Source organism: Nonomuraea sp. NPDC003709 (assembly GCF_040610775.1).
GTDB lineage: Bacteria > Actinomycetota > Actinomycetes > Streptosporangiales > Streptosporangiaceae > Nonomuraea > Nonomuraea angiospora_A.
The window spans coordinates 315161-405498 of sequence record NZ_JBEXMW010000003.1 but is presented as its reverse complement, the minus strand read 5'-3'; the positions used below and the strand labels follow the sequence as shown (position 1 = coordinate 405498).

The following is a 90338-nucleotide window of genomic DNA, read 5'->3' as shown; positions in this document are numbered from 1 at the left end:
CGTCTCCACGTCGACCCCGCGCACGCGGGGGTGTTCCGCTGCGTGACGACCGCATGGGGCACGTCTCCACGTCGACCCCGCGCACGCGGGGGTGTTCCGCTGCGTGACGACCGCATGGGGCACGTCTCCACGTCGACCCCGCGCACGCGGGGGTGTTCCGTGCGATGGTTCCGTCCGGGAGGCGTATTTTGCGTCGGCCCCGCGCACGCGGGGGTGTTCCGCGGGCCGGAGTCAGTGACGTGACGTGGGGAAAGTCGGCCCCGCGCACGCGGGGGTGTTCCCGTCCAGGCCAGGGATATGGGGAAGCCCTGGCGTCGGCCCCGCGCACGCGGGGTGTATACCACCATGCTCGGAACCGCGCTCGTGTTGCAAATCCCTCTATAGGAGACGTGTGGGTGGGTCGGTGCGCGTACCCGCCACGGCGTCGTCGTGATCCCTGCGGGCGGAGGGACCGACAGCGTGATCTGTGGGGTTAGCACGGGCGCGTTCGGGTGATCCCGCGCGGGGCCAACCGACCTGCATCGTGAGGCCGACCTCTTCATCGACGGTTATTAGCGATGAAGAGATCGAGGGCCGACATTGTTGAGCTGACGTTTTATCGGCGATTGCGGGCGGAGAGAATCAGTCCATCGAAGTCGACGGGGTACCAGCGGTCTTTCCCTGCAGTGCGGAGGGCCCAGCCTTGTTCGTTGGAGGCGGGTTCGACGAGGATGGCTTGGCCGTCGCCGATGCGGTTGGCGAGGAGGGTCCAGATGCGGTCGCGTATGCGTTTGCTGGGATTTCCGACGAACATGCCGGCGCTGACTTCGACCATCCAGCGGGTGAGGTGGCCGCGCAGTCCTTCAGGAGCGGCCACCAGGACGATGACGGTCATGAGTCGCTCGCCTCATTGGTGTGAAGAGGTTTGTCGAAGTCAGGGCCGATGACAGCGATGTGGTCCTCGCCCATGGCGGCCTGGTTGAACTCCGCGTAGAGGGGATCGTCGGGGAACTCTTCGGTTCCGGCCCAGTTGACGCCTCCTGCGACGGTGCCGACCTTGTCGTCCCAAAGTTCGTTGACGTCGATCTCGGGGACTTCGGTCCCATCAAGGGCCAACAAGGCTTTGATGTCGCGGACGATGCGGCCAAGGAGTTTGTCTTCGGCGATGCGGTCGCGCAGGCGAAGGCGGGCGTCGCGTTCATCGGTCAAGCCTTGGGCAGCCAGGTCAAAGGCAAGGGGGATGGTGTAGTCGGCTTTGTAGAGGTCTGCGATGTCCATGACGAAGGAGGTGGCGGAGCCGGTGTGGACGAAGCCGAGACCAGGGCTGGCGCCGAGGCCGACGATGACGGCGTGGGAGATGCCGTACAGGGCGGTGTTGGCCGCCGACAACAGGCGATTGAGGTCGTCGCCGGTGGCGAACGGGTCACCGGGGCGATAGTCGCGGCCGGTCCAGGCCACGCCGGTGCGTTGGGAGTGATGCTGGTACTGCTTGCGGACGCGAGCCCCTTCGCGTCCACGCAGCTGTTGCATGGTCATGGCGGAGACGTCTTCGCCGGGAAATCGCATGCCGTACATGGCGCGGGCGACGGCAAGGCGTTCCTTGGGGCGGGTGACGAGCCAGGCCTGGCGGTAGAGCAGACCGGCCCCGCGGCTCGGGCCAAGACCTGAGGCGTACAGGCGGACGCCCTGTTCGCCGACCCAGCACACGGCAGTGCCGGAGTCGCCGAGGAGCTGAACGGCGCCGTGGGTGATGCGGGTGCCAGGTCCGATCAGCATGACAGCGATCATCGCGGCGGGGATGCGGACGGTGTCGCGTTTGTTGATGACGACGACGGCGTTCTCGTCGCGGTCGATATGGCTGCGTTCGATGTAGACGCTGGAGACACGGTCCGCGATGCGGTGCAGGTCGTGAGGGTGTGCCTTCTGCCAGATGTCGGCCATCACCTCTCCTGCCGTAGACCGGACAGGGGAGCGAGGGTGAGCAGGCCGCAGCCGTAGGACTTGGCCGGGCCGATGCCGCCCAGGAGTCGCTCAGTGAACGCGACCGCATCCGTGATGCGTAGTCGACCTTCGAAGGTGGCGGTGTGAAGGACGACCGGTTTGGCACCGTTGTTCTTCTTGCGGAAGGAGCGGCGCGCTCGGGCGATGATGCGCACCTCGCGGGGTACGGGCGGCTGCGGGTCGTCGGCGGCGGCGTGTAGGCCGAGGGCGGGCGGGTCGGTGCGCGAGGGTGGAACCTCGAATCCCCACTGCTGGGTGCGGGACAGAAACCAGGCGAGTTGCTGGTCGGCCGTGCGGTGGCCGATGCGGAAGGAGCGGCGCTTGGTATCCGCGGCGCGTTCGAGTTGCGTGGCGGTGGGCTTGGTGGGGGTAGAAGTGTTCTGGACGGGGTTGGCGGTGAGCCGGAAAGCGAACTCGCGACCGACGGCTATCTGACTGAGCAATGGGGCGTAGTCGCGGATGGCGGCATGTTCGCCATCGGCTTCGGGCCAGCCGGCCTGTTCGACGAGGTGGCTCCAGTCCGGGCGAGTGGCGGTGAGGACGAACACCATGGGTCTGCGGGGATCGTCCGCGTCCAAACGCCACAGGATGCGCTGGTCGGCAGGTGCATCCGGGATGCCGTACATGACGGCGCCGTGCATGGCGTGCGGGCTGGCCAGCAGCGCTCGGCTCTTCTCGCGCAGGGGATTGATTCTGATGCGGGATAGATAGGTCATGTCGGTGGTCACCAGCCCAGGAGGGCGAACGGGTCGTGGCTTGACGGGTTGTCCGGGGTGCTGCGGGGGTTGGAGAATCCGGTCGGCAGGGTGATCCATAGGTGGTGGATGCGGCGGCTGGTGAAGCTGCGCTCGCGGGGGGCGAAGGAGCGCGGGACGTCGGTGGCCGAGTCCTCACCGTTGGGGTCGTCCACGGTGGCCGGGAGGCGAACTGTGGCGGGGCGACCGCGGTCGCGAGCGTAGAGCTGTTTGGCGGTGTCGGTGGCCTGCCAGGGCTCGTTTTCCAGTGCCTCGAGTAGAGGTGCTTGGCGGACGGCAAGGAAGAGGGGCTGGGTGGGGACGCAGGAGCGGCGGCCCAGCGCGAGGGGGAAGGCGGGACGTTGGACGGCCTCGGCCAGCGTTTCCACCAGGGCGGTGGGGCCGTGCAGAGCGGCGAGGAAGACCGCGTCCTGGAGATAGAAACGCTGGGTGACGTGCGTGTGCTTGGCTGGCGAGGTGGGCTTTTGCACGCCTTTGGCAGATACGCCGGCCTGCGGCAGCGGGCGTCCCCGGTAGTCACTGACGGTGTGGTAGTCACGCAGCAGGCTGCCGGGCTGGTCGACGCGGACGCCGAGATGGAGGCCGAGCAGGTCGTCCAGGGGTTCTTCGCGGGCTCGGCCGGAGGCGGCGGCGAGCAGGCCCAGGATGCCGGATTTGGTGGGTTCTGGCCGGGTCTCGCGGCGGTTGAAGACGCTCCGATCGCCCCAGGACTGCAACGGGCCAGCCAGGCGCAGGACCAGCGTGGCCTGGGGGGTGGTCATCGGGTCTGCTCGATCTTCTCGGCCAGCCTGGCGTGCAGGTCGGCGATCAGGGTGGGGAAGGGGGTGTTGGGGCCGAGGATCGTGGTCAGGCGTTCGCCGGTGTGCCGGTCGGGGTCGAAGGTGTGGCAGACGGCGACGTATGCGGGGGTGTCTCCCCATTGCCGAGTGGCGCGGTCGTGTTCCACGGCCAGACGGATTGCGGAGTCGGCGGCCAGGCCCTCACCTTCCTCGTCAGGTTGGAGCGGCTTTTCGAAGGCGGAGACGAGGTTGACCGGCTGGTCTTCGCGTACGACGACGGCGAGCAGGCTGGGCAAGGTGCGGTGGGCGAAGGAGTTCTGGTGCCCGGAGGGGATGGAGCGGGCGAAGTGCTCGATGAAGGCGTCAACGGCGGTCAGGGCGGCGTCGCCGTCTCCGAGGTTGTCGATCAGCTGTGGAACGTTGACGGTGGCGTACCGGTACAGAGTGGCTGAGTTGAAGCCGATCTGGCCGATCATGCCGGCGCCGGTCTCTTCCTTGGGGTTCTCGTCGTCAACGGCGGTGTAGTAGTCGAACTCCAGGTCCACGGCGTGGGTGGACAGCGCGTGCGCGACCTGGACGGCGGCGTCGACGTTGAGGGCGGGGATGTCGGCGACCATGCGCCCGAACATCGCCACGTCCATCGGGTGGCCCTGCTGGAGTTTCGCGGCGACAGGGAGGTCTTTGACGGCTTTGGCCAGTTCCTCGTCTTCCAGGGCGATCAGATCGGTGGCCTGGTCGGCGACCAGATCGATGATGTCCTCCAACTGGCGGTAGCCGAAGAACAGCAGGTAGGCGGTGTCGCCGGCCTTCTTTCCGGGCTTGATGCCGAGCGGCTGCAGGAGCGCAGTGGCCAGGCGGGTGGCCTGCTCAGTCTCCAGGCCCGTACGGTCGGCCAACCGCTCGGCGAGTTCGGCCGCGATGCGCTTGGTTCGGGTCGCGTGGTCCTGTTCATGCGTGTGCTCGGCGAAGCGCGTGCGAGTGGCGCGCTTCCACGCCTGTGACGACACCCGGGCCCGGCGGTGCCCGCCGAAGTAGGCCTCCTTCGGGTTTCCCTGATCGTCGCGGTTCAGGTTCGCGGGCGGGACGGTCTGGACGATGTGCACGTCGATGTACAGGCGCTTGGCCATGAGAACTCCGGATGAGATCAGGGAACGTTATTCGGGGCTGGGCGTGGACTCGGCAGGCGCCTGCGGGGTTGGCTGCCAGCCGTAGTAGTCGAGTCCGAGCCGGCGTCGGGCCAGCTGCCGGGTGTCGGGGCGTTGCCAGTCGTGGATGTCGCGCAGCAGCCGGTCGTAGTCCAGCGGCGCGCCCACGGTCCGCAGCTGGGAGATCAGGCCGCGCAGGTGGGTGAGGAAGGCCGAGACCTGGGTGGCCGAGGCAGCGGCGTTGACCCGCCGCTCCACCGCCTCCCGGGAGAACCCCTTGTCGTGCTCCGACTGCTTGTGCAGACGCCGCAGCGCCTGACCGAGCCGGATCCCGGGGCGGTGCATGGGGTCGGAGCGGGACTGCTGATGCAGCCCGTACAGGGCGAGCGCGGCGTGCTCAGCCGCCAGCTCGGGCGATACCTTGCCCTGGCGGGCGAGCCGGTCGTCGATGGGCGAGGTGTAGTACGGCCACAAGGCCGGCACCGTACCCGCGAGGCGGCCCAGTCCGGCGCGGAAGGCGGCCAGGTCATCCCCCGGCGGTGGACCCTGTTCGCGACGCCAAGTGCCGTCGGCAGCCACGTAGCGGCTCCAATACCGGACGACGCGATCGTTGGTGGAGGTCATAGGTGTCCTCGTTTTCAGGCTGACAGCGGTGCCCGTCAGGCGGAGAGTTCCGCGGGTCCCGCGTCCGGGTCATCTCGTACGGACTGAGCCCAGCGGGGCAGTGCGGCGCGTAGCCGCTGGCGGAAGTTCTGCTCGGCGGAAGCCAGTCGGTAGATGTACTCCGTCTTGTCCTTCTTCACCACGCGCCCGGCGAACTCGCTGCCGGTAGCCGTGGCCAGCAGCTTGTCCGCCACGTCCTGGGTTTGTCGGTACGCGAGCTTCTCCCAGGCGGTACGTCCCCGCTCCAGCAAGTCAGGATCATCCGCGCTGGCCCGTACCCCGACCAGGAAGCGCCGCACCAGTGGGTCGAGAGCGTGCAGCACGAACTCGCCGGGGCGCTGCCCCTTGTTCCAGGGGATCGGATCCGCTCCACGTGCTCGCCGCAGATCGCTCGACAGGTTGTTCACCGCCCGTGCCAGGTCTTCGGCCTGCTCGGCCACCTCGACCAAGGTGGTGTAGGTGTCGGTTTCAGTGCGTAGCCCGGCGATCGGCAGCGGGATCGAGTCGAACAGCACGTCCTCCACGACCGCGGACTGGGTGCCGTAGACGATGCCGATCGTCTGCACCTGCAGCGGGTAGTCGAAGGGAAGAGCGTCGTCGGCCTGAAGATCGGCGAGCTGGCTCAGCAGCACCGAGGTCTCCACGCCGCCGTCACCGTTCTGCCGCTCCGCGGCCAGCAGCGCCTCCATGCCACGCCAGGCGGCCTTGCCCGGTACGTGCCGACGCGGCCGGCGCACTGTGCCTGTGGGGCTCTTGGCTTCTTTGGCGAAGGTCCAGGCCGTGTGCGGCTCCCATTCCGGGACGGCCTGCAGCCGGTCCCCTGCGCACAGCACCACCCGGCAGACCCGCAAGCCGTGCTCGGTCTGTTCTGGGATCAGGCGGATCCGCCGCGCCTGCCAGGTCCACAGGTCCAGCAGACCCGTGGCACGTCTGGGTACCCACTGCCCAGATGAGGGAGAGCGTCGCCATTGCGGGAGATCATCGGCGGGTTGGCGTCCGATCGGGATGTTGAGCATCAACGTCTCGAACAACGTGCGCCCCATCGGAACGATCACGCCTAGCGACCCCAAGGGACCTGTAACGTTTCCCGTGGTTTTGCCCGCTTTTGCCAGCGTGTCATCAGCCGCGCCCGACTTGATGCCTGCGGTGTCCCAGCAATGCGTGTGCAGCAGCCAGTGGACCGCCTCAGCCGGGGTCAACGGCAGCGGATCACCCTCAGTGCGGGTCGAGAACAACGGCACGTTGTTCCCGGACGCTTGGCTGGCAACCAGCAGTGCCGAGCCTTTCGTCTCGTCCTTCGCCGTGTGCAGTCCGGCAGCCTGAGCGAACGGCGCCTCGGAGCTGAACAGGTCGAAGCGAGGCCGAACCTCGTCCAGATAGGCGCTGAGCGCTTCTTGCTCGGACTCGGTGAAACGCCCGTTGGCGAACCGACGAGCCCACTGCTCGCGGTCCACTGGTCGTCCCAGAGCGTGCATGACGACAGGCAGAAGGACCTGACGCAACAGCGCGGGGGTGTGCGTGGAGACCCCGACTTCCAGCGCGTCGAATTGGTCGGCGTGGAGCAGCGTCTCCCGCAAGGAGCGAGGTATTGCGGCGGTCTCGCCCCGCGGCCGGGGAAGCAGCCATAGGGAGTCGACCAGGTCGTAGCCGAACATTGAGAGCTCCTCTAACTAGTCCTGTTTAGAGGTTGCGGTTTGGAGCGTGCCATGCCGGACGTCACCGCGTCTCGAGAATCCGTAAAGTGGTGTGGGTCGGCCCTGCGTCACCGATGGCGCGGGGATGGCCCGTGGTCGTGTTTCGGGCATACGTCGGCCCCGCTATGCGGGGATCCAGCCCCGCGCGAGCCGGGCGGTCTTCTCCATCAGGGCAGTGCCTGAAGCCGTCTGGCCGTGCGGGGCTCATGTGCGTCTCCGGGGTGGGCGCCGTGAACCGCCGTCGACCAACAGCCCAAGCTTCTCGTCGTACCGCACGTGATACTCACCCAGGGTGGTTGGGGTATCGGCCGTCAATTTCAGCGCCCGGCTGTGTTTCAGCCAAGGGTGGCTTCGCCAGCCGTCCAGCGGCGCCAGTTCGCGCTCGGCCGGCTCGGTCAGCTTGGACGGCAGTCGTACGGTCGCGCCGAGTACTTCCTCCACCACGTCGTCTGACAGTGCCTCGCCATTGACTCCCAGCCAGCGGCCTGCCAGCGTGTGGTAGCCCCGCTGGTCCTCGCGTACCAGGATCACCTCCAAACTGCGCTCCCCATCCCGGACCACGGCCTCCAGCCTGTGCTCGGCCAGGCTGCCGGGAGCCGCGCCATAGTGCAGGCTGTCCAGCGTCCCATTCGTGTGCTCGCCAGCGCGGGTGAGCAGGAAGTGCTCGGCGCTCCGGGCCCGTTCCTCCTGCTGGGCCGTCCACTTCTGGCGGGCCTGCTGCTCGTCCGCGCTCCACGCGGGCGGGACCACGTCGGTTGCATCGCCGTACACGCGCTCGACCAGACGTGGCACCTCACTCGGCACCGACCAGCTACCGCCGTCCGCAGCACAGACCATGGCAGCAGTGCGCAACAGCAAGTAACGGCCGTAAATGGCCTCGCTCGCCGGCAATATCCACGGCGCCTTCTCTCCGTGCGGCGCAAACCCGGTGATGATCACCTCCGGCCGACGTACTCGTGCCGGCCGGGCTACCCCGTCATGGCGGTGCATCCGGCCGAGCCGTTGCAGCAGCAGGTCGATCGCGGTGAGGTCGGTGACCAGCACGTCCGCGTCCACGTCGAAGGACTGTTCGGCCAGCTGCGTCGCGACGAGGATCAGCCGCTCCGGCCGTCGGGTCCCGTCCTTGCCCGGCGGGCCCAGTAATTGCAGGCATTCCTCGGTGCCCTCTGCGCGATCATGTGCGGTCATGCGACCGTGTAGCAGTCGCACGTCACCGTCGCCGAACCGCTCGCGCAGCACCTGGTACGCATGCTGCGCTCGGGGCACGGTGTTCCGAATCACCAGCGCGCACCCGCCCTGAGCCAGCCGGTCCAGCAGCAGCTCGGCGAGGTCGTTCTCAGCCTGCCGGCTCTCTTCTTCTACTGTGTCCGCACCGTGGATCTCCGGCAGCACGGTCACCGTCACGTCCAGGTCCGGCCGCCACTGCGGCGCGTCATCGACGTCGTAGACCGCCCGGCCGTCGACCAGGCACGCTGCGGTGACGCTGGGATAGCTCTGCGGCGGCGGCAAATCCGTGACGTCGAACGTCTCCGCCGAAGCTGCACCAGCCAGATACGCCGCAACGAACGCGCTGCGCTGCGCGGGAGGCAAGGTGGCCGACAGCAGCACGACTGGCACCTGCGCCTGCCCCAGCCAGCGCAATCCCTCCAGTAGAAACTGGGACATGTACACGTCAGCGGCGTGCACCTCGTCCAGTACCACGACCTTGCCCATCAGTCCGGCGGCGCGCAGCATCACGTGCTTGGTCCGCGTCGCCGCGAACAGCAGCTGATCGATCGTGCCGACCACGAACGGGCTGAGCAGTCCGCGCTTACGCCCCAGGAACCATTCCGCCGGCGCCTGCCGCTCCGCCGTCCCCTCGCCGCCGAACGGCGAGTCGGCCAGCCCATACAGGTCGTCTTCCTCGATACCGCCATAGAAGCTGTCGGGGTCGGCGTCCGACCCGTCCAGCAGGCTCTGCCACTCCTTGTTGAACATCCGCTTGCCGTGCAGCAGCGCCACCTGCCGTGTCAGCTCAGGGTCGATCTTGTTCAACCAGGCACGGACCTGGCTGAACATCGGGTCGCTCGTCGCCTGCGTCGGCATACCAACAAACGCCCCGTCAGCACCGAACCTTGCGGCCAGTACCTCGGCCGCGCCCAGCGCCGCCTTGGTCTTGCCCTCCCCCATCGGCGCCTCGACGATCAGCAACCCCGGCCCCGGGATCCGGCGGGCCACGTCCAGCACGAGCTCCTGTGATGGGCGAGGCGTTTGATCAAACCGGCACGCGAAGGCATCCTGCGTCGGGTCATCCAGCCGTCCCCAGCCACCCCGCAGGCCGAGTCGCCCCCACGCCTTCACCGCTCGATCCCGAGCGCCCTGCATGGTCACATCGGCCAGGTCATCGACGCCAGGGAAGTGCCGCTCGTCGCTGGCGATCCAGTCCGCCATCACCACCAGGCCGCTGAGCTGCAGCTGCACCGCCCGGCTGGGCACTCGCTGAGGCTGCACGTCGGCTAGATCTGCGAACCCGACCAGCCGCGTGAACACCTCCACCACCGCCGCCTGAACGCGCGCCCAGGCGGGGCCTTTTCCTTGAGGCTCGCCCCGACCCGTCCGCAGCCCCAGCAGAGCCCCCTTCGACGGCACCGTCCCGTGATGACCGGCGACCAGTGGCCACAACCAGGCGATCTGCTCGCCCTCCCAGCCGGCCTCCTTCAGCAGACGCAGCACAAGCGTTCCGCCAGCCTTGTCATGCCGCCACCGGGCCTTCTGCACCACCGGCTCGATCCAGCTCAACCCAGCCCGTCGGACCGCGTCCGCTCCATCGGCGTCAACCCTCTGGAATGCCGGGGTCGCCTTACCGCAGTCATGAACCCCACACAACCACGCGAAAAACAGCCTGCCCCGACCCTGCGAAAGCGCGTTCAATATCCGTTTTGTGGAGGGAGCCAGATAGTTATCCCATATTTGCTCCGCTACCGCCGCAGTGTCCAATAGATGCGAAAGCAGGAGATTTATCCTACCTCCTGCTTTCTGGCGCGATTTACCCCAAAGCGCACCAAGTTGCCGCATCACGACCGGGTCGCAATCAAGCGCGTCATGCCACTTCATCACACCTCCGCCCATCAACCCCGCACCCTAACCACCGCCACCGACAAAACAGAGCCGCACAGCGTATCTCCGGTATCGTTCGACTTCTGCGTAGCGTTAGCAGAAAGATCAATCTGAAGAGAAGCTGTAGGCAGGGAATGCAGCAGCCCACCGATTTGCAACCGAAGGAAACCAGCGCACTTCACCGGTAAACCCGCAGGTGAAGAAGTGTCGGCCCCGCGCATGCGGGGGTGTTCCGCGGGCGCGCGAGACCTATGACGGGGCGATGGAGTCGGCCCCGCGCATGCGGGGGTGTTCCGGTCTACCCGCAGGAGGGTGTGGACGCGCTCGAGTCGGCCCCGCGCATGCGGGGGTGTTCCTCAGGCCGATTGCAGCCGCCGCGGCGTTGGCGCGTCGGCCCCGCGCATGCGGGGGTGTTCCGCGCCGATGGCGAGCCACACCAGGCTCTTCATGGTCGGCCCCGCGCATGCGGGGGTGTTCCGCGACCGGTGGAATTAATAGGAGGAGATAGGGGGTCGGCCCCGCGCATGCGGGGGTGTTCCGCGGCCACGCATGGACGTACAGCCACAGCAGCAGTCGGCCCCGCGCATGCGGGGGTGTTCCGGACACCTCAGACTTTGACGTGGTCTTCGACAAGTCGGCCCCGCGCATGCGGGGGTGTTCCTTCGGTTCCGTCAACGTACCGGGAGCGGCGACAGTCGGCCCCGCGCATGCGGGGGTGTTCCCGAAGGACATGTCTACTCCTGCTCTTGTCTGGTGTCGGCCCCGCGCATGCGGGGGTGTTCCGGCGCGGCGCGGCGCGGGCGGCAGGGCCCCGAAGTCGGCCCCGCGCATGCGGGGGTGTTCCGGTGGGCAGGTCCTGGCCTGCGTGATTACCCTTGTCGGCCCCGCGCATGCGGGGGTGTTCCCCACACGATGTAGCCGCTGGCGTCACGGGGCATGTCGGCCCCGCGCATGCGGGGGTGTTCCACCAGGCGGTCACGTCTCCCCCTCCGCGGCGGGGTCGGCCCCGCGCATGCGGGGGTGTTCCGGCGGATGAATGGCTCGCGGCTCGCCAGGCCGAGTCGGCCCCGCGCATGCGGGGGTGTTCCTGCGTCATCCCGTTGCCCTGGACGTGCTGACCGTCGGCCCCGCGCATGCGGGGGTGTTCCTGCAGAGTGGCGTAGTGCACAAGCTGGCTTCTTGTCGGCCCCGCGCATGCGGGGGTGTTCCTCTGCATGCCGGCGAGAACGTACGGCCAGCTGCGTCGGCCCCGCGCATGCGGGGGTGTTCCCGGCATCATCGTCGTCGCCCCCAGCGAGCACGAGGTCGGCCCCGCGCATGCGGGGGTGTTCCGGTGCCCGTGCCGGTGGTCAGCGTGCCCGTCTTGGTCGGCCCCGCGCATGCGGGGGTGTTCCCCATGCTCGCGGCCGGCTCGCTGTTCGGGTACGGTCGGCCCCGCGCATGCGGGGGTGTTCCGCCCTGGGAGGAGGACAACCCTGCCACCTGCACGTCGGCCCCGCGCATGCGGGGGTGTTCCGGCGTAGATGCCGTTCTGGGTGCCGGTGGTCTGGTCGGCCCCGCGCATGCGGGGGTGTTCCGGCGTAGATGCCGTTCTGGGTGCCGGTGGTCTGGTCGGCCCCGCGCATGCGGGGGTGTTCCGGGGCTCATCGCCGTGAGCAGGAACGCGGGCGCGTCGGCCCCGCGCATGCGGGGGTGTTCCGGAGGGACGATCATGACCACCGTGGAGACCACTGTCGGCCCCGCGCATGCGGGGGTGTTCCGCTATAGTCCTCCCCACCCTCGAGCCCCGGCCGGTCGGCCCCGCGCATGCGGGGGTGTTCCGTCATCGCCCACGACCGTGGTGTAGGTCGGGAGGTCGGCCCCGCGCATGCGGGGGTGTTCCCCTGAGGTGCCGGATGCCGTGGAGCAGCACGTCGTCGGCCCCGCGCATGCGGGGGTGTTCCGCTGGAGTTTCAGCGCCGCGGCGCACCGCACTTGTCGGCCCCGCGCATGCGGGGGTGTTCCGGCACGGTGTGGCTGGAGGATTCCGGCGCCGCCGTCGGCCCCGTGCATGCGGGGGTGTTCCTCTCTCGTAGAGCACAAGGGGCAGGTTTGGCGTGTCGGCCCCGCGCATGCGGGGGTGTTCCGACAGGGGTCCCGTACATGCCTGTCCCCGCGCCGTCGGCCCCGCGCATGCGGGGGTGTTCCCCTCGGCATCATCATGGAGGGGGCGACCGATCGGTCGGCCCCGCGCATGCGGGGGTGTTCCGTTGGGTGGCGACAACCCGGTGAAAGTGGAAACGTCGGCCCCGCGCATGCGGGGGTGTTCCGATCAGGGCCGGGTCAGAACGGGGCCTTGGTGTGTCGGCCCCGCGCATGCGGGGGTGTTCCCTCGTTGTGGCCCGTACGAGATCTTCGGCCGTAGTCGGCCCCGCGCATGCGGGGGTGTTCCCCGCCACGTGTTTCGCTGGCCGAGGTAGCCGCGGTCGGCCCCGCGCATGCGGGGGTGTTCCGCCTCGCCGATGCTGCAGCTCTGCTGTTGACCGGTCGGCCCCGCGCATGCGGGGGTGTTCCCGGGCTCAGAGCGCTTTCTGGACGCAGGCTTCTGTCGGCCCCGCGCATGCGGGGGTGTTCCTCGTTCGATCTTGGCAAGGTGTTCCTCGTCCGCGTCGGCCCCGCGCATGCGGGGGTGTTCCGCAGCTCATCGCCGTGCTGTCCGCCCAGGTGGCGTCGGCCCCGCGCATGCGGGGGTGTTCCGCTTGAAACGTCCACATACCCTGTTTTGGGCGTGTCGGCCCCGCGCATGCGGGGGTGTTCCGTACTTCACGACCGGCGTGCCGGAGGTGTCGGTGTCGGCCCCGCGCATGCGGGGGTGTTCCTCGAGCTCGCACAACGCCCGCACCATGTTCGCGGTCGGCCCCACGCATGCGGGGGTGTTCCCCTTCAGTGCGTTGTTGACCGTCGGACGAGTGAGTCGGCCCCGCGCATGCGGGGGTGTTCCGCTGACCCCCGGGGCCAGCGCAACCCAGATCGAGTCGGCCCCGCGCATGCGGGGGTGTTCCCTCCGAGGGGCGGCGGGTAACAAACCGCGATGTGTCGGCCCCGCGCATGCGGGGGTGTTCCATCGCGGTTGTCACGGAGGCGGTCCGGGCTCGCGTCGGCCCCGCGCATGCGGGGGTGTTCCTCTCCTGAAGTTTCTCCCCGAGCACATCGAAACGTCGGCCCCGCGCATGCGGGGGTGTTCCCTGACACCGAGCCCCATCACACGCCGCGCGGTTGTCGGCCCCGCGCATGCGGGGGTGTTCCGCCGGTCGAGATCCCTGTCTCGATCCGGGCCCCGTCGGCCCCGCGCATGCGGGGGTGTTCCCCAGGTTGTTGCCGTGATCCTCGCTTGTCGGGCGTCGGCCCCGCGCATGCGGGGGTGTTCCGCGGTATCCACCTGGATCAAGGTGAAGATGCTGGTCGGCCCCGCGCATGCGGGGGTGTTCCTCCACTTACCACCCGGATGATCCATACGCCTTCGTCGGCCCCACGCATGCGGGGGTGTTCCGATGACCTTGGAGGTCACGGCGGCGCGCCGACCGTCGGCCCCGCGCATGCGGGGGTGTTCCGGCCATGCTGCGTTCTCAGGGCCGGCGTAATCCGTCGGCCCCGCGCATGCGGGGGTGTTCCCTCCTGCATGGCGTCGACCGCGCCCCGCCAGCCGTCGGCCCCGCGCATGCGGGGGTGTTCCGTCCTTCGCGATTCGCGGCCGGATTTCAACGTAGTCGGCCCCGCGCATGCGGGGGTGTTCCCTGGAACAGGTCAAGGAGGACGCTCTCGCGGTCGTCGGCCCCGCGCATGCGGGGGTGTTCCTGTTCAACGTCATCCTTCGTGCCTGTAGACAGGGTCGGCCCCGCGCATGCGGGGGTGTTCCCCAGGACGGTGGCGGCACCGAAGGGTTCCTTGTGTCGGCCCCGCGCATGCGGGGGTGTTCCGTGGCTGGCCGACCGGCTCGGGGTCTCCATCCCGTCGGCCCCGCGCATGCGGGGGTGTTCCCTCATCGATGATGGCCTGCTCGGTGATCTTTCTGTCGGCCCCGCGCATGCGGGGGTGTTCCCCGTGTTCAAGCCGCACGTCGCCACGTGCACGCGTCGGCCCCGCGCATGCGGGGGTGTTCCGCGGGGCACGATCACCTCTTCTGCCTCCCCGGTGTCGGCCCCGCGCATGCGGGGGTGTTCCGCGGCAGCTGGCCTTCCGTGCCGGACAGGTGATGTCGGCCCCGCGCATGCGGGGGTGTTCCGCTTGCCCGCTGCATCTTGCAGGGGCTTCATTCGTCGGCCCCGCGCATGCGGGGGTGTTCCGCACCGCCCTGACCAGGAGGCATCATGAGCGCCGTCGGCCCCCGCGCATGCGGGGGTGTTCCGACCAGAGCGAAGACCGCACAGGCCGACTGGTCGTCGGCCCCGCGCATGCGGGGTGTTCCGGACTGACCCTCACGCCCCTGGCCACAAGCCGGGTCGGCCCCGCGCATGCGGGGGTGTTCCCCTCGGGTACTGGGAGGAAATCCCCGCCCTGGCGTCGGCCCCGCGCATGCGGGGGTGTTCCGTACACCGGCAGCATCCTGATCAAGGAATGGAAGTCGGCCCCGCGCATGCGGGGGTGTTCCGATGACGTAGATATGACGCGGGGTCAGCGCCATGTCGGCCCCGCGCATGCGGGGGTGTTCCGCGCCGTAGCCCCAGCGTCTTCACGCCGAACCCGTCGGCCCCGCGCATGCGGGGGTGTTCCTCCCTTCGCTGGCGCGGTCAAGATCAAGTCGTGGTCGGCCCCGCGCATGCGGGGGTGTTCCCTGCTCTACCGCATTGGTCCCCCCGGACCCCAGGTCGGCCCCGCGCATGCGGGGGTGTTCCCTTGTGTGAGCGGAGTCCGAGCATGTCGGAGGCGTCGGCCCCGCGCATGCGGGGGTGTTCCGCTCTGGTGGGCGAGATTCAGCGAGAGCTGCGGGTCGGCCCCGCGCATGCGGGGGTGTTCCGGCCGGGTCCTTCACCGCCGGCCCCGCTCGATCGTCGGCCCCGCGCATGCGGGGGTGTTCCTCCGTGGAGCCATGGGCCGCGTGGGTGTGAGGAGTCGGCCCCGCGCATGCGGGGGTGTTCCGGGTGATAGCGCGGACCTCTCCAATTTCGAGTGGTCGGCCCCGCGCATGCGGGGGTGTTCCCCCCGGGCATAGAGAAAGCCCCGGCGGTTCGCGTCGGCCCCGCGCATGCGGGGGTGTTCCGAAGCATTCCGAGTCTTACCGGCAGACTGAGGCGTCGGCCCCGCGCATGCGGGGGTGTTCCCTGAGCAGTCGTTTAGCGTCCGTCGCATGGTGCGTCGGCCCCGCGCATGCGGGGGTGTTCCGGCCAACCCGATCGACCTCGCCCTGCGCGTCCCCTTGGCCCCGCGCATGCGGGGGTGTTCCTGCCGACGGGACTTCGCTGACCGGTTCGGGCACGTCGGCCCCGCGCATGCGGGGGTGTTCCCTGATCGCTGTTCCGTTCTCGTCCCGGTGAGTGGTCGGCCCCGCGCATGCGGGGGTGTTCCCAAGATTGAGGTGTCCACGCTGCGCAGGGTTAGGTCGGCCCCGCGCATGCGGGGGTGTTCCCGTCAGCGGGTGCGCGACGATTTCCTCGTCATAGTCGGCCCCGCGCATGCGGGGGTGTTCCGCTCCAGGCGGCAGTCATGGCCGGGTCGCCAACGTCATGCTTGGTATCCGCTGTGTCACGCGGCAGTGGAGTGATCGCGCCCTGCGAGCTTCCCTTCAAGGCCAATTCGCTTGATCCAACGTCCCCACCGAGCACTCCGCGCGAACTGCTCAGCGATAACCCGGCCCGACGGAAGCGCCCCATCAGGAAGGCGATTCGCCAGAGCCCACCGCCAAGCGGTTCGACGGAGATCTTCCCTCCCGAACTCATCAGGACCCGCCTGCTCTGGCGAGTCGTGGTCATAGACCCTGACATGTTCCGGATCCCTTGCCACCTCGCCCTGCGCCACAACTGGCTCTTGGGCGGAAGCTTGACGGATCTGGGACATCAAGAGCTCGTAACTGCCGATCAAAGCGGCGCTTGGCCAAGCGGCGATGACGCGACCGATCAGGCTGGGATCGGCGACGGCTATGTTGGCTCCGAGGCTGGCGAGACTGCCGATCAGCAACATGGTCCACGCCAGCAACCCGCCGCGGGAGCCGTACCGGTTCGCCAGGAGAATGGACATTGAGGCGACGACGATCGTGCCGTCGACCGCGAGCGGGATGAGCACCGCCGCCACATGATCCTCACCATGGCGGAGGCACAGCTCGTGCATGTGCCGGAACGATACAACCGCCGCGATGGTTGCGAGAAGCAGGACTCCTGTGATCGTCGTTCGGTGAATGCGGCGCACGGCTCGCATGTTCGTCTCCATAGCTGCTCAACCCTCCCGACCTGGGAGAACGAGTGTGGTGGAGGCGCTGAAGGGCATGTACGTATCGGCGGTGTCCCCCCTCGGACACAAACCGGTCGCCTATGGGGTCCTGGTCACGTGTAGACGTGACCAGGACTTTCTGTTTTGACGGGTGGTAGATCAGCCGCAGTCCCATGTTCGCGTAGATCTTGGCCTTCCGGATCGGGTCAGCATTCGAGAGAACTCGCACCATGTCTCCAAGCCTGTGCGTGATCTCCGCCAGCTCATCACGCCCGAGCCGCTTCTGAGGCAGTACGTGCGCGCGGCTGAGACGTTGCTCGGCCGCGCTCTTGCGGACAAGCTCTTCCTGGGTCCATCCGGCGACGAGCGCCGGGTCGGCGCCCGCCTCAAGGGCAGCTCGATGCTGGGCGAGCTTGCGGTCGCACTCGGCGATCTGGCGGCGTGCCATGGCGAGTGCTTGGGCCTCGGGCGGTGTCACGTCCTGTGCGGCCGTCAGGACGTCGAGGGTCTGGTCGACGTTGTGGGGCGCGAACAGCCGGCCCAGCCAGCGGTCCAGTCGCGGGACGACGCGGTCCTCTCGTAGGTAGACGTTGCGGGGATGCATGAGGTGGTTGGCCAGGGCGTACTCCTCGGGAAAGCGGCAGCGGTAGTAGGCCGCGTCGTTGACCCAGTGGCCCTGCATCCTGCGGTCGCAGACACCGCAGTACAGCAGCCCCCGAAGCTGGTACGGCTTGGAGGTGCGCTTGCGGGTCTTGTCGGTGTGGCGATCGCCTCGCCCCGTCAACGTCGTCTGCACGGCGTCGAAGTCCTCCGTGGACACGATCGGCGGGTGAACGACTGTCTCCGACCAGACCCAGTCCTGTTTGGAGTTCCACCTGAGCTTCGTAGTGTGGCCCAGCCCGACGTCGTCCACATCGATGAGGACCTCGTCCTTGCGCTGGCGGTTCCACACCTGATGGCCGGTGTAACGGGGGTTGGTCAAGATGGCGCGCACTGCACTCTTGGACCAGGCGATGCCGGAGCGGTGAGGGTTCCGGCCCGGATCATGAGCTGATGGGCTGGGAATCCCGTTGCGGGTCAGTCTCTCGGCGATGGCGAACAGGCCGTAGCCGTCGAGAAAGGCTGCGAAGATCTCTTCCGCCACGGGCGCGGCGACGGGATCGAGTTCCAGCCGGTGAGCACGCTTGCCGTCGGCCGCCTTGGCCGGGTTGGGGTGTGGACCCGCGTCGGCCAGCCGGTAGCCATAAGGCGGCCTGCCTCCCAGGAAGCGGCCTTCCATCTGGGCTTGGGCTGACATGGCAGTGCGCACGCGGATCTTGATGCGGTTGCGCTCACCCTTGCTCATACCGCCGAACACGCTCATGACCAGGTCATGGGCCTCGTTGTTCGGGTCGATGGGGCCGCCCACCTCGGGCACCCAGAGCGGGACCCCGAAATGCTCGAAGACGGGGAAGGTCAGGCCGTACTGGTTGCCGTAGAAGGCCCGGTGCGGCTCGCCGATCACCACGGCGTCGAAGCCTCGGTCGGGGTTGCGTAGCTCGGCGAGCAGCGCCGCGGCGTACGGGCGGCGCTGCCAGGGGATCGAGCGGGACTTGTCGATGTCAAAGAACTCGGTGACGATCACGCCCCCGCGCGGCTCGATGAGCGCGCGGGAGCGGGTGATCTGCCAGGACCGCGAGGACTGGGGATCTTGGTTGTCCTCGGTGGAAACCCGGCCGTAGAAGGCGAAGGGGATGGCGTCCATGGATTCCTCAGGCCGCGTCCGGGCGGCTGGTCTGCAGGTTTTGGTGGGCCTCTAGCAGGATGGCGAGCAGTTCTGTTGCAGCGCCAGGCGTCAGACGGGGCGGTCCACTTGGTAAGACAACGTGCGGAGTCGGTTGGTTACGAATGGTGGATGCGGACATGATGTAAGGCACTCCTATGCGTTCGTTTCTGGCGGTAGGGGTGCGGCCCCGGCGACGTGCTTGGCGGTACTGGCGTCGGGGTCGCTAGAAGTCGCGCTTCTGCGTAGATGCGCAGGTGGCGGGCGATGGCTCGGCAGGGCAGGAGATCGGGGATCGATTCCGTCCGCAGGGATGCCACGGCGGCACAGAGCACACGCGCCGGGACGGGAGTCACCGTGGATGCACACTGCGGTCTGAGCTTCGGCCACGGTGCGCTCATCCACATAGGCCCGCCGGGATTTACGCGGTGGATCAGGAAGGTCGGCCAGGCGAGACACCAGCACGGCGTACGGGTTGCGTATTCCAGCGGTGTTGGCTCCCACGTACTCGGCGAGAACGTCGGGATCCCACCCAACGGCGAGCGCCTCAGCGACGGCGGGGATGAGGCGGCGAATCTGGCTGTGAGACAGCGGCCAATCGGGACCGAGCTTGGCTACGAACAGGTGGATCGACGCGGTAGGGGCTTGCTCACGACTCCCGAGACCCCCGCCCGTCCACCGGCTGTCCACACGCGTGCTGGCGCTGAAGCCCGCTTGGGCGGCCGGAGGTGATTCATTGTTTGGTTCAGTGAAGGGTTCGGGTGCAGCCGTTGCAGCCCGCGACTGCGCTGGTTGCACCTCGTCGCTATGTGGATTGCACCCCGTGGAGACCTCGGGATGCGCACGCTGCACCCCGCCTGCACGGTTATCCACAGGCTGTGTGTGAGAGTTATCCACAGGTGCTTCGTCGGCGGCCTTCGCCGCGTTCACGCGAGCGGTGACACCGGGAAACATGGCCTCCAGGGCTTTGAGTTCCTGAGGCTTCAGATCGGTACGTACGCGCTCCATCGCCAGGTCCCAGCCTTGCGGACGCCGGTCACCGCGCTTGATGTGTGCGGCCACGATGGCCGGATCGCAGGGCCGGATGATGTACTCGGCTTCCAAGCGATCGAGTGCAGTGCGGACCGTGCGCTCACACAGGCGGCTGTAGCGCACGAGCTTCCTGGTGCTGGGGAAGGCCCCAGTCCCGTCCGGGCCGGCATGAGTGGCAAGTCCGACCAGAACCGCAGCGCATGAAGCGCTGGGCTTACCATTGGAGTTCACCGGAACGGGCGCGAGGTTCAGCGCCCAGTTGAGTGCTTCGAAGCTCATCTCTCGTCTCTCGTGGTTACCTGGGCAAAGTTCTGATGACGAACGAGACTCGGACGCTCATGGGTGTCATGTCGTGAGCCGCCGAAGTGACGCGCCTCTTCCGGTCTCGGACAGGGCAGCGGGCCGCTGTCACAATCGTGATCTTCACCTCCATCTGACAGATGCAGGGTGGCGGTGGTGTTGAACACTCGATCAATTTGGGCGGCAAGGTCCCGTGCCATCTCTCGGGACGTGGCCAGTTCTGACAAGACCTTGTCAAGACGCTCGGCGGGGTTGCCGAGGTCGTCACCCAGCCGACCTGATGCCTGCATGCGCCGCAGCGCCTCACCGAGTTGCTTCAGCAGTTGGTCGAGCCCCGCTGCGGCGAGAGCGACACTGCCGAGCACGTCATAGACAGTGGATGGATGCGTGATGCCAACGCGTGATCGCGTCGCGTGGTTGAGGACGCGAACCGCCCCGGATAGGGCCCCAGCCACCTCGCCGGTGTAGTCGTCATCGTGAGGACCGTCCGACGACAGTCGAATAATCTCAGTCACCGCCCTTGACTCCAGTGTCCAAAACTTGTCAATATGCGCTCTGGCCGTCAAAGTGGTGACCAGAGTCAGCAGCCGACATACGAGCAGCAGAGGCGCCCTGGGGGTGTCCATGCTCACGCTGGAGGCACGCTGAACACGACCGGCTCCTCTGGAGCGGGTATGGCGGGAGGCCCGGCGCCCAGCGCCGGGAAGCATTGCGGCGTCGGGCTCTCCCCTGTAGCGGACTAGATCACGGTCTTCGACCCGAGTGTTGATCTGCCCGAGATCGTGCCGGACCATCTACCGGCGATCGGTGGGTCCTAGCGTCCCGCCCCCTTCCCTATATGGGGTCACGCCCATAACAGGTGCACCAACTATAAGCAACAATCACTATTGACGGAAAGTTAAACTGCTTGTCAGGTTTTGGGGGATCTCTGCTTTGACGTTTCGCTTCCCGGCCGCCCACCTCCGGCGAACTCACCCCAGCTCGGCCTTTCAGCACGTCAACCCATCCGATCCAAGATTCATACCGGGCCGGTCTCACCCGAACCCCATACCGTCAGATCAGAGCGGCCACCCATGACTCTCAGCAAGCGCCACGCCCAGCACCTCCTCGCGAGAAGCATTCTAAGCCTAGGTAAGCATGATTGTACTAGTTCAGTCTAGGTCTAACTCAACACCTCTTTCCTAGTTCAGACCGAGGGCCTAGCCTGGACATCGTGTCGGTGCCTGACTTCAGCAATCCTCGGCCTGCCTACCTTCAGATTGCGGACGACCTTCGCCAAGAGGTGACTGCAGGCCGCCTCCAAGAAGGCGAGCGACTCCCGGCTCGACGGCAGTTGGCGCAGCGCTACGGCGTTGCCGTCGAGACGATCCGTCGCGCCTTGGACGAACTCGCACGTGACGGGCTGATCAGCACCCAATCGACGCGCGGCACATACGTGGTCAAGACTCCTGACCGGCCCGAGCCGTCCTTCGAGCTGCACCAGATCATGAATGAGATGCGACAGCTGTCCGTGCGGTTGGAGAGCCTGGAGGCCCGCGTGACGGACCTTGAAGGCCGCTGAGCGCTCTAAGTTTGCTACGGCGCCAACACGCTTCTGCCACGCACCCCTCAGAGTCCTTCTCCTGGTCCTTCCTCGTCAGTTGCCGAGCGGCCGCCGTGAAGCCGCGGGTCCAGGTGGAGCGGACCGAGCGCAGCGAGGGACGACTACCTGGAGGTGCGGCGAGGGACGGCCATACTCGGCCTGCGAGGAGGGACGAGGTGGCGTCGAAATCTCACTACGATCAGGGGCATCACCGTATGACCTCCTGGACTCTCCGCCAGAGTGCAACGGTCCGCTGGGCGAGAGTGTCTGTCCGATCTTGCTGGTTATCGGCTTAGTCCTTGTCCACGACGGGGATCGTTGCCATTGGGACGGCGCGGTGGTTGGTATGCCTGTGAAGGGCCACGCTGCTCGATGCCGCCACCGTGGGCCTGCGGACCTGTCTCTTGCCGGGCGTCGGCGCGCCGTGATGTGCCGTGCTGTTCGAGGTCGCGCTGGTCAGGAGCCAGGCCAATGCGCACAATCTCGCGTTGGATGGCAATGAGCTCGCGCTGGGCAGCGGCTTGGGCTCGGCGTTGCTCATGAACGTGTACCCGGGCACGTGCGACATCGCGTTCTCGCGCCGCGCGGAGGCTGACGTCGAAGGTACGCAGCAACTCGGCGTGGCGTCGACGTACCTGTGGCCAGGTGTCTGAGTGCGGGGCCTGCGCTGCGGTCTGGCGCGCAGCCTCGTCCAGGGCCGAGGCCTGCGCATGGATCGGCGCTAGCTGTTTGTCGAGGCGCTCCTGACGCTCGTGGAGGTCAGTCAAGGTGGCTGTCAGGTCGCGGCGGCGGGCACGCTGCCAAGGGCGCAGGCTGGTCAGCTCTTGCTCGACGGTGCGTTCTTGCCGGCGTAGCTCGGCCAGGCGCCGGCGACCCTCGGTGACGGTCTGGCGAGCTTCCTGGAGCCGGTGGGAGGCGGCCTCGGCCGTCTCGATCCGACAGGTCTGATCTTCAAGGTTGGCGCGCTCAGCCAGCAGGCGGCGTTCGTGGCGCCCACCGCCTTCAGCGGCCAGGCGTTCCATGGTCTGTTCGGCGGCCTCGACGTTGGCCGTGGTCGTGGTGAGGCGTTTGCCAAGCTGACTCATGCGCTGGCGCAGCTCGGCATCGCTCCCCAGGCCGACTCCGCACGGGGAGCTGGTGAGGGATTGCCGGAGACGAGCGCGTTGCACGGCGAGGTGAGCCTCGCGGTCGGCGGCCTGCAACTCGGCACGTGCACGCTCCAGCTCGGCATCGGGAGTCTCTTCGGCGGACGGGATGGGGCGTGGCTGCTGGGCGATGGGTTCGGGTTCGGGGGTCAGGAGGCGGTCAGCGCGGTCGCCGTAGAGGGTCGTGGCGTAGGCGGCGAGAGTACGCCGCAGTTCGTCGTCCGGGCTGCGGACGGGCCCATGGCGAAGCCGGTCCGCGTCGCTTTCCAGGAGCTCGCGCGGGAGGTACAGGTGGGCACTGTGCCGGTCGCGGCTCATGGCCGTATATAGAGTGTGCGGGTCCAAGCCCAGGCCGTAGATCAGGGTATTCCGGCTGGTGAGGCCCTGGGCGGAGGCCACGGTCATGACGGTGCCGTGCGACAAACCGCCGGCCGCGATGTAGGCAGGACGGACCCATTCGCGAACCAGAGCAGGTCCGTCCGGCCCGGTTCGGCGCCATTCGACCTGTACGCCGCGCCTGCTGTCGATGGCGGTGATCTGACCCCGGTAGCCGTTGAGTACGTCCACGGGGCCTTCGCCACGGCGGGCGCGGTAGTCGTTCTTCCGTACTCGTACGTGGTCCCCGACGGCCAGAGCGATGCTGGCGCCGCCGGCCAGGTGGTAGACGCGCTCGGGACCGGATAGCTCGCCCAGCTCGCGGCGGATCGCTCGGGCGGCGAGGTTCAGCCGGTTGGCAGCCTCGTTCGTTCCGGCCAGCACCAGCAAGTCGGCCAGCTCGTCATGCGCTCCTGGGCCTGCGGCGGCCCGGTACGGTTGCCGGACGGTCGCCCAGTCGGCGATCAGGCGCGCCATCGTGTCATCGGCTCCGGCCTCGGCGTGTACGCGGCCGCCCGCTGCCCAGGTGTCCAAGGCCTGACGGCGGTGACCGGCCCGGAACAGCTCCAGTGCGCGACGTTCGAGGGGGTCACACTGGCGGCGGTTGTGCCGTAGCACCAGCCCATCGACCTGGCGGTGGATGGCGGCGAATCCGCCGCCCACCCCGATCGCGCGCAACTGCTTGGGGTCCCCGAGGAGGACCACCTTGGTGCCGTGCCGTTCGGCGTCGGTCAGCAGTGCGGCAAGTTGACGGTCATCGACCATGGCGGCCTCGTCGACCACCAGAATGTCCACGCCGGCCAGTCCCGGACCGTTGTGGATGCGTAATCGCCAGGTGGCGATGGTGTCGGTGCTGATGCCGGATTCGGCGCGCAACGTGGCGGCAGCCACCGCCGCTGTGGCCGCGCCCGCGATGACCAGGCCGCGGGCCTCGTAGGCGGTGCGGGCGGCGGCCATCAATGTGGTCTTGCCCGCGCCGGGAACGCCGATGACCGCTTCTACTCCGTGTCCGCCGCCCAGGATGCGTTCCAGTACGGCTCGCTGCTCGCCGCTGAAGGTCAGGTGGTGGCTGACTTGGAAGGCGTCCAGAGCCAGGCGGACGGCGTCGTCATCCAGTACGGCCACGTCGCCGTTGTGGCGGCGGCGCACAGTGGCCAGCAGCGTCTGTTCGGCGTGCAAGATGTCGGTGCTGGTGTAGCGGGCGGAGTTGGCCATGTGCCGGGCCCCGGCGTCGGGCAGACGTACGGCTGGGGTCAGCGCCAGCACCTCGTCGGTGAGCGTCTCAGCCTCGGCCAGGTCCGCCACGCCATCGGGCAAAGCGTCGAGGACGGCGGCCAGCACATCGGCTCGGGTGACCTCCTTGCGATGCGCGGTCAGCCCGCCCTCGGGTCGCCAGATCCATGCCGCGATCTCCGCCGGGGAAGGCCGGGCAGGCAGCCGTGCGCCGCTACGGCACGCCTCGACCAGCGCGACCGGATCCACGCCCACCGCGGCGAGCTGGCGGTGCCAGTCGGCCCGCAACTCGTCCTGGCCGGGATCGGTTCTGCGCTGACGGCTCTCAGCCGAAGCCACCTTCTTCGCCCGGCGGGAGGCTTCTCCAACGGCGAAGCCGAATTTGGCCAGCACCTGCTTGACCTGGCCATCGCGCTTGGAGAACAACGTCCGCACCGCGACAGGGATGGCCGCGATCTCCCACGCACCCGTCTCCGGGGCCCGCGTCCAGGCGATGCCGTGGCGCTCGATCGTCTCCCGGCGCACCCGCGCCTTGAAGAAGGCGTCGGCGGCGTGCGCGTGACGATGCAGGTCCCGCCCTCCGGCCGCGACCGCCGACCATTTCCCATCCAGCCCTCGCGCCGCGTTCACGATCACCGCATGCGCATGCAGGTGAGGATCCGGCGCCGCCGCCCCCACCGGACGTGCGGTGCCGTGCCACATCGCCCAGCCGAGCATTCCCGTTGTGGCCATCTGCCCGGCCACCTGACCGTCCCCTTGGTGGCCCCGCTGCCCGTAGCCCACCCACTGTTCCACTGCAGCGACCGTCTCGAACATCGCATCGACGACCACGCTCTCCAGCTCGGCCGCGAAGCCCGCGTCGGCCAACCCGACCAGCACCGACACGGACTTGGCCATGTCCAGAGTCAGGTCATAACCGCGATTGCCGATGCGGACCCGGGCGTCGCGATACTTGCGCGCGTACGCCAACACCTCCGGTTCATATACCTCGGCCAGGTCGACAGCGGCGGCGCGGGCCAGTTGTTCCAGATCGCCGATGCGAACCAGGTGCGCCTCGCCCTCCCGAGCGATGCCGCGCGCCATCTGGGCCGCGCGCTTGACCATCGCCGGGCGGTTGGCCAGCAACCCGTCAACAGTGGTGCCGCGGCCGGCGGCGGTCTCCTCCAGCGCTTCCCCGAACGGGGCTGCGGGCAGCTTGCCGCGTGGATCGACGGCGTGCTTGGCCTTCAACAGCAGCTTGCCGGTGTTCGGGTCCTCTCCGCTCATCAGCGCTCGCGCTTTGCCGTGCTGGTCGGGCGTCAGCGGGGTGCCCGGAGTGATGCCCATCTCGCGCAGGCCCTCACCAATCCATACCAGGGCGCGCTCGCCGCTCAGACGGTAGCTCAGCTGCCCGTCAGGCTCCTCATGACGTTCGTGACCGTGCTCGCCAGCCTGCGGCACGCCGCAGCCGGCGCCCTCCTGTAATCGGTAGTCGACCTGCTCCATGCAGGGGCCGAGCACATTCACCCAGGCCATGCGATCCCCCGTCCAGACCGTGGCACCAGCGATGCTGACAGGGACCGCTGATGGTGGGCGCAGCCCCGGAAGTATCGCAGATACCTTCCGTCTATCTCTTGAATCGATCTTGTAAGTAATTCTGACACATATTGTCGATATGTAGTAGTGGGACTTTTGGTGAATTTGATGTACGAATCGGTCGAGTAGACCTAGCTGTGGATCAAGCACTTTGATGGTCAAAAGGATTGCTAAGCATCATCACCAGGTCGGTGACCTGGCGTACTTCGCCTGCGACCGCCGTCCGCCATAAGGACCCAAACCGATCTATCTCCACCCCGGCTACCGACCGGGTGGCGGCACATGCCAAGTAGGCGTCTGTTCGACGGGCCCGATGGAGTTCAACCTGTCGCATCGACAGGACGTTGTCGGCCACGACGCGTACTGTGCCCGGACATGACGACCTTCCGTTCGCAGCGACTGGAGACGCTGCTCGGCACCAAGATCACGCAGGATGATCTGAAGTGGGAACACCTTGAGAGGCTCAAGGCCGCTCAAGTCCGCGAGGCCGCCGACCTGGATTACAAGCGCCTGTACGGGACGCAGCCCAGCGACCGGCACAAGCCGGGCGGTGACGTTGCCGCGATGGCCAATACCCAGGGCGGTCTTATCATCATCGGTGCCGACGAGGATGGCGACGCCCAGTTGAAGGATCTGCCCGGCCTGACGCTGTCCGACAAAGAGCACACCCGGCTCCTGGGCCTCATCGGCGATCACGTTCATCCCTACGCCGATTTCGAGATCATCCCCGTCCCCGATCCTGACCGTGACGGCATTGGTTGCTACGTCATCGCTGTCCCTCGCAGCCCTCGCTATCCCCACGGGGTGCTCATCAATAACGGCTTCCGCTACCCCCGTCGTAACGGCCACCAGACCATGTACATGTCCGAGCCGGAAATCGCCTCTGCCTACAGAGCTCGGTTCTCCCTGGCCAACGATCAGATCACTCGCATCGCAGAGATCGAGAAGACAGCCCGGAACCGCTTCGCCACCTACGGCGGCGCATGGGTAACCGTGTCCCTGGTGCCCAATCTGCCCGGGGACATGATCGTAAATTGGGACACCTTCGGCAGCTTCAAGAACGACTTCCAGAGCACCGACCCCGTTGTGCTATCCAGAGGCGGCAACACCTGGCAGCGCATCGTTCCCGGACCCCGCTGCCTGATACTGGACACCGAAGTGGAGTCATGGGCGCCCGGGTCGGACTCGGTCAAAGGCGTGACCGCTCAGCTATACACGGACGGATCAGGCGTGTTCGGCATGCACGTGCCGGACGTGAATGATCAAGATCAAGAACGTCGACCATGCCGCGTGGATGAGAAGTGGCTGATTGTGGCCGTCCTCTCCGGCCTGCGACTGCTTGCTGGATACGCCCGCGACTATGCCTACGCCGGCGGCGACGCCTTGCTCCGAGTCCGAGTTGGTGACAGCGAGCCGCTATCTGTGGAGCTCGGCACGACAGGTCCATGGGGATCGGTGCGACTCGGCGAGTTCTCCCGCCCGGTAGCCCTTGCGGAGCGGGCCGCGCCTCTGGATGGACTGGCGGCGGCCGGCACATCCTTTGTGGCCACCGCCGCATACCTGGTGGGGGACATCTTGCGAGCGTTCGGCCACCCGGACGTCCTGCACATCACGACGGAGGGTCGAGTTGCTCCGAGCCGTTGGGGGCCGCACCAGGAAGCGATCGCCTCCTGGGCCAAGGCTTCCGATATCGAGACGATCTAATCCGTGCAAACTCGCCTCACGGATCGATGTGGCGAGTTCCGGGATACCGCGTCGGCTTGGGTCTGCTAGGTGTGACGGGCCATCTTGACCGCCGAGATCAGCAGGATGGGGGCTAGAAGGGGAACGAGGACGAGGTCAGGGATCACACAGAGCAGGCCGATCAGCAGCGGCAGCCGGTTCAGCCCCGCCCAGACCGGGCATCCCGCTCAGCACGCCAACCGCCGCTCCGGGAGCGAAAGCCAGCGGCATCGAGCGCACCGCGCGCGCGGGCACGATGTCGTCATTCCGGGTCACGGGCAACCGCGCGCTCCTCTTTAGCCCTGGTGCTCGCACCCTACTCATGGTCAGACTTGGCGCCTTTGCACCCGCCACCACCGCTTCCGCGCCAGGCAGGTGGAGCCCCGCGCGTGGATTCGAGGCTGTCTCATGGTCGATGGGACGTGGTCAGATCAGTGAAGGAAGTCAAGCGTGAATTGGAACAACTGCGGCCCGCACGAGGTGCCGCCGGTGCCAGCCAGTCCACCGCCCTAACCGACGGGAGCACGGACCTGTGAACCGTGCCTGGGTCAGGGTCGACTCTATGGAGGAGGACGGGTCGCACGATGCCGCACCAATCAAGCCAGCGTGTTTTCCAGCCGCGTCATCGTCAGCGGCGCCAGCTCCTCGAGGGCCATGGCGATGGGCGGATGGTGCAGCAATGCGCGGCGGACCACGGCGTCCGTGGCCATCAGGAATGCCAGGTGGCGGATCGCGTGGCTGGCGACGTTGATGACGTCGATCCGCTCCGGCGTGGGTGCTGCCGGCGCTCTGCCTTGGGCGATGTCCAGGGCGGGCAGCTCTTCGGCGGGTAGGTGCGGCGTCGGGTCGGGACACACGGCATAGGTGAGCACCACCTGCCCTTCCGGCCGATGGCGCCAGCTCGTGGAGTGCACGACGGTGAACGGATCATCTGCGGACAGCCCACTGATCCGGCGGGCGACTTCGTCGGGGCTCTCACTCCGGTCGGGTGCTGCGGCGATCCGCCGATAGAGCCAGCGGCCGTCAACACCTACGCGGAACAAGAGCGTCTCCACGGAGACCGGCGCGAGTCCAGCGTCGATCTGATCGTCCACAGGCAATCCCGTCCTCGTCGGCCCGTCCATTGCGACTGATACGCGGGGCAACGTGATGGCGTATCCGTGCCCCGAGAGCGGGCGGCATGCGTGGCACGGGCGCCCGTCGATACTTCGCCTCCCGCCACCAGTCAGATGGCCGGTGATCAAACCTTACTGCACATTTATTGCAACTACTCTCAACGTGCATCCATGAGTGCCGGCGCCCCGAGCCGTGTACCGGCGGTCGACGAACACCAGGGCCGTGTCGTTGGCGGGCAGCGGCGCGCTGCGGACGATCTCATGACCTACCGCCTTGAAGTGTGCCTGATCGCTGCTGCTCGCATCGTTCATCTCCGGAATCCGTAACCGCCGACGGCGTCTATCAACATTGCCTATTATTCGTAGTTGCAAATTACTCGCGATAAGTGGGGTGGCATGGCGATCGTCCTGGGGATCGAGACCTCGTGCGACGAGACCGGCGTCGGGATCGTCTCCGACGGCCGGCTTCTCGGCGCCGCGCTGTCCTCTTCGATGGCCGAGCATGCCCGCTTCGGCGGCGTGGTGCCCGAGATCGCCGCCCGGGCCCATCTTGAGGCGATGGTGCCGTGCGTGACAGCCGCCTTCGAGCAGGCCGGGATCGCCCCGTCCGACGTGGACGCCATCGCGGTCACCTCAGGGCCGGGCCTGGCCACCGCGCTGCAGACCGGGCTCGCCGCCGCCAAGGCGTACGCGCTGGCCCTGGGCAAACCGCTGTACGGCGTGCACCACCTGGCCGGGCACGTCGCCGCCGACACCCTGGAGCACGGGCCGCTGCCCCCGCGGCCGGTCGCGCTCATCGTGTCGGGCGGCCACACGTCGTTGCTGCTGCTCGGTGACCTGGCCCGCGACCCGATCGTGCACCTCGGCGACACCCGTGACGACGCCGCGGGCGAGGCGTTCGACAAGGTCGCGCGGATCCTCGGGCTGCCTTACCCCGGCGGACCCGCCATCGACCGGATCGCCCGCGACGCGAACCCTGAGGCGATCCCCTTCCCGCGCGCCATGCTCGACTCCGGCTACGACTTCTCCTTCTCCGGGCTCAAGAGCGCCGTCGCCCGGCACGTCGAGCGAGGCTCCCGGCAGGCCGTGGCCGACATCGCCGCATCCTTCCAAGAGGCGGTCATCGACGTACTGACCCGCAAGGCAGTCAAAGCCTGCCTCGACCACGGCGTGGACACCCTGCTGATTGTCGGCGGGGTCGCCGCGAACGGCAGGCTCCGGCAGGTCGCCGCCACGCGATGCGCCGCCGCCGGCATCACACTGCGCGTGCCCCGTCCGCAACTGTGCACCGACAACGGAGCGATGATCGCAGCCGCCGGAGATCTCCTCATCGCCGCCGACACGCCACCGTCGCCACTCGCCCTGGCGGCCGACCCATCGGCCCCCCTGACCAGAGCCTCGCTCAACCCCCACGAAGAACAATGGAGCCGCTCGTGACCGACGCCCTGCCCATCACCATGGTGGGAACGCCGGTGCTGCATCAGCCCTGCCAGCCCGTCGAACGCTTCGACGACGACCTGGCCCGTCTGGTCGAGACCATGTTCGCCAGCATGTACGCGGCTCGCGGCGTCGGCCTGGCCGCCAACCAGATCGGCGTCGACCAGCGCGTCTTCGTCTACGACTGCCCGGACCAGGACGACGTCCTCCACAAGGGCGTCGTGGTCAACCCGGTCCTGCGGCTCCCCGGGATCAAGCACCGCCGACTGGATGAGGGCACCGAAGGCTGCCTGTCGATCCCCGGATGCTCCGCCCAGCTCGCACGCCCCGACCGTGCCGTCTGCGACGGCTCCGACGTCACCGGGGCACCGGTCACCGTGCACGGCACCGGACTCCTGGCCCGGTGCCTCCAGCACGAGACGGATCATCTCGATGGGCTCCTCTACATCGATCGCCTGCCCGCCGCCGCCCGCCGTTCGGTACTCGCCGAACACGACCAGCGCCGCAAAGCCTCTACCTGAACCGGGAGACCGTCATGGAAGATGCCCGTATCCAGATCACCCGCGCCCTGCTGGAAGGCACCGACTGGGTGATCAGGACCCGAGGATTCGCCCGCACCCTCCGCACGGCCGGACACCAGGCCGGAGACCTCCTGGTGGTCGGCACCCCCACCGACGAACCCTGGCACATGGCCGCGCACCTCTCCGACGAGGCGCAGTTCGCGGGCATCCCCGAGCTAGCGCCCACGCTGGTCCGCCACCACGTCCCCGCCGGCGCGCCCGCGCACCTGTCGGTCGGGCTGAGCAGACTCGAAGCTGCCAGGAAAGGGCAGACGCTGTTCGTCGTCGCTCCCGGGGCGAGCGACGAGCACGTCCTGGAGCGAGTGGCGGAGGCCCGCCGGTCGGGCGCGGTGATCCTCGCCATGGAGAACGGCGACCGAGACCTACGCGACCTGGCCCACGACGCGCTGACCATTGCCGACGGACGACCCACCCTGCCGCGAACGGCCCTACGGCCTGATGGTCTGCTGATCCCCCAGACGATGGCCTTCGAGACCGCCCAACACCTGGTCAGCCTCGCAGCGGGAGAAACGCCCGTGACGCTGGGCGGACGCCGCGGATTCCGCGACAAACTGACACGCTGGCTGGAAGTCATCAGCGGCCCCGCAGAGGCGGAGGATCGCCTGGTGAGCAGCTGACGACCCACAGCATGGTGACTGCGCCTGCTGCAGAACCCAGCGCGCGGTCGCATGGGCGGTGGCGCCCAGACGGATGGCATCCGAGGAGGCCCCCGAACCGGGAGCCTCCTCGCGTACCGTCACACACGGAGAGTCGCCGGGCTACTCGGTGGCGGGCAGGGACTCTGCCTTTCCTGTGCTGTCGGACCACTTCTCCTCGATGCGGCCGAACTTCCACACCGCCAGCGCGATGACCCAGGTCAGCAGGAAGAGCCCGACGATGCCGAAGCCGACGTAGTCGAGGTTCAGAGAGGCGATCCAGGCAAGCGGCCCGGTCTCGATGCCCAACCGCTCGACGATCAACCCGACGAGGACCACACCGCCGATGACCAGGGCGACCGTCACCGACAGCACGGTGACGGTCAGGTTGTAGAAGACCTTGCGAATCGGTTTGAGGAACGCCCAGCCGTAGGCCCGGGACATGAAGACGCCGTCGGCGGTGTCGAACAGGCTCATGCCGGCGGCGAACAGCACCGGCAGCACGAGGATGGCGTACCACGGCAGGACGAACGTCGCCGAGCCGGCGGCCAGGACGAGCAGCGCGACCTGGGTGGCGGTGTCGAAGCCGAGGCCCATGAGCAGGCCGACGGGGTACAGGTGCCACGGCTTGCTGACCCGCCTGATCACCCTGGCCAGGAGGCGGGCCAGGAAGCCGCGGCGGTCGAGTTGCCGTTCGAGTTCGGCCTCGTCGTACTCGCCCGTCCGCATCCTGCGGAAGATCTTGGCGATGCCGATGACCGCGACGAGGTTCATCAGGCCGATCAGGATCAGGAAGCCGCCGGCGACGAGGGTGCCGATCAGGCCGAGTGACTGCGCGATCTGCGATTCCTCGTTCTGGACGACGCCGGCGACTGACCGGACTCCGAGGGCCAGCAGCAGGCTCGCGACGAAGACGACCGAGGAGTGGCCAAGGGAGAACCAGAAGCCGGTGCTGACGGCCGAGGTGCCTTCGCCTACGAGCTTGCGGGTGGTGTTGTCGATGGAGGCGATGTGGTCGGCGTCGAAGGCGTGGCGGACGCCGAGGAGGTAGGCGGTCAGGCCTAGGCCGACGCTGAACACCCCGGCGCTGCCGAGCTGGTAGCGGTGGGGAGCGACAGCGAACACGAGCACGGCCCAGCCGACGACGTGCAGGAGGAGGACGATCCCCGTCATGCCGCCGAGAGATCGCCATTCTTTGGGGGTGAAGGCGTTGCGCAGCCCTGTCCTGCGTTCCGCGGTGCTGCCTGGGGTCGGTGTTGGGGAGTTCATGTGCCCCTCACTGTGGTGCGATGCGAGACAGAAGGCGTTGAGGTCATCCCGCAATAAGCATGTTGTTGCAAGCAAAGCGCAACAACTACCGGTGATGGTACGACGGCGGCAGTAACGACCTCCTCACCGGGTCAGGTTCGGGCAGCCCCTGCGCACTTGACGTGCTCCGACGGCGCGGGCTCGGCCAGCCGGGCCCGCACCCAGGGGATGCTGCGCTTGAGAACGGCGGCCAGTCTGGCGAGCGTCCATCCTTCCGCTCGCCGTTCGGCGAGCCAGCGATGCAGGTCTGTGGTCCCCACCAGGGCAGCCGCCGCAGCGATGTTCGCCTGAACCCGGGAGTGCTTTCCCGCGTCGCTGTTCACGCCCGTGCGGCGTACCTCGATGCCGTGGTCGGTCAGACCTCGGCGCACCACGGCGCGGCTCACCCGGAGCAGGGTGGCCAGCTCCTCGATCCCGTTCTGCTGCTCGATGTAGAGCTTGACCAAACCGTCGCGTACGTCGGGGAATCCGAGCTCGCGCAGGTTGTCGCGGAGCCCGGCCTCGGCTGCCGCGGTTCTGGCGCGGCGGCCGGCGGCGAGTTCGCGTAGTTGCGCCTCACGTCGTTGAGGGCTGATCGGGCGCTGCCGGGAGGCCAGGTCGGCGAGCTCGCCGGAGCGGGCCATCCGGTGGCCTTGCCCGAGATCGGTTCTGGTGCGGGCCGATCGCCGGTAGAGGCTCCGTTGGGCGGCGCGCCGGGCTTCCGTGTGCTCGCGGGAGGAAAGCGCCTTGCTGGCGAACAGCCCGAACGCCTGCCGGTAGGCGTCGGCGGTCAGCCCATGGACCCGGACGTGGCTGCCCAGGGCGCGGTACCAGCGCCCGCACACGTGGCACAGGACGAGGTCGTTGTCGGCGTCCCGGACAAGCGTGCCGATGGGGGCGTGGAGCCCGTCGTGCGACGGAGGAGAGTTCATCATCCACCGGCCCAGGAGAGATCGCTGCATGTAGCTTGCAAAAGCATATTAGTTGCAGGAATGTCATTTGGAGGTAAATGTGGCCGCGGGTCGGTCTGGGGAGGTGGTTCACATCGAGGTGCCCCTTCAAGCACCGATGGGCGTCGGGCGCGCACCTTATCCGCGGGTGCTGGCCGCCGCGGCGTTGTCCAACCTCGGGGACGGGGTCAGGCTCGTGGCGTTGCCTCTGCTCGCTGCGGCGCTGACCCGCGACCCTGCGCTGGTCGGTGGGCTGACCGCCTGTGCTTACCTGCCGTGGGTGCTGTTCGGCCTGCCCATCGGGGCGCTCGTCGATCGGGGCCGGCCCGAGGTGTTCATGGCGGTGGCGAACGTCGGCCGGGCCGTCCTGCTCGGCCTGCTGACGGTGACGCTGCTGCTGGACCTCCGCTCGATGGTCATGCTGTACGCGGTGGCGTTCCTGCTCGGCGTCGGCGAGGCCGCCTACGACAACGCGGCGCAGTCCCTCATCCCGAAGATCGTGCCGGACGCGCGACTGGAGTCGGCGAACAGCGGCCTGGTGACGGCCGAGCGGGTGGGCCAGGACCTGATCGGTCCGGCGGTGGGCGGGGTGCTGTTCGCCGCCGCGATGACCTTGCCCTTCGGGCTCAACGCGGTGACGCTCGCGCTGGCAGCGGTCCTGCTCGCAGGCATCCGGACCGCAGGCCCGGCGACCCCGGCAAGGCGCGCGGTGATCCGTGACGCGGTGGAGGGGATGCGCTGGCTGGTCCGACCCCATCTGGTGCGGACGGTGGTGCTGATCGGCTGTGTGATGAACTTCGTGACGCTGGCCTGGGAGTCGACGCTCGTGCTGCTGGCCGTGGGGCCGATGCGGCTGTCCGACGGCGGGTACGGCGTCATGCTGGCGGCCGGGGCGGTCGGCGGGGTGGCGGGTGCGATGGTCACGCCCGCGCTGGTGCGCCGGTTCGATCGCCGGTGGCTCCAGGTGGCGGCGCTGGCGGTCTGCGCGGTCGTCGATCTCGCGCTGGCCGCCTATCCGAACCCGGTGACGGGTGCGCTGGCCTGGGGCGGCACGGGGGCCGGGTTCGCGGTGTGGAACGTGCTGTCGGTGACCTTGCGCCAGCGCGAGGTGCCGCCTGAGCTGCTCGGCCGGGTCAACAGCGCCAGCAGGACGTTGTCGATGGCCGCCGCCCCGCTGGGCGCGCTGGCCGGTGGCGCGCTCGCGGCCGTCGCGGGGCTGCGGGCGCCTCTGTGGATCGCCGGCGTCGCCCTGACCGTCCTCGCCGTCGCCTTCGCCGTACGGAGCCGTCCGGCATGAACGGCGACCTCGACGAAACCCTGGCCCGCGTGGGCCTGCGCCGGACCCTCCCGCGGCTGACCATCCTGGACGTCCTCGACGAGGCAGGGACCCACCTCAGCGTCCTGCGCCTGCATCGGCTGGTGGCCAGTGCGCACCCGATGGTGAACCTCTCCACCGTCTACCGGAACGTGACGGTGATGAGCGAGTACGGCGTGCTGCACAGCATCGAGCACGGCGGCGAGACACTGTTCGGCCTCGCCACGACACCGCACCATCACCTCCTCTGCGAGCACTGCGGCCTGCTCGTCGAGATGCCCGCGAACGAGTTGGCCCCGGTGGCGGACCTGGTCATGGCGAGTTGCGGCTTCGAGATGGATCCCGCCGGCCAGGTCCTGCGGGGCCGGTGCCGGCGCTGTCGGCATGCCGCCCATGACGCGAGCTAGTTGCGGGGATATTGTTTCTGCGAGATATATGCAAGTAGGAGAATTCGAGGAGAGATACTCATGGGTGAGTACACCCTTCCGGACATGCCCTACGACTACGCGGCCCTGGAGCCCGCGATCACCGGGGAGATCCTGGAGCTGCACCACGCCAAGCACCACGCCGCCTACGTCAAGGGCGCCAACGACACCTTGGAGCGGCTGGCCGAGGCGCGCGACAAGGGCGAGTTCGGCGGCCTGGTCGGGCTGGAGAAGACGTTCGCGTTCAACCTGTCCGGGCACGTCCTGCACACGATCTTCTGGCAGAACCTGTCCCCCGACGGCGGCGACCGCCCCGACGGCGAGCTGGGCGACGCGATCACCGAGCACTTCGGCTCCTTCGACGCCTTCAAGAAGCAGCTCACCACCGCCACCGCCACCGTGCAGGGCTCTGGTTGGGGCGTGCTGGCTTGGGAGCCGCTCGGCCGCCGCCTGGTGGTCGAGCAGGTCTACGACCACCACGGCAACGTCGGCATGAACACCGTCCCGCTGCTGGTGTTCGACGCCTGGGAGCACGCGTACTACCTGCAGTACCGCAACGTGCGCCCGGACTACGTCGAGAAGCTCTGGGGCCTGATCAACTGGAACGACGTCATCGCCCGCTACGACGCCGCCCGCGGCGCGTAACGCATCCCCATGCCGGCGACGCCCGCCCGGCCCAAGCTTGGTCCGCGGGGCCAGGCGGGCGCCGCCACCTCTGAGATCCGACTCATCCCGGCCAGCGAGGTACGCGACTTCCTGGCCGCCGTGGCGGACGTGGCAGACCAGGTCTTCACCAGCCCGCCGTGGACCGAGCCACGCGAGGCAGCCCGCGCGGTCGCCGAGCGCCTGGCCGCCGACGCGCCGGCGCCGGGATTCACTTTCGCCGCCGCCCTGCACGGCGATCAACTCCATGGTTTCGCCTACGGCGTGCGCTGCTCCCGGCTCGCCTTACTCGCCTCCCGGTTGCCACGCCACGACTTCACCCTCAAGGAACTGGCGGTCGCGCCTCCGGCCCGGGGGTACGGGCTCGGCAGGATGCTGCACGATGCGCTCCTGGCCGCGGCTCCGTCGACGTCCTGGTGGCTGGTCACCCACCCGCAGGCCGGCGCAGCACTGGGACTGTATCGCCGTCGCGGCTGGCGCGTGGCCGCGCTGCGTCCGGGGCCGCAGAACCGGCCCCGGCTGATCATGCTGCGTGAGCCCTCCCACTGACGCTCTGCCGGATTGGCCATTGACCGCTCTCGTGCCGCCGCTTACCGTGCTTATTGCGAAAGACTCGCAATTGCGAGGAACCTGCAAGCTATCCATGAGGAGGATGGCCATGGCACACGTCGCATTCGAGGAGATCGAGGACCTCACCGTCTGCGTGAGGGCCCACACGCCGGCAGTCGACACCGAGTTCGCCTGGAACGAGGACGACGACAAGTGATCGACCGCGGGAGGCCGCACCCCGGTCTCCCGCACCCTTACCGCCCTCTCCACCTCGCACGACTCCGGAGGCCAGCCGGATGACCCGCCCGCTCCGCATCGCCCCCGGACACCAGCTCTACCAGGGCGCCGACGGCATCTGGCGCTGCCACGAGCCCGACGGCCGTATGACCCGCATCCTCACCCCCGGCGCGCTGATGCGGCGCCTCCCGCAAGCCCTGGCCGGGGCCGTCCCGATCGACGACGACTTGGCCGACCTTCTGCAGGCCCTGGAACAGCGCGGGGTCCTCATCCCGGCCGAGACCGCCCCGCCGCTGACCGATCGCGTCGTCCACGTGACCGGGGAGACCCTCATCGCCGACATCACCGCCGCTCTCCTGCAGCCGCACGTCAAGGTGGTACGCGGCCCGCTGGAGTCGATCGACGGCGTGGACATGGTCGTCGCGTGCGCCGACTGGTTACCCGACGGCGAGTGGCAGCGCATCGACCGGTTGTGCGCCGACCTCCCCTGGCATCGCTGCCACGCCGACGGGCTCGCGTACCGCGTCGGGCCATGCACCATCCCGGGCCGCACCGCCACCTACGCCGACACCCGCGCCCGCCGCCTCGCCGCCGCCCGCCTGCCGGACGAGTTGCTCACCTTGTGGGAACGGCTGGATTCCGGCGACGCCCTGTCCGGCGACCCGGGGAACGCTTCGAGCGGACTCGTAGCCGGGCTGCTGGCCGATGACGTGCTCGCGGTCCTGTCCGGACAGCCGACCACGAACGAGGGCCATCAGGTCATCGTCGGCGCCTCGCTGACCCGCCGCCCCGTACTGCCCCTGCCCAGGCTGGGCCGGGAGTGGACCGCCACACCGGAACAGCTCGTGGATCCGGAATACGGGCTCATCACGCGAGTGGTACGGGAGCCGAGCGCGCTGGACGCCTGCGTGATCTACCGGGCGTACGTGGCGGCCACGGACCGGTTCGCGTCGTGGAAGGCCGACCGGGTGGCCGGCGGCGCCTCCTTCGACAAGAACCAGGCCCGCAAAGCGGCCGTCGGCGAGGCGGTGGAACGCTACTGCGGCAACGCCATCCCCGACGGCCTCCCCCGCGGCAGCCACGCCGAACTGGCCGCCGACGCGATCGATCCGCAGAACTTCGCCCTGTACGCGCCGCACCAGTACGCGGCTCCCGGCTTCCCGTTCACGCCATTGACCCGTGACCTGGAGATCGAGTGGACGACGGGCCGCGATCTGGTGAGCGGCACAGACGTCCTGGTGCCCGCCCCGCTGGTCTATCTCAACTACACCCGCCCGCCGCACACCAACATGCATGCCAACGCCGGCATCGCCGCGGGCGCCGACCGCGCACGGGCTGAACGCTCGGCGCTGGAGGAACTGTTCGAGCGCGACGCGGTCACACTGTGGTGGCTGCGCGGGCAGCAGGCCACCCGCTTCACCCCGCACGACCTGGCCCGTCCGGTCGCGGAGGCGGCGGGCCGCGGCCTGTCGGTGACCTTCCTGACGATCCCTTCGGCGTTCGGGGTCCCGGTCATCGGCGCCTTCCTGGAGGACCGCGCTCGCCAGGTCGTCGCGTTCGGCACCGCCTGCCGCTCCGAGCCGGAGGCGGCGGCGGCCAAGGCGTTCACCGAGGCGGCGGTGTCGTACACGATGAGTCTGGGCCTGCTGGACGGCGATGCCGCTGTCTGGCGCACCTCCGACCACCCTTATCGGCCCTACCGCGCCGACCGGACCTACCGCGACGCTTTCCGCCCCGACTGGCACGACCTGACGGACCTGGAGCTGAACCTGCAGCTCTTCCTCGACCCGCGCATGCAGGGCCCGCTGCTGGACCGCCTGCGCGAGCCTCGCCCCGGTCCGCCGCCCTCACCTGTCGATCCCGACAGCTACGTCAGCAGGCTGGCGGCGGCGGGACTACAGGCGGTGTCGGTGGACCTGACCACGCCCGACGTGCGCGCCACGGGCCTGAGCGTGGTGCGGGTGGTGGCGCCCGGTCTGTACGGCAACGCGCCGGCGGCCTTCCCCTTCCTCGGCGGATCCCGGCTCGCCACGACCGAGCCGATCCTCGACCCTCTTCCCTTCGCTTGAGCGAACTTAAGGAGCACCACTGAAGATGAGGATCGGACTGGCCCTCGGATACCACGGGGAGCCCATGACGGAGATCCTGCCGCTGGTCGAACACGCCGACCGGATCGGCGTGGACTCGGTGTGGAGCGTGGAGGAGTACGGCGCGGACGGCGTCAGCGTGCTGGCCTACCTGGCGGCCAGGACCGAGCGGATCAAACTCGGCACCGGCATCCTGCAACTGGCCGGCCGCACCCCGGCCAACACCGCGATGACCGCGCTGACGCTGGACATCCTGTCCGAGGGCCGGCTGCTGCTCGGCCTGGGAGTGTCGGTGCCGTGGATCGTGGAAGGCTGGCACGGCGTCCCGTACGGCAAGCCACTGGCCCGCACCCGCGAGTACGTCGAGATCCTGCGCAAGGCGATCCGCTGCGACGAACGGGTCACCCACGACGGCGAGTACTACCAGCTGCCCTACCACGGCCCCGGCTCCACCGGCCGCGCCCGGCCGGTCAAGGCCCTGCTGGACCCGGTCCGCACCACGATCCCGACCTACCTGGCCGGAATCGGGTCCGGCATGGTGCGCCTGGCGGGCGAGATCGCCGACGGCTGGCTGCCCGGCTTCTACTCGCCCGAACGCGAAACGGCCATCACCGCCCCGCTCGACGAGGGGCTCAAACGCGCCGGCCGCGATCCGGACGCCGTGGACATCGCCGTGATCACCCACGCCGTCCGCACCCGCGACCTCGACAAGGCCCGCAACGAACTGCGCCCCCTGTACGCCGCCTACCTCGGCCCCGACGTCCCCGGCGTCCGCAACACCTACTTCGACCTGGCCCGCGAGATCGGGTTCGAGGCCGAGGCCGAGACCATCCGCACCCACCACCGCGAGGGCCGCCGCGCCGAGGCCGTCGCAGCCGTCCCTGACGCGCTGCTGGACGAGGTCGCCCTGCTCGGGCCGCTGCCGCGGATCGTCGACCGGCTCGCGGCCTGGAAGGACTCGCGGGTCGGCACGCTGGCGCTCATCACCCGCGACCGTGACCTGCTGGAGGCGGTGGTGTCCGCATGAGGCGGCTCCTGATCCTGGCGATGGCCCTGACCCTGACCGCCTGCGCACAAGCTCCCGTCGCCCAAGAGGCCAAGCCGGCCGCAGCGCCGCAGGCCGGCTTCCCGGTCACGATCGAGAACTGCGGGCGCAAGCTCACCTTCGACAAGCCGCCCGCCAAGGTCGTGACCGGCTACCACCCCGCCCTGGAGACCCTGCTCGCCCTAGGCCTGGGCGACCGGATCGCCGGACGCACGAACTTCTCCGAAAGCCCGTTCCTGCCAGGGCAGAAGGAGCAGTACGACAAGATCCCGGAAATCTCCGACACGATCATGCTGCCGCAGAAGGAGATCATGCTCGCCCAGGGCGCGGACTTCGTCCTGGACAACGCGATGGCCAGCTTCGACGCCGCCGGCGGTTACGCCACCGTGGAGGAGCTGAACGCGGCCGGCACCCCGGTGTACATCCTGGGCGGCTGGTGCAACCCCGAGCAGGTGCTCCAGTTCACCATCGACGACACCTTCGCCGACCTGCGCAACCTCGGCGCGATCTTCGGCGTCCCCGACCGCGCCGCCACGCTGATCACCGAACTGCAGGGCAAGCTCGCCGACGTCAAGAAGCGCGTCGCCGGCCGAACCCCCGTCAAGGTGCTGGCCACCGACGGCGGCAAGGGCCCGGTCAACGCCTACGGCGGCGCCGGCCTGACCAACCAGATGATCACCCTGGCCGGCGGCGTGAACGTGCTGGCCGACGTCAAGGGCGACTACACCGAGGTCAGCGCCGAGAAGATCAGCGCCGCCCAGCCCGAAGCGGTCATCGTCAGCGACTACGCCACCCTGCGCGGCGAGAAGATGCCGAGCTCACCGGCCAAGGCCGCCGAAGCCTTCGCCATCGCCAAGAACAGCCCGGCCGCCAAGAACCAGCGCTACCTCGCCCTTCCCGTCGCAGCCCAGCACCCCGGCTACCGCAACATCCTGGCCCTCACCGACATCGCCCGCTTCCTGCACCCCGACGCCTTCACCCAGTGACCAGCACAACCCAGCAGAACCCGGCCCAGACCGGACTCGTACCCAAGAGCCGCCGCGCGAGCCGATTCCTCCTGCTCGTCGCCGCGCTCCTCGTCGCCGTCGTCGCCTCCACCTGGCTGGCGGTGAGCATCGGCGCCGTACCCGTCGCCCTGCCCCAAGCCTGGGGCATCGTCGCCGACCACCTCATCCCCGGCGTGGTGCCACACACCTGGACCCCGGTGCAGGAACAGATCGTGTGGGAGTTCCGGCTGCCTCGCGCGCTACTGGCGCTCCTGGTCGGGGCAGGGCTGGCCGTGGTCGGGGCAGTGCTGCAGGCGCTGGTACGCAACCCGCTGGCCGACCCATTCCTGCTCGGCGTCTCCTCCGGCGCCTCGTTCGGCGCGGTATGCGTGTTCGTGCTGGGCGCCTCGGCGCTGGGCGGGCTGTCGCTGTCGGCCGCCGCCTTCGCCGGTTCCCTCCTGGCGCTGGGGCTGGTGTACGCGCTGGCCCAGCGTTCCGGCCGGATCACCCCGTCGCGGCTGGTGCTGGCCGGGGTGGCACTGGCGTACCTGTTCCAGGCCGCCTACAGCTACGTCCTGCAACTGGCCCAGAGCGGGCGGGCCGCGCAGCAGGTGCTGTTCTGGTTGATGGGCAGCCTCGGTGGCGCCCGCTGGGAGACGCTGCCGCTGCCCACTGTCGTCCTGGCCGTGGGGCTGGCGTACCTGCTGTTGCAGCACCGGCCGCTCAACGCTCTCACCGCCGGGGAGGAGACGGCCATCTCGCTCGGCGTGCACGTACAGCGCTTCCGGCTGTCCCTGTTCGTGCTGACCTCGCTGCTGGTCGGCGTGCTGGTGGCCACCAGCGGCGCGATCGCCTTCGTCGGCCTGATCGTGCCGCACGCCGCCCGGCTGCTCGTCGGCGCCGACCACCGCCGGGTCCTGCCCGTCACCGCCCTGCTCGGGGCCGTGTTCCTCCAGCTCGTGGACATCGCCGCCCGCACCGTCAACGCCCCACAGGAACTGGCGCTCAGCATCGTCACCGCCCTGTTCGGCGTGCCGTTCTTCCTGTGGCTGCTGCGCCGCCGCTCCGTCGACCGGGCGGTGAGCGTCACGTGAAGCTCGACCTGCGCGGCGTGTCCGTCGCGCTCGACGGCCACCCGATCGTGCACGAGGCCGACCTGCTCGTGGACGACGACGAATTCGTGGGCCTCGTCGGGCCGAACGGCTGCGGCAAATCCACCCTGCTCCGCACGATCTACCGGGCCCTGCGCCCCACCGCCGGGCTCATCACCGTGGACGGCGACGACGTGCACCGGCTGCCCGCCCGCCAAGCCGCCCAGCGCACCGCCGTCGTCGCCCAGGAGACGCCGGCCGACCTGGACTTCACGGTGGCCGAGATCGTCTTCATGGGACGCACCCCGTACAAAGCCGACGCCGCCACCGACGAGGAGCTGTGCGCGCGGGCGCTGGACCGCGTCGGCCTGGCCGGCGCCGCCGACCGCATCTTCGCCACCCTGTCCGGCGGCGAGAAACAACGCGTGCTCCTCGCCCGTGCCCTCGCCCAGCAGACCCGCCTGCTCCTGCTGGACGAGCCCACCTCTCACCTGGACATTCGCCACCAGCTGGAGATCCTGCACCTGGTACGCGAGCTGGGCATCGCGACCCTCGCCGTCCTGCACGACCTCAACCAGGCCGCCGCGTTCTGCGACCGCCTCTACGTCATGAACGCCGGCCGCATCGTGGCCGGCGGCCCGCCCGAACAGGTCCTCACTCCCGAACTGATCTCCCAGGTGTACGGCGTGCGCGCCGTGCACCGCACCCAGCTCGTCTTCGAACGGCTCAAGGAGGAGCAGTGATCTCCCGACTGCTGGCCCTGTCACCCTCGATCCGGTGGCGCCTGGCCGGACTCGTGATGCTGCTGCTGTCCATCACCGCCACCTACGTCGGCCAGGGTGTCCTCGTCGCCCAGGCCCTGTCCCGCATCTTCGCCGGGCGAGGGCCGGGATCGATCGTGTGGCTCGTCGCCGCGGTTGTCGCCCTGCAACTCGCCCGCAGCATCGCGCTGGCCGTCCGCGACGGCGTCGCCCTGCGAACCTCGGGCGCGGTCAAGGCCGAGCTGCGCCGCCGCCTGACCGCCAAGCTGCTGCGGCTCGGCCCCGCCCACGCCCAGCGTGGACGTACCGGCTCGACCCAGACCACCCTCGTGGACAGCATCGAGACCGCCGACGCCTACGTCGGCAAGTTCCTGCCCCAGATGATCGCCGCCGTCATCGGCGCGATCGCGGTCACCGCGTACCTGTTCACCCTGGATCCGCTGGTCGGCGCCGTCGTCCTGGCCTGCGCGCTGCTCATGCCCGTGCTACCGCTGGCCTCGGACCGCGTGCTCAGGGGCCGCAACGCCGCCTGGTTCCGCAGCTACAAGGGCATGTACGCCGAGAACCTCGACGCGCTGCAGGGCATGGCCACGCTCAAGGCGTTCAACGCCAGCGGCCGGCGCGGCGCCGAACTGGCCCGCCTGGCACAGGCGTTCTGCCGCGACTCGATCCGGCTCATGGCCATCGTCATCCTCTACGTCGGCGGCGTCGCGCTGATCATCGGCCTCGGCACCGCCGTCGCCCTCGGCGCTGGCGCGCTGCGACTGGCGGCCGGTGAGCTGACCGTCACCGAATTGCTGATCATCCTGCTGCTCACGGCCGAGAGCTTCCGACCGCTGAAGGAACTGGAGGCGGCCTACCACTCCAGCTACAACGCCGTCCCCTCGCTCAAGGCCGTCTTCGAGATCCTGGACACCCCGGAACCCACGCAGGGCTCCACTGCACTCAGCCTGGCCGGACCGCCCTCGCTGACCTTCGACGACGTCCTGTTCAGCTACCCGGGCCGTGACCGCCCCGCCCTCGACCACTTCTCGCTCGACATCGCACCAGGCGAACGCGTCGCCCTCGTCGGCCGCTCCGGAGCAGGCAAGACCACCGTCGCCACCCTCCTGCTGCGCTTCTTCGACCCCTTCGGCGGCCGGGTCACTGTCAACGGCATCGACGTCCACGACCTGCCCCTCGACCGCCTGCGCGCCCTCGTCGCCGTGGTCTCCCAGGACACCTACCTCTTCCACGGCAGCGTCCGCCGCAACCTCGCCCTCGCCCGTCCCGACGCCACCACCGCCGAGTTGGAAGCCGCCGCCCGCGCCGCCCAGGCCCACGAGTTCATCACCGCCCTGCCCGACGGCTACGACACCATCGTCGGCGAGCGCGGCCTCAAGCTCTCCGGCGGCGAACGCCAGCGCATCGCCATCGCCCGCGCCCTGCTCAAAGACGCCCCCATCCTCGTCCTCGACGAGGCCACCTCCAGCGTCGACGCCGCCAACGAGTCCGCCATCCAGCACGCCCTCGACACGCTGTCCGGCGGCCGGACCACCCTGATGATCGCCCACCGGCTGTCCACCGTCCAAAGCGCCGACCGGGTCATCGTCATGGCCGACGGCCACATCGAAGAAGCCGGGCCACCCACCGAACTGCTGGCAGGCCAGGGCGCGTACGCCCGGCTGGTCGCCGCCCAGAACGGAGCGACCCGATGACCACCCTGACCGCGACCACCGTGCCCGCCCGCACCGGATCCCGGGTCCGGCCACTGCTCGCCCTACTCGGCCCGTACCGGCCGCTGCTCCTGACCGCGATCGCCAGCGGCATCGCCCACCACCTGGTCGTCCTCGCCTCCGCGGGCGTCGGCGCCTGGGTCGTCAGCCGCGCCATCACCGGCTCGACCGCCGACGACCTGCGCGGCGGCCTGATCACCCTCGGCCTCCTCCTGCCGCTGCTCGCCCTCACACCCTGGCTGGAGTCCTACCTCGCCCACGTGGCCGCCTTCCGCGTGCTGGCCGACGTACGCGGCCGCGTCTACGCCGCCTTCGAACGCCTCGCCCCCGGCTACCTCCTCCAGCGCCGCTCCGGCGACCTCGGCTCCGCCGCCATCTCCGACGTCGAACAACTAGAGCTCTGGTTCGCCCACACCCTCAGCCCCCTCATCAGCGCCGCCACCGTCCCCGTCGCCGCACTCACCGCCCTGGCCGCCTTCCACCCGACCCTTGCCCTGGCGCTGGCGCCCGCGCTGATCCTGCTCGCCCTCCTGCCCTCCTGGCTCCGCAAACGCGCCGCCGCCCAAGGCGTGAAACTCCGCGCCCAGATCGGCGAACTCAACGCCGAAGCCGTCGACACCCTCCAGGGCCTGCGCGAACTCCTCACCTCCGGCGCCGGAACCCGCCAACTCGACCGCATCGGCGACCAGGACCAGCAACTCCTCGAAGCCAAACTCGCCCACGGCCGCCGCTCCGGCCTCGAACACGCCGTCACCAACGCCGCCACCACCCTCGGCCTGCTGGCCGTACTCGTCACCGCGGCCCTGCTGGTGTCTGCAGGCAGTCTCCAACCGGCCCTGTTCCCCGTCGCCGTCGTCCTGGCCGCCACCACGTTCGCACCGGTCATCGCCGTCACCGACGTCGCCCGCGACCTCAACCTCGTCATCGCCGCCGGCGACCGCATCATGACCATCCTGGGCACTCCGGCCCCGGTCACCGACCGCGTCACCGCGCCACCACCGGGCCCGATCGAGCCACGCATCCACTTCGACGACGTCCGCTTCCGCTACACCCCCCACCTCCCCGAGGCGATCAACAACGTCACCTTCGGCATCGCCCCCGGCCAGACCGTGGCGCTCGTCGGCCACTCCGGCGCCGGCAAGTCCACCTGCGCCAGCCTCCTCATGCGCTTCTGGGACGTCACCGCCGGCACGATCACCATCGGCGGCCACGACATCCGCGACTTCCCCCAGGAAGACCTACGCCGCCTGATCACCCTGGTCCCGCAGGACGTCTACCTGTTCAACATCTCCCTGCGCGACAACATCCGCCTCGGCCGCCCCGACGCCACCGACGAAGAGGTGGAGACAGCCGCCCGCGCCGCCCACGCGCACGAGTTCATCACCGGCCTGCCCGACGGCTACGACACCCTGCCCGGCGAACTCGGCGCCCGCCTGTCCGGCGGCCAGCGCCAGCGCATCGCCATCGCCCGCGCACTCCTCAAGGACACCCCCATCCTCATCATGGACGAGGCCGTCTCCAACCTCGACGCCGAAAGCGAGCAGGAGGTCGCCGCAGCCATGTCCGCGGCCCGCCACGACCGCACCACCCTGATCATCGCTCACCGCCTGTCCACCATCCGCACCGCCGACCGCATCGTCGTCCTCGACGACGGCCGAGTCGCCGAAACCGGCGCCCACGCCGAACTCATCGCCAGAGCAGGTGCCTACACCCGCCTGCTCGCCACCCAACTCCCTGATCACTGACACTCCGTACCGCCTCTGGGTGCTTGCTGGGTCGCACTGACGCGCCCGAGCGGGTGCTGTTCGTCGCGAGCGGCTGGGAATGGGCCGACATGGAGGAGCAAGAAGAAGGTCGGCCTCATCGCCCAGATCGACGCGGGCCTGCCGAACGCCGGGCAGCGCATGGACGACTTCCGCCGGGTGCTCCTGGGCGCCCGTCGGCCGTCGACGGCTGCTACATCGGCTATCCGGACGTTGACCTGAACGATTGCCGAGGGAGGAGACCGACCGCTGGTCCACGCTGTACTACGGGCCACACTACGAAGCGTTGTAGGGACCGCTGGGACCCGTGACATCTTCCGCCACCAGCAGTGGCCTATCGAGCTGTCGCCCCAGACACTGACAAGGTGAGCGGTCTGCGAGACGGAGGTCAGTTCCCTACCAGATGTAGTAGGGCTGCTGGCGGATCCCGTCAATGATGATCGCCAGTTTTGAGAAGGCGTGCCGGGGGCGGCCTCCCCCCGAATGCCGCCCCCGGGCGTCCCACGCCTCAAGCTCATGGGCTGAGGCCCGGCTACGTGAGTAGCAGTCTTTCGCCGGGCGGCCTCTCCGTCTGTGATGGAGCTGGGAACGGCCGCAAAGTCAGCATGCGGGTTCGTGATGGCGGATACGTGGCGCGCCGGGCGGGAGCGAGGCAGGTAGTGCGCACTTTTGACGTTCCGGGCAGGTCTCTTGCGGTTTGCAGCCCTTTGGCTGGTTAGGCGCGGGGGAGACGGGCTGTCTAGCGGCAGGCAACGCCGCAAGCCAGACAGCCCGTGGTGCGGGCAAGCCCCCTCCCCGGCGCCTCGCCCGCGAATCCTTCATATCAGTTACGAGGCAATCACGGAATGTAGGCGCGTGGCGGCGTGTGGCGTCGGCGCATAACGACGCCTGCCCGCTGCGAGGAGGCGGCGGAAGGCCGTAGCGCGCGGGGCTATTGCGGCACGAAGGCATGAAAGGAATGGCCCTTGAGTTCCTGAGCGCCTGCGCCTCTCGTTGCGGTCGACCTTGGCAGGCATCACGTCCCGCGTGGTGGTGCCTGGAGTTAAGATCGGCGTCAGGCTGTGGCCGGAGGGTAAACGGGCCCGTACGTGCTGGGCACTTGGTGCGGAGGCGTGGCTGTCGTTGCATCTGGGGCGGGTGGCTGTGTCGCCGCTCCGCCTGCTGCAGCAGCGGTTCGTGGATCCGGTGCCGGGAGGTGCGGGCGCAGGCGTTCGGGCTGCAGGGTCGTGGTCTCGTTGGCCCTGGCGGGTGCGCTGGGCTCGGCGAGGAGGCCGGTCAACACCTCCGATCGACGATGCTTCTGCGTTCGATGATGCATTGGAAACCGTTGGCGAAGTTCGAGCCGCTGTGGACGTTGTTGCTGTTCGGGGAGCCCTTCGCGAAGGAGAAGTTGCCGCTGTTCACCTGATGGCCCTTACTCCAGTAGTTGCCGCTGTTCCAGGAGTTGCCCCTGCCCCTGTGATTCCTGTTCGGCATCGACATCGCGGTCGTCGACAACATCAGCCCGAGACATGCCACGACCGCTCCTATCTTGCGCATACTCACCGTTGGTCTCCGAGCCACTGGGAACTATTAATGGTGTTGCCGCAGAGAACGCTGAGGAGCGTTCTTATTACGGTAGTGAGGTCCGCCCCGAACAGCAGAGTGAGCATCGACTCTTCGCCAGGCGGCCCAGAGGCTGATGGGGCGGGCCCGGTCAGCAACGCGCCGCATCCCATTTCGGCGATCCAGACGAATGGCCTCAACGTTCTCCCGCCATCATCACGATATGCCTGCTCGACTAACACTAAGCAATCATTGACAACATACAGTCATCGTGCCATGTGGGCAGGGTGAGGAGAGGCCGCGTGTCGGAGCGGTCAAGTTGGGGTCCGAGAGCGGGTGCGCCTGGTGGGCCCCTAACGTCGCACGGGGCATGGCGGAGGGACGCGCTGGAAGGGCGGGTGGGCCGCCATGATCGCATCGCGCGCTGATACCGTTGCTTGTCTGATGTTGACGCCACCGGAGGAGATGGACTCCACCCAAATCGGCACCTGGACAGACGAGGATCCCAAGAACAATGGAAGCATCCGGAATGGTGGCAACTTCCGGGGCTGGGGCCGTCAGCGAACAGCGGAAGCTTCGTCCATGCGGACGGCTCCGGGCCCAGCGGCAACACCTTCGGCGGCGGTAATTCACCAACGAGCCTCAGCGGATCGTCGAAGGGTAGCAGCATCAGGGAAGGCCCACTGACGCCCTGGCTGAGGGCAGCGACGAAGCTCTGGCAAAGGGCACAGAGCTGCACAGCGCGCCTGACCACCGCAGTCGGCGCTTAACCTGGCCATAACGTGCTGGTTACTACCCTGCGTGACATGCGAATCCCGCCGCGCTTTCGCAGCAGCGGTATCGCGTCTCGGGGGGCCGGCGTCGTCCTATGGGCCGTGATGTTGTGCGTCATGGTGGTGGCCGGAGAGCTGGGAGAGCCTGCGCTGCCTTCCCCGCACATGCTGATACCACTGCTGCTCGGGCTGGTCATGGCCGTCACCGGCCTCGTACGCGACCGCCCGCCGGCGCCGCTCCACCGGGCCTCGCAGGCCCTGCTCGGCGTGCTCATGGGCACTTACCTGAACGTCTCGGCGCTGAGCCAGGTCGCGGGGTCGATCGCGCCTTTCATCGTGGTGACCCTGATGACGCTGCTCATCTGTCAGGGCGCGGCGTGGGCGATGGTCAGATTCAGCGGGGTGGACCGTGCCACGGCCACCCTCGGCATGATCGCCGGTGGATCGGCGGCCGCTGTCGCGTCCGCCGGGGACCTCGACGCCGACGGCCGGCAGGTGGCCTTCATGCAGTACCTGCGGCTGGGGTTGGTCGTGGCGAGCACGCCGATGCTCCTGCAGGTGATCATTCCGCCCCGGACAAGGCAGGCAGGTGAGCCGGACGCCGCGGGCCCCTGGCACCTGGTTCATGGGCATGACCAGGCCCTGGGCTTGATCGTGCTCGCGGCCATTGCCGTACTCGGCGTGCTGGTGGGGCGCCGCCTGAGATTGCCGAGTCCCGCCTTGATGGGGCCCATGCTGCTGTCCGCCGCTGTCACCGTGACTGGCATCGCGCACGGAGTGGCCCCGGAGGGGATGCTGCGATCGCTGCTGTTCACCATGATCGGTCTCGACGTCGGCCTGAGATTCTCTCGCCGATCCATGAGGAGCCTGCGCAGGCTCCTGCCCACCGCACTTGCCTGCACCATAGTCGTCAGTGCTGCCTGCGCTGGCATGGCGTGGCTGCTTGCCGCCATCACACAGATCCCTTTCGGCGACACCTACCTGGCCACCACGCCGGGCGGGATCAATGCCGTTTTGGCCACTGCCTCCTCGGCGCACGCCAACCTGCCACTGATCTCCAGCGTGCAAGGCCTCCGACTGTTCGAAATGGCCTTCCTGGCGCCGCTGCTCATCCGCATCACGCACCGTAAGCGCCATCGCGGCTTTTGAGGGGCATGACCCATTGCTCGGACCGGAGCTACCGCGGCGAAGCGGGATCGCTCTGGTCGAGGCGCGAGCAGTCGCGCCCCATCCTCCTTCCATGAGACTCCGGAGGGTCGTCGCTCCATCACGGTCAGCAGACAGGCGTGGGGGTGAGGTCCACCTTGCCGAGGGTGGCCCACCGGACCAGGTCGCCGCCACCGTCGCCAACTCCAGCGCTTCTACGCCCCCGCTTCAGCGTCTCCTGGCGGCTCAACCACCCTTGACCGCACAGCCCGTACCATCGGGCGCATGACGTGCGTGCTGGTCGTGGAGGACGACCTGGTCATCAGGTCAGAGCTGGTCGAGGCGCTGGCGGCCCAAGGGTACACGGCGGAGCCGGCCGAGTCCGGGGCCGAGGCGATCGAGGCGGCGGGCCGGCATCAGCCGGATCTGGTCCTGCTGGATCTCGGGCTGCCCGACATGGACGGGGTGACCGTGTGCCGGCGGCTGCGGGCGAGCGTACCTGACACGGTGATCGTCGTGCTCACGGCCCGTACGCAGGAGTTCGAGGTGGTGGTGGCGCTCGACGCGGGTGCCGACGATTACCTGACCAAGCCGTTCCGGTTGACCGAGCTGATGGCCAGGATCCGCGCTCATCTGCGGCGGCGCGGGCCGGCGCAGGGGGAGCGCATGATGACCGCGGGGCGGCTGCGGCTCGACGTGCCCGCCCGGCGGGCCTACGTCGGGGAGACGGAGGTGGCGCTGCGGCCCAAGGAGTTCGATCTGCTGGCGGCACTGGTGAGCCGAGCGGGCGAGGTGGTGACGCGCGAGCAGCTCATGGACGAGGTGTGGGACGAGAACTGGTTCGGCCCCACGAAGACGCTGGATGTGCACGTGTTCGCGCTGCGCCGCAAGCTGGCCGAGTATGGCGAGGGGATGGAGCGGATCGTCACGGTACGGGGGCGCGGCTACCGCTACGAGCCATGACCATCACGTGCCGTGGCCGGGCAGCAGCAGGCTGAACAGCGGTGGTCTGGTCCGGCTGAGCACCAGCCTGCCGCCTTCGGCCTCGGCCAGCGAGCGGGCCAGGGCGAGGCCGATGCCGTGGCTGTCGCCGCTGGACCTGACGAACGGGTCGACGCCCTCGGCCACGCCCGTCCCGTGGTCGCCCACCTCGATGGCCAGCCCGGGGCCTACGTCGGAGACGGTGACCGCGACCTCCCCGTGGCCGTGGCGCAGCGCGTTGTCGAGCAGGACGCGCAGGATCTGCCGGACAGCCGCGGGCTGGGCCGTCACCGGCGGCAGCCCCTCGTCGACCGTGATGGTCAGGCGGCGGCCCCGCTCGGCCAGCGCCCAGTGCCACTCCTGCCGGATCTCCTCCATCAGCGCGTCCACATCGAGCTGCTCGCTCGGTACCCGGGTGTCGCGGCTGAGCCGTACGAGATCATCGATGACCTCCTGGAGCCGCTCGCCCCTGGTCAGCGCGGCTCGTACCGCCGGTGCCAGGTCAGCGCCGGGGCGGGACAGGGCGGATTCCAGGCCGAGCAGCAGGCCGGTCAGCCCGGTGCGCAGCTGGTGAGAGACATCGGCGCTGAAGGCGCGCTCGCGGGCGAGCACGTCGCCGAGGCGGCGCGCCGTCGACTCCAGCGCCTTTCCGGCCTGGTCGGCCTCGCGCAGCCCGGAGGAGGCAGCGCGGGCGCTGAAGTCGCCGCCACCGAGCGCCTGCGCGGCGGCGGTCAGCCGCTCCAGCGGGGCGGCGAGCCTGGCCGACTGGCGCACGGCCGCGCCCGCGGCCAGCGCGATCACGATCAGCGCGAGTCCGCCCATCACCAGCCACGCCTCGTGAACGCGCTCCTCGACCTGCGCGTTCGGTGTCGCCACCCGGATGACCATGGCGGTGCCCTCGTCGGAGGGGACCGGCGCGGACACGGCCAGGAAACCGCCCTCGACGGCGTCGTGGACGCGTCCGTCCTTGCTGGAGACGGTCAGCCGGGAGTGAGCGGGGCCGTCGCCGAACAGCCGGGCGCCGGTCACGTTGTAGCCGCCGATGGCCAGGTCGCCCGGCAGGCCGGTGGGCAGTTTCAACGGCGTCCGCGGCTCGTCGGGCACGGCTGCGGCGACCCAGGCCGCGTCGCGTTGCAGGGCCGCCACGGTCTGGTCGTGGAAGAGCAGGCTCACCGCGACCGCCAGCGGCACCAGGAAGAGCGCGACGGCCAGGGCGGTCACGCTCACGATCACCACCAGCACCCGCCGCCGCAGCGGCACGCCCTGCGCTGTCACCCCTCCAGAGTGGCAGACGCCAGGTAAACGCCCCGCTAACCCGCCGCTGAGGGGGCGCTTTCCGGCTCGCTCCTAGCGTGGGAAACATGAAGGTACGGCAGAGCGTCATGGCTCTGGCCATCGCGGGACTGGCGGCGGGCTGCGCAGCTTCGGCACCCGCCGAGTCCACGACGCAGACGCAATCACAGACACAGGCACCACCACCGGCTCCGCAGCCCACGGAGTCGAATCCGCCGGGCGACATCCCGGACAGCACGGTCTTCGTAAGCTACCGGCATACCGGGCAGCCGTACGAGGTGAAAGTGCCCGAGGGTTGGGCACGCACGGACCTGCCCACCGGGGCCGCCTTCACCGACAAGTTGAACAGCATCCGCATCGAGACCAGGCCCGCCGCCACCCCACCGACCGAGGTATCGGTCCGGAACCAGGTGCACAACGGCGACATCCGCACGCTCGGCATGGTGAGCAGGAACGGCGGCAAGGCGGTACGGATCGTCTACCGCGCCGACAGCGGCCCCGACCCGGTCACCGGCAAGGCCGTCAAGGACGAGGTCGAGCGCTACGTCTTCTACCACGCCGGACGCGAGGCGATCCTGACCCTGTCAGGACCGGTCGGCGCCGACAACGTGGACCCGTGGCGCACGGTCTCCGACTCCTTCCGATGGACGACGGCGCCGTGATCCTCCAGGCCGAGGAGCTCTACCGGTTCTACCGGACAGGTGAGGAAGAGACTCGGGCGCTGCGGGGCGTCAGCCTCCACGCCGCTGCGGGCGAGGTCGTGCTGGTCAGCGGCCCTTCAGGGTCGGGCAAGTCCACGCTGCTGGCCTGTCTGGGCGGGCTGGACGACCCCGACGGCGGCACCGTCAGGGTGGCCGGCCACCGCATCAGCCACCGGCCGGAGGCCGAGCGGGCCGCGCTCCGTGCCCGGCTGGTGGGCGTGCTGTTCCAGAGTGGCAACCTGATCGAGCACCTGACGGTAGCGGCCAATGTCGATTTGGCCCAGCGGCTGGCGGGGCGGCGCGACCGGCGTCTACGCGAGGAATTGCTGGCCCGCCTGGGGCTCTCGACCAGGGCACGGGCGTGGCCGAGCGAGTTGTCCGGTGGGGAGTCGGCCCGCGCGGGGCTGGCTGTCGCGCTGGCGAACCGCCCCGCGCTGCTGCTGGCTGACGAGCCCACTGGCGAAATCGACCAGCACACCGAGGCGCCGGTGCTGCGGCTGATCCGCGAGCAGGCCGGCGAGCACACCGCCGTGGTGATCGCCTCGCACAGCCCGGCCGTGCGGCGACTGGCCGACCGCGTCGTGGAACTGAAGGACGGGCGAGCGACATGACCGTGGAGCCGAAGGAGCAGGCGACCGAAACGGCCGCGCTGGTCACCTGCCAGGGTCTGGCCCGGTCATACGGCAAGGGGGCGAACGCCCTGGTCGCCGTGCACAGCGTCACCTGCGAGCTGCGGCCGGGGCAGCAGGTCGCGGTCACCGGCCCGTCGGGGTCGGGCAAGACGACGTTGCTGCACCTGCTCGCCGGGCTCGACCGGCCCACGGCAGGGCGGATCGCCTGGCCCGGTCTCGACGACCACCCGCGCGGCCGCGTCGGAGTGGTCTTCCAGGGGCCGAGCCTGCTGCCGCCACTCGACGTCGCGGAGAACGTCGCGCTGCCGCTGATCATCGCCGGCGTAGGAGACTCCGAGGCCAAGGAGCGGGCGCTGATCGCGTTGGCCACGATCGGCCTGGCCGACCTGGCCGGGTCACTACCCGAAGAGTTGTCGGGCGGGCAGGCGCAGCGCGTCGCAGTCGCCCGCGTGCTGGCCGTCGAGCCTCGCCTGATCATCGCGGACGAGCCCACGGCGCAGCTCGACTCGGACCTGGCCCGCCGGGTGGTGGACCTGCTCACCGGGGTGGCCTCCCGGCTGGAGGCGGCCCTCGTGGTAGCCACCCACGATCCGCTCGTGGCGGCGCGGCTCCCCGCGACCTGGACCATGAGCGACGGAGCGCTGACATGCTGATCCTCATCTGGCTGCGCGGCCTGCTGGCCCGCCGGGCGGGCAGGCTGGCCGCCGCCGCGGCGGGCATCGCGCTCGCCGTGGCCCTTCCCGCCGCGCTGGGCGCGTTCCTGGCCTCCGCCAAGGAAACCATGACGGCCCGCTCGATCCAGCGAGTGGCCGTCGACTGGCAGGTGGAGCAGCAGCCGGGCCAGACCGTGTCCGTCCCGATGCCCGGCACGTCCAAACAGGTGAGCTTCGCCAGGATCGACGGATTCGAGTCGCGGCAGGCCGGGCAGACGCTGACCACGGGCGCGGGCCAGGTTCTCGGCCTGCCTGCCGACTACGCCGCCACCTTCCCCGGCGAGCTGCGCCTGCTCGCGGGCAAGGCGAACGGGCCCCTGCTGGCCCAGCAGACCGCCGCCAACCTGCACGCCCAGCCCGGCGCCACCGTCACCCTGCGCCGTCCCGGGCTGACCGACGCCCCGGTGACGGTCACCGGGGTCGTGGAGCTGCCCGCCGCCGACTCGCTGTTCCAGCGGGTCGGCGCCCCACCGGGCGCGCAGCCGCAGGCGCCCCCCGACAACGTGCTGCTGCTGCCGGAGGCCGACTGGCACCGGCTGTTCGACGGCATCCCGCGCGACCGGGTACGCACCCAGTTCCACGTCCGCATCGGCCACCGGCTGCCGGCCGACCCGGCGGCGGCCTACACCGCGGTCACCGGGCAGGCGCGCAACCTGGAGGAGCGCATGGCCGGCACCGGGCTGGTCGGCGACAACCTCGGCGCCGCCCTGGACGCCGCCCGTGCGGACGCCCTGTACTCGCAGGTGCTGTTCCTGTTCCTGGGCACGCCCGCGGTCGTGCTGGCCGCCCTGCTCGCCGCCCTCGTCACGCGGGCGGGGGCGCAGCGGCGAGCGTCCGACCAGGCGCTGCTGCGAACCCGGGGCGCCTCGCGGGGCGCGCTCGTGCGGCTCGCGCTGGCCGAGACCGCGCTCGTCGGCGTGGCCGGCGTGCTGGCGGGCCTGGGGCTGGCGGCGCTGGCCGGACGGGCGCTGTTCGGTTCGGCGGACGTGTCGTGGTGGGCCGCCGCCCTGGGGCTGCTGGTCGTCGCCGCCACCGTGCTGCCGCCCACGTTGCGCGCCACCACCGTGTCGGCCGCCCGCCGCCCCGTCGGCGGGTCACGCTGCTCGCCCGCCTGGCTGCGGTACGGCCTGGACCTGTGGTTGCTGGCCGGAGCCGGCGTGGTCTTCTGGATCACCGGCAAGGGGGGCTACCAGCTCGTCCTGGTCCCCGAGGGCCTGCCCCAGCTGTCGGTCGACTACTGGGCCTTCGCCGGCCCCGCGCTGCTGTGGGCGGGCGCGGGCCTGCTCATCTGGCGCATCACCCGGACGATGCCCGTCACCTGGGCGGCCAGGCCGCTGGCCGGGAACCTGGCGGGCACCGTGTCCGCGATGCTGACGCGGCAGCGCGCGCCGCTGGCCCGCACGGCCACCTTGGCGGCGCTGGCCGTCGCGTTCGCGGTCTCCACGTCCGTCTTCGACACCACCTACCGCCAGCAGGCGCAGGTGGACGCCGAGCTGACCAACGGCGCCGACGTCACCGTCTCGCAGACGGCCGCCACCCTCGGGCAGCTCGCGGGTGTCCCCGGCGTGAGGGAGGTCGAGCCGCTGCGGCACCGCTTCGCCTACGTCGGCTCCGACCTGCAGGACCTGTACGGCATCCGCCCCGCCACGACCCGCCTGCACGACACGTACGTCTCCGGCGGCACCGCCAGACAGATCCTCGACCGGCTCGCCCGCCAGCCGGACGCGCTGCTGGTCAGCCAGGAGACCGTCAACGACTTCCAGCTCCATCTCGGTGACCAGGTGCGGCTGCGCACCGAGGACGGCGCGACCGTGCCGTTCCGCTACGCCGGCATCGTGACCGAGTTCCCGACCGCGCCGCGTGACAGCTTCCTCGTCGCCAACGCCGCCTACCTGGCCCGCCACATGCCTACCGACACCACGTACCTGATCAGCACCGACGGGACGCCGCCGCACCGGGTCGCCGCCGAGCTGCGCGCCAGGCTCGGCCCGACGGCCAAGGTCACAGATGTGGAGACCACCCGCGAGGTCGTCGGGAGCAGTCTCACCGCCGTGGACCTGTCCGGCCTGACCGCCATCGAGCTCGGCTACGCGCTGGCCCTGGCGGGGCTGGCCACGGGCCTGCTGCTCGTGCTCGGCTTCGCCGAGCGGCGCCGCACGTACGCGCTGGCCAGAGTGCTCGGTGCGACCCCGCGCCAGCTCGGCTCGTTCGTGTGGGCCGAGGTGGCGGTGGTCGGCGTGGCCGCGGCCGTGCTGGGGGCCGCCTGCGGGTGGGCGCTGTCGAAGATGCTGGTCGCCGTGCTCAGCGGCGTGTTCGACCCGCCGCCCGACGCGCCCGCCGTGCCGTGGGCGTACCTGGCCGCCCTCGCGGCCCTCGGGCTGGCGGCGCTGACCGCCGCCGGAGCGGCCACGGTCCGAGCCGCCCACCGCCCGCCGCTGACGGTGCTACGCGACCTGTGAACGATCAGCCGCCCGCTGCCAGCCGCTCCAGCAGAGCGGTCCATCGCCTGCCGATGACGTCGGGGTCGTACCGGTTGGCGGTGGTTAGCGCGGCCGTGCCCATCATGTGGCGCTCGGTCTCGTCGTCGATGAGGCGGCCGATCGCCGTAGCCAGGGCAGCGATGTCCCGCGGGGGGACGAGGAGCCCGTCGTGGCCGTGGGTGATGATCTCGCCGGGGCCGTGCGGGCAGTCGAAGGCGACCACGGGCACGCCCTTGCTCAGCGCCTCCAGGATGGTCATCGGGAATCCCTCGCGGCGGGAGCTGAGCACGAAGATCGACGCGTCGTCGAGTTCGGCGCCGACGTCGCGGGAGGGTCCGGGCAGCTCGACCGAGCAGGCCAGCCCGAGGTCGCCGGCCAGCTTGAGCAGGCGGGCGCGCTCGGGTCCTGAGCCGACGATGCGCAGCGTCCAGCCGGGGTGGGTGGCGCTGACTCGTTGCCAGGCGCGTAGCAGCAGGTCGAAGCCCTTGACCTTGGTCAGGCGGCCGATCGCGATGACGGTCTTGGCGTTCAGGGGAGCGTGGCCGCCGGTGAGTGGCGGCGTGGCGTTGGGGATGCCGAGCAGGTGTCGCGGCGCACGGGAACCCAGGGCCGCCTGGTAGGCGCTCAGGTCGGCCTCGGTCAGGGTGACGAGCGCGTCGAGCCTGCCGTACCTGCGGGCGATCATCTCCCGGACGGAGGGCTGGTGCGAGCCGAAGCCGGTGTGCTCCTGCCCGATCGTGATCACGCCAGGCGGCGCCAGCAGGGCGGCGGCCAGGTTGAGTCCGGGGCGGGTGGTGATCAGGACGCCGGTGCGCAGGCGCAGGAAGCGCAGCAAGGCGAGGTCGGTACGCAGGTCGAACCTGTCGTACGCGGCCTCCTCCCGAGGGATGAGCCTGCTGCGGAACAGGACGCCGCGCGGTCGGCGATCCGTGCGCTCGTCCAGGAAGGTGACGCGAACGCCGGGCGGCACCTCGAAGAAGGGCTTGTCCCTGGTCCTGGTGACGCTGACGATCTCCACGTCGTGATGGGCCGCCAGCGTGCCCGCGAGGTTGAAGGCGGTCCTGATGGTGCCGCCCATTCCGTGCGCGTGCAGCAGCAGGATCTTCACCTGCCGGATGCTACGCGGCCCGGCGCGGCGCGCCCTGCGGCGGTTGTCCGCGCGCAGCAGGGACAATCCGACCCTTCGCGCGTTGAGGACGAGGTGGATGGCGGCCGGGGCCACGATGAGCGAGCCCAGCGTGTCGGTGGGATAGTGCGCCCCGAGATAGACCCTCGCGGCCATTTGACCGGCCACCAGGACGCCGCCCACCGCCACGACGAACCAGAAGCCCCTGGTCTTCCTGGCCAGCAGCGCGACGGCGATCACGATCGACAGGGTCAGGCACACGTGACCGCTGGGAAAGCTGTCGGGACCCAGCTCCCGTACCAGGGCGTGGACCTCCGGGGGCCGGGGGCGGGCGACGATGACCTTGACCAGCGCGCTCATGCCCCATCCCGCGGCGATCACCAGCAGCACGCCGCCAGCGGCGCGGGTCCGTCCCGATACGGCTACACCTACGACGAGGAGGGCGGCCAGGACCATGCCCACAACGGTGCCGAAGCCCACGTTCAGGACCTGCGCCACGGCCGTCGGCCACGGCCCGCGTAGCGATTGCACCGCCTGGCTCACGCTGGTGTCCGCCGCGGTCCACGCGGGTGTGCGCGCGGCGAAGCCGACGACCACCCCCAGGCCCAGGAACGCGGCGGAGACCGGCACCGGGACTGTCGTTCTGCTGCCTGATCTCACGAATGAACGGTACGGAGGGACGTTACAGCGCCCGCTCAGCACTCGGTTAGCGCGACGCTAACCTTCGCACACGACCCGCTTCGCGAGTCCGGTTTCGGGTCAAGCTTAACCTGGTGCCCATGGGGGAAGGCCGGTGTCCGCGTCCGTTCCTGTCATCCCCGGCATCCGGGCACCCTTGGCTGTCGGGCATGCTCTGCTTACCGAACCACTGCGCCAGCCACTGGCGCATCCGCAGCATCTCCGCCCACTGAGAGTCGCGCACTCTACCGGCGAACGCCTGAAACCTGCGGATGCACGGTGTTCTCGAGCATGAACAGGGAGGGGCTCGAGTACCACCGGTCGAACCATCCCTTCATCTTCTCGATCTCCGCGCTCTGCGTTGTCGCGATTGTGGCGCCCAATTGGCGCATCCGCGGCCGGGAAGAGCGCCGCAGCTGTCCTGCGGCGGTGGCGGTGTCCCTGATGGTGGGCCACTATCTGCGTCAGGTGATCGAACTCGTTCGTCACGCCCGACGTCGGTTCCTCAGCTTCATATCCGGCGGTCCTGGTGTTATGTCCGGCCCCATCCTTGGACTCGTGCAAGGTACGCTCATGCCGGTTTGTTGTGGTCCGGAAGGTGCCGGGGTGGGTGGGTTGACCGTAGGGTCTGCGGCGGCGACACCCGTCGCCCTGGCCATCAGGACCGACCGATCGCGATCCCCGTCGTCGCCGAGCATCGTCTCATCGGTTCCCCTTACCTGTTGTGCACTCTTCATCTCCCACGGCAGCCCTGGCGCATGTCAGGAGCTCCGGCGGTCCCTGCCGAGTCGTGGCGGCGGGGTGCGCTGCTCAGAGGGATTGCCCCATGGGCGCACAGCAGGAACGTGACAGCACTCGGTTAGCGCGGCGCTAACCTTTACGCACACGTGGCCGCGCGGATCCGGGGTTCGGGCCAGGATTAACCTTGCGTTATGGCTGGCCGAACCTGCCGCTATCCCACGTTTCCGCAGACTGAAGACGTCAGTACGACGTCAATGCATCGGAGATATTGCAATGCGTAAGTCTGTGATCATCCCCGGACTCGCCACCGTGGCCATCCTCGTGGCGGGCGGCGGAGCTGCCGCGTTCGCCTCCTCCACCGACCAGAGCCCCGCCCCCGCCTCCACCCAGTCCTCCGCCCCCACCGAGCAGGCCCCCGAGAACGAGGCCGCCACGCCCGCGGAGAGCGCGGAGCCCAACGAGGGCACCAAGGAGAACGAGCAGGGCGGCGAGAAGGCCGAAGCTGAAGACGGCAACGACGACCAGGATGGCGAGAAGGCCGAAGCTGAGGACGGCCAGGACGACCAGGGACAGGAGGCCGGCTCTGAGGCGCAGGAGGGCAAGCAGGGCCAGGCGGGCGACCAGAACGAGCAGGAGGACAAGGGCGACGCCTCCGAGCCCGAGGACGGCTGAGCCAGGCGCCGGGCACCTCGAGACTCATCGTGCTGGGGGTGCCCGGCACAGTCCTGAGCGTTCGGCGCTGCTTCGCGGCCGCCACGCCACGTCAGATCAGCCACAGGAAGATTTTTGCGCGTTCTCGCGCGTTCGCAGTGTGCCCGCTGTGGTGCCCGCGGCATCATGCCGCATGCCAAATGTGCAGCTCAGGGGACGATTTCCGGCGGAAGTGGGACGCAACGGGCTGCTGGTTATCGCAGCCAGGGCACTGCGGACCTTCGGGTACGGATGTACCAGCGTGCTCCTGGCCGAGTTGCTCGTCCAGGACGGCGACGCTCCCTGGCAGACCGGGCTGCTGCTGGCCGTGGCCGCCGCCGGTTCGGTGTTCGCGAGCCTGATGCTGGGCCTGTTCGCCGACGTATGGGGACGGCGGCGAACGCTGATCGCGTGCGGCTGCCTGATGGCGGTGACCGGCGTCGTGTTCGCATTCAGCGAGTCCTACCCCGTGCTGGTCGCCGCCGCCTTCATCGGGACGATCTCGCCCTCCACCAACGACAACACCCCGTTCTCCGGGGTGGAGCAGGCGATCCTCGCCCAGAACTGCCCCCCGGCCCGCCATACGGCCATCTTCACCTGCTACAACGTCACCGCCATGGCGTCCGGCGCGCTGGGCGGGCTGGCCGCCGCGGCCCTCGGGCTCCAGTCGTGGACGTCGGCCCCGGACGCCGCCTTCGCCCTGTACGCGGTCCTGGCGGCCGGCACCGTGACGCTGTTCTGGCGCCTGTCGCCGCAGGCCGAGGCACCCGAGACCGCACGACCTGAGCGGAGCGGGCACCGCGTGCGGGTGCCGGGCCAGGTCCGCCTGCTGGCCGGGCTGTCCGCCCTGGACGCCCTGTCCGGCGGGCTGGCCGTCCAGGCCGTGCTGGCCTGGTGGTTCGCCCACCGCTACGGCGCCACCACCACGCAACTGGGCCTGGTGTTCTTCGCCGCCAACCTGCTGCCGGCCCTGGCCCAGCTCACCGCGCCACTGCTGGCCGCCCGGCGCGGCCTGCTGGCCACCATGCTCCTTCCGCACACCGTGGCCAACCTGCTGCTGGCCTGCATCCCGTTCGCCCAGAACCTCGCCACCGCCGTCACCCTGCTGCTGCTCCGCCAGACGGTCTCCAAGATCGACGTACCGGCCCGGCAGGCCTTCACGGCCGCGGTCGTTCCCACCGCGCACCGCACGGCCGCCGCCAGCATGACCAGCCTGGCCCGCAGCATCGCCGTCTCGGCAGCCCCCATCGCCGCCACCACGCTGCTGATCGGCACCCTGGCCACGCTGGGAGCTCCGCTGCTGCTCGGCGCGGCCCTGGGTCTGGGCTACGACCTCGCCCTCTGGCGCGCCTACCGAGGCGCACCCCTGACCGAAGGCTGAGCGTACGACGGCACCACGAGGCGGACCTGCCGACGCGAGCTGCTGAATCGAACCTTCGACCGCTCTTTGATCCCGACATCAAATCGGCCTCGATCATTTCGTTGGACATCCGCCGACGTGATCGGCTCGTAGGTGTCGTGAAGGAATGCTGACACGTGGCTTGACCTGGCCGGATGATTAGTCGGCATCCGCAACGTCCGGCCCAGAACCGGAAGTCCTCTTACCTTCGCGACAAGGTCCGGGCTAGACCGTTACCACGCTGTCGGCGTACTCCTGGATGAGTCGGAGATCGTGAGAGGCGAAGATCACGGCTGTGCCCTGGGTTTCCCGCAGGCCGGTCAGGAGGTTCATGACCGCGCGGGCGGTGCCGTCGTCCAGGGCTGAGGTGACCTCGTCGCAGATCAGTACGTCGGGTTCGGCGGCCAGGGCTCGTGCGATGGAGACCCGTTGGCGCTGGCCGCCGGACAGCTCGTGCGGATATCGGCCGGCGTGGTCGGGGCTCAGCCCGACCTGTTCCAGCAGTTCGCCCACGCGCTCCGGTTCCGCGGCGCGTGGGCGTCGGCGGTGCAGCCGCACCGGCCGCAGCAGGGCGGCGCCTACGGTGGCCGAGGGGTTCAGCGCTCCCATCGGGTTCTGTGGTACGAACTGCACCCGGCGACGCAGTTCCCGCGCTCGGCGTCGTACGTCGGGGTGCAGGGTGAGGCCGTCCAATGTGAGGGAGCCGCTCGAGCGGGGGTGCAGGCCGACCAGGGTGCGCAGCAGCGTGGTTTTGCCCGAGCCGGAGGGGCCGACGACGCCGACCGTGGCCCCCGAGGGTGCGTGCAGGTCGACGCCGCGCAGCACGTGCAGGCGCGCGGGCCCCACATGCGCGGCCAGCCCCTCGGCACGCAGGCCCGCCTCATGACCAGGTGTTTGGGAGCGCCGCGGGAGGGCGGACGGCTCGGAGGGCACGCCACCGGGCAGTTCCAGGACGTCGTCGGCCACCTGGGCGACCAGCTCCCGGTCGTGGCAGGACATCACCACCGCGATTTCCCGTTCCCTGGCCAGACGCCGCAGCAGCGCGCCGATCTCGGCGCGCGCGGTGGGGTCGAGTCCTGCGGTGGGCTCGTCCAGGAGCAGCAGATCCGGCCGACGGGCCAGCGCCCTGGCCAGAGCAACCCTGCGCTGCTGGCCGCCCGAGAGCTCGACGGTCCTGCGCCTGGGTATCCCCGGGATGCCGGCCAGGCCGACCTCGCCGAGCAGGCCGGAGACGTCGTCACGGGTCAGGCCGGTGCCGGTCTCGGCGACGACCGCTGCCACGCGCATCCTGGGATTGAGCGCCGAGCCCGGGTCCTGCCCGACGAAGGCCAGTCGCCTGCGCCTCAGCTCGCGTAGCGCGTCCGGGCCGCAGCCGAACACGTCCACACCGAGCACCCGCACGTCTCCCGCCTGGCGGGTGGTGCGCGGCGGCAGGTCTCCCAGCAGCGCGCGCAGCAGGGTGGTCTTGCCCGAGCCTGAGGCGCCCACCAGGGCCAGGACGCGCCCGGGCTGGGCGGCCAGGTCGACACCCGCCAGTAACTCGGGCCCGCCGGGGGCCGCCACTGTCAGACCGGTTACCACCGCACGCGGGCTCACAGGAACGCCACCTCCGATGTACGTACCTTGGGGGCGAGTGCGCCGGCGGCCAGATTGACGCTCATCGCCAGCGCGGCGATCGCGATGCCGGGCGCCAGCACGGCCCATGGGTTGAGGACGAGCCCGGCACTGTTCTCGCGGATCATCAGCGCCCAGTCGGCGGCCGGCGGCTGAGGGCCGATCTGGAGGAAAGCAGCAGTGGAGATCACGTAGACGCCTTCCACGAAACGCAGCCCGAAGAGGGCAAGAACGGTGGAACGCAGGTTCGGCAGCACCTCGCGGATGATGAGGTGCCAGGTGCGCTCGCCGCCGGCGATGGCCGCTTCGACGTAGCCGGTGGCCACGACGGGCGCCGCGGCGGCGGTCATGAACCGGACGGCGAAGGGGACGCCGAGCGCGACGGCGGCGGTCACGAGGGCGAACGGGCCGCCGTGCGGCCACGCCTGGGTGACCAGCAGGATGCCCAGGACGGCGGGCAGCAGCATGAACACGTCTGTTGCCCGCTCGATGAAGCGACCGAAGGCAGGACGTAACGCTCCCGCCACCCCCAGGACCGCGGCGATGGCGGTGACGAGCAGCGCGACGGTGACGGAGGACAGGACCAGGTCGCGCCCCCCGTACAGGAGCCTGCTCAGGACGTCGCGGCCGAGCTGGTCTCCGCCGAGCAGCGCGCCGTCGGCTCCGGCGGGCCCGAACGGGATGGTGACCGGCTGGTCCATCGGCAGGGGAGCCAGGAGCGGTCCGCCCAAGGCCAGCAGGAGCAGGACCAGCGCGGGCAGCAGACGCATCACAGGCGGCCTCCTGCGGCCCAGGAGCGGATCAGGTCGGCAACCAGCAGCACACATGTGATCGCGAGCCCGGTCAGCGCCACCACGCCGGCGATGATCGGGGTGTCGCGGTCTGCCACGGCTCCGGCGAGGAGCGCGCCGACTCCGGGATAGTTGAAGATCGTCTCTACCGCGACCGCGCCGCCCAGCAGCATGCCGGTGGAGGTCGCCGCGCCCACGGCGATGGCGGGCAGCGCGCCGGGCAGCAGGTGGTGGGTGAGGACGCGCCGAGGCCTCAGACCGTCGAGGACGGCGGCGACCACGTGCGGTGCTCGCGCCTCGTCGGCGATCGCGCCGCGCACGATCCGCGCGTTCCATCCGATCTGCGGGATCGCCAGCGCCAGCACCGGCAGTACCAGCATCGTCCATGAGGCGGGGGAACCGTCCGCCCCGGCCAACGTCGCCGCCGGAAGCAGACCCGTCCAGAGCGCGAACACCAGCACCAACGCCACCGCGATCACGAACTCAGGCAGCGCCAGCACGGCCGTGGCCGAAGCCGAGATCACCCGGTCGGTCACCGATCCCGGGTGCAGCGCGGCCCAACAGCCGATGGCGAGTGCGGTGGCGACGGTGACGGCCAGAGCGACGCCGCCCAGCAGAAGCGTGTTGGACAGCGGCCCCGCCAGCAGGTTCCAGACCTTCTCCCCGCGGGCGGAGACGCCGAGATCTCCGGTGGGCAGCCCAGCCATCCAGTGCAGGAAACGTACGAACACCGGCTGGTCGAGGCCGAGCAGGGTACGTCGCCGGGCGACGTCGGCGGCGCTCTCCCCGCGCTCGGCGCTCGCGTCGGCGGCGTCGCCCGGCAGCGCCTCCACGACGACGAAGACCAGCGCGAGCAAGGCCGCGAGCAGGCCGGCCCGGCGGGCGAGCAGCCAGCCGAGTCGGAGCACCGTCAACGAGCCAGCCATACCCGCTCAAGCTGCACGCGTCCGTACCCGGGAAGCTTCGGCAGGTCGCGGACGGCCGCTCCGGCCAGGTCGATGCCGTCGGCCATGCCCCACAGCACGTAACCGGAGCGCTCGTGCTCGATCTCCTGCAGCGTGCGCAGCGCCTTGGCCTTGACGGCCTCGTCCAGGGTGCCGACGGCCTCCTTGTACGTCCGGTCGAACGCGGCGTCGCTCCAGCCCGACTCGTTCTGCCCTGCGCCGGTCAGCAGGAGCTTGCTGGCGAAGAACAGCACCGAGTCGTTGGTGCCCCAGTAGGTGGTGTACAGGTCGCCCTTGAGCCAGGTCTTGTCCCAGAACGCGCCGGAGTCCTGCTTGACGACCTCGATCTGCACGCCTGCCTCACGGACCTGGGTGGCGAAGAGCGCGGCGGACTCGGCGAGCCCCGCGATGTCGTCGGTGGTGTGCAGCGGGTAGGTCTTCGACAGGTCGAAACCGGCCTCCTGCAACAACTGCTTCGCCCGCGCCAGATCACGCGCGCGCTGCGGCAGGTCCTTGGCATAGACGGAATCGCCGGTGCCGAGCACGTCGTTGGCGACCTTGCCGTACCCGCTGAGCACCTGCTTGACCATCGCCTCGCGATCCACAGCCAGCCGGAGTGCCTCGCGGACCCGGGGGTCGGCGTACGGGCTGCCCTTGGAGGTGCGCATGACGATCGGCATCGCCATGTCGTCGGGGCGGCGCAGCACCTGCACGCCGGGCCGGCCGGTGGCGACGCGGGCGGCGACGGCGCCGACGTTGGAGGCGACGTCGATCTGCCCGGCCAGCAGCGCGTTGGCCATGGCCTGCGGGCTTTCGAAGATCTTCACCTCGATCGCGTCGAGGTGCGGCTTGCCCCCGTGCCAGCTGTCGTTGCGGACCAGGCGGGCGTTGCCGTCGCGGTACCAGTCGAGCTTGAACGGGCCGGTGCCCGGCGCGCCGGCCACCTCCGTGGTGTCCTTCTTCATCACGAACGTCGTCAGCCGCATCATCAGCGGCAGGTCGGCGTTGGGGTAGTCGGAGGTGAGCACGACGGTGTCCCCGTCCGCCTTGATGTTCGCGGACGTGACGCCCGGCAGCCGGGCGGGACCGGCGGGGGTGTCGCGCAGGCGGCGCAGCGACCAGACGACGTCCTCGGCGGTCACCGGCGTGCCGTCGTGGAAGGTCGCGCCCGGCGCCAGCGTGAACCGCCAGGTCTTGGCGTCCTTGTCCGCCTTCCACTCGCCGGCCAGGCGGGGTGCGGTATTGGCGGTGGCGCCCGGGACGGTCAGCGTGTCGTAGACCAGACTGATGATCAGATAGTCGCTCTCGTTGGCCTGCGTGCCGTGGGGGTCGCGAGTGATCGCGCTCGCCTTGCCCAGCGCGCCGACGCGCAGTGTGCCCCCACTGGCGGGTTTCGCCTGAGCCTGCTGGGCCGCAGGGGCGGAGCCGGGCTCCGACCCGCTACCACAGGCCGTGAGCAGCGCCGCTAAGCTCGCCCCTCCTGCGGTCATGAGAAGCTGACGCCTGCTCAGGTCCACTTCATCCTCATTCGCACCGATAGTCTTACTTAGGTTTGCCTATCCTAAAGGGAGAGAAAACGGCGTGCCAACGTCCCCCCTGCGCCACGACGTACGCGAACTGGCCGGACTCGCCGTGCCCCTCGCCCTCACCCAGCTCGCCCAGGTGGCGCTGACCACCACCGACACCCTCATGCTCGGCATGCTCGGCGTGCAGGCGCTGGCGGCAGGCGGGCTGGCGATGGTCATCTTCAACCAGCTACGCACCATGGGCGTCGGATTGGTGACGGCAGTCGGCAACCAGGTCGCCGCCGCCCACGCGCGCGATGAGGACGTCGGCGACCTGGTCCGGGCCGCGATGGCGCTGGCGACCATCGCGGGTCTCGTCGGGGGCGCGGCCATGGTGGTGATCGGCGAGGCCGTCGCCCTGCTGGGGCAGGAGCCGGCGGTGATCGAGCGGATGCGGCCAATACTGTGGGCGCTGGCTCCCGGCCTGCTGCCCTGCCTGTGGTTCCAGGCGCTTCGGCAGTTCACCGTCGGCATGCGCCGCCCGCAGGCGCTGTTGCGCATCACCCTGGCCTCGATCGTGGTCAACGCCGCACTCAACGCCGCGCTCGTCCACCCGCTCGGGCCGGCCGGGATCGGCGCCGCGACCAGCGCCGTCTACCTGGCGACCTTCATCGCGTTGTACGTCTCCGCCCGCCGGGACCCGGAGCTGGCCCCGGCGCTCAACCTTCGCCTCTGGCGGGCCCGTCCCGCGACGGTGCGCCGGCTCACCGGGCTCGGTCTGCCGATCGCGGCCACCTACGGTTCCGAGGCCGGGTTCTTCTCCGTCGTCGCCCTGATCATCGGCACGTCCGGCACCGCCGCCCTGGCCGCGCACACCGCCGTCAACCAGCTCGTCTACATCGTCTTCCAGGTCTCCGTAGGCCTGTCGCACGCCGCCTCGATCAGCGTGAGCAGGCAGATCGCCCTGGGGCAGCCCGGTCAGGCCCGGCGCATCGCACGAGCCGCCCTCGCCTGCGGGGCCGCCGTCATGGCCCTCGTCGCGGTGCTGTACCTCGCGCTGCCCGACCTCGTCCTGCGCCCGTTCCTCGGCGCGGACGGCGGAACGGCGCTCACCATCGCCACCAGCCTGCTCATGGTGGCCGCCGTCATGCAGTTCGTGGACTGCGCCCAGAACATCGGCGTGGGTCTGCTGCGTGGCCTCGACGACACCAAGAGCGGTTTCCGGCTGACCTTGGTCGGCTACTGGCTTGTGGGTCTTCCCCTTGCGGCCCTGCTGGCGGGACCGGCCGGACTGGGCGCTTTGGGCACCTGGCTGGGCCTGCTCGGCGGCCTCACCGCCACAGCCGGCCTGCTCCTGCGCCGCTTCTCCAGCGGACTGGCCGCACTGCCGGCGCAGTAGCCCAAGGCGTGGCTGCTCGCACGACGTAGCCGCGCAGCGTCTCCTCCCGCACGCTGGTGGGGTTGCCCGCCGCCTGGCTGCTGGCTTTCGGCCGGATGGCAGGCGCTCGGGACGTGGTTCGGACTGTTCGTCGGGCTCGCCGCGACGGCCGCGCTGCTGCTCGCTCGGGTCCGTCGCGAGGGCCTCGAGCCATTCCAATTGAAGCAGTCCGCCGTTTGCTACTATTCGTGCGAGTAGTATCTGCTGATGGCTGGTGCTTCTGGGGTACCAGTGGCCGTGTCCCTTTTATGTCTGGAGCGTGCGCATGGTGTCCACCTCTGCCCCACCTCGGCGACGGCAAATGGCAAGCAAGGTGCCCCTGGTCACAGCGACCTTCTGGGTCATCAAGATCCTTTCGACGACGGTGGGGGAGACGTTCGCGGACTACCTCACGGTCAACGTCGGGCTCGGCCCGGTGCTGACCGATGGTCTGGTGTTCGCCGTCCTGGCTGCGGCCCTCGTCCTGCAGGCGTCCTCCCGCCGCTACACCCCGTGGATCTACTGGCTGTCCGTGGTCCTGGTCAGCATCTCGGGAACGCAGATCACCGACTTCCTCACCGACACGCTCGGGATCAGCCTGTATGTCAGCACGACGCTGTTCGCGGTGCTTCTGGCCGTGGTCTTCACCGTCTGGTACCGGCAGGAGATGACGCTGTCGATCACCGCGATCAACACGCCCCGGCGGGAAGCGTTCTATTGGGCGGCCATCCTGACCACCTTCGCGCTTGGCACCGCGGCGGGCGACCTGGCCACCGAGTCGTTGAGCCTCGGGTTCCGCAACGGCGCGCTGCTGTTCGGCGGCGCCTTCCTCGTCACGCTGGTGCTGTGGCGGGTCGAGGCCTGGCAGGTGCCGGCGTTCTGGGCCGCCTACATCCTTACCCGCCCGCTGGGCGCCGCAGTGGGTGACCTGCTCACCCAGGACCACTCGCTCGGCGGTTTCGGCCTGGGCGCGACCAGGACCAGCGTGCTGTTCTTCGCCGTCATCGTCGTGCTGGTCGCCCGCGAGCAGATCGCCGCCACCAGAGCCCGCCGCACGGGCTCGCACGCCGATGGCAAGCCGGGCAGAGCGATCCTGGGCCGGCCCGCGGACCTGGTATGGGCGGCCGCCGGCATCGTGGTCGTCGTTGGGATCGGCGGTTGGATGTCAGCAGGCGCCGCAGGCCAACCCGCCGGTTCCTCCGCGGTGTTGAGGCAGGCATCGAGTCCCAAGCTCGGGGACCTGTCCTCTTTCACCGTCATCATCGACGACGTCAACGCGCTGACCACCAAGGGCGACCTGGCCGGGGCGAAGGCTCGGATCAAGGACCTCGAGGTGGCCTGGGACGCCGCCGAGGCCGGTCTCAAACCCCGCTCGCCGAGCGACTGGCACGCCCTGGACAGCGCGATCGACGGGGCCTTGACCGCGCTGCGGGCCGATTCCCCGACTCAGGCGCGATGCGGCGCGGCGATGAAGACCCTCGAGAAGACCCTGAAGCACCTGCAGGCCTGAGCCCGCACCTTGACGGCGCAAGCTACGATTGAGGTCTGTAGTAGATGCCGGGGGGTGGGAATGAGCGAGTCGCCGGGAAGGCCGGGCAGGCGATCCCCGGGCGTCCTGGAGCAGGAGATCCTGGACTGCCTGACCGAGGCCGGTCGACCTCTGACCCCCGGTGAGGTGCAAAATCAGCTCGATGGCGAACTCGCCTACACCACGGTCATGACCACCCTCGCCCGGCTGCACAAGCGAGGGCTGGCCGAGCGGGAGCCCTCCGGCCGGGCCTACGCCTACCGGGTGGCCTCCGATGCCGGGGCGGCGCAGTCGATCGCCGTGGCCGCGCAGATGAACCGCCTGCTCGGGAAGGGCGGCGACCGTGCCGGTGTGCTTGCTCACTTCGTCGCCGACCTCGGTCCCGAGGACGAGCAGTTGCTCACCGAGCTGCTGCGCGGCCTCGAAGACGGACGCCAGGCGCGGGGCAGTGCCCACCGGACAACCGGCGAGTGAGCGGTGGCGTGGCTGGTGTGGTCCCCGCTGGTGGCCAATCTCGTACTCGGCCTCCTCGGCCCTTGGATCGCGCGCACCCTGCCGCCCGGGATGGCCGTCCGGCTGGTGCCGATCGCCATGGTGATCGTGGCCATGGGCACGGGGACGGTGCTGACCACGCTCGGGTTCCTGTCCTTCGCGCAGGTACCTGAGGTGGCGCGGCTCGGCAGCTGGTCCGTGAGCCGGCTCGGCGCTCAGCAGCCGTGGCCGGTGGCGGCCGAGGCGATGGCCGGGATATGCGCCGCACTGCTGCTCGCTGCGGGTTTGCAGACGATCGCGCGGGTGGTTCGCGAGTTGGTCAGAGTCGCGGGTACGGCCCGGCGGCTGGTACCAGGCCCCGACGGGGTCGTCATCGTGCCCGGTGCCGTGCCGGACGCCTACACGCTTCCAGCCCTGCCTGGGACTCCCGCACGCGTTGTCGTGACGACCGCCATGCTGCGTGCTCTGGACGGTGCGGAAATCCGGGTGCTGTTCGCCCATGAGGCAGCTCACGTCTCCGGCCGGCACCACCTCTACGTCCAGGTGGCGCACCTCGCCTCCGCGACCAACCCCCTCCTGCGCCCTACCGCCCGCGTGGTGCGGTTCGCGGTCGAGCGAGCGGCCGACGAAGCCGCGGCGCGCCAGCTCGGCAACCGCCGGCTGGTGGCTCGCGCGCTGGCCCGTGCGGGGCTTGCCAAGGCCGCTGCGTTGCGGGGCGGTGAGTTCGGCCAAGGGTCCACCGGTGCCTCCTCCGTCAGCCTGTCGGCGACCGGTGGGCAGGTCGCCCGGCGTGCGGCCGCCCTGCTGGCACCGGCACCACGCCCGCGCCGCGCCATCGCCGTCGGACTGCTGGTGCTGACCACCATCACCCTCCTGGGGAGCGCGGTGGCAGTGGACCAACTGGACGACCGGCTCGACCAAGCCGAGCTGCCCGCGCCCGTCCTGTCATCCTCCCCGTACGGGAGTTCTCAGACGATCGCATCCGCCCTGTCAGGCGTTATGCCAGTCAAGTGATCGCTGGGGACGTTACGTGTGCGCAGTGAAGATCGATGACGAGGCATGAGACGGGTTGCCGCGCTGAATCATCGCCCTGGAACACGATGGGCTGCCCGATGCGGTCGCGTTCGACCTGTTCATCATCGACGAGCGGGGGCGACGCGAACTCGGCACCGGGGGGCTTGCCGACCGTCGAACGGTACAACCCGGCGGCCTGCATCGCGAACCTCTGGCGGTTCGGTCTGGTGCGATGGTCCCACGGTTTACGGGCGGAAGGTCACCTCCGGGAAGCGTCGAGAGGGCCGGTCCAGCAGGTGGCCCTTCCGGCGCAGGTGGCGGTCGAAGAAGGCGAGCGGGTAGGCCCGCTGGATGGCCACGGCCCGCGCGGGGGCGAGCGTGCCGATCTGCTCGGCGACCTGCGCGGCGCTCAAGTCCAGCGCCGGCGCGGCCTGCGCGATGATCACCTCGAGGTCGGTGTAGGAGGCGTGTTCGGCGCCTTCGGCGCGCACCGCGAGCTTCCACCCTCTCAGGCGCGACCAGAACGTGGCCAGGTCGGGGAGGTTCTCCGGCCGGGCCTTGGTGGCCTCCATCAGCATGTACGGGCGATCGAGTCCCGCGGTGACCACAGGGCCGGCGACGGGTCCGTCCAGGCTGAGGCCTGCCTTGATGCGCGGGTCCTCGAACATGGCGGAGGCGACCGTGGCGCCGCCCGCGGAGTGGCCGAACATGCCCACCCTGCCGAGGTCGAGCAGTCCGCGCAGCCCCGCGGGCAGGCGGCGACGCTCGGCGTCGGGATTGCCGCCGCGATTGAGCTCCGTCAGCCGGTCCAGGACGAAGCGGGTATCGGCGATGCGCTGCTCGGCGATCAGCGGGCCGGTTGCCGGACCGTCGGGGGCCGAGGCGACGACTCGGCCGCCGGGGAACTGGACCACGCCGTCGAAGGTGTGGCCCAGCGTCCCCACCACGTATCCCCGGCTGGCCAGCTCTTCGACCACCATGGTGTTGATCGAGCGGGGTGTGTCGTTGCCCGGCGAGTACAGCACGACGGGCAACCGGCCGAGCCGGCGGTCGGCGGGCGCGCCTTCGTGGCCATGCGTGAGTGGCAGCAGAACGGCTCCCGCGGACAGACCCTGCTCCCGCAGATACTCCCGTCCGGCCTTCGGCTCGATCCAGGGCGCGACTGGATGCCCGGCGGTTGTCCGGGCGGGGTAGGTGAGGGTGACCATGAGCTCTCGGGGGGTGTGGCCGCCGGCGAGGGGGTCGGGCCGGGAGCGGTCGACCAGGTGCAGGGAGACGGTGCCGAGCGGATGGGGCCCGGTCGGAGCCGGCAGGGTGAGCTGGACGGGTGGCCGGGTCTCTGCCGCCCGCGCGGCTGCGGGTGGAAGGGTTACCAGCAGCGTTGCGAGAGCCGTCGCGGCGATCCCGGCGGCCGTACGGGAAGAGGGCATGCGTTCTCCTCGGTTCGGATGTGCCCCCATAGGCTGGCCGGTGCTCGCCCGCCGCGTCGCCTGCCCGCGGGCATAGGCCGATCGGTCGATGTGGAGTCGATGGTGCGCTTCCTAGGCTGGAGCGATGTTCTCTGCCCGCCCTGGGGCACGCCACGCGGTGTGGTCGGCCCTCGACCCCTGCTTGGCGGCCGGCTATGCCCTCCTGGCTTGGGGGCTGCTCGTTCACGAGATCGGCCCCGGGCCGGTGGCGGTCGCCGGGACCCTGCTGGCCTCCTTGGCGCTGGCCCTACGTCGTCGCTGTCCGCCGGTGGCGGTCGCGGCGGCGCTCGGGGCCTTCTGGCTGACGCCCGTGGAACCCGTCCTTGCCACGGTGGCTCTGGTGCCGATGGCCGCCGTGCTGTACACGGTGGCCGCTTCGCGTGATACCCGCTCGGCCGCCGTCACGCTTGCGCTCGCTCTGACGGGACCGCTGGCCACGGCGATGCCTGATTTCTCGCACAACGGCGCAGTTGTTCCTTTCGCTCTGATCCTCGGGGTCGCGTGGGCGGCGGGTCATGCCCTGGGCAGGCAGCGTGAGTACGGCAGGGTGCTGGTTCGCCACCATGAGCGGTTGGCCGAGGTGGAGTCCCAGAGGGCCAGGGCGCGGGTGGTCGAGGAGCGGCTGCGGATCGCGCGCGAGTTGCACGACATCGTCGCGCACAGCATGAGCATCGTCACCCTGCAAGCAGGGTTCGGCCATCTGGTGATCGACGAACGTCCCACGGACGCGCGAGCGGCGCTGAGCGCGATCGAGACCACTGGCAGGCAGGCGCTGGCGGAGATGCGGCGCCTGCTGGGCGTGCTCCGCGACGAGGGAGACGAGGCCGCCACTGTCGCTCCGCTGCCGGGGCTGGCGGGCCTGGGCGAGCTCGTTGCGCAGACCGAGCGGGCGGGGGTGAAGGTCGAGCTCACGATCAGCGGTGTGCCCGGAGCGCTGCCGGCGGGCGTCGACCTGACCGCGTACCGCATCATGCAGGAGGCGCTCACCAACGTGATCAAACACGCCGGCGGCGCCACCGCCCGGGTCGCCATCGCCCATCACCCGGGCGAGCTGGTCCTGCACGTCACCGACGACGGCCGGGCGCGGTACGCCGAGGTTGCCGACGGCACCGGCCACGGACTCGTCGGCATGCGCGAGCGTGTCGCCGCATGCAATGGGGAGCTGCGGGCTGGGCGCCTGCCGTCCGGAGGGTTCGAGGTCGCGGTGCGGCTGCCGTACGAGGAGAGCGGGGCGTGAGCGTGCGCGTGGTGGTGGCCGATGACCAGGCGCTGGTGCGGACCGGGTTGTGCGGCATCGTGGCGACGGCCTCCGACCTGCGCGTGGTGGGCCAGGCGGCGACCGGCGCGGAGGCGGTGGAGGTGACCGGGAGGACCCGGCCCGATGTGGTGCTCATGGACATCCGCATGCCCGAAATGGACGGCATCGAGGCCACCCGTCGGATCACCGCCGCCGGGCAGGCGCAGGTGATCATGCTCACCACGTTCGACCTGGACGAGTACGTCTACGAGGCGCTGCGCGGCGGTGCCAGCGGTTTCCTGCTCAAAGACGCCCCGCCGCTGGAGCTGTTGACCGCCATCCGGGTGGTCGCCGCGGGGGAGGCGCTGCTGGCCCCCAGCGTCACCCGGCGGCTGATCTCCGACTTCGCCGCCCGGCCCGGCATCCATCCCGGCTCGGCGGGAGCGGCACCGGACGGGGTGACCGAGCGCGAACGGCAGGTCCTGCTCCTGATCGCCCAGGGCCTGTCGAACGCCGAGATCGCTCAACGGCTCCACATCGGCGAGGGGACGGCCAAGACCCACGTGCGCCGCCTGCTGACCAAGCTCGACGCCCGTGACCGGGTCCATCTCGTCATCTTCGCCTACCGGTCGGGGCTGGTCCCTCCGGATCGGGCCCCAGCCGAACCCGGTCCGCGAGGACAGTGGCGATGATCGAGAGTTCGCGGCAGCCCGAAAGCATCGCAACCCTTCGAGAGCGCGTTGGGTCAGCACGTGCAACCGGGCCTTGGTGAAGGGCAGGCGCAATTCCTGAACCTGCGCGGCGACCGTCAGCGGCTTCGGTTCGGCCTTCTGCGTACCCGGTCCATGATCATGCTGACGCTGAAGGCGATAGGTGCGATTGCCGCTGCGGCCAGAGCGGACAGGAGCGGCAGACCGGCTCGAGGCTGGAGGTTGGTTCCAGGCGGCGGCGGTGGCGGATTGAAGCGCAGCGACGTCGTCATGTGGTGCCAGTGGAAGATCTCCCGGTAAACGACGCTCCAGCTCCAGATCCAGAGGATTCCGCTGATCCACTGCACCCGTCGCCACAGCGGAGAACTCCTTCTGGCCCTCATGAGGTAGACGATAGCCAGGCAGCCCGTTGCCTGCGCGCTCTGCTCGGCGGGCAAGTCCTTATAAGGATCTCCGGCCACAAGATAGGCGTCACTCCGTGCGCGCTATCTGTTCCGCGACCGGGACGCGGAGTTCCTGGCTCTTATCGAGGAGATCCTCGCCGAAGTCGGTAATCCACACGGTGCTCACCAGCGTTCGGATGCTGCGGATGAACGCGGTCATGGAGCGGTGGGTGCAGTTGTGCCGCCGTGAGTTGCTGGACCGTTGCCTGCTCTGGAACGAAGTATCACATACTGATTACTATGCGTAAGTATGAGGAGCTCGATAACGGGCGCTGATCGACGATCTGCTGGACTACCGATCCCCGCCGCGCCAGCCTGCCTAGCAGGCCGCCTGATCCTCGCTGGTGGTGTGATGACTGGCGGCAGTCCACCTCGTTCTCCTAGAACACGAAACCTGGCCACCACCTCAGGCGGCCAGGTCGATTTGCCAGGGCACAGCAGGAGTGAAACCCCTGCCGATCTGCCCCTTGCTCAACGGCGACGGCGGCTGGAACGGTCACTGAAGACCCCCTTTTCCGGCCTCAGTCGCCGCCTCGGCCCAGGAGGCTCAATGACCATGGGCAAGATCCTCACAGCGGACATGTAACGCGGGAAGATCATGGTTTCGCTCCTTTCGAATATCGGCGGAGCGGTTGAAGGGCTGCAGCATACATCCCCAACCTTCTAGTAATGCCCCTCATACAGCCACTTTACCCCTTATATCCTGATTCGGGCGCCCGGAACGCGGGTCGGAGGCTCGGGGCAGACCAGGACCTCGGACATGTCGCGCCATCGTGCGCTGCAAGCCGGGCAAAGTCAGTCCAGGTCGGTCCCAAACGTTGCGGTGTGGGGTCGATGCTGGCCTTCTTCAAGATGAGCCACACAGCGGAGACACTCACCCCGGTCGACACCAGTAGCCTCGCTAACCCCGGCTGCCTGTGCCCATGCAGGTCATCATGCTTGTCTAGCTGATCTCTTCGTGCGCCAGCCCTGGCTCTCGGAAGGGACAGAGCCGATCGAAAGATGATCGCTTGTGCTTGTCCGCCTGACTTACCTGGCTGTCACGAACGTCTTCGCTGTGCTGCGGTTGTTGCCGCTGAGGGATCGAGACTAGGACGTCGAAATCCTTGCCTTGCATCACCAGATCACCGTTCTTGAACGGCACGCGCTACCTGAACTGCTTAGATGGGGTTTTCGGGAGGCGCAGCGTTGAAATGAGACAGGCGAGGATTGTGCATCATCGAGTCTCCATGCTGTGCATGGAAACGGCAGGTTCATGCGAAACCATCGAGACACCCTAGGCGCGGCAAAGCTCGGACAACCTGACGAAAGAATCACAGGTACGGGGTCTTACACACAGCCAGGACCCATGTAGACAGAAAGCGTGAAGTTCCTAAAGGGACTCCTCTACCGGCTGTTGAATCTCTCATCGTCGGACAGCCGGAAGCTCATCGCTGTCCCGCTGACCATGATCGTCGTGATCATGGTCGCCGACATCCTTACCCCTCCGAGCGTCCACTTCGGGCCGCTGTTGGTGGCCGCTCCCGCGATCACGGCGTCCTTCGCCGGCCCCCGGCTCACCGCCGCCATCGGCGCCCTGGCCATCGCTGCCGAAGTTCTCGTCGGCATGCACGATCGGCTGCTCGAAACCCCGAACGTCCAAGCCGGGCTGGGCGGCCTGACCCTGGTCTCCCTGTTCCTCGTGCTGTTCTCGCTGGTCAGGGATCGCCAGCGGCGCGAGCTGACGCAGGTCCGCTCGATGGCCGCGGCTGTGCAGACGGCCCTGCTGCGACCGGTGCCCGAACGCCTTGGGCCGCTCCACCTGGCCTCCGCCTATCTGGCGGCCGAGGCCGAGGCCCAGATCGGCGGCGACATCTATGCCGCCGTCCGCACGCCACACGGCACCCGGCTGATCATCGGTGACGCCCGCGGCAAGGGCCTGCCCGCGATCTCCGAGGCCGCAGCCCTGCTCGGCGCGTTCCGCGAGGCCGCCCGCCGGAGCCCGGAGCTGCCCGATCTCGTCGCCGACCTGGAAGACAGCTTCGACCTCACACAGAGCCAGTCCGACGCGGCGGCGGAGGAAGTGTACGTGGAAAGCTTCGTGACGGCCGCGATAGTCGACATCTCCGACGAACGGCCGGCGCTCTCGATCGTCAGTTGCGGCCACCCGCCGCCACTGCTGCTGCGCGCCGGCCGGGTCATCTCCCTCGACGTCAACCGGCCCGCGCCACCCCTGGGCCTGGGCGGACTTTGCGAGCCCCAGTACGTACCCACCGACTTCTCCTTCGGGGAGGACGATCTCCTCCTGCTCTACACCGATGGCGTCATCGAGGCCCGCGACGCCAAGGGCGCCTTCTTCCCGCTGGAGCGGAAGGCCGCCCGCTGGACCGGGGAGCAGCCGGCGGCTCTGCTCAAGGGCCTCTGCGATGACCTGCTCCAGCACGTGGGCGGGCGCCTCGGCGACGACGCCGCCCTTATCGCGATCCGCCGCATCGCCGGGGCGTGACCCGGGACGACGAGGATCTCGCCGGCGCGCAGGATCCGCGTACGGTGCGAGCGGCTGATCGAGGTGAGCACGCCTCGGCCGATGAAGTGCTCCGCCACGGGGTGCAGGCGCCAGGTGGACTGGCCGGTGATACCCCGTTCCGCAGGGACTGCCTGGGCGATCAGGCGGATCTGCTCACGCACCTCAGGACTGATCGCCGCTGGATGGTCCCCGCTCACACAGCTTTTGTGACCGTGGTCGCGCCACCGGTGGCCAGGGCGTGGCGGACTGGCGTTCGACCGGGTAGATGACGGTGATCGGTGCGCCAGGCGGTGGTTGTTGTTCAGGGACAGGCTGGTGACGGCCAGCGGCCTTTGAACGCCTGGTAGCGGCGTTCGACGGCCTCCTGGCCTTTGTAGTGGGGCCAGCCAGTACCTGTGCGGCGTCGGCGGTCTTCGGGTGGCGGGTTGGTCAGCAGGGTGTACCAGCCTGTGGGTGGCCGAAACTCGGCCGCTTGGGCTGACCCGAAAATAAAGATCAGTGGGCAGGCGGCAGCCGACCCCGCCGTCGTGTGGCTGGTCAGGGTCGGCCTCAAGCGGTATAGGTGTCAGGCGGCTTCTGGTTCGACTGTCACCTTCCCGTCCCGCACGAGGATGGTCTGGCCGGTGAGCGCCTGCAGGTGCCGGGCCAGGTTGCGAAGCTTGCGGTCCTTGTTGATGCGGGAGTCGTAGTAGCCGGGGCCAAGGTCGCGGAAGTGGGCCTCGGGGTCGGATAGCAGGTGCCAGATCACCGTGAGCACGGCGTTGCCGGAGGCGACAACAGCTTTCTGTGGTGCCATCCGGCGGGCCAGCCGGCGGTGCCGGGTCCCCAGGAAGGTCTGGGTCCGGGAGAAGCCGAAGACGATACGCCCGAGGATGCCACCGAGCCACGGGTTGCCCTGGCCACGGCCCTTGGCCTTCTTCTTGCCCGCCGACTCGTGCGTCTTGGGGCAGAACTTGGCCCAGGAGACCAGATGAGCCGAGGTGGGAAAGCGGCTCATGTCGATGCCGATCTCCCCGATGAGCTCGGCTGCGGTGGTGGTGTCGATCCCGGCGACCTCACACAGCTGGGCCACCTGATGAACGAAAGGGGCGACCGCCTCCTCGATCGACACGTCCAGCGCCGCGATCTGGGCCTGCATCCGGTCGATGTTGTCGAGCATCATCCGCAGGAGCCGGGCGTGGTGGGGGGTGAAGAACCCTTCCAGCGCCCGTTCCAGCTCGGCGAGCTTGTGGCGGGCGCGGCGCTCGGCCAGGTCGGCCATCGCGTGCGCGTCACGTTCCCCGCCGATCAGGGCTTCCATCATGGCCCGGCCGGAGACCCCGAAGATGTCGGACAACACCGACGAGATCTTGATCTGGGCGTCCTCCAGCAGCTTCTCCACCCGCTGCCGCTCTCTGGCCTGATCCTGGACCAGCGCTCGGCGGTAGCGGGTCAGGTCCCGCAGCTGCCGGATCTCGGGCGGGTGCACCAGCGATGGCCGGCACATCCCGCGTTCGGCGACCTTGCCCAGCCACACGCAGTCCAGCTTGTCGGTCTTGGCCCGGCCCGGCAGGTTCTTCACATCCCGCGGGTTGACCAGCCAGACCTCGAACTCCTCGGCCTCCAGCAGGTAGTAGACGCCCTTCCAGTAGGAGGAGGTCGCCTCCATCACCACCCGGGCGACGCCGTGCTCACGCAGCCACTCGATCATCGAGCGGAGCTGGACGGTCGTGCTCTCATACGAGCGGACCTCCTGCAACCGCCGTCCGGCCCGCGACGGGTGCGGAATCCGCACACACGCCTCCAGCATGCTCTTGCCCAGGTCCAACGCCGCGATCCGTTCCACGTGCAGCTCGACCTCGTCGACTTCCTCCACGCCAGCTTCTCCTCCGGCTCAAGGGGGACGGGGACGGTCGCCCGCAGGAGCCGACGGGGACGGGTAAGAATCGGACCCTCGGGCTCATGGCACCAATGCGCAGCCCCAAGACACGGCTCCCAGCGATCAAACTGACCTACGGACTCACCTGCGCCAAAGAGCAATCGACGTCGGCGGGCAACCAGCCCCGATTTTCCCGCATGCGCCGCGGCCCCGCAGGGGCCCCATGAAACTGACCTGAAGTTTTGGCGTTCCAACTTCCGGCGGGCGTGATCGCTGTTCATGGCGCTGCGGCTGCTGTATCTGATCTTCGTCTGGCTTGCGGTTTGGGTGGTGCTGCTGGGTCGCTCACAAAGGTCGAAGGACGCGGAAGTTCTCGTCTTGCGTCATCAGCTCGCGGTGTTGCGTCGGCAGGTGGCAAGGCCTCAGACGTCGTGGGCGGATCGAGCGGTCATCAGCGCGCTGGCGCGGCTGCTGTCTCCGGAAGGTCGTCGGCGGTTGTTCGTGACGCCGGGCACGCTGCTGCGCTGGCACACCGATCTGGTGCGGCGGCGGTGGACATTCACACGCCGCAGCCAGGGCCGACCGCCCACCCGCGCCTCCATCCTGTGGGGTTCGAATATTCGATTCATGGGCTGACAGTGATGATGTAGATGAGCGCTTCCCGCCAGGGTTTGACCCATGGGCTGACTGACCTCAAGGTCCTCAACGGGATCTGTCGGCCCTGGCCGGGAAGCGCTCATGTGCACTCACCGGACGTGGCGCCTGTGACTTCATAGGAGCCTGGCCAGAGGCCCCATCACTGTCTTGTCCGCCTTGCCCGGCTGGTGCGTGCCGCCCTGCCCCCAGCCAAGACGACAGGACGACGATGACCTCCATTACACCCGAAAACGCACCGATCAACGACGTCGCCGGCGGCGTGGACACCCACCAGGACACCCACACCGCAGCCGTGCTCGACCCGGTCGGCCGGGTCCTGGGAACCGAACAGTTCCCCGCCACCCCAGCCGGATACACCGCCCTGCTGACCTGGATGCGCACCTTCGGGCAGCTGACACGAGTCGGGGTCGAGGCACCGGCGCCTACGGAGCCGGGCTCACCCGCCTGCTGCAGGCCGAGCACATCGACGTGATCGAGATCGACCGGCCCGACCGCAAGAGGCGACGCTTCCAAGGCAAGTCCGACCCGATCGACGCGATCCAGGCCGCCAAAGCCGCACTCGCCGGCGACCGCACCGGCACCCCCAAACACCGCGACGGCCGCATCGAGGCGCTACGGAACCTGCGCATCGCCCGGCGCAGCGCCATCGACCAGCGCGCCGACACACAACGCCGCCTCAAAGCCCTGATCGTGACCGCCCCCGACACGCTCCGCCAGCACCTGCGCGGCCTGACGATCACGAAACTGATCACCACCTGCGCCGCCCTGAGTCCCGACCGCGACGACACCGCCAGCCCCACCACCGCCGCCCAGATCGCACTGCGTTCCCTGGCCCGCCGCCACCAGCAGCTCACCGCCGAGATCGCCGACCTCGACGAGCTGCTGGAGCCACTGGTGACCGCGATCAACCCCGCTCTGACCGCCACACACGGCGTGGGCACCGACACCGCCGGGCAACTCCTGGTCACCGCCGGCGAGAACCACGACCGGCTGCACAGCGAAGCCGCCTTCGCCATGCTGTGCGGCGTCGCACCGATCCCCGCCTCCTCCGGCAAGACCACCCGGCACCGCCTCAACCGCGGCGGCGACCGTCAAGCCAACGCCGCGCTCTACCGCGTCGTCCTGTGCCGCCTGCGCTGGGACCCTCGCACCCGCGCCTACATGGAACGACGCACCCAAGACGGCCTGTCCAAGAAAGAGATCATCCGCTGCCTCAAGCGCTACGTAGCTCGCGAACTCTACCGAATCATCACATCAAACGATCAAGAACACGCCGCTTGACATCCATAGGAGCATCCTGCCTGCAGTCCTCGGCCGGCTTGCAGACCTTGATCGTTGCCGACTGAGCGGTTGCTCAAAACGGGTTGCGCGACCACTCAAACCGAGAGCTGGAGTTCCAGCTTGTCTATCGAACCCGCAGGTCAGACGCTGTGGCTGAATATTCGAGCCCCACAGGGTCGAATCGGTGGTCGTCCCGGCCCATGCTTGGGGTAGGTCCAGCGTCGCTTCACCAGGTCGGCGTGCCAGCGCAGGAGCGTCCGCGGTGTGACGAACAGGTGGTGTCGGCGGCGTCGGGGCAGGAGTCGCGCGAGCACGGAAATGATCGCCCGGTCCGCCCACGTCGGACGGGGAGCGGCGACCTGGCGGCGGAGCACAGCCAGCTGATGCCGCAGTAGCAGGATCTCTGCGCCTTTGGACGCCTGCGATCGGGCGAGCAGCGTGATCCAGCCGAATACCCGTAAGACGATCAAGTACAGCAGCCGCAGAGCCATCCTGCGATCCTGCCGGAGCCGAGCCATCGGGCACAGCAAAATCCCAGACCAAACCCTGTGACACAATTTTCGGCACCCACAGGCACTGGGCAACTGGATGTTCGGCCCGCTGTAAGACCAGTTGCCGGACCGGGTCCCGCGCTCGCCGCGGAACCCGGTCCGGCAGCCTCCAATGAGCGCAACGAACCGGTGGGCGAACGCGAACGCTGGCGCGGCGAGGTCGAGAAGCAGCGGATTTACCTGGCCGCCGCCGAAGACAAGCTTGCCCAGCTCGACGAGCGGGCCCGCCGGGCGACCACGATCCATCTGGGCATGCCTGCCTTCCCGGACATCGTCGGTCGCACCGCCACTCTCCCCGCCACCCGACCAGGAGCCCTGTCATGACCACGCTGGAGCGAACCGCCGCGGTCGCGTTGGCCGGGGGCGACGGTGCGATATCGCAGCGAGGGTACCGCGAACGCGATCATGGGTGCGGTCGGGGAGTTCCTGTCGTGGTGCTGCCTGCAACTCGAATCGGTAGACCACCGACTCCCGCCGTTGGAAGCCGACACGCTCATACAGTTGGTTGGCAGCCTGGTGTGGCGCCTAAACCCCGGGATCAGACAGGACTGAACGCCGCCTTATGCCTCTTCGAAGCGCCAGACTTGGTTGTTGCCCTTGCGTTCCCACAACAGGACCCTTGTGTCGTCGTCACGAGAAGCATCTTTTGCGTCGATGTGCAAATCGACGTCGTGTTCGATTTGCAAACGGTACCCTCCTTCGTCGTCGGAGAGATGCCACAGGACTTGCTCCTCCGCAGTGCGAAGTGCGCTTCCCGGCTCTTCACCGTCGTGACAAAGGTAGCGGCCAGACTGGATGTTCCGAAGCCACCACCGGCGGCCGGGGCCATCCCGATTCACCTCCCACTTCTGATTATCGCCGCCGTTGGGCCCCCACGCTCTGACCCAATGGTTGCCTTGGTTCTCATCCAGGCACGTGCCAGTGTTCTGGTTCACCAGCACGTAGACCCCCCCTGCATACATGTAGATGTCCTTTCCGAACCACAGGCCGAGGCGAGACAGCCGAGCAGAATCGGCCGCAAACCCACCATGCCAGAGACATGTTGATCAAGCTAGGATCTGGCCGCCATCACTGGGGCGGCCTGGCGCCCGGAGGCGGACCGGCTACCGCATCGCTTCCTGCCAGGTCGGCCAGGTGGAGACGGTGGTGGACGCGCCGACCAGACCTTACCCACCGAAGATCAGCGAGTCCATCCAGCACACGGACGCCGGAACCCAGCGGGCGGGAACTCTTCAATTGATCAGGACCTTCATCAAATGGTCGGCGATCAATTTAGTTCAGAGAAGGCGCACCCCGCGGCGACGCAGCGGCGGATGCCGGGCGAGGCGATGGTGAGCATGGCGCCCGCCAGCCCTTCCACCATGCTCTTCTGGTGGGTGTCGCTCGGGTCTAGCTTGACGATCCGGTCTCAGGCGTCCGATACCCGGCAGCGCAAACCGGCTCATTTGACCTCTCTGTCGGCCCGCCGATGTGCCGGACGCGTGCCGAAGCGCGTGTGACGAGCATGAACTCGGTCATCTTCGCCTCGCAGAAGACGCTCGAGAACCGAGAAAGTGCAGGTCGGATGAGGTGCGGAGTGGTAGGGCGCCCGGGGCTCGAACCCGGAACCTATAGATTAGGCGGCCAGCGTCTGGTGGAGCCGGTCGATTTCCCGGGCGTGCGCCGCGGGACCTCGGGCCATACTTTCCGTGCCGTGGCGTATGCCCGGCGCTCCATATAGGGCTTGGAGATCAGGAGCACCGAGGCGGGATGGTGCCCCGCCTGGGTCAGCACCTGGCGGGACAGGGTGATGTTCTGCCCGGTGTTGGTGGCGTTGGGTTCGAGGAGGATCACCTCGTCCGGGACTCCGAGCGCGAGGGCGTGCTCGCGGTAGTGAACGGCCTCGCCGCGGGGAAAGCGAGCCGCAGTGGTTGGGCTGGTGGCGCCGGTGAAGACGAGCAGCGGGAACCAACCGGCGCGGTACAACTCGACCGCCGCCCGCGCGACCCCGAGGTCGTGGCTGCCCAGGCCGATGGCCACATCGCACCGGCGCAGATCATGGTGCATCTGGTGGTAGTCCCAGATGGTGCGGGCGTGCCGCCACTGCTCGTCGGTGATGGCCTGCTGCTTGACGCTCACTCGGTGACTCCCCTGCCTGTACTGGTGATGGACGGCTCTGTCATTTGATCGACCAGTGCAGGGCGCCGCACCATGACGCGCCTGGTGGTCGGAGTTGACCTCCCGGATGCCATATACGACGCCCTAGACCGATCGCGTTTGAAGGGTTGACGGCTATGCCGAGGCCGTAGTCCCCTCATGGTGAATGTTCTCGAAATCTTCTCCACGGGAGGCAGGTATGAGGGTTACGTTCCTCGGATCGAACTCGCAGAACGGCGGCTCGCCCACGCTGTACGCCACGGACCGCGGCAGTCTCGTGGTGCGCGGCTACTGCATCACTGACCCGCAGGCGCTCGCCGATCTGGGGGAGGTTCCTGCCGGTGAGGCCGACATCGAGATCCCGCTGGAACTGCTGAGCTTCTACCAGGCGCCCGCCGCCCACGACGCCGCTACGACCGCAGCGGCCGACGAAAGCGCTGAGGAGGCGCGTTGACCCTGGTTTCCGGCGACGCGTTCGGTGATCTGTTCAGGTCATTCGAGCACACAGCGTTCCGGCTGGAGCCGCGAGAGCGCTACAACTCTCCCGGCGAGCACGAGCCGCTCCGCAAGTTCCTCGCCGGTGAGCCCGACGACCTGGCGTGGAATCAGCCCTGGCTCGACCTCATGGCCGAACACACGGCCAAGGGAAAGGTTGTCCACCGGGTGCGCGTCGTCTCCGTTCCCCTGTCGGACTACTCCCGCTTCGGCCTGTGGTGCGCGGAGTACGCCATTCAGGCCGGCGAGGACATCCGCTACCTGAGCCGGGCGCAGGCGCACGGTCTGCCCGACTTCGACTATTGGCTGTTCGACTTCAAGTGGGCGGCCCAGTTGAAGTTCGACGAAGACGATGTGCTGCTCGGAGCCGAGATCGTCACTGACCCGGCCGCTGTGGTCGAGCTGGCGGCGGCTCGTGACGATGCCTGGCATCGGGCGATCACTCGTGATCAGTTCCTGTCCGACTTGGCACGAGGGTAGGACGTCTGAGTAGAAATGGGGGTGTGACCAGCGTTCAGCAGGCCAGAGAGGCGCTCGGCAACAAACTGCGCACCCTGCGTGCGTCCGCCGGCCTGACAGGCCGGGAACTCGCCGGGCGTCTTTCGTGGCCTGCCTCGAAGATCTCGAAGTTGGAGACGGGGAAGCAGACCCCCACCGAGGCCGACGTCATCAGTTGGGTCGGCGCGACGACCGGCGACGAGCAGGACAGCGCCTCGGTGCTGGCCATGCTGCGCACGATGGAGTCGGCGCACGCGGAGTGGCAGCGGCTTTTGAGCGGGGGCACCCGGCATCATCAGAGCACGTGGGCCGATATGGAGCGGCGGGCCACTCGGCTTCGCGTCTTCGAGCCCGCCTTCATTCCCGGGCTACTTCAAACAGCGGGATATGCCCGTCATCGGCTGGCTCAGGCCATCACCGTGTTCGGGACCACGAACGACATCGACGACGCCGTTCGCGCCCGGCTGGCCCGGCAGGAGACCCTCTATGACTCCCGGAAACGCTTCCACTTCGTGATCACCGAGGCCGCTCTCCGGTACAGGCTGTGCCCGCCGGAGTTGATGCTGCCCCAGCTCGATCGGCTGGTGTCCGCCTCGACACTGCCCAACGTGCGGCTCGGAGTCATACCGTTCGGCACGCCGTTCGTCATCGGCCCTGGATGTGGGTTCTGGATCTTCGACGACCGCCAGGTGATCGTGGAGATCTTCTCAGCCGAATTGACGTTGACCCAAGCCCAGGAGATTGACCTGCACGAGAAGGTCTTCGGGGCGATGGCGTCCATCGCGGCCTACGGAGCCAGCGCTCGCGCCGTCATCACACAGGTGATGGGGGAGCTCCGTTCGGCTCTGCCCTACGACGATGACGAAAGTGCCACGACGTCGTAGCTCGATGTTTCACCTCAACCCTTCTGGCCGACGAGATTCGAGAAATCCCTAGAACTTTCCTCGTGGTTCTCCTCACCCCATGTCACGCTGACAGCGCCATCCACGGTCCTGACCTGGAGAGTGTCGTGAGTTCAGCGTTCGTCCCCTTGCTGCCCAGGGAAGCCGTCGCCGCGCTGCCGGAGCGGGCCCGCGCTGTAGTCGAGTACCGGAAGTCGGGGCTATCCCTCAACCACGTGCAGGGCTGCCCGCTCGGCTGCGCGTACTGCATCCGGCACACCTACGGACTCTGGGACGCACACCGACCGCGCGCCTTGATGAACGACGGCGAGGCAGTCGAGCAGCTCGTCAGCCACCGGTATTTCCGGCCGCACGATACTCCGGTGCAGGTCTTCAACCGGGCCACCGACCCGTTCCTGCCGGGCGTGCGGGACCACCTGTTCGCCGTGCTGGAGGACCTGGACGGCCGCGGGCTCACGAACCACGTGCTGGTGATTACCCGCGCTCACGTGGACGTCCGCGACTGCGAGCGGCTCAACGCCTTGAAGAACGTGAAGGTGACGCTTCTGTTCACGTACTCGGGGATTTACGACAAGCGGATTGAGCCGCACCCCTCGGGGATCGCTGTTCGCTCCATGCGGCTTGCCACGGCTCATGGGCCGCGCCGCTACCGGACGGTCTTCTACTGGCGGCCCTTGGTGCCTGGCCTGAACGACACCGCGGCCCACCTGGCGCGGGCCGCGAGTCTGTCGAAGTGGGCCGACGCCACGGTGTTCACGGGCCTGTTCTACCGGGACGAGATCGCGGACTACTACCGGGCCAACGGCCTGCCGGAGCCGTATCAGGAGACCGCGCGCCGCAAGATCGTCCCTGAGACGCTGGAGGAGCGCATCCTTGCGGCGTTCGCCCGCCGACCATCGAATGCGCCGCCGCTGTTTCGCAAGACTTCGTGCGCCGTCTCGTACGCCCACGGCCTGCCGGACTACAACGGCCACTACGGCATCAACGAGCTGTGCGACATCTGCCCGGCTGCCCAGCTCGACCTGTGCGCCCAGGCTCATCGAATGCCGACCGCGCGCCAGTTGCAGGAGGCCGCTGGCGCCCTGCCTGAAGCGGCAGGGATGCGCGTCATCGAGGTCACGGAACGGGCGGCGCAGGTTGAGGGGCTGCCGTCCGAGCAGCCGCGCTACTACCTCCAGCACTGGTTCGGCTTCCAGATCCATGACGCCGCCCACCCGCATCGGCAACAACGGCATGGCCGAGCCGAGATCGGATGGGGGAACACGAATGGCTGACATCGACGGTCAGGCCCCGTGGACTGAATTCCGCTACGCGGTCGCGGACGTCGAAGGCAACGGCCAGCAGCCTCCAGATCTCGTTGAGCTGGCCATCGTCCTGATCGACCAGGGCACCGTGAGAGAGCCGCTGACGTGGCTGGTGAAGCCTCCGAGGCCGATCACACCGCTGGCCTGCCGCATCCACGGCATTTCCAACCAGCAGGTGGCGTCCGACCCGCCTGTCGCCGAGTACGTCGCGGACATCATGGCGGTCTTCGACGGCGCTGTCTTCGTGGCGCACAACGCTCACGTGGATCTCAGCGTGCTGGCCCAGGAGCTGCCCGGCTTCCAGCCCGCCCAGGTCATCGACACTCTGAAGCTGGCCCGCCGCCTCGTGCCCGGCCGCTCCTCGTACAGGCTGGGCACGCTCGCGAAGGAATTCGACCTCGCCGCGGATATGCCCGCCGGCCTGAAACCTCATCGGGCTGCCTACGACGCTCTCGTCTGCGCCCGCCTCCTCGCGCACCTCGCCGCCGACGCGGACCCGCTGCCGCTGGCCGCCCTCCTAGCCGAAGCGAAGACGACCTCCTGCGAAGGACCGACCGATGACACAGCTCAGCCCCTTTTCTGATCACCGACGCGGCCTGTTCATCAGCATCGACGGCCCCTCCGGCGCCGGGAAGTCGACCATCGTCGCGCACCTGTCGCAACTGCTGGTAGCCGATGGCGAGCACGTCCACACCACCGCCGAACCATCCAACGGGGTCCTCGGCAAGATCGCCCGCGAGATGACCGAGACCGTCACCGGTCCCGCGCTGGCCTGCCTGTACGCCGCCGACCGCTACCACCATCTTGAGACCGAGATCAAACCTCACCTGGACGCCGGCGAAGTCGTCCTCTGCGACAGATATGTACCGTCCGCCCTGGTCATGCAGCGCTTCGACGGAGTGGACCCGACATTCCTGTGGGGCCTGAACTCCCTGGCCGACCGGCCGGACTTAGCGGTGGTCCTCGAAGGCGCACCCGAACTGATCGCGACGCGGCTGGCGGAGCGAGGAGCGCACAACCGATTTCAGCTTACGCCCAGGTCCAGCCATGCCGAGGCCCACTTCTACCGGCAAGCATGCGAGCGGCTCATTCAAGCCGGATACGACGTCCTACGCATCGATATCGGCTCGGCCGACGCCCACCAGATCGCGGTCACGATCAGGAACCGGCTCAAAGACTTCTTCGCCGTACCCGATGACCAGGCACCGAGGGCCGCCGCATGGTGACACCTGCTCCGGTACCAGTCCTGCGGCTCCCCTTCCTCGAAGCGACGGCGAGCCTGGGTAAGCCGCCAGCCCGCACTCGAACCCCAATCCGCCCCCTCCCCTGAAGGTCTCAACATCATGGACTCCCGCAGCGCAACCCCGGTGAGCTCGGCCGGCCCAGGAATCCCCGGCGATGCCCCGTCGATAGCCCGTGTCTACGACGCCGCGACCAAGGGGAAGGACAACCGGGCCAGGGACCGGGACGTGGTCAAGGCAATGACGAAGATTGCCCCGGAGCTCCCGGAGGCGGCCCGCGCGAACCTGGAGTTCGTCCCACGCGGGGTTGAGGCAGCCTCCGAGCTGGGCGTCACGCAGTGGCTGAACCTCGGCTGCGGCCTGCCGCAGGTAGGCGAGGAAACCACGCTGGAAACGGCCCGCCGCATTCACCCGGGCGCCCAGGTCGCGTACGTGGACAACGATCGATCGGTCGCCGTCTTCGGGCGGGCGCTGCTCGCGGCGGAGGGCGCGATGATGTTGGAGGCGGACGCGCGGGACGTGAACACGGTGCTTGCACACGTCCGCCGTCATCTCGACCTTCGCGAGCCTGTGGGGATCGTGGCCACGGCGCTGGCGCACTTCTGGCCGGACGAGCAGAAGCCTGGCGACATCCTGCGCCAGTACATGGCGGCATTCCCCGGCGGCTACCTCGTTTTCAGCCATGCTCGGGGCGACCTGCTGACTGCTGACGAGCTCGACCAGCTTCTCGCCGCGTACAAGCGGACCGCCGACATCTACCCGCGCCCGCTCAACACGATCCGAAGCATGTTCCTCGATGGTCTGCCCCTGCTGGAGCCCGGCCTTGTGGAGGCGTCGACGTGGCGGCCCGCCGGCCCGATCCCGCGCGATGTCGGCAGAGCCCACTTCGTCGCCGCGGTGGCCGCCTTCGGCTCGTGCGCGGAGGCGGCATGAGGCACCGGCGCAACCTACGGCTCACGGGATGGCGGCTCACCGTGGCTACAGGAGTTTCGGGCCGCAACGGCGACCAGTACGCCGACACCACGGACGAGTACCCCGACGACGAGAAGGGCGCCCGCTGGGCGGCCGAGCTGCAGGACGAGTACGGCGTGACCGTGCTGGTGCTTTGGGAGGTCGCGGGCAAGCACCTGACCGCGTTCTACAAGGGGCCGACGCCGGAAGGGATCTTCGTCAAGGGGCGTACCCCACAGGACCTGCGACGGCGCGTGTCCGCGAAGCTCGGCGAGTTGCAGCTCGCCAGGTCGGCCCCCGTGCAGTACCCCATCGTCAAAGAGATACTTCCCGGCCTCCTGAGGAGGCTCGGGTGACAAGACGAGACGCGACCAGGCAGGCGACCCCGCGCAGGCGGGAACGTCACGTCGTGTCTTGGCGCGGCCGGTCGAGGGCGGCTCATCCACGGCCGGCTGTGCACTCCGGCGCGGACCCAAGTCCAGAATCCGAGCACCCGTCGTGGTCCGCGCCGCCTACAACTCGCAGTCCCACGGTGGGGCCCCTGGCCGCCGTGGGCTGCGAGCCCCACCTCCCGGCTGTCATCCCACGCATGCGCCGCACCCCTTGGCGCCCCCGCGGCCGGGACCGAGGGAGGCGGATCCAGGCAGCAGTCTGACCGCCTCCCTCACCACCTCCGGGCGTGTGACGCCCGAACCCTGCACGCGAAGGGCCTGATATGGACGCTGGCATCGCATGCGCTGCCATCTTCACCCTCGACGCCGTCAGGAGGAGCCAGTGCACGCCGCCCGCTGAGGACGGGGCTGACTACCCTCCCGTTACTGCTCACGCCACGGCAGAAGACAGTCAGACCCGTGCGGAGAGTAGTGCAGACGATGGCCAGAGCCCGCCAACCGCAGGTTGAACCGGAGCAGGACAAATCCGCGTTCAAGTGGGAGCCGTACAGGACGGTCGGCGGCCCGCTGCGCGTCTCACACACCTCGTGCTGCGGTCGATACGAGTGGGCGTCCGAAGGCGGGCAGTTCTTCGTGCTGCGCCGCACCGGCGACAGCTACGAGGAAACCGGGCGCGGCCTCTACCGCCAGGCCCTCGACATCTACATCGCTCTCGCCGAAGCACACCACGACCAGCATCTGCGCCGCGGGGAGACGACGGAGCCCGACACCTTCCTCAAACGCAAGGGACGGCGCGGCAAACCCGCTCAGCAACCCACCAACAGCCACCATCAACCAGTTGCCCATCACGCCCAAGAAGAGGGGACCCCATCTGTGACCACCGACAACGACGTCCAGGACGCCGCCGCCCTGCGTGACGCCATGACTACCGCCGTGGCGACCATGTGCGCGGAGTGGGGCTTCCCGCTCCCGGTGCAGGTCGAGGCCGCCTTCCGTACGGTTCCCCGGCACCTCTTCGCCCCTGAGGTGTCTCCGGAGAAGGCGTACGCGCTGGATATCGTCGAGGTCAAGCGCAGCGAGCACGGCGTGCTGACCTCCACGATGTCCGCGCCCGAGACCCAGGCCGTGCAGTTGGTGCAGGCTGACATCAGCCCGGGGATGCGCGTGCTGGAAATCGGTTCGGGTGGTTACTTCGCGGCCCTGATCTCGGAGCTGGTTGGCCCGACCGGTCAGGTCACGTCCATGGACATCGACGCCAACGTGATCAGCCGGGCCCGCGCTTGCCTGGACGCGGCCGGCTATGAGCGGGTGCGGGTCGCCACCGGCGACGCCGAGTACGGCCTGAAAGCCGATGCCCCCTACGACCGCATCATGGTCACTGTCGGCGCGTGGGATATCCCCCCGGCCTGGCGTGAGCAACTCGCCCCGCGCGGCAGGATCGTCGTCCCCCTGCGGATGAAGGGCATCAGCCGGTCGCTCGCCTTGGAACCTGCGAACGACCACCTCGTCGCCGTGTCGCAGGTGCTCTCCGGCTTCGTCTGGATGCAGGGCGCCGGCGCCAATGACGGTCACCTGTGGCTGCTGCGCGGGAAGAAGGTCGGGCTGCGCTTCGACGACGGGAATCT

Annotated in this window: 71 protein-coding genes, 1 pseudogene and 1 CRISPR repeat array (1 of these 73 cut by a window edge); of the genes and pseudogenes, 43 read left to right on the top strand and 29 right to left on the bottom strand. The window is 69.0% G+C overall.

Annotated features, from left to right (window positions below; genetic code table 11):
* Positions 1–595 precede the first annotated feature (595 nt).
* The 12 genes from cas2e to ABZX61_RS10450 form a co-directional block, all read right to left on the bottom strand.
* Positions 596–874, bottom strand: coding sequence for a type I-E CRISPR-associated endoribonuclease Cas2e (cas2e, locus tag ABZX61_RS10505; RefSeq protein ID WP_185069385.1), 279 nt, complete (start codon positions 872–874; stop codon positions 596–598).
* Positions 871–1920 (bottom strand): type I-E CRISPR-associated endonuclease Cas1e, encoded by a 1050-nt coding sequence (cas1e, locus tag ABZX61_RS10500; RefSeq protein WP_355193330.1) that lies wholly within the window; start codon positions 1918–1920, stop codon positions 871–873. The genes cas2e and cas1e overlap by 4 nt, the downstream gene beginning before the upstream one ends.
* The gene (gene cas6e / locus ABZX61_RS10495; protein ID WP_355193328.1) at positions 1920–2708 is read right to left on the bottom strand and encodes a type I-E CRISPR-associated protein Cas6/Cse3/CasE; all 789 of its coding nucleotides are present in this window, start codon (positions 2706–2708) and stop codon (positions 1920–1922) included. Before cas6e ends, cas1e begins: the two co-directional genes overlap by 1 nt.
* Positions 2705–3496, bottom strand: coding sequence for a type I-E CRISPR-associated protein Cas5/CasD (gene cas5e / locus ABZX61_RS10490; RefSeq protein ID WP_355193326.1), 792 nt, complete (start codon positions 3494–3496; stop codon positions 2705–2707). The genes cas6e and cas5e overlap by 4 nt, the downstream gene beginning before the upstream one ends.
* Complete coding sequence (cas7e, locus tag ABZX61_RS10485; protein ID WP_355193324.1) at positions 3493–4641, bottom strand: type I-E CRISPR-associated protein Cas7/Cse4/CasC; 1149 nt, start codon at positions 4639–4641, stop codon at positions 3493–3495. Before cas7e ends, cas5e begins: the two co-directional genes overlap by 4 nt.
* A gap of 27 nt (positions 4642–4668) precedes the next feature.
* Positions 4669–5283, bottom strand: coding sequence for a type I-E CRISPR-associated protein Cse2/CasB (gene casB, locus ABZX61_RS10480; RefSeq protein WP_355193322.1), 615 nt, complete (start codon positions 5281–5283; stop codon positions 4669–4671).
* Between the two features lie 35 nt (positions 5284–5318).
* Positions 5319–6977, bottom strand: a complete 1659-nt coding sequence (gene casA, locus ABZX61_RS10475; protein WP_355193320.1) for a type I-E CRISPR-associated protein Cse1/CasA — start codon at positions 6975–6977, stop codon at positions 5319–5321.
* A gap of 243 nt (positions 6978–7220) precedes the next feature.
* Positions 7221–10070 (bottom strand): CRISPR-associated helicase Cas3', encoded by a 2850-nt coding sequence (gene cas3, locus ABZX61_RS10470; RefSeq protein ID WP_355194055.1) that lies wholly within the window; start codon positions 10068–10070, stop codon positions 7221–7223.
* A gap of 248 nt (positions 10071–10318) precedes the next feature.
* Positions 10319–15775: a CRISPR direct-repeat array (repeat unit 28 nt; unit sequence GTCGGCCCCGCGCATGCGGGGGTGTTCC).
* Between the two features lie 55 nt (positions 15776–15830).
* On the bottom strand, positions 15831–16412 hold the full coding sequence (locus ABZX61_RS10465; RefSeq protein ID WP_355193318.1) for a DUF2637 domain-containing protein: 582 nt from the start codon (positions 16410–16412) through the stop codon (positions 15831–15833).
* Positions 16384–18255: a recombinase family protein gene (locus ABZX61_RS10460; RefSeq protein WP_355193316.1), complete on the bottom strand. Its 1872-nt coding sequence runs from the start codon at positions 18253–18255 to the stop codon at positions 16384–16386. The genes ABZX61_RS10465 and ABZX61_RS10460 overlap by 29 nt, the downstream gene beginning before the upstream one ends.
* Before the next feature lie 174 nt (positions 18256–18429).
* Complete coding sequence (locus tag ABZX61_RS10455) at positions 18430–19584, bottom strand: helix-turn-helix domain-containing protein (protein WP_355193314.1); 1155 nt, start codon at positions 19582–19584, stop codon at positions 18430–18432.
* Positions 19581–20237, bottom strand: coding sequence for a hypothetical protein (locus tag ABZX61_RS10450; RefSeq protein WP_355193312.1), 657 nt, complete (start codon positions 20235–20237; stop codon positions 19581–19583). Before ABZX61_RS10450 ends, ABZX61_RS10455 begins: the two co-directional genes overlap by 4 nt.
* Before the next feature lie 581 nt (positions 20238–20818).
* Here ABZX61_RS10450 and ABZX61_RS10445 point away from each other — a divergent pair.
* Positions 20819–21166 carry a GntR family transcriptional regulator gene (locus ABZX61_RS10445; protein WP_355193310.1) on the top strand — a complete coding sequence of 116 codons (348 nt, stop codon included), beginning with the start codon at positions 20819–20821 and terminating at the stop codon, positions 21164–21166.
* A gap of 305 nt (positions 21167–21471) precedes the next feature.
* Here ABZX61_RS10445 and mobF read toward each other — a convergent pair whose 3' ends face one another.
* Positions 21472–25455, bottom strand: coding sequence for a MobF family relaxase (gene mobF / locus ABZX61_RS10440; protein ID WP_355193308.1), 3984 nt, complete (start codon positions 25453–25455; stop codon positions 21472–21474).
* Positions 25456–25890: 435 nt separating this feature from the next.
* Here mobF and ABZX61_RS10435 point away from each other — a divergent pair, with 435 nt between their 5' ends.
* Entirely contained in the window at positions 25891–27219 is a 1329-nt protein-coding gene (locus ABZX61_RS10435) for an ATP-binding protein (protein ID WP_355193306.1), read from the top strand.
* A 614-nt stretch (positions 27220–27833) separates the two neighbouring features.
* Here the strand turns inward: ABZX61_RS10435 and ABZX61_RS10430 are convergent.
* Positions 27834–28331, bottom strand: a complete 498-nt coding sequence (locus ABZX61_RS10430) for a hypothetical protein (protein ID WP_355193304.1) — start codon at positions 28329–28331, stop codon at positions 27834–27836.
* Between the two features lie 417 nt (positions 28332–28748).
* Between ABZX61_RS10430 and tsaD the strand changes: the two genes are divergently transcribed.
* From tsaD to ABZX61_RS10415, 3 genes are read left to right on the top strand one after another with little or no spacing between them, the layout of a single operon-like run.
* Complete coding sequence (gene tsaD, locus ABZX61_RS10425) at positions 28749–29789, top strand: tRNA (adenosine(37)-N6)-threonylcarbamoyltransferase complex transferase subunit TsaD (protein ID WP_355193302.1); 1041 nt, start codon at positions 28749–28751, stop codon at positions 29787–29789.
* Positions 29786–30310 carry a peptide deformylase gene (def, locus tag ABZX61_RS10420; RefSeq protein WP_355193300.1) on the top strand — a complete coding sequence of 175 codons (525 nt, stop codon included), beginning with the start codon at positions 29786–29788 and terminating at the stop codon, positions 30308–30310. Before tsaD ends, def begins: the two co-directional genes overlap by 4 nt.
* A 14-nt stretch (positions 30311–30324) precedes the next feature.
* Positions 30325–30987 carry a hypothetical protein gene (locus ABZX61_RS10415; protein ID WP_355193298.1) on the top strand — a complete coding sequence of 221 codons (663 nt, stop codon included), beginning with the start codon at positions 30325–30327 and terminating at the stop codon, positions 30985–30987.
* 141 nt (positions 30988–31128) lie between these two features.
* On the opposite strand, the gene ABZX61_RS10410 is transcribed toward ABZX61_RS10415, so the two are convergent.
* On the bottom strand, positions 31129–32274 hold the full coding sequence (locus ABZX61_RS10410) for a HoxN/HupN/NixA family nickel/cobalt transporter (protein WP_355193296.1): 1146 nt from the start codon (positions 32272–32274) through the stop codon (positions 31129–31131).
* A gap of 131 nt (positions 32275–32405) precedes the next feature.
* On the bottom strand, positions 32406–33254 hold the full coding sequence (locus ABZX61_RS10405) for a MucR family transcriptional regulator (RefSeq protein WP_355193294.1): 849 nt from the start codon (positions 33252–33254) through the stop codon (positions 32406–32408).
* Between the two features lie 88 nt (positions 33255–33342).
* Here ABZX61_RS10405 and ABZX61_RS10400 point away from each other — a divergent pair, with 88 nt between their 5' ends.
* The 13 genes from ABZX61_RS10400 to ABZX61_RS10340 all read left to right on the top strand — a co-directional run bounded on the left by ABZX61_RS10400 (position 33343) and on the right by ABZX61_RS10340 (position 50306).
* A complete protein-coding gene (locus tag ABZX61_RS10400; RefSeq protein WP_355193293.1) occupies positions 33343–34539 on the top strand; it encodes an MFS transporter in 1197 nt (398 codons plus the stop codon).
* A complete protein-coding gene (locus tag ABZX61_RS10395; RefSeq protein ID WP_355193291.1) occupies positions 34536–34964 on the top strand; it encodes a Fur family transcriptional regulator in 429 nt (142 codons plus the stop codon). The genes ABZX61_RS10400 and ABZX61_RS10395 overlap by 4 nt, the downstream gene beginning before the upstream one ends.
* A gap of 60 nt (positions 34965–35024) precedes the next feature.
* Positions 35025–35627, top strand: coding sequence for a superoxide dismutase (locus ABZX61_RS10390; protein ID WP_355193289.1), 603 nt, complete (start codon positions 35025–35027; stop codon positions 35625–35627).
* 9 nt (positions 35628–35636) lie between these two features.
* Positions 35637–36194: a GNAT family N-acetyltransferase gene (locus ABZX61_RS10385; RefSeq protein ID WP_355193287.1), complete on the top strand. Its 558-nt coding sequence runs from the start codon at positions 35637–35639 to the stop codon at positions 36192–36194.
* Positions 36195–36490: 296 nt separating this feature from the next.
* The gene (locus ABZX61_RS10380; RefSeq protein ID WP_355193286.1) at positions 36491–38500 is read left to right on the top strand and encodes a YcaO-like family protein; all 2010 of its coding nucleotides are present in this window, start codon (positions 36491–36493) and stop codon (positions 38498–38500) included.
* A 25-nt stretch (positions 38501–38525) separates the two neighbouring features.
* The gene (locus ABZX61_RS10375; RefSeq protein ID WP_355193284.1) at positions 38526–39545 is read left to right on the top strand and encodes an LLM class F420-dependent oxidoreductase; all 1020 of its coding nucleotides are present in this window, start codon (positions 38526–38528) and stop codon (positions 39543–39545) included.
* Positions 39542–40549 (top strand): ABC transporter substrate-binding protein, encoded by a 1008-nt coding sequence (locus ABZX61_RS10370; protein WP_355193282.1) that lies wholly within the window; start codon positions 39542–39544, stop codon positions 40547–40549. The genes ABZX61_RS10375 and ABZX61_RS10370 overlap by 4 nt, the downstream gene beginning before the upstream one ends.
* The gene (locus ABZX61_RS10365) at positions 40546–41643 is read left to right on the top strand and encodes an iron ABC transporter permease (protein WP_355193280.1); all 1098 of its coding nucleotides are present in this window, start codon (positions 40546–40548) and stop codon (positions 41641–41643) included. The genes ABZX61_RS10370 and ABZX61_RS10365 overlap by 4 nt, the downstream gene beginning before the upstream one ends.
* A complete protein-coding gene (locus tag ABZX61_RS10360; RefSeq protein WP_355193278.1) occupies positions 41640–42383 on the top strand; it encodes an ABC transporter ATP-binding protein in 744 nt (247 codons plus the stop codon). Before ABZX61_RS10365 ends, ABZX61_RS10360 begins: the two co-directional genes overlap by 4 nt.
* On the top strand, positions 42380–44098 hold the full coding sequence (locus ABZX61_RS10355; protein ID WP_355193276.1) for an ABC transporter ATP-binding protein: 1719 nt from the start codon (positions 42380–42382) through the stop codon (positions 44096–44098). Before ABZX61_RS10360 ends, ABZX61_RS10355 begins: the two co-directional genes overlap by 4 nt.
* The gene (cydC, locus tag ABZX61_RS10350; RefSeq protein WP_355193274.1) at positions 44095–45861 is read left to right on the top strand and encodes a thiol reductant ABC exporter subunit CydC; all 1767 of its coding nucleotides are present in this window, start codon (positions 44095–44097) and stop codon (positions 45859–45861) included. The genes ABZX61_RS10355 and cydC overlap by 4 nt, the downstream gene beginning before the upstream one ends.
* Positions 45862–48230: 2369 nt before the next feature.
* Positions 48231–49346 carry an AbrB family transcriptional regulator gene (locus ABZX61_RS10345; protein ID WP_355193272.1) on the top strand — a complete coding sequence of 372 codons (1116 nt, stop codon included), beginning with the start codon at positions 48231–48233 and terminating at the stop codon, positions 49344–49346.
* A 282-nt stretch (positions 49347–49628) separates the two neighbouring features.
* Positions 49629–50306 carry a response regulator transcription factor gene (locus ABZX61_RS10340; protein WP_355193270.1) on the top strand — a complete coding sequence of 226 codons (678 nt, stop codon included), beginning with the start codon at positions 49629–49631 and terminating at the stop codon, positions 50304–50306.
* Positions 50307–50309: 3 nt separating this feature from the next.
* On the opposite strand, the gene ABZX61_RS10335 is transcribed toward ABZX61_RS10340, so the two are convergent.
* A complete protein-coding gene (locus ABZX61_RS10335) occupies positions 50310–51599 on the bottom strand; it encodes a HAMP domain-containing sensor histidine kinase (protein ID WP_355193268.1) in 1290 nt (429 codons plus the stop codon).
* A gap of 86 nt (positions 51600–51685) precedes the next feature.
* Here ABZX61_RS10335 and ABZX61_RS10330 point away from each other — a divergent pair, with 86 nt between their 5' ends.
* From ABZX61_RS10330 to ABZX61_RS10315, 4 genes are read left to right on the top strand one after another with little or no spacing between them, the layout of a single operon-like run.
* A complete protein-coding gene (locus ABZX61_RS10330; RefSeq protein ID WP_355193266.1) occupies positions 51686–52279 on the top strand; it encodes a hypothetical protein in 594 nt (197 codons plus the stop codon).
* Complete coding sequence (locus ABZX61_RS10325; RefSeq protein WP_355193264.1) at positions 52261–52929, top strand: ABC transporter ATP-binding protein; 669 nt, start codon at positions 52261–52263, stop codon at positions 52927–52929. Before ABZX61_RS10330 ends, ABZX61_RS10325 begins: the two co-directional genes overlap by 19 nt.
* Positions 52926–53603, top strand: a complete 678-nt coding sequence (locus ABZX61_RS10320; RefSeq protein ID WP_355193262.1) for an ATP-binding cassette domain-containing protein — start codon at positions 52926–52928, stop codon at positions 53601–53603. The genes ABZX61_RS10325 and ABZX61_RS10320 overlap by 4 nt, the downstream gene beginning before the upstream one ends.
* Entirely contained in the window at positions 53597–56122 is a 2526-nt protein-coding gene (locus tag ABZX61_RS10315) for an FtsX-like permease family protein (RefSeq protein ID WP_355193260.1), read from the top strand. Before ABZX61_RS10320 ends, ABZX61_RS10315 begins: the two co-directional genes overlap by 7 nt.
* 4 nt (positions 56123–56126) lie before the next feature.
* Here ABZX61_RS10315 and ABZX61_RS10310 read toward each other — a convergent pair whose 3' ends face one another.
* On the bottom strand, positions 56127–57929 hold the full coding sequence (locus ABZX61_RS10310; RefSeq protein WP_355193258.1) for a glycosyltransferase: 1803 nt from the start codon (positions 57927–57929) through the stop codon (positions 56127–56129).
* Positions 57930–58192: 263 nt separating this feature from the next.
* Positions 58193–58363, bottom strand: a complete 171-nt coding sequence (locus ABZX61_RS10305; RefSeq protein ID WP_355194053.1) for a DUF305 domain-containing protein — start codon at positions 58361–58363, stop codon at positions 58193–58195.
* A gap of 598 nt (positions 58364–58961) precedes the next feature.
* Here ABZX61_RS10305 and ABZX61_RS10300 point away from each other — a divergent pair.
* Together ABZX61_RS10300 and ABZX61_RS10295 are read left to right on the top strand one after the other, a co-directional pair.
* The gene (locus ABZX61_RS10300; RefSeq protein WP_355193256.1) at positions 58962–59360 is read left to right on the top strand and encodes a hypothetical protein; all 399 of its coding nucleotides are present in this window, start codon (positions 58962–58964) and stop codon (positions 59358–59360) included.
* A gap of 172 nt (positions 59361–59532) precedes the next feature.
* Positions 59533–60759 (top strand): MFS transporter, encoded by a 1227-nt coding sequence (locus ABZX61_RS10295; RefSeq protein WP_355193254.1) that lies wholly within the window; start codon positions 59533–59535, stop codon positions 60757–60759.
* A 243-nt stretch (positions 60760–61002) separates the two neighbouring features.
* On the opposite strand, the gene ABZX61_RS10290 is transcribed toward ABZX61_RS10295, so the two are convergent.
* The 4 genes from ABZX61_RS10290 to ABZX61_RS10275 are packed head-to-tail and all read right to left on the bottom strand — an operon-like array spanning position 61003 to position 65616.
* The gene (locus ABZX61_RS10290; protein WP_355193252.1) at positions 61003–62373 is read right to left on the bottom strand and encodes an ATP-binding cassette domain-containing protein; all 1371 of its coding nucleotides are present in this window, start codon (positions 62371–62373) and stop codon (positions 61003–61005) included.
* Positions 62370–63161, bottom strand: a complete 792-nt coding sequence (locus ABZX61_RS10285; protein ID WP_355194051.1) for an ABC transporter permease subunit — start codon at positions 63159–63161, stop codon at positions 62370–62372. Before ABZX61_RS10285 ends, ABZX61_RS10290 begins: the two co-directional genes overlap by 4 nt.
* A complete protein-coding gene (locus tag ABZX61_RS10280) occupies positions 63161–64090 on the bottom strand; it encodes an ABC transporter permease (protein WP_355194049.1) in 930 nt (309 codons plus the stop codon). The genes ABZX61_RS10285 and ABZX61_RS10280 overlap by 1 nt, the downstream gene beginning before the upstream one ends.
* 2 nt (positions 64091–64092) lie before the next feature.
* Positions 64093–65616 (bottom strand): ABC transporter substrate-binding protein, encoded by a 1524-nt coding sequence (locus ABZX61_RS10275; protein ID WP_355193250.1) that lies wholly within the window; start codon positions 65614–65616, stop codon positions 64093–64095.
* Positions 65617–65707: 91 nt separating this feature from the next.
* Between ABZX61_RS10275 and ABZX61_RS10270 the strand changes: the two genes are divergently transcribed.
* The 4 genes from ABZX61_RS10270 (at position 65708) to ABZX61_RS10255 (ending at position 70082) form a co-directional block, all read left to right on the top strand.
* Positions 65708–67030 carry an MATE family efflux transporter gene (locus tag ABZX61_RS10270; protein ID WP_355193248.1) on the top strand — a complete coding sequence of 441 codons (1323 nt, stop codon included), beginning with the start codon at positions 65708–65710 and terminating at the stop codon, positions 67028–67030.
* A gap of 340 nt (positions 67031–67370) precedes the next feature.
* A complete protein-coding gene (locus ABZX61_RS10265) occupies positions 67371–68558 on the top strand; it encodes a hypothetical protein (RefSeq protein ID WP_355193247.1) in 1188 nt (395 codons plus the stop codon).
* Between the two features lie 60 nt (positions 68559–68618).
* Complete coding sequence (locus tag ABZX61_RS10260; RefSeq protein ID WP_355193245.1) at positions 68619–69050, top strand: BlaI/MecI/CopY family transcriptional regulator; 432 nt, start codon at positions 68619–68621, stop codon at positions 69048–69050.
* Between the two features lie 3 nt (positions 69051–69053).
* Positions 69054–70082 (top strand): M48 family metalloprotease, encoded by a 1029-nt coding sequence (locus ABZX61_RS10255; RefSeq protein WP_355193243.1) that lies wholly within the window; start codon positions 69054–69056, stop codon positions 70080–70082.
* A gap of 245 nt (positions 70083–70327) precedes the next feature.
* Here the strand turns inward: ABZX61_RS10255 and ABZX61_RS10250 are convergent, their stop codons facing one another.
* Positions 70328–71512, bottom strand: a complete 1185-nt coding sequence (locus ABZX61_RS10250; RefSeq protein ID WP_355193241.1) for a lipase — start codon at positions 71510–71512, stop codon at positions 70328–70330.
* 124 nt (positions 71513–71636) lie between these two features.
* Here ABZX61_RS10250 and ABZX61_RS10245 point away from each other — a divergent pair, with 124 nt between their 5' ends.
* Entirely contained in the window at positions 71637–72788 is a 1152-nt protein-coding gene (locus ABZX61_RS10245; RefSeq protein WP_355193239.1) for a sensor histidine kinase, read from the top strand.
* Positions 72785–73480, top strand: coding sequence for a response regulator transcription factor (locus ABZX61_RS10240; RefSeq protein WP_355193237.1), 696 nt, complete (start codon positions 72785–72787; stop codon positions 73478–73480). Before ABZX61_RS10245 ends, ABZX61_RS10240 begins: the two co-directional genes overlap by 4 nt.
* Positions 73481–73596: 116 nt before the next feature.
* On the opposite strand, the gene ABZX61_RS10235 is transcribed toward ABZX61_RS10240, so the two are convergent.
* Entirely contained in the window at positions 73597–73935 is a 339-nt protein-coding gene (locus ABZX61_RS10235; protein WP_355193235.1) for a hypothetical protein, read from the bottom strand.
* Between the two features lie 34 nt (positions 73936–73969).
* Positions 73970–74101, bottom strand: a complete 132-nt coding sequence (locus ABZX61_RS10230; protein ID WP_355193233.1) for a hypothetical protein — start codon at positions 74099–74101, stop codon at positions 73970–73972.
* A 1203-nt stretch (positions 74102–75304) separates the two neighbouring features.
* On the opposite strand from ABZX61_RS10230, the gene ABZX61_RS10225 reads away from it, so the two are divergent.
* Positions 75305–76426 (top strand): PP2C family protein-serine/threonine phosphatase, encoded by a 1122-nt coding sequence (locus tag ABZX61_RS10225; protein ID WP_355193231.1) that lies wholly within the window; start codon positions 75305–75307, stop codon positions 76424–76426.
* Between the two features lie 586 nt (positions 76427–77012).
* Here the strand turns inward: ABZX61_RS10225 and ABZX61_RS10220 are convergent.
* The gene (locus ABZX61_RS10220; protein WP_355193229.1) at positions 77013–78302 is read right to left on the bottom strand and encodes an IS110 family transposase; all 1290 of its coding nucleotides are present in this window, start codon (positions 78300–78302) and stop codon (positions 77013–77015) included.
* 282 nt (positions 78303–78584) lie between these two features.
* Between ABZX61_RS10220 and ABZX61_RS10215 the strand changes: the two genes are divergently transcribed.
* The 3 genes and pseudogenes from ABZX61_RS10215 (at position 78585) to ABZX61_RS10205 (ending at position 81118) form a co-directional block, all read left to right on the top strand.
* A complete protein-coding gene (locus tag ABZX61_RS10215; RefSeq protein ID WP_355193227.1) occupies positions 78585–78941 on the top strand; it encodes a hypothetical protein in 357 nt (118 codons plus the stop codon).
* 229 nt (positions 78942–79170) lie between these two features.
* Positions 79171–80243: pseudogene (locus tag ABZX61_RS10210) on the top strand (IS110 family transposase).
* 680 nt (positions 80244–80923) lie between these two features.
* The gene (locus tag ABZX61_RS10205; RefSeq protein ID WP_355193225.1) at positions 80924–81118 is read left to right on the top strand and encodes a hypothetical protein; all 195 of its coding nucleotides are present in this window, start codon (positions 80924–80926) and stop codon (positions 81116–81118) included.
* A gap of 236 nt (positions 81119–81354) precedes the next feature.
* On the opposite strand, the gene ABZX61_RS10200 is transcribed toward ABZX61_RS10205, so the two are convergent.
* Together ABZX61_RS10200 and ABZX61_RS10195 are read right to left on the bottom strand one after the other, a co-directional pair.
* A complete protein-coding gene (locus ABZX61_RS10200; protein ID WP_355193223.1) occupies positions 81355–81735 on the bottom strand; it encodes an RICIN domain-containing protein in 381 nt (126 codons plus the stop codon).
* Between the two features lie 667 nt (positions 81736–82402).
* The gene (locus ABZX61_RS10195; protein WP_355193221.1) at positions 82403–82912 is read right to left on the bottom strand and encodes a YdcF family protein; all 510 of its coding nucleotides are present in this window, start codon (positions 82910–82912) and stop codon (positions 82403–82405) included.
* 217 nt (positions 82913–83129) lie between these two features.
* Here ABZX61_RS10195 and ABZX61_RS10190 point away from each other — a divergent pair, with 217 nt between their 5' ends.
* The 9 genes from ABZX61_RS10190 to fxlM form a co-directional block, all read left to right on the top strand.
* Positions 83130–83384 (top strand): hypothetical protein, encoded by a 255-nt coding sequence (locus tag ABZX61_RS10190; RefSeq protein ID WP_355193219.1) that lies wholly within the window; start codon positions 83130–83132, stop codon positions 83382–83384.
* Complete coding sequence (locus ABZX61_RS10185) at positions 83381–83905, top strand: DUF6879 family protein (protein WP_355193217.1); 525 nt, start codon at positions 83381–83383, stop codon at positions 83903–83905. The genes ABZX61_RS10190 and ABZX61_RS10185 overlap by 4 nt, the downstream gene beginning before the upstream one ends.
* Positions 83906–83928: 23 nt before the next feature.
* Complete coding sequence (locus tag ABZX61_RS10180) at positions 83929–84807, top strand: helix-turn-helix transcriptional regulator (RefSeq protein ID WP_355193215.1); 879 nt, start codon at positions 83929–83931, stop codon at positions 84805–84807.
* Between the two features lie 125 nt (positions 84808–84932).
* The gene (locus ABZX61_RS10175) at positions 84933–86099 is read left to right on the top strand and encodes a hypothetical protein (protein ID WP_355193213.1); all 1167 of its coding nucleotides are present in this window, start codon (positions 84933–84935) and stop codon (positions 86097–86099) included.
* Positions 86026–86712, top strand: a complete 687-nt coding sequence (locus ABZX61_RS10170) for a 3'-5' exonuclease (protein ID WP_355193211.1) — start codon at positions 86026–86028, stop codon at positions 86710–86712. The genes ABZX61_RS10175 and ABZX61_RS10170 overlap by 74 nt, the downstream gene beginning before the upstream one ends.
* Positions 86687–87355 carry a dTMP kinase gene (gene tmk / locus ABZX61_RS10165; protein ID WP_355193209.1) on the top strand — a complete coding sequence of 223 codons (669 nt, stop codon included), beginning with the start codon at positions 86687–86689 and terminating at the stop codon, positions 87353–87355. Before ABZX61_RS10170 ends, tmk begins: the two co-directional genes overlap by 26 nt.
* A 117-nt stretch (positions 87356–87472) precedes the next feature.
* A complete protein-coding gene (locus ABZX61_RS10160) occupies positions 87473–88303 on the top strand; it encodes an SAM-dependent methyltransferase (RefSeq protein ID WP_355193207.1) in 831 nt (276 codons plus the stop codon).
* Complete coding sequence (locus ABZX61_RS10155) at positions 88300–88677, top strand: hypothetical protein (protein ID WP_355193205.1); 378 nt, start codon at positions 88300–88302, stop codon at positions 88675–88677. The genes ABZX61_RS10160 and ABZX61_RS10155 overlap by 4 nt, the downstream gene beginning before the upstream one ends.
* Before the next feature lie 495 nt (positions 88678–89172).
* A protein-coding gene (gene fxlM, locus ABZX61_RS10150) for a methyltransferase, FxLD system (protein WP_355193203.1) crosses the window boundary here: on the top strand, positions 89173–90338 show its 5' portion. 520 nt of this gene lie beyond the right edge of the window; only the first 1166 of its 1686 coding nucleotides appear in the window; the start codon lies at positions 89173–89175; the stop codon falls past the right edge of the window.

Excerpts from the sequence above, each read along its gene's own strand:
- cas2e (WP_185069385.1), bottom strand. The coding sequence starts at position 874 with ATGACCGTCATCGTCCTGGTGGCCGCTCCTGAAGGACTGCGCGGCCAC.
- cas1e (WP_355193330.1), bottom strand. The coding sequence starts at position 1,920 with ATGGCCGACATCTGGCAGAAGGCACACCCTCACGACCTGCACCGCATC.
- cas5e (WP_355193326.1), bottom strand. The coding sequence starts at position 3,496 with ATGACCACCCCCCAGGCCACGCTGGTCCTGCGCCTGGCTGGCCCGTTG.
- cas7e (WP_355193324.1), bottom strand. The coding sequence starts at position 4,641 with ATGGCCAAGCGCCTGTACATCGACGTGCACATCGTCCAGACCGTCCCG.
- casB (WP_355193322.1), bottom strand. The coding sequence starts at position 5,283 with ATGACCTCCACCAACGATCGCGTCGTCCGGTATTGGAGCCGCTACGTG.
- casA (WP_355193320.1), bottom strand. The coding sequence starts at position 6,977 with ATGTTCGGCTACGACCTGGTCGACTCCCTATGGCTGCTTCCCCGGCCG.
- cas3 (WP_355194055.1), bottom strand. The coding sequence starts at position 10,070 with ATGCGGCAACTTGGTGCGCTTTGGGGTAAATCGCGCCAGAAAGCAGGA.
- ABZX61_RS10465 (WP_355193318.1), bottom strand. The coding sequence starts at position 16,412 with ATGCACGAGCTGTGCCTCCGCCATGGTGAGGATCATGTGGCGGCGGTG.
- ABZX61_RS10460 (WP_355193316.1), bottom strand. The coding sequence starts at position 18,255 with ATGGACGCCATCCCCTTCGCCTTCTACGGCCGGGTTTCCACCGAGGAC.
- ABZX61_RS10455 (WP_355193314.1), bottom strand. The coding sequence starts at position 19,584 with ATGAGCTTCGAAGCACTCAACTGGGCGCTGAACCTCGCGCCCGTTCCG.
- mobF (WP_355193308.1), bottom strand. The coding sequence starts at position 25,455 with ATGGCCTGGGTGAATGTGCTCGGCCCCTGCATGGAGCAGGTCGACTAC.
- ABZX61_RS10435 (WP_355193306.1), top strand. The coding sequence starts at position 25,891 with ATGACGACCTTCCGTTCGCAGCGACTGGAGACGCTGCTCGGCACCAAG.
- tsaD (WP_355193302.1), top strand. The coding sequence starts at position 28,749 with ATGGCGATCGTCCTGGGGATCGAGACCTCGTGCGACGAGACCGGCGTC.
- ABZX61_RS10415 (WP_355193298.1), top strand. The coding sequence starts at position 30,325 with ATGGAAGATGCCCGTATCCAGATCACCCGCGCCCTGCTGGAAGGCACC.
- ABZX61_RS10410 (WP_355193296.1), bottom strand. The coding sequence starts at position 32,274 with ATGAACTCCCCAACACCGACCCCAGGCAGCACCGCGGAACGCAGGACA.
- ABZX61_RS10405 (WP_355193294.1), bottom strand. The coding sequence starts at position 33,254 with ATGCAGCGATCTCTCCTGGGCCGGTGGATGATGAACTCTCCTCCGTCG.
- ABZX61_RS10395 (WP_355193291.1), top strand. The coding sequence starts at position 34,536 with ATGAACGGCGACCTCGACGAAACCCTGGCCCGCGTGGGCCTGCGCCGG.
- ABZX61_RS10390 (WP_355193289.1), top strand. The coding sequence starts at position 35,025 with ATGGGTGAGTACACCCTTCCGGACATGCCCTACGACTACGCGGCCCTG.
- ABZX61_RS10385 (WP_355193287.1), top strand. The coding sequence starts at position 35,637 with ATGCCGGCGACGCCCGCCCGGCCCAAGCTTGGTCCGCGGGGCCAGGCG.
- ABZX61_RS10380 (WP_355193286.1), top strand. The coding sequence starts at position 36,491 with ATGACCCGCCCGCTCCGCATCGCCCCCGGACACCAGCTCTACCAGGGC.
- ABZX61_RS10375 (WP_355193284.1), top strand. The coding sequence starts at position 38,526 with ATGAGGATCGGACTGGCCCTCGGATACCACGGGGAGCCCATGACGGAG.
- ABZX61_RS10370 (WP_355193282.1), top strand. The coding sequence starts at position 39,542 with ATGAGGCGGCTCCTGATCCTGGCGATGGCCCTGACCCTGACCGCCTGC.
- cydC (WP_355193274.1), top strand. The coding sequence starts at position 44,095 with ATGACCACCCTGACCGCGACCACCGTGCCCGCCCGCACCGGATCCCGG.
- ABZX61_RS10345 (WP_355193272.1), top strand. The coding sequence starts at position 48,231 with ATGCGAATCCCGCCGCGCTTTCGCAGCAGCGGTATCGCGTCTCGGGGG.
- ABZX61_RS10340 (WP_355193270.1), top strand. The coding sequence starts at position 49,629 with ATGACGTGCGTGCTGGTCGTGGAGGACGACCTGGTCATCAGGTCAGAG.
- ABZX61_RS10330 (WP_355193266.1), top strand. The coding sequence starts at position 51,686 with ATGAAGGTACGGCAGAGCGTCATGGCTCTGGCCATCGCGGGACTGGCG.
- ABZX61_RS10325 (WP_355193264.1), top strand. The coding sequence starts at position 52,261 with ATGGACGACGGCGCCGTGATCCTCCAGGCCGAGGAGCTCTACCGGTTC.
- ABZX61_RS10320 (WP_355193262.1), top strand. The coding sequence starts at position 52,926 with ATGACCGTGGAGCCGAAGGAGCAGGCGACCGAAACGGCCGCGCTGGTC.
- ABZX61_RS10315 (WP_355193260.1), top strand. The coding sequence starts at position 53,597 with ATGCTGATCCTCATCTGGCTGCGCGGCCTGCTGGCCCGCCGGGCGGGC.
- ABZX61_RS10300 (WP_355193256.1), top strand. The coding sequence starts at position 58,962 with ATGCGTAAGTCTGTGATCATCCCCGGACTCGCCACCGTGGCCATCCTC.
- ABZX61_RS10295 (WP_355193254.1), top strand. The coding sequence starts at position 59,533 with ATGCCAAATGTGCAGCTCAGGGGACGATTTCCGGCGGAAGTGGGACGC.
- ABZX61_RS10285 (WP_355194051.1), bottom strand. The coding sequence starts at position 63,161 with ATGCGTCTGCTGCCCGCGCTGGTCCTGCTCCTGCTGGCCTTGGGCGGA.
- ABZX61_RS10275 (WP_355193250.1), bottom strand. The coding sequence starts at position 65,616 with ATGACCGCAGGAGGGGCGAGCTTAGCGGCGCTGCTCACGGCCTGTGGT.
- ABZX61_RS10265 (WP_355193247.1), top strand. The coding sequence starts at position 67,371 with ATGGCAAGCAAGGTGCCCCTGGTCACAGCGACCTTCTGGGTCATCAAG.
- ABZX61_RS10260 (WP_355193245.1), top strand. The coding sequence starts at position 68,619 with ATGAGCGAGTCGCCGGGAAGGCCGGGCAGGCGATCCCCGGGCGTCCTG.
- ABZX61_RS10250 (WP_355193241.1), bottom strand. The coding sequence starts at position 71,512 with ATGCCCTCTTCCCGTACGGCCGCCGGGATCGCCGCGACGGCTCTCGCA.
- ABZX61_RS10245 (WP_355193239.1), top strand. The coding sequence starts at position 71,637 with ATGTTCTCTGCCCGCCCTGGGGCACGCCACGCGGTGTGGTCGGCCCTC.
- ABZX61_RS10230 (WP_355193233.1), bottom strand. The coding sequence starts at position 74,101 with ATGACCGCGTTCATCCGCAGCATCCGAACGCTGGTGAGCACCGTGTGG.
- ABZX61_RS10215 (WP_355193227.1), top strand. The coding sequence starts at position 78,585 with ATGGCGCTGCGGCTGCTGTATCTGATCTTCGTCTGGCTTGCGGTTTGG.
- ABZX61_RS10190 (WP_355193219.1), top strand. The coding sequence starts at position 83,130 with ATGAGGGTTACGTTCCTCGGATCGAACTCGCAGAACGGCGGCTCGCCC.
- ABZX61_RS10170 (WP_355193211.1), top strand. The coding sequence starts at position 86,026 with ATGACGCCGCCCACCCGCATCGGCAACAACGGCATGGCCGAGCCGAGA.
- tmk (WP_355193209.1), top strand. The coding sequence starts at position 86,687 with ATGACACAGCTCAGCCCCTTTTCTGATCACCGACGCGGCCTGTTCATC.
- ABZX61_RS10160 (WP_355193207.1), top strand. The coding sequence starts at position 87,473 with ATGGACTCCCGCAGCGCAACCCCGGTGAGCTCGGCCGGCCCAGGAATC.
- ABZX61_RS10155 (WP_355193205.1), top strand. The coding sequence starts at position 88,300 with ATGAGGCACCGGCGCAACCTACGGCTCACGGGATGGCGGCTCACCGTG.